This is a genomic window from Psychrobacter sp. CX90, assembly GCF_057396305.2.
On the sequence record NZ_CM182008.1, the window covers coordinates 3,056,587 to 3,171,929 of the forward strand.

Here is a 115,343-nt window from a genome sequence, read left to right on the forward strand (position 1 = left end):
AGCACCAGCCATATGAACAATGCCAGAGCCTGCGAAATCGCTAAAGTTTAACTCGCCAATAAACGGTACTGGGTTGCCGCCCCATGTCCAACTTCCTTCCATAGGATAGATAAAACCAGTCATCACAACAGCAAAGGCAAAGAATGCCCAAAGCTTCATACGTTCAGCGACGGCACCCGATACGATAGACATACAGGTTGCGACGAACACTACTTGGAAGAAAAAGTCAGAGGCTGCTGAATAGACAGAGTCACCACCGAAACCGTTTTCAGCTGAGGAAGCTAGCGCATCGGCAACTAAAGTTTCGCCACCTGCAATGCCACTTAAGAAGAAACCACCGCCGTACATAAAGTGGTAGCCACAAACCAAATACATGGTACAAGCGATGGCAAATAGTCCAATATTTTTAGTTAAAATTTCAGTGGTGTTTTTAGAGCGAACAAGACCCGCCTCTAACATGGCAAAACCGGCTGCCATCCACATGACCAGTGCACCACATATTAAGAAATAAAAAGTATCTATGGCATACTGAAGTTCAAAAATATAATTTAACTGATTTTCCACGATGATTCCCCCTTGGAATACAATCAATAGTAATGAGATATTGTTATGAGTCCATGAACGTATGGTACGTAAGATTTTTTGAGCACTTAAGTGACGACACGCTTAGGTTCAATATTTAATTTAAATAGCGTCAGGACCAGTCTCACCGGTACGAATACGAATCACTTGTTCTAGCGGGGAGATAAAGATTTTACCGTCACCGATTTTACCTGTACTGGCGATGCGAGTAATGGCTTCAATAGCAGGTTCTACCATCTCATCCGTGACCGCCGCTTCAATTTTAACTTTGGGTAAAAAATCAACCACATACTCTGCACCTCGATACAGTTCTGTATGACCCTTTTGACGACCAAAACCTTTAACCTCAGTAACGGTCACACCTTTCACGCCAATTTCAGATAACGCTTCACGGACATCGTCTAGTTTGAAAGGCTTTAAAATAGCAGTAATCAGCTTCATAGGGAGCTCCTTAATATTAGTTTCGATATCGGTTTAAGAAATATTCTTTTAATATATCTGTCGTATTCAATATCGTTATTACTTTGATTCAAGAATCGTGCCATTTAAAAAACGAAGGGGGAAGACATTTTTTAAGTGAGATTTGCATCAAAGTAGTGCAAGTAAAAATTGCGATGCACCATAAAAGCATACATCGCGCCAGATAAACACCATTTATAGTGAGATTATTATAGCGAAGTTTAAGGGTTGGAGGTTAAGGGTTAGTTAGCAATTTGTGAAAGAGTCTGATTGGGATAAACGAAAATGATAGACATCAACAAAATTGTCAGTAGTATTAATCGAATTTATTAATAAAAATATTAAGGGCGAATTAGCACATGTCTTCATTTATAGCAATTTATACAGACAAGCGCTACTACATACGAGGGTAAAGTAAATATGGTGTGCTACTGGCTTTTAGCAATTCACGGGTATCGCTGCCTCGTAATAGCTCACGCAAACGCGACTCGCCAAATGCGCCAGTCATGAGTAAGTCAAGCTGATGTTCTTCTTGGTAATACATTAAGGCCGCGGTAATGTCACGGCTATTAACGAGTGCTTTTTTACATTTAATACCCGCTTGTTTTAGGCGAGCATAAGCTTCTCGCACAGCGTCTTTATTGGTTTCATTCTCGTCGCCAACCATGACCACATGTACAGTCATGTTACGAACCAGTGCATTGTCACATAACCAATCAAGTAGGGCATGACAAGTTGGTCGATTATCAAAAGCAAATAGAGCAGTTTTGGGGGTGGTAAAAGAGGTATGGGTAACTAATACAGGGCAGTCGCTCATGCGTATGAGCTGAGCTAACGTATTTTTACAGGTTACTTGATGACCAATGACAACCAGCTGTGCATCTTTGTCAACATAGTCAAGGCTTGCTGCAACTGTTGCGTGACGATGCAAGGTGTATATGGGCTGATCATATCGCCCTTTTTTTTGCTGGCAATACTCATTTGCTTGCTTGAGTAAGGCACGGCCTTGATTGTTTAATTTGCCATTACTGTCTTTCTCCTCAAGGGTAAATTGATTCATCATGTGTACGTCATCGTCGCCTACAAGACATCCTGAGTAGTCGATTGCAGTGGCACGTGCTCTTTGAGGAGAAGCGTAGAGCATCCCTAAAGGTGCTTGCAACATTTTTGCTGCCCATATACTGGCATTTAGTACAGCTTGTATATGTGTCGGCGCGTCTAAACAAGCAATGACACTATCAGGACGTAAGTTGCTCATGAAAATTACCCAAAGGAATAGGTTGATAAATGGACTGACGTAAAGCAGCAGTTTAAACCAGTGATACAACTGGCAAAAACTAAGGTTTAAGTTGGTACTATAAAATGTACTTGTTTAGTTATAAAGGCAATAGACATTTTAATCAAGTACATTAAAAAATCCTGCTCTTTAACCATAAAAGTAGGATTGTATGTTTTTTAAACTATTCGATGTTTATGGGCTGTATTGAGCTATAAAAGGTTGAGCCATATATTGGTGGGATAATCCTGCCAAAGATTCAGTAACACTTAATCAAGTAAACCAATATCTCGGCGGTCATGTACTGAAAAGCGATCAATAAGAGTTCGGCTCGCCTCGTTAAGCCCCACGACTTTTACTTCAACCCCTTCACGCTGAAAGCGCATGACCATTTTATCGAGTGTATCAACCGCAGTGACATCCCAGAAATGAGCATGACTGACATCAATCTCTACTTTATCTAACGCTTCTTTAGTATCAAAGCTCTCTAAGAACTGGGTTGTTGAGGTAAAAAATACTTGACCTTGTACATAATAATAGCGCGTATTACTCGGCTCATCATACTCACTAAATACGGTAAGAAACTGGCCAATTTTATTAGCAAAGAACAAGGCAGACAACAGCACACCTACCAACACACCGTAGGCTAAGTTATGGGTAAATACGGTTGTAAGGACTGTGGCTAACATAACGACATTAAACGACATAGGATGTGTTTTAAACTCTCGCAACGATTCCCAGTTAAATGTACCAATAGAGACCATAATCATAACCGCCACTAAGGCTGCCATTGGAATTTTACTGACCCACTCACTCAAGAAAACGACTAAGATGAGCAGTACCGCGCCAGCGATAAAAGTGGATAAGCGTGTACGACCGCCAGATTTCACATTGATGATTGATTGACCAATCATAGCACAGCCAGCCATGCCACCAAAGAAGCCTGAAACTACGTTTGCCACACCTTGACCACGACATTCTCTATTTTTATCACTACTGGTATCGGTTAGATCATCAACGATGGTTGCTGTCATCATGGATTCAAGTAAGCCCACTATCGCAAGCGCCATTGAATAGGGCGCAATAATTAGTAAAGTATTAAGGTTTAAGGGAATATCCGGTATCAAAAACATGGGCAGCGTGTCGGGTAGGTCGCCCATGTCTCCTACGTTACGGATATCTAAGCCGAGATACATCGCTATAGCCGTTAAACCCACAATACAAATTAAAGGAGAGGGTATTAGTTTACCAATTTTGGGGAGTAGGGGAAAACCGTAGATAATCCCAAGACCAGCAGCCGTCATAATATAGACAGGCATACCGATTCGATCGCCAGCAGCTGGGTTTAATGCGGGAACAAGCTCTGGAAGCTGCGCCATAAAAATTAAAATAGCAAGGGCGTTCACAAACCCAATGACGACAGAGCGGGAAACGAAGCGCATCAGGTTACCAAGTTTAAATGCGCCCATAATAAACTGTATGACACCACACAATAACGTGGCAGCAAGTAGGTATTCAAGCCCATGATCTGCCACGAGTGTGACCATCACTAAAGCCATGGCCCCAGTGGCTGCCGATATCATGCCTGGGCGGCCGCCGACAAAACTAATAACGACAGCAATACAAAATGAGGCGTATAGCCCCACTTTAGGATCAACACCCGCAATGATAGAAAATGCAATTGCTTCAGGTATTAAAGCCAGTGCAACCACAAGTCCAGAAAGTACGTCGCCACGCACATTAGAAAACCACTCATCTCGCACGGTATCTATAGAAGGAAAGATCATATTGTCAGGTCAACTATTGGTTGGTCAGTTCGTATATATTTAAAACGATTGTTTGGTTATTTAGCTTATTCAGGTTGTTTGTTTATTTAGGGTAGTATAGTACAAGGATATAAATGCAGCTTTATTGATACAACTTTATCTATATCTATGTCACTTTATCAATAAAATAACTGAGTGTGCCTCAATCATTTGTAAATTAAGTTATTTAACAATTGGGTCATGATAGAATTGTAAGGCAACATATTTATGTATAAAACTATCAAACTATGTATGAAACTCTCAGATATTTTAAGTTTACCTGCTAACCTAATTCATTAAGGTAATGTCAGCCCAATGGTTAATATACTGCATAACATACCCATATTAGGGCGTGTCCTCATTTTGAAAATGGAGATAAAAATAAGATAAATCGAAGTCAGACAAGGAAAATAATAGGTAAATATCGAGATATTTTCCCGTTATTTGACGTGGTATGACATGATTTAGCTATTTTTAGCCCATTTAAATGCAATTGTACGAATTTAGGACACGCTCTAGGAAATTGCAACATTATTAAATATAAGTGAATAGCCATAAAATGGGTGCATCATAGCATAATAAATAAAGGCACAAAACAGACCATGAGCATAGAGCAATCCGTTAACACGTTACAAAGTAATTCATCATTTAGTGACCCCACCGTTGAGAGTCTGTTATCAGATAAGTCGGTTGATGCAGAATTGTCTTCACTCATTCATAAAGGAGAAGGGCTGCAGGTAGTGATTGGATTGGGCCAATCGGGATTAGCAACGGTTAAATATTTAACTAAGCGGGGCTTCAAAGTCGCCGTAACGGACGCTAGCGATAACCCAACGTTGGCTAAACAATTGCCGCAGAGTGTTGAGATTCGCTCTTTTGGTGCTATAGATGGCGAACTACTCCTAAGTGCCTCTCGTATTATTATCAGTCCAGGCGTGCCTTTAACCGTGCCAGCAGTTGCCGCAGCCAAACGAGCTGGTATCCCTGTTGTCAGTGATATTCAACTATTTAAAGCAGCTTGCCCAGCGCCTATTGTTGCCATTACCGGTTCAAATGCAAAAAGCACGGTAACGACTTTGGTGGGTTTAATGGCAAAAGATGCGGGTATTAATGTAGGCGTAGGCGGTAACATTGGCACGCCTGCGTTAAGCTTATTAGATGATGAGAGCCTTGCTAATAACATGGAACTTGCTGTCTTAGAACTGTCAAGTTTCCAGTTAGAAACGGTTACTGATCTTGGTGCAAGTGTGGCAACCGTACTTAATATGTCGCCTGATCATTTAGACCGTCATGGTGATATGCTCGGCTATCACCAAGCCAAACATCGTATTTTTCAGGGCGCAAAGTCCATCGTGATTAATCGTGAAGATGCACTAACACGGCCTTTAGTAGCTGACAATCTACCCCGAATTAGCATTGGTCAAAATGCACCTGACAGCGGCCAATATGGCCTAATTGACGAAGGTAATGGACGTTTATATTTAGCAAAGGGAACAGCAAAGCTCATTAATGCAGATGAATTAAAAATCAAAGGCAAACATAATTTGTTAAATGCGCTGGCTGCGGTAGCGATTGGCGAGCTTGTTCACATTCCTTTAGACAGTATGCTACACACCCTTAAAAGCTTTGCAGGTTTAGAACATCGTTGCCAGTATGTTGCTAACATTAAAGGCGTTGATTACTTCAATGACTCAAAGGGGACGAATATTGGGTCTACAAGGGCTGCCATTACTGGGCTGGGATCAGGGTATAGTACACAGTCTGATGGTAAAACGAAACTGCTACTCATATTGGGCGGCCAAGGTAAAAATCAAAAGTTTGGCGAGCTTGCCCCACTTATTAATGACTATGTCAGCCAAGTTTTGTTAATTGGCCAAGACGCTAACCTTATTGCTGAGCATTTAAGGCAGGCCAACATTGATAATAGCGTTGAGATGCATTTTTGTGAAACATTGCCTAATGCAATAAATAAATCGCAAGAAATTATTGCGAGTAGCTTGTCGCAGGTTGCTGCTGTGTTATTATCCCCAGCTTGTGCTAGCTTTGATCAATATACGAGCTATACTAAGCGAGGCGAGCATTTTTGTCAGCTCGTTGAAGCAATGAAACCATAATCAATAGCTTAAAATAAGCGTCTGATTTTAATCAACGTCATCGTTGGATAGGATGCCTTATTAAATGAGACATCAAAAAGGACGCTTACGCTCAGCTTTTAAACTCCAAACTCAAACCAACGTGAATAAACCGTTTTAAGCACAGTAGATACCCTTATGGCTAAAGTTACCCCCACCGCACCTGCCTCTACAAAAAGCCCCGTTTCAAGGATGAACCCGACTCATAAAGATAAAAACACTGGTGTGTTTTCACTACCATCAGCGGGTGGGGTTTTACTGGCTAGTGTGGGTTGTTTATTAGTGCTTAGCTTAGTCATGGTAACGTCAGCATCTATTCCATTCGCTTTTAGTCAAGATATGGACGAGCTGTATTTTTTTCAGCACCAATTGGTTTATATTGGTATTGGGATTTTAGCGGGAATCATAACCTATTATTTTAAATTAAGCTGGTTTTACGTGTTGCTATTACAAGTCTTTGGTTTGTTGATAACGGTAGCGTTGTTAATCCTAACGCTGGTATTTGGTGATCCAATTAATGGGGCAAAACGTTGGATTGAAATAGGCTCATTTAACTTCCAAGTTGCTGAGTTAGTAAAGCTAGTTATGGTATTGTTTACAGCGGATTTTGTGGTACGCCGAGCCAATGAGGTTCGCCACAGTTGGGATGGTTTTTTACGAATATTTATTGTGGTTTCTCTTATTACTACTTTGCTATTGCTACAACCAGATTTCGGCTCGCTGGTAATTATTATCTGCACAATTTTGGCTATGTTTTATGTTGCTGGAGCGCCGCAAGGTCAATTTATGATACTCGGCTCAGTCGTTGCAGGGCTATCTGCGCTGGCGATTTGGTTTAAAGAATACCGCTTTGCGCGAGTGACTTCTTTTTTAGACCCTTTTAATGACATTCAAGGATCAGATTATCAGCTTGCACGCAGCCTGATAGCTTTTGGCCGTGGTCAGGTAACAGGTGTTGGCTATGGAGAAAGCGTACAAAAGCTGGCTCATCTACCTGAAGCACACACTGACTTTTTATTGGCTATTACAGGGGAAGAGCTGGGCTTTATTGGTGTGATTGCTGTATTGCTACTTGAAGCACTGATTATTGCTAGCACCATGCGTATTAGCTACTTAGCCTTAAAAAGGCGTCAAATGCGTTTGAGCTACACTGCATTTGGGTTTGGTATTATTTTTATTGGACAGAGCATTATCAATGCAGGTATGAATATGGGCATTATGCCAACTAAAGGGCTAACCATGCCGTTCTTTAGCTATGGAGGGTCATCAATGCTTGTTTGTTTAGTAATGGTGGGTTTATTGCTAAAAATACATAAGCAAAGCCCCTTAATTCCTGCTGCACAGTGCCGTCACTATTGAGTTAATTGCTATCCAGTGATTTACTATCGAGTCGCTACCCGTTCTGCATTGAAGCATTGAAGCATTGAAGCATTGAAGCATTGAACACTAGGATAAAATAGCATCCGCATTGATTCGCTCAACACAGTCAGTTCGCTAGACTTTTCCCAGTGAGGTTTGGTTTTTAAGCGGATCGTTCTGCCACTGTGCCGTAGCCTGTTGGAGCATATCTCTAGGTGCACCTATCTCAACTTTAGGTTGTTTGAGTAGGGTCAATGCTAATTGAATAAGCTGTTGGCATTTTTCAATACTACTGGTGTCAATTGGGCTGGCAAGATTTTGTTTAGATAGTTTTTGACCTTGTGAGTTTTCAACCAAGGGTAGGTGATACCATCGCTCCACCGCAGGCAAGTCTAAGTAGGACATCAGTGCAATCTGGGCAGTAGTTAAGGGTAAAATATCCAGCCCACGCATGACATGGGTCACACCTTGCAAGCCATCATCCACACTCACGGCTAAAAAATAATTAATAATACCATCAGCCCGCCGCAACACCACATCCCCCAAGGTTCGTTGTGGATTTACCCATTGCATCCCTTGGAGATGATCTAAAAATCCAATGCTGTGGTTGGGCAGTTGCACTCTAACCTTTGAGGATTCTAATGACGGCTTTAGGTCGGCTGTTACAGCTTTAGCATGAGTACTATGATGTGAATATTCATCGATTGACTTGGGTAAGCAAAATCTTGGGTATATGTCATGACCTTGCAGTTGTTTACGAGAGCACGTGCAGCCATAAATGCGTTTGTCTAGCTGATTGCTGAGCATGTCATTGTATAACTCATTACGCTGAGACTGATAGACTACTTCCAAGTCCCAATGTAGACCGAGCTTCTCCAAGTCATAAAGAATGTTGTCGCTATATTGACGGGTGCAGCGTTGATAGTCGGTATCTTCTATGCGCAGCAGCCACCGCCCATTGAGCGATTTAATATGGCAGTAGCTAGCAATAGCAGTTGTAAAAGAGCCAAGATGAAGTTCTCCAGTCGGAGAAGGCGCAAAGCGACCCACTGCGGGCCTTGGGTTAGGCTCTGCAAAGGGTTGCTCTGTAAGATGTTTTTGCATATGGCTATGACAAACAAGATAAGCGAGCAATAAAAAATGCGGAAAAAACGTTACATCAAACTTAATTAAAGCTATAGTCATAGAAGTCTAAAATGGTTACAAGGCAACCGAGTGCAAATACTACTGGAGTAGGCTTAACGAGGTTAACGCCGTAACCGTTTAGTAGTTCGCTGACTATATGGTAGCATTAACCTGTGTAATTGCCCATATATAAGATTAGCACCCATATATAAGCAAATGCAATCGGTCAAATCCAATCAATATAGGATTGCGCAATTACCTAAACACATAGAACTGGCTAACAAACCATTTAATAAGCCAATAGCCATTAATAGGCAATAGTTAGGTTGCAAACGTGACTATGCATGTCCCCAAGCTTGACGCTCTTTCATTTCTGACAGTGTTTTACAGTCAATACACTGTGTTGCTGTTGGGCGTGCTTCAAGGCGACGCAAGCCAATTTCGACTCCACAGGTTTGACAAAAGCCATAATCGCCGTTACTGATTTCAGCCAAAGATTTGTCAATTTTACGAATCAGTTTGCGCTCACGATCACGTGTTCTTAAAGCAAGTGCAAACTCCTCTTCTTGAGTCGCCCTATCATTTATATCTGATAGCGAGGTAGACTCATCTTGAATGTAGTTTTTGGTACGATTAGCATCACCTGCAAGCTGTTGTTTCCATGCTTTTAGCATAGTTTCAAAGTGCTTGAGCTGAGCATTAGACATATATTCTTCGTCTGGCTTGGCTTCGTAAGGCGTGAATACTAGATCGTTTGTAGTGGTTTGACTCATGACAACTTCCTATGCCTATAAGTAGGTGGCGCTAAAAATAATTGATTCTTATAACACCAATTTTTTGTAGATACAAGCATTTTTATCACTATTACACATGTTTAAACATGTTAAGTAACAGTTCTGGTAGGTCGTGATGAACATTAAAATCGCCACTGTAAATACTATGACTGAATGTTCAAACACGCGCTATGGTTATTTAATTAAATGTCGTCTTCATCATTCGCTTAGTGGTTTAGAGACGTATTTAGTGTTAGTTATTATTGATTTTTACTTATGCAGTCAAGCGTCTAATCCAACTTTTTATTTTACCTTCTTGATCAAGCTGCAACCAGCGATAGCCAGGTTGAGCGTTAACATCTAAAGTAAAGTCATTACAATTGGGTTTGAATTGGTAGCAGGTTGATGGCGTAGCATACACCCATGTATTGCAATAATCTGTCTCATACTTTTGATGAACATGGCCTGTTATGACAGCTTTGATATTTGAATACATCGTAACAACTTGCCAAAAGTCATCAGCATCCTTGGTAATGTGCTGATTAATCCATGAGGATGTCATCGGAAGCACATGATGATGCATGGCAATTATGACAGGCGTATGAATTATCGCTAAGGTTTGTTGTAACCATTCAATGTTTTCTTTACCTAAGTAGCCATAAACATGCCCTGGTACACTTGAGTCTACTAAGAGTATGTGCCAATTGTTAGCTTTAATGATATGACGTGATAGCAAACGAGGGTCTCGAGTATGAGCCACGTATTCATGCTTTTTATACGCCAAGTGAGTATTTAATTCATCAGTAACGTCGTGATTACCTGCAATACATGCAAAAGGTATGCCGGTCTGCTCTAATTGGTCAAAAATACGGTCATAAATTTCAGACTTAACTTCATTGACTAAATCGCCAGTTAGTAAAATCAGGTCACAGCGAATGTTGTCGTTAAGCGCTTGATGTAAGCAGTTGTCAAAACTCTGCTGATTATTTATTCCAGCAGTTTTTTTATTTGTATCTAGGTATAAATGTAGGTCAGTCAGCTGTAATACGTTAACTGATTTATCATTATTAGGAATATGATGAGGGGGATAAATTGTGGTAGGAGAGGCTAGTTGGCTCATTTATTTCAACCTTTCTTATTGTAATTGTAACGTGAGATCGCAAATAAGACCCTTTTGAATCGTTGTATAAAATCTGAATATGGTTTTGTTTTTTTATAAATGCATATTGATTAAGAGGCTAAGGGCTTAATAAACTACGCATTCACACGCGTCACAATAAATGAAAGAAAAAATACCACAGCCAGCCCTAAAACGATCGCTAGGCCGGTTTGAATATCTAATAAAACGCTTCCCCAAACCCCAGTGGTAACCGCAAGTTGGGCAAGTATGATCGATATAATAACCATTTGTTTGGGAGAGTGGGCGAATAATCTGGCAGTCAATGCCGGCAAAATTAATAGGCCACTAATTAGAAGACTCCCCACGGCTTGTAGAGCTAAAGCACAAAATCCCGCCAATATACTCATGAAAAATATGCGCTGACGAGTCGCATTAATCCCAGCAACTTGTGCAAGCTCAAGGTGAGTGGCTAACATGACTTGAGGCCGCCAAACATAGACCAAGCCGCCAATGCCAATCGTTACACAAAGAAAGAGTATAGATAAATCATCCCACCCAACCTCGAGCAAGTTGCCAAAAAGATACCCCAGCACATTCGCTTGCATTTGAGTCAATTGTGTCATAGTCAAAAGCCCTAAACATAGCATAAATACAGACACGACAGCGAGCACAGCATCACTAGGTAAACGGTCATCTTCAAGCCAAACTAAACCTGTTACCACCAAAACACTGACAAGGATAATACCAATAGTAAAAGGCAGTTGCCACAATGCAGCCAATGCAACGCCAAATAGGGTGGCGTGTGCTAAGGCATCGGCAAAAAAAGCCATTCTACGCCATAACACTAAGCAACCTAGCGGTGCTGATAATACTGCCAATAAGCTACCGGCAATCCACGCAGGTGCGATAATTTCTAGCCATTCAGCGAACATATTTAACAAATCCTACGATAAATCTTATAAAAAAAGAGATATTAAATCAGCTATCACAAGTTACCGTATGTTGGCAGTCGTGTGGCTTATGGATATAAGGTTGCGCATACTGGCGCCCAAATAGTAGTTTGAATTCTTCTGATACCTCAAGCTTGCTGGGTTGCCCTTCGCAGCAGATATGCTTATTTAAGCAGATTACCCGTCTACTACCACGCATTACCCAATGTAGATCATGGGATACTACTACCATTGCGCACTGCAAAAAGTCAGGCAAATCGTCAATGAATTCGTAAAGCCAACGTTCACTTTCAGGATCCAGCCCCTGCATTGGCTCGTCCAATATCAGAAGATTCGGTTTGCCAAGCAATGAGCGGGCAAGGAGAATACGCTGAGTCTCTCCACCAGACAGGTGTATAACCTGCTGTTTTAATAATGGCTGGATGGATAGACTATCATAGAGCAAAGCTTGTTGCGACTTAGTAAGCTTCATGTTTACTTGAGCCAATAAGTCCTCAACTCTAAGTGGCAATATAGCTGGCACCGAAAATTTTTGTGGAACATAGCCAATAGTTAGCTCTGGATGGCGCGTTAACTTACCTGTAGTTGGGGTAAGTAAACCTAGCATCAGCTTCATTAAAGTTGACTTTCCAGCACCATTTGGTCCAATAACAGTCATTTTTTCATAAGGGTGGATGTCTAGACTGATATTGGTCAGTAGGTCTTTACTCTGCTGCAACGTTAAATGCATAGTACTATCACTATCACTATCAATCTTACTAGATGCTAAATCTATACTGCCTTTATTGGAGCGCGCGCTATTAAGCCAGTGCTTAGGTCGTAAGCGTTTAGCTTTAAAGTGTTGATTAATCGAAAAGCCCACAGAATGTAGACTCATTATTGGAGTGGCTTGAGGATTTGAAGTGGATTCAGAGTTAAATAGTGTGTGACTAGCATAGCTGCTGGTATCAGATCCTGCATCTTGTGGTGGATTTTGAAGTGAAATGACGGTCATTTTTATGCCTCCAAAGACACTTTCGGATTGGGTAAGCAGCGCTGACAGATGCCTTTTAGCTCCATGACACTTTGCTCAACTCGGAATCCAATTTCCTGATTGACGTAACTTACTATATCACCGACAGGGAGGTTGCTACATTCTTGTACCCGTTGGCAGTTTTTACACATCAAAAATACTGCATTGTGTAGTTCTCTAGGATGGCAACAGGGTACAAAGGCATTTATTGACGTTAACTGATGTATAAAACCAAGGTTGAGCAAAAAATCGAGTGTCCTATAGATTGTAGGAGGCGCAACCAGTTTGGCTTTGTGGCCTTCTGCTTGTTCACGATTAGCCTGCAAGCTTTGAATAAGATCATAGGCGCCAATGGGTTTATCTGATTGTAAAATGAGTTTATAAACATTTTGCCTTAAGGGGGTAAATCGTGCTCCCTGTGCTTGACACAGTTGTTCGGCTTTATTTAGTCTATTTTCAATTGCGGGCTCGGTTAGCGCATGAACATCGTGTAAGTGAAATAAGTCATCATTATCTGATTGATCGCAAGATAAGTGAGTGCAATAAGCTGTACCACCTGAATGTTGGTGCTCATTTAGACTTAACTGTAATTCATTAGACATATTTAACCTCAGTGCACTATTCAAATCGTCTGTCATTAATATTATATGTAACACTTTTTATATCGGTAGGCAGATAAACATAAAATACAGCTATAAAGCTTGCTAAAAATAATAAAAGTTATATTATAACATATCTTTACTCTAAGTCATTTAAGCGCTCAGACTAGCATTCGTATATTGAGAAGGATGTATTTTCAATAATCTATCTTAAATCTTACTTACCACACAACTTATTAAGAGACCACGATGTTAATACTAACCTTTAAAAATAAAAAAAAATTTAAAAGCAGAAAGCAGTATACCAACTCTTCTCTAGTACTTATCAATTTGACCAAAAAAATCAAAATGGGATTTTCTGTTTCTGTTCTAAGTTTAACAGTTAGCCTTCTACCATCACTGGCTAGTGCAAACTCACATAAGGCCACTAGTTTAGCAGAAGTTCCCAGTTATATTAGCGCCAAAACAGAAGTCGCAGTGAGTAACTATCCGCTTTTTTTACTGAGTGAAGCGGTAACTAAAGGAGCACCATCAGCGAAACTGCTACTTGATGCAGGAGATATAGGCCATCATGGTAGCCTGAGTCCTGGCGATATGAAAACAGTGAGTGATAGTCGCTATGTGGTTTGGTTTGGTAAAGACTTAGAAACCAACTTGGTTAAGCCGTTTACCAAAAGTCCGAATACAATTGCCTTGTTTGATTTGAAAGGTTTCAAAAAATTACCTTTTCGAGATATTCAAGGTCATCCAATCAAGGGGACACTAGATCCTCATATTTGGTTAGATCCAGACAATGCTAAAGCTATTACTCGAGCGTTAGGTGCTATATATAGCCGAGCCAATCCAAAATACAAAGAGATATATGCCAAAAATGTGAGAACTTTTGCCATCAAAATGGATGCCGCTGTACAGCAAGTACATCAATCGTCTAATACCCCATCAAAAAAAGTACCTTATTGGGCGTATCATGATGCCTTTCAATATATCGAAGCAACCTTGAATCTAGATATGGTAGGCGCATTAACCGCTGATCATCACTTACCACCTAAGGCCAGTCAATTTCGTTGGTTAAAGAAAACGCGACCACAACAAAACATGTGTATTGTATTACAATCCGATAGTAATAAAGGGGTATTGAGTAAACTCAAGCCTATACGTAGCAGTATACAGCAAGAGGATATGAGTAATTCAGAGGATTTTATTACAGGATGGTTATCCATAGCGCTTGATATTAATAAATGTGTTCAAAACCATTAAACGGACAGTAAAATCGACTCAATTATAAATAGCGAAGCATTTTATAAACAAGTGCGATAGATATAATATTGTCTAAAAGCACAAATAGACAACAATCATTGCTTATCTATGTGTTTTTATCTCTATAAATATAGCTGCTGCAATAGAGTGTTAGTGTAGTGGCCCTTAATTAAATGAATAAAATTGCAATATCGATAAGTTTTATCTTGCTTTAGTGATAAGCCATGTCTATAATGGTCGGCGTTTTGTGTTGTAGAAATGTTATGTTACCTGACTCGAATTCGGCACCTAGATTACCCCTAAGGGCATCCGAAAGGAAGCAACAGCAACGGCTGAATTTGCGAAAGCAAGCAAGATTTAGATCAATAGGGTTACTGTTTATTATTTTTATAACATGGCTTCTTGATATCTCTTATTTTAAAAGCGGACTGCAATACACAAAAAGCATTGTAATAGGAGCAACTTTAAACTGGTTATCACAAGCTATATTCGCATCGTTTATATTTAAATATTCAGGCGCCATCCAAACGAGGGGAGTAGTAAACCAACTCTATGTTGGTCAACTTGTAAAGTGGCTCATATTGATAATAGGGTTTAGTATTGTTTTTATGTCCCCTTATCGCATCTCTGCTGGTGCAGTAATAAGTGGTTTTATAATGATGCAAATTTGTTATTTTATAAGTTTATGGTTGGTGCGCATAAAATATTAAAAACATATGAGATGATTTGACACCTTAGTTACAGTTAATGCTATTATATCCAACATTAAATAAACAGAAATTAGCATAATCAAAACGTTTTAAACTTATATCTTTTATATACATAGCAAAAAAAGTGAAGGTTTTCTTTACACTTTTATAAAGCTGCATTAAGATATGCATTCATTCTAAGTTCCAGATATTTTTAGCAAAAAGTATTAATTGATAGGTTGCGAAGATTTAAAAACCTAAAAGCTTAATGTAATACTTTAATAAACTACACCTTTGTATTTTTTGCTAAAAATTTATGGTTAACTCAATACTTATAAGAAGCTAAGATTATGGCAGCTGAAATAACCTCATCTGATTATATTGCTCACCATTTAACAAATTGGACGTATGGGTACTTACCCGGCGAAGGATGGACAGTAGCACATACTGCTGCAGAAGCTAAGGCAATGGGCTTTTATGCCATCCACTTAGACTCAATGTTATGGTCTATAGGACTAGGTATTTTATTTTGTACCATTTTTTGGTTAGTTGCTAAAAAGGCCACGTCAAATGTACCTGGAAGATTGCAGTCAGCTGTAGAGTTAATTGTAGAATTTGTTGACACTAATGTGCGTGATTCCTATAGCGGAAACTCGAAGCTGATAGCACCCTTAGCGTTGACTATATTTGTATGGATATTCCTAATGAATTTGATGGATTTAATTCCCATCGACTACATACCGGTATTGGCGCAGAAGATAGGTGCAGCAATGGGGCATGACCCACATCATGTGTACATGAAAATTGTACCCAGTACTGATCCAAACGTTACGCTAGGAATGTCATTCTCAGTATTTGCATTAATTATATACTATAGTATTAAAGAGAAAGGGCTTGGTGGATTTATGGGCGAGTTGACCTTGCATCCATTTAGTGCCAAGAACCCAATTGCAAAAATAATTTTAATCCCAATCAATTTCATCCTCGAATTTGTTACGCTTATTGCTAAACCAATCTCACTTGGTTTGCGTTTGTTTGGTAACATGTATGCTGGTGAATTGATATTTGTGTTGATTGCCTTAATGCCATTTTGGATTCAGTGGGCACTATCAGTACCGTGGGCGATATTTCACATTTTAGTTATTACCCTTCAGGCGTTCGTATTTATGATGCTTACGATAGTTTATCTATCATTGGCGTCACAAACCGAACATTAATTACAGTTTTTCACAGGTAAATGAGGATACATCAATGGATCCAGTATTAGGTGGTTACACAGTTATCGCAGTTGCATTATTAATCGGTCTAGGGGCTCTAGGCACTGGTATTGGTTTTGCTATCTTAGGCGGTAAATTTCTTGAAGGCGTAGCACGTCAACCAGAGCTTGGTTCACAACTTCAAACTCGTATGTTCATTGTGGCCGGTCTTCTTGATGCGGTTCCAATGATTGGTGTTGGTATTGCGATGTTATTATTATTCGCCAACCCTCTAGCTTAATTTAAACATCAGTGACCCCTGTTGGCCATTCTTAGAGAGTTAAACTTTAATATAAAGACTAGCTTGAATGGTCAATTATACTGATTTTTATAAATAAAGAGGTGATCGTGTGAATATCAATCTAACCATTATCGGTCAGTCCATTGCGTTTGCAATTTTTGTTATATTTTGCATGAAATTCGTATGGCCTTTGTTGATAGGTGCTATTAATGAACGTCAGAAAAAAATCTCTGAAGGTCTTAATGCAGCTGAAAAAGCGAAAGCTGATTTAGCAAGCGCTGAGCAGTCAGTTGAGCAAGAACTTGCTTCTGCAAAAGTTAAAGCTGCTGCCTTAATTGATCAGGCAAATAAAAGCGCTAACCAACTCATCGAAGAAGCAAAACTTCAAGCTCAAATTGAAGGTGAACGTATCCGCCAGCAAGCACGTGAATCAATTGATCTTGAGATTAATCAAGCTCGTGAAAGTCTACGTGTACAAGTTTCCGAACTTGCTGTATTAGGTGCTGAGCAAATTTTGCAAGAAAAAGTTGATGAACAGAAGCATGCTGATATGTTAAATCAATTAGCTGCTAAGCTGTAATCATAATTTTCTGCTCAATAAGACAGTTGAATCAGCGACCTTAATTTTAAGATTAGTGATTTTAGGCTAATTTACCACGGTTACATAAGTGAGTATCGAGGCCAAATCTTATTAAGGATGATGATAAAGTCTGTGTAAGATAAATATCGATTATTTCAAATGTTTATTTTATAGCGATCCTATTTATAGTCATCCTAGTTTTGAATTATCTTCGTTTAAGTAATGTATACACAGAGTATGTGCTAAGAGGACATAATGGCTGAATTATCTACACTAGCGAGACCCTACGCCAAGGCAGCATTTGATTATGCTAATGAGAACTCAGCTATTGGGGAGTGGGAAGGCTTCTTAGTTGTCGCAAGTAGCGTGGTTAGTGATTCTGCCTTTGAGAAAATGCTTGAAAATCCCGCTATTTCCGCTCAAAGTAAAGTGGATGCTCTGATTAGTATCTATGACGAACAGGTAGCGACTACTGAAGCAACTCCTTTCAAGGCTATGCTATCTAATGCTAAACGAGAAAATAGTTTAACAGAGGTGCTTCCAGTAGCGTCGACATCTATTAAGAACTTCGTTCAGCAGCTTGCTGAACATGAACGTCTAAGCTTACTGCCACAGATTCACGAGCAGTTTAGTTTGTATCGTTCGAATGCTCTTAAGCAAGTTAATGCTTACATCACATCTGCATATCCATTGACTGATTCACAAAAAGTATCCCTTCAAAAGCAACTTGAAGAGTCATTAAATGCTGACGTGATTTTACATGAAGATGTAGACCCATCGCTAATAGCAGGTGCCACAATTAAAATTGGCGACAAACTAGTTGACGATTCAATACGTGGCAAATTAAAACAGTTAAAAACACAGCTAACGGCTTAACCCCTAATTTGCAATAGTAGCAGATTATGAAACTTATCTAATACGATACATTTTGTAATGTGTATTGTTTTAGATAGATTCACTTAAATACATAGTTTACACATAACAACGCATTTATTTTCACTATATTTTTTTCACTATAATAATGGTAATCATAAACCTGTATAGTAAATTAAGCTAAGAAACTGGCGAGTAAGCAGGCAATCACAAATTAAAGGAAACAAGGCAATGCAACAATTGAATCCAGCAGAAATCAGTCAACTGATTAAGCAGCGTATTCAAGACCTTGATACAGGTGCAACCTCTAAAAACGAAGGCACCATTGTCAAAGTATCTGATGGTATTGTTCAGATTCATGGTCTTGAAGATGCAATGTACGGTGAGATGATTGAGTTTGAAGGTGATGTCTATGGTATGGCATTGAACCTTGAGCAAGACTCCGTCGGTGCGGTTGTTTTGGGTGATTTTCTAAGCCTTCAAGAGGGTCAAAAAGCTTACTGTACTGGTCGTATTTTAGAAGTTCCAGTAGGTCCTGAACTATTGGGACGTGTCGTAGATGCGTTAGGTAATCCAATCGATGGTAAAGGCCCAATCAATGCAAAGTTAACTGATAAAGTAGAAAAAATTGCCCCTGGGGTAATTGCCCGCCAATCGGTTGACCAACCTGTAATGACAGGTTATAAAGCTGTCGATACTATGATTCCAATTGGGCGTGGTCAACGTGAACTTATCATTGGCGACCGCCAGACAGGTAAAACAGCTCTGGCAATTGATTCGATTATTGCTCAGAAAGCTTCTGGTATTAAATGTGTGTATGTCGCAATCGGTCAAAAACGTTCTACAATTGCAAACGTAGTGCGTAAGCTTGAGGAATCAGGTGCTTTAGAATATACGACCGTTGTTGTCGCTTCTGCTTCTGAACCAGCTGCTCTACAGTATATAGCCCCATATTCCGGTTGTACAATGGGTGAATATTTTCGTGACCGTGGTGAAGATGCCCTAATTGTTTATGATGATTTATCTAAACAAGCTGTTGCTTATCGCCAAATTTCATTACTATTGCGTCGTCCACCAGGACGTGAAGCTTATCCAGGCGATGTGTTCTATCTTCATTCACGTTTATTAGAACGCGCCTCTCGAGTGAATGCAGACTATGTTGAAGAGTTTACTAAAGGTGAAGTGAAAGGCAAAACAGGGTCTTTAACTGCATTACCAATTATTGAAACTCAAGCAGGTGACGTTTCTGCTTTCGTACCTACTAACGTAATTTCTATTACTGATGGGCAGATTTTCTTAGAATCTAGCTTATTCAACTCAGGCATACGACCTGCTGTTAATGCTGGTATTTCAGTATCACGTGTGGGCGGTGCTGCGCAAACTAAAATTATTAAAAAGCTATCTGGTGGTATCCGTACTGCTCTAGCTCAGTATCGTGAATTAGCAGCTTTTGCTCAGTTTGCCTCAGATCTTGATGATGCGACTAAAGCTCAACTTGATCATGGTGAGCGTGTAACCGAGCTTATGAAACAAAAGCAGTATCAACCAATGTCAGTGGCTGAACAAGCGGCGGTTATATATGCTTCTAATGAAGGTTTCCTAGCGGATATTCCAGTTGAAAGAATCGGTGCATGGGAAGATGCTTATTTACGCTATATGCATGATGAGCAAGCTGAGTTGATGAATGAAATTAATACAACTGCAAATTACAATGATGACATCGCAGGTCGTTTGAAAGCTTCAGTTGAGACATTTTTACAGAATCATACATATTAAATGGGCATGTGATTAGTTAAGCACTGATCACATATGCAATGATATGTATAATAAATAATCCTCATTTAAACCCCGCCGAATTGGAATGGATATGGCAAGTTTAAAAGAAATTCGCGCTAAAGTTACCAGCATTAAAAGTACGCAGAAAATCACGCGTGCGATGCAGATGGTTGCTGCCAGTAAAATGCGCCGTGCTCAAGAACGTATGGAAGTTGGCCGTCCTTATGCTGAAAATATGCGCCGTGTTGTATCGCATTTGGTTAAAGCATCTTCAGAATACAAGCATCCCTATATGACTGATCGGGCAGTGAACCGTGTCGGTTATATTTTAGTTACCTCAGATCGAGGTCTTGCGGGTGGGCTTAATATTAACCTTTTTAAGAAGTTAATGTACCATTTAAAAGACTACCAAAACCAGTCTGTAGACGCAGAATTTGCAGTAGTCGGTTCAAAGGGTGTGAGCTTTTTTAAAACTTTTGGTGGCAAAGTAACTTCTGCAGTAACTGATTATGGAGATAATCCAACTTTTGAACAATTGAACTCTCCAGTACAAGCGATGCTTGATGACTATTCTAAGGGTCATTTAGATCGTATTTATATTGTTTACAACAAGTTTGTAAATGCTATGACGCAACAACCTACTGTAAATCAGCTTGTGCCATTACCTGATGAAGCTATTGATACAAAATCAGGTGTTCAAACTGAGATAAATTGGGATTATATTTACGAGCCAGATGCCAAAACTCTTGTTGATGGTCTTCTTGGAAGGTATATTGAATCAATCGTTTATCAAGCCGTGATGGAAAATATTGCCTCTGAACAGTCAGCACGTATGGTAGCGATGAAAGCTGCCACTGATAATGCTGGCGAACTCATCGACGATTTACAGTTAGTTTATAACAAGCTGCGTCAGGCGGCAATTACCCGAGAAATTTCGGAGATTGTTGGCGGTGCTGCTGCTGTTTCCTAATTGACCCACTTATTTTAGAAGCCCATATTTTAGAAGTTCAAGGAGAACGCCATGAGTAGCGGTCGTATAGTACAGATTATTGGCGCAGTTATTGACGTCGAGTTTAACCGCACTGACGTGCCACAAATTTATGAAGCATTACTTGTAGACGGTACCGATACAACATTAGAAGTTCAGCAACAGCTGGGTGATGGTGTTGTACGTACCATCGCAATGGGATCTACCGAAGGTCTTAAACGCGGGCTACCAGTGTCTAGCACGGGTGCCCCGATTACTGTTCCTGTCGGTGAAGCAACACTAGGCCGAATTATGGATGTACTTGGTCGTCCAATCGATGAGCAAGGCCCTGTGAATTCAGAAGATCATTGGTCTATTCATCGTCAAGCGCCTTCATATGATGAACAGGCAAATAGTACTGATCTTTTAGAGACTGGTATTAAAGTTATTGACTTGCTTTGTCCGTTTGCTAAAGGGGGTAAAGTAGGGTTATTCGGTGGTGCCGGCGTTGGTAAAACCGTCAATATGATGGAATTAATCAATAATATTGCACTTAAGCACTCAGGTTTGTCAGTGTTTGCGGGTGTGGGTGAACGTACTCGTGAAGGTAATGACTTTTATCACGAGATGCAGGAAGCCGGCGTTGTAGATGTTGAAAACTTTACTAACTCTAAAGTTGCAATGGTATATGGTCAGATGAATGAGCCACCAGGTAACCGTTTACGTGTTGCTTTGACTGGCTTAACCATGGCGGAATATTTCCGAGATCAAAAAGACGAAAATGGTAAAGGTAAAGACGTACTATTATTCGTTGATAACATCTACCGTTATACATTAGCAGGTACTGAGGTATCAGCACTGTTAGGGCGTATGCCATCTGCGGTAGGTTATCAGCCTACATTGGCCGAAGAGATGGGAGTTTTGCAAGAACGTATTACGTCCACTCAGACGGGTTCTATTACGTCTATTCAAGCTGTATATGTACCCGCGGATGATTTAACCGACCCATCACCAGCGACAACGTTTGCTCACTTAGATGCAACCGTTGTATTGAGTCGTGATATCGCTTCGCAAGGTATTTACCCTGCGATTGATCCACTTGATTCTACGTCACGTCAGCTTGATCCTCTAGTGATTGGTGAAGAGCATTATTCAGTAGCACGTGGTGTTCAGGAAGTTTTACAGCGTTATAAAGAGCTTAAAGATATCATCGCTATTCTAGGTATGGATGAGCTATCTGAAGAAGATAAGATGGTGGTATACCGAGCTCGTAAAATTCAGCGCTTCTTATCACAACCTTTTCACGTTGCTGAAGTATTCACTGGTGCACCAGGTAAATACGTAACTTTACGGGATACTATTTCTAGCTTCCGAGATATTTTGGATGGGAAATATGATGATTTACCAGAACAAGCATTTTACATGGCTGGTAGTATAGAAGAAGTTGTCGCTAAAGCGGAAAAAATGAAGTCGGCTGCTTAATTATCAATTATAGTAGCTAATTAAAACGTATAAGCTTGATTGATTTGAGTCTTGATTGGCAAGATTATACCTATTTTAGATTTTGTTGAATTTTTAAGTGATACTTCTATTATTAAGATAATGAGTTTATAACGGAGAGTCGCATGGCAACCTTACAGTGCCGAGTTGTTAGTGCTCGTGAAGAGATATATGCTGGCGAAATTAGTATGTTAATTGCGACAGGTAGTGAGGGTGAAGTAGGTATTTTGGCTGGTCATACGCCACTTATAACACTTCTGAAACCAGGTTCGATGCGCATTCAAACTGCTGATGGAAATGAAGAAGTAATTTATGTATCAGGTGGCGTTCTTGAGGTTCAGCCTAAGCTAGTAACGGTGCTTGCAGATACAGCTGAGCGAGCTCACGATTTAGATGAGTCCAAAATCATGGCTGCTCGTAAAGAAGCAGAGCAGCAACTTGCGAATCAAACAGACAGCGTTCAAACGAGCGCTGCTTTGGCATCTCTTGCAGAGTCCGTTGCTCAGTTGCAGACATTAAGAAAGTATCGCAACCGTGCATAGAGTTTTGTAAATCTTATATAACTTTTAGTATGTAATATACAAATAATTAGACAGCCTATATTAGGCTGTTTTTTTATGTGTTAATATTACTTAATAATAAAAATCTGCTTATACATGAACTATGTTTGTAATATAATTTATAAGCAAACTGTATTATTTCAGAAAGTTGAAAATAAGTTTGATGAAATTATGTTTTTCTGGTTTAGGTCTTCTATCCTATTTAGTAGTTCTGAAGACAGTGTACCTATTTGACTATTGTTACTTTATAAAAATATTTGAGGAAGTTTAAATGTCTAATGTCGAAGAAGAGTTAAGCCCAAGAATACTTATTGTAGAAGATGATGAACGCCTTGCTATGCTAACCCAAGACTATTTAATAAAAAACGGTCTTGACGTGGCTATTGAAACAGATGGTAATCGTGCGATACGTCGAATCGTCAATGAGCAGCCAGATTTGGTTGTTTTGGATGTGATGCTACCTGGTAGTGATGGATTAACAGTATGCCGAGAAGTTAGACCTCATTATCATAACCCAATACTCATGCTAACCGCACGTACTGAAGATATGGATCAAGTACTTGGTTTAGAAATGGGTGCAGATGATTATGTCGCTAAGCCCGCCCAACCTAGAGTTTTGTTAGCACGTATTCGGGCCTTATTACGTCGATCTGATAGTGCCCCTTCTGAGGAAGTACCGCAGCGCTTGGAGTTTGGGGAGCTTGTTATTGATAATGGAGGTCGTTCTGTTACTCTCAATGAGGAGCTAGTCGATTTCACTAGTGCAGAATATGATTTATTATGGTTGCTAGCTTCTAATGCAGGTCGCATTTTATCCAGAGAAGATATATTTGAGCGTTTACGTGGTATTGAATATGATGGTCAAGATCGTTCTATTGATGTCCGGATCTCTCGTATTCGTCCTAAAATCGGCGACGACCCAGAAAATCCCAAACGTATTAAAACAGTACGCAGTAAAGGGTATCTATTTGTAAAAGAAGGTAATTAGTCGTTTTAGTTCAACGATTAGCGTCTCTTTATCAAATTGTTTATTTCAAGTAAAAGCCAGTATCGCACTGGCTTTTGTCTTATCAATAAGTAGTGTTTTAACTATTAATTTTACTGTCTGGGTTGGTATTTTGAGCTTTTAATTAATAATATCAGTAATAGAAGTAATAATCGTGGATATAGTAGAAGGATAATAATTGTTAGAATCTTCAAGCAGTGTTTATGCGATTCTTTGAATTTCGCGCCAAAGCTGAGCAGGACATATAGGCTTAATCTATAACTTAAGGTAAACTAGTATTAAATTATTTTGGTTATTCAACTCATGCCATTTTTATCGTCATTAAAACATAGTATCTTTTTAAGGATATATGCTGGACTGCTACTCGTATGTCTTTTTGTTGCTTTATTTGCACAACTATTAGTAGATACCATTAATAAAGAGCGTATCCAAGCTTATCGTGAAAATATGGCAAGTGGTGCCCTATATTTAGTAAGCTCAGGTTTGGAGCAACAGCCTTCAGATATACAACGCCAGTATTGGTTGAATGATGTGAGCCGCTTGTTTGGTAATAGTTTTAGTATCCAACCATCAAAGAGTATCGACTTTACAGCCAGTGAGTTAAAAAGACTCGAAAGTAAAAAGACGGTTGTACGTTATGTTAGCCAGCCAACGCCATATGCTGATATATTTCATCCCATTGAAAACGAGGACAATATTGTTACCGTTCGCATGACAAAGGTAACTGAGCAACAAGTGCGTGCAATGGCAGTGTTACTGCTTAACGATCTATCTTACTTTGAAACTGTTGAAGCAAAAAAACAACGCTTGGCGCAAATTTCTGAGAAATTTGCTTTTCCATTAAGCCTTGAAAAAACCACAGACATGGATCTTGATGATGATCAAATGCGTCGTCTGTTGCGAGATGAAGTGGTTATACTGTTTCGTGACAGTGCCAGCACAGAGAATTCAGCCATCAAAATTATTGCCCCCTCTAAGATTGAAAATATGGTTGTTTTGATAGGCCCTGTTAGTCTTTTTAAATGGTTTCCGTTTAATTTGATAATCAGCGTGGTACTCATCAGTATGTTTTTGATAAGCTTGGGTGTTTACGCACTAATTTTTCCATTAGAGCGTAAATTGCAACTTATTCAGTCAGGTGTGAATGAAGTAGGCGATGGTAATCTGGATACGCGTGTGCAAGTCGTGGGTCAGGATGAAATTGCTCAGTTAGCGGCTACTTTTAATGCCATGACCGCCCACATTAAACGTTTGATTGAGTCGCAGCGTGAGCTAACACGAGCGGTGTCGCATGAGTTACGTACACCAGTTGCTCGTATTAGGTTTGCTGTAGATATGTTGGCTGATACAGAAGACGCTGATTCACGACAAATGCAGAAAGACTATATTGATGAAGATATTGAGTCATTAAATGGACTTATTGATGAAATTTTAACCTATGCTAAATTAGAAGAAGGTTCTCCTAAGCTTGATCTTGAGTCAGTTAATCTACGCGATTTAGTAGAGCAAATTGTTCGAGAAACCAATGCGCTTGGTAAACCGGTTAATGTCGTAGGGTTACCCCCTCCACCAAAAGTTACAGCATTCGCTGATAAACGTTATTTACACCGGGTAGTGCAAAATTTAGCTGGCAATGCATTACGTTATGCGGATTCAAAAATTCTTATTAGTGCAGGTGTAAATAAGGGTGAAGCATTTGTATGTGTCGAAGATGATGGTCAAGGTATTGCAGAAGAAGATAGAGACAAAGTTTTTGTACCTTTTGCAAGGTTAGATGATAGCAGAACTAGAGCCTCTGGGGGATATGGTTTAGGACTATCTATTGTTTCACGTATTGCGTTTTGGTTTAATGGGGAAATGAGTGTAGATGAAAGTCCAAGCTTAGGTGGCGCAAGATTTATTATGCGTTGGCCAATCCGCCCCTTAGCAAATACAATCTCTGCAGATCCCTTGACTCAAGAAAAAGGTATGCGTAAGCTGATTGATGATGTGTCTTAAAAAAGTTTAAGCTATATGGTTTATACCTTTAACCAGTGTAGCCTTGGCTTAACATAGGGGTTTTTGGTATAGCATAGCCAATTTGTCTTAGCTTTTAAACTCTCACTCTATCTTAGAATGGAAAAAAAATGCCATATTTATTTTTGGGTTTAGTAATAATAAACATTATAGTGTTAGGGTACTTTACCTTTTTGTATGAGCCTAAACCAACCTCAAGCGTTTTAGAGGCAGAAGAAAATCTCATTGCCCCTATCGACTTTGAGAACACCTCCTCTAGTGTACCTCCCCTAATAGGCACTAAAGACTAATTCTACAGGTACGCTATTTATTTAACTATAATTAGTTTTTTCTAATTTTAGTCATGCTCATTAATAGCAGTATAAGTACCAGTTTGAGATATCAAGGGAATTCGTACACATACTTGCAGCCCGCCCTCTGGATGATTTCTAGCGTCAACACTACCATGATGAAGTTCAGCAATACGACTTACAATGGCTAATCCTAAGCCACTACCTTGCGTGGTTCTGGCAGACTCCCCACGTTCAAACGGTTGCATAATACGCTCTAGTTGATCGTTTGCAACTCCTGGTCCGCAATCACGTACACAAATAATTAGCTGATCTTTAGCTGAACGCATCACATTAGGTGTTGATACAGTTTCCTCTTCATCACTTATTTTTTCATCAGAAATAAATGTCGGCTCAATGGTTGCTGAGAGGTAGATGGGTGGTTTCCCATATCGCTGAGCATTAACCACAAGGTTAATGATTAATCGTTTGATTGAAAGCGGTCGTACGGGCACTTGTACAACATTGTGTGTTTGATAAACAAACTCTAAAGGGGCAAATTGCACCATGACTTCTTTAAAAATAGAGTCTAGGTTTGTCAACCTTACAGGTTCATCTGAGCCGTCTTTCATGAAAGAGATGAACTGCTCAAGGATGGCATTCATGTCCTCAATATCATATATTAAACCTTCACGCAAAAATTCGTCAGGTAGCATTTCAGCGGTCAGTCGCATACGGGTTAATGGAGTGCGTAAATCGTGCGAAATACCCGCTAGCATAATAGTACGCTCTTTTTGGGATTGACTTAGGGTAGTGAAAAGACGGTTGAATGCCATGTTGACTCGTCTTATTTCAGTGGTCCCTTTGCGTGTGGGTAGGGTGGTAGCGCTACCTAAATTGATATAGTTGGTGGCCGCTTGCTGTAGTTTACGTAAGGGACGGTTTAATTGGCGAACTAAAAGCAGAATCGTGACCAGTGTAAATATAGGGATACCTAATATAAAGAAGATAAGCGAACTGGGGCTATACTGAGCATAGAAGATAACAGGCTCACGTATCCAGTAATTAGTTGTGCCAGAATCTTGAATCCAAAGCTGTGGAGTGGGTTTGAATTTAAAATAAACAGTTGTTTCTCGACCAATCTGCTTGCTAATTTCTTCTTCTAAGATATTTGTAAAGAAGCCTGCAACTGCCTTTTTAGAAACATCTGGGAAATGTTTAGGATCTTCCACAACGGCAATATGATTATGATTTAAAATCCAATTTAATACTTCAGGATTGGTTTTCCAACGCTCACGGGTGGCTTGCACAAGTTTGAGCTCAGTTGCGAGATATCGAGCATGATTTTGAAGTTCAGGTAAATATAGACTACGCCAAAAAAACCAAATAGACACCACCACACTTAAAATAACAATGAGCATGACTGATATGGTCGTTTGCCAAGTATTAGAGCGTGGGATAAGACGTAAATTTGGCCAAAAAGATGTCAAAAAAGAAGATTTCATAAACATATCGTTTTATAGTTAAAAATTAGTTGAACTAGAGGTTCCCAATTATATTATATTCTGATATAATTATGCCCTTTTTGGTATACCTACGGATGAGAGAAATCAAATGGTTGTTATACGTTTAGCACGGGGCGGTGCCAAAAAACGCCCATTCTACCAAGTTGTTGTTGCAGATCAGCGTCGTTCACGCGATGGCCGCTACATCAAAAACATTGGCTTTTATAACCCACTAGCTAAAGGTCAAGATGTGCCTTTACGTTTAGACCTAGAAGCTTACAATGAATGGATCGAGAAAGGTGCACAGCCTTCGGATCGAGTTAAGGCATTGGTAAAAAGCTATAAGATAGAAGCAGCAACAGAAACTGCTTAATATTTAACTTGGGATTGTATCTCATTTTAGAGCAAGTTGTTTCTTTTAGCAGTGATATCTTTTAGTAATACCTGTTTTAATGATACATGCCTGTTTTAATCATATATGATAGATAGTGCAGCAAATACTTATGAATGCACCTAGTGCTGACAGTCTAGTTAAAATAGCAACGCTAAAAAAACCTTACGGCATAAAAGGTTGGTTATGGGTTTATAGTGAAACTGAAAACCATGACATTATTTTTGATATGCAGCCGTGGTGGATGAAAACAGCGAGTGGCTTTAAACCGCTTACTGTGAGTAATTGGCGTCGTCAAGGATCGGGTCTTGTTGCGCAGTTTGAACAAATCGCTGATCGCAACATGGCTGAGATTATGAACGGTGTCAGTGTTTGGGTTGCTAAAGACGCTTTTCCTGAAGCAGCTGATGATGAATACTACCTGTCTGAATTAATTGGACTTAGGGTGGTCAATAAGCAAGATGAGTGTTTAGGCACATTCAAAGAGCTATTTGAGACTGGCGCGCACGAAGTAATGGTTATTAAACCAAGCGCAGACAGTATTGATGATGAAGAACGCTTGATTCCATGGCATAAGCAGACAATTGATGGTATTGATTTGGACAGGGGTCAATTAACTGTAGATTGGGAACGTGATTTTTAATTCCCATACTTTAAGTCGTATTCGTTGTCGTTTACAGACTTGATTGATGACTAAGGTTGGCTGGAAAGATAAAATGTATTTTGCGGTCATCACAATTTTACCGGAGATGTTTAAATCTATTACAGATTACGGCATTACTGGTCGAGCAGTACATCATAAACAAGTCTTTATTGACTGTATTAACCCTAGAGACTTTACCACAGATAATTATCGCCGTATTGATGAACGCCCCTTTGGAGGCGGACCCGGTATGGTCATGATGGCAGAACCTCTGGTTAAAGCCATTAATTATGCTAAAGACCAAGCAAAAAAGCATGGTTGTACGGTTGATGCTCAGCACTGCCCAGTAATTTATTTATCTCCGCAAGGTCGTATTTTAGACGAAAGTGTGGTGATATCATTTAACAAGCTTGATGGCATGATTTTATTGTGTGGTCGTTACGAGGGTATTGATGAACGATTGCTAATCCAGCATGTTGATATGGAAGTTTCCATTGGAGACTATGTGTTAACAGGTGGAGAGCTCCCTGCAATGGTTTTGATGGATAGCGTTATTCGTCGATTACCCAATGTAATGGGCGATGCGAAATCTGCTGAGCAAGATTCGTTTGTTGATGGACTTCTTGATTGTCCCCATTACACAAAACCTCATCAGTTTGGAGGCTTAGGCGTTCCAGAAGTGTTGTTGTCTGGTCATCATGCTAATATTGCGAAATGGCGTTTTATACAACAAGTGAAACGCACCAAGTTGCGCCGTCCTGATTTATGGGAGAAGTTTAACCCTACCCCAGATCAGAAAAAATTGCTTAAGCAGGCTAAAAGCGAGATAGAGTAAATTGTGAGTATGCCTCTTTGATATCTTGCTGGCTATATATTAAATATTTATTATCCAGAGATATTGCTAACTAATTTAGATTAGTTAGTGACTATATTATTAATCACCTTATTAGATTAGATGTCATTGATTATGACATGTGAGTTTAAAAAATTATTAGATTCTATTATTCCCGTTTCCTTATGTCGCCAATATTAAGCGTATAAGGCAATTACTATAAACGGGTGGCATGCGTGGAGCCTCTGTCATCCCATGTGAGGAGCATTCTCATGAGCAACGTACATCCATTAGTACAAGCAGTTGAAACTTCTCAACTACGTGAACATCCAAAATTTTCTTCTGGAGATACCGTAGTTGTCCAAGTTAAAGTACGCGAAGGTGACCGCGAGCGTCTTCAAGCATTTGAAGGTGTGGTTATTGCGAAACGTAATCGCGGTTTAAACTCTGCCTTTACTGTGCGTAAAATATCCAGTGGTATTGGCGTAGAGCGTGCTTTCCAATTGCATTCGCCAATTATTGATAGCATTGAAGTGAAACGTCGTGGTGCTGTTCGCCGTGCGAAACTTTACTACTTGCGTGAGCGTTCTGGTAAATCTGCGCGTATTCGTGAAAAGCTGGCTTACCGCTCATCTGAAAAGCCTAAAACTGACGCTGGTGTTCCAGACGCAGTTGAAACAGCTCCAGGTATTTAAGCTTAGCCGCTTCTTTTACCTATGTAATCTATTAGCTATAGATTAATCAGCTTGTGGCTATTAAAACTAAGACCCCCACCCTTTATACAAGGTTGGGGGTCTTTTGTGTGATGGTTGATATTTTGCCTATACAACGACCTAGCATAACTAACTACCTTGTTAAAACGGCTAGCTTTTGATGATATTGGACTTAGCACATTGATACATTAAACATTTGATTATGTAGTCAGCGAACTACTAAACGGTTACGGTGTTAACCTCGTTAAGCCTACTCCAGTAGTACTTGCACTCGGTTGCCTTGTAACCATTTTAGACTTCTTTGACTATAGTATTTTAGTCTACTTAAGGATTAATATTACAATAAGGGTAAGTGGCTAATTTTTATCAGTTTTTAATTTAGGCTCGTAATTTTGGGGATGTTGACTTAAAATAAGCGCCTTATAATGGTACCAAATGTGCAAATTGAGGCTTTCGATTATATTAATCTTTGATGGTTATCATGGAGGATCTCGCATTTGCAAAAGGAGGTAAAATGAATAATAGCCAAATGTCTAATTCAGAGAGTTATCAACAATCCCTTGCTATTAACAATGATATATCGTTAGTGGACGAGTATAAGGAACTGCATAAACCTAGCTCAAGTTTTGATAGCCGTGATGCTTATTTAAATCACGAGTTGCAGATTATGCAACCAAAGCGCTGGAAACCGAACCTCCCTTTTCGTGATTATCGTTTTGAGTTTGAAGATACGATTCCTGCCTTAGCAGCGACGATTGGTAAAATTGTAATGGTGGGCGCAATTGCAGCAACATTTGCTGGCGCATTAGATTTAAATAATGCATTTATATTGGAAAACGTACGATATGAGTTGCTTATCGTTTCTTTATTTATTGTCTTATTTTCAGGTTTTTTATTACCGACAGCCAACCTAGCGGGAACGCACGGTCCACTCATACCTTTGATTCCTATTGTGGTACTTGCGGGTGGCCACCCAATGGCTTTTGGCTTGTTGATTGGTCTATTTGGTCTGTTACTTGCAATAAGTAAAGGGGGCAGCTTACTTGCAAACTTAACCAGTAAAGGGGTATGCGGTGGTTTATTACTTTACCTCGGCTTTATTGGAACAACTGGTCAAGTAAAAAAACTACTAACTTGGTCAGAAAGCATAGGTTTATCGCATATAGCCTTTGTGGTAATTCTAGGAACAATCATATTGTATGCCATTTTAGAACACTTTAATAAGCGTTGGCTTGCCGTACCTTTAAGCTGTTTATTAGGAGGTGGAAGCGCATTCTTACTAGGTGCTCCTTTCAATTTTGTGACAGCACCAGGTATGCCTCATATGAGCCCTGCTTATTGGTGGGGCGACAATACAGGTTGGATGCTGGGGTTACCAAGTTTAGAGAGCTTTATCGTTGTATTACCATTTGCAATCTTAGCAGTGGCTATGTGGTCCCCAGACTTTTTGGGTCATCAAGTCTTTCAAAAAATTAGTTATCCAGAACGTACTGAAAAAGTTGTAATGAATATTGATGACACCATGGTCAGTACTTCTTTTCGTCAGGTGGTGGGGTCTGCACTAGGTGGTGCAAACTTTGCTTCATCTTGGGGTACCTATATTGTGCCGGCTGCTATTGCTAAACGTCCGATTCCTGCAGGTGCGATTTTGACGGCACTTTTTTGCGTGGTAGCTTCTATATGGGGGTACCCAATGGACTTGGCTATCTGGGAGCCTGTCATGTGTGTGGCGCTGATTGTGGGTGTATTCATTCCGTTACTTGAAGCTGGGATGGAAATGACACGTGAAGGAAAAACGACACAGTCTGCCGCTATTGTAGTATTTGCCTCAGCATTGGTTAATCCTGCATTTGGTTGGTCGCTCACGGTACTGCTTGATAACTTAGGCTTGATTGGCTCAAAAGAGCGAAGCGCTAATCTAACTAAAATGAGCCGCTGGATTATACCGGCAGCTATGTTCATCTTATTGACTGTCGTCATGGCCATGGTAGGAATGTTACCAGGTATCCCAGCGCTATTAGAGAGTTTCAGCAAATAAATAATGACGTTGTGTTTATTGAGATTATTCAGATGAATGAAATCAAGCTAAATGTCATAAAGCCAGCCTTGTGCTGGCTTTTTTAACTTGTAATTGGCTACTCATCCCCCATTAATAAATAATCTATACCTAATTTTGGCGTTATCATAGTCAAAGTAATTCTAAATGGTTGCGGGCTTAACCTCGTTTGCTTTACAACTGTACTTAGTTGCTTTGTAACTATTTGAGACTGCGTCATTGGAGTACTTCGACTATAATTATTGACTATACGACTACTATGACCAGTGAAACTGCATCTAATAATATCGATGAAAAAAAAGCCCGCCTTAAGCATCTCATTCAGCGTTTGCCCAACTTGCCTGGCGTTTATAAGATGCTGGATAAAAAAGGTGATATTCTATATGTAGGGAAGGCTAAGTCTTTAAAAAGTCGAGTAAATAGCTACTTTGCTAAAACCATCGACCATCCAAAAACTCGTGCGCTAGTGTCTCGTATTCATAATATCGAAACTATTATTACTCGAAGTGAAACTGAAGCGCTGCTGCTTGAACAAAACCTAATCAAAGAGCATCGCCCACCTTATAACGTATTGCTACGTGATGATAAATCATATTTATATATCTTTATCTCAGCTGATAAACCTTATCCTAGACTTGCCTATGGACGCGGAAAAGCCAAGCATCAAAAAGGAAAGTTTTTTGGCCCATTTCCTTCGGCACATGCCGCTAGAGAAACGCTAGTTCTAATGCAAAAAATGTTTCAGATGCGTCAGTGTACCAATACATTCTTTAAACAACGCAAACGTCCATGTTTGGAGTATCAAATTAAGCGTTGCCGTGCGCCCTGTGTTGGATTCGTGACACCTGAAGAGTATGCCGAAGATGTAAACAATACCATTCGTTTTTTGCGTGGCGATTCAAGTGACATTCATACGGCACTTATCGATAAGATGGAATCGGCTGCTGATGAGCTGAATTTTGAGCGAGCCGCATTTTATCGCGATCAGTTGTCAAGAATGCGAGAAGTACAGGCCCGTCAGGCAGTGTACACTGTGAAGGGAGAAGCAGATGTTATCTCCATTACCAGTCAAGCGGGTATGACCTGTGTTAATGTACTTACCGTACGGGGTGGCCGTGTCTTGGGCGGAAAAAATTACTTCCCGGATGTCGATAGTAGTGCGCCGATAGGCGAAAACTTATCAGCATTTATTATCTCTTTCTATTTCCAGGTCACTGATGATCTGCCAAATGAAATTATTATAAGCCATGAACTGCCAGACCAAACTGCCGTTCAAGAAGCATTATGTACTCATTTTGAGAGTAAAACGATTATTAAAACGAGTGTGCGTGAACATCGAGCGGAATGGTTAGACTTGGCGAAGCTAAATGCTAATAGCGCCTTAAAAACTAAATTGGGCGATTATTTAGAGTTGCATGCAAGGTTTTTGGCTTTAAAACAAACTCTTGAGCCCATTACTCACACTACGATTGACCGTATTGAATGTTTTGATATCTCACATACGATGGGAGAGGCGACTATTGCAAGTTGCGTTGTTTTTGATCAGGGCGGGGCACGAAAAAGGGATTACCGTCAATATGCTATTCACGACATTCAAGGTGGCGATGATTATGCTGCCATGTCACAAGTTCTAAATCGACGTTACAAAAAACAGCCTTTACCTGATTTGTTATTGATTGATGGGGGCAAAGGTCAGTTGAATATGGCGAAAAATGTGCTTTCAGAGTTAGGTATATTGGATGATACGTTGTTAATTGGCGTCGCAAAAGGTGAAGGGCGTAAGGCTGGGCTTGAGGTACTGCATTTTATTGATCATGAGCCACTTGATCTACCCATGGATTCTAAAGCACTCCACCTCATTATGCACATCCGCGATGAAGCTCACCGCTTTGCCATTACTGCCCACCGAAAGAAAAGAGATAAACGCCGATCATCGTCCGTTTTAGAGGCAATACCTGGTCTTGGCGAAAAGCGCCGTCGCGATTTATTAAATCACTTTGGTGGCTTACAGCAATTACTAGGTGCGTCGCAGCAAGAACTATCAGGTGTGAAGGGTATTGGAAGTGTATTGGCTAAAACCATTTACAAAGTATTGCATGATTAAGGTAGGCTGAACGATGTATATTACACAATTTTGTCTATTAGACCTGCCTTTAGTAGGCATAAAAGCCGCTTATATAATAGCGGCTTTATAGTTAGAGGGTAGGAAGGAGTAGTTATCTGGCAGCAATTTTTATTTTTTACTAACTTGTTCTCGAAGCCAAGACTTTAAATCCTCAGACATGATAGCCATCTGTTCACTCAAATAATCATCTATTCGGGTTTCAAGCTCTTTGAGTAGAGAGGCATCAACTTCTGTGAAATCATTTGCAAAAGATAAAGTAACTGAGTCATCTGCCCTAGCAGGCTCTTTCTCTAGTTCAGTTTTGGGTTCAGACCAAGAATCCGCGGAGTTAGAATATTGGTTTTCTTGATTCCTTTTATTGTTATTGTCATTACCGTTCTCTGCCTTATTAGTATTGAGAGCAGGATCTTGGCTTGATAATGGTTTGCCATAAGATGGCTTAATGACAAAGTGTGTTTTGTTTTTAGTATGATGACTTTGCTCATTACTATTGCCACTGCTGGGGGTTTTAGAGGTGCTTGATACATCACTCATTTTATTCTCTGCTGCTTTAAATGCCTCTTGATCATCTATTAGCGCTTCTTTAGCGAGTTTTTCTTGCGGTTGCAATGCCAGTTTCGCTGCTTTTTCGTGCGCTAAATCTGCGTAAATAGTATCTATATAACTTCGGAGATCTGGCGTAGTAAATTTAAACTCACTAAGTTCAGTTTTATGGTCTAACAGCTGAACAATATCATCAAGCTCTTGAACAATGGCATTTTTGATTTGCTGAGGGGCGGCTAACCAACGATTTGAAAACTGATGTGAAAATGCAATTTGTGTCATATGAGTATTTTCCAGTTAGGCGAAATGTTTTTGAGCATGTGTGTCAAAAGTTTATTCTTGGTATGTTTCTTAGTAGGCTTAATTATAAAGGGCTGTATTGAATCCAAACATAGCACAGTGATGCTTATTTGTGAACTCAATGCAGCCCTAATAAATCTAAAATACTCAGTAATAGTCATTAAAGAGTAACTAGACTAATAAGCCCTAAACAGGAGTTTGATAGCCAGCTGCTCTTTTGAGCCCTAAAAGCAAATCAGATATGGCAGCTTAATGGGGTAATGAGTAATAGTAAGCTACAAGCTACTATAATTTGTTCCAGCGAGAAAAAATAAGTGAGCCATTGGTACCGCCAAATCCGAAACTATTAGACATGACGTAATTCAATCCTTCAACTTTACGGGCATGATTGGCAACGTAATCTAAACGACAGTTTTCGTCAATTTCTTTTAGGTTGATGGTGGGTGGAACAACTTGATCTTGTAATGCCTGAACACTAAAAATGGCTTCAATAGCACCCGCCGCACCAAGTAGATGGCCCGTCATCGATTTAGTTGAACTTACCAGAATATCATCTTTACATTCGTGAAAAATATTTTCGATAGCAGCTGACTCTGCAACATCTCCTGCTGGTGTACTGGTGCCGTGAGCATTAATATAGCCAATATCGCACGGTTTAATACCAGCATCTAGTATTGCATGCTTCATTGAGCGTGCAGCACCCTCGCCACCTTCAGGTGGTGCAGTAATATGATGGGCATCATCGCTCATGCCGAAGCCTACTAATTCAGCTAAGATAGTGGCACCACGAGCTTTGGCATGCGCTAAGCTCTCCAAAACCATCACGCCTGCGCCATCACCTAGTACAAAACCATCTCTGTTTTTATCAAAAGGTTTACTTGCGCCAGTGGGATCATCGTTTTGAGTGGATAGGGCACCCATTGCTGCAAAACCTGCCATTCCTAGTGGGCTCGAGCCTTTTTCACTAGCACCCGCTAACATCACATCGCAATCACCGTAGGCGATTAATCTGGCTGCTAGACCAATAGCATGGGTCGCTGTTGTGCAGGCTGTTGAGGTAGCAAGGTTGGGACCTTTTAAACCGTGTTTCATCGCCACAATGCCTGCGGTAATGTTGATAATTGTGCCTGGAATACAAAAGGGCGAAACTCGACGTATGCCTTTTTCTCTTAGGTCATCTCGATTGTTTTCCAAAGTTTGTAGGCCGCCAATACCTGAACCAATGATGACGCCAAAACGGTTTGGGTCTACATTTTCAACTAAAGCATCATCGGCAGAAACTTCTGAGATAAATCCCGCATCTTTGAGAGCCATGCTCGAAGCAGCCACGCCATAATGAATGAAGCTATCATAGCGTCTGGCATCTTTAGCGGGCATGAATTGACTGGGGTCAAAGTTTTCAACTGTACCAGCAAATTGTGCACGATAGGTTGAGGCATCAAAATGGGTGATTGGCTTAATACCGCTCTCACCTTTTAGAATACGCTGCCACGTCGTATCCGCATCCAATGCCAATGGCGTGATAGCTCCCATACCAGTAATAACAATGCGCTGTTGGTCATCACGTTCAAAGTGTGGCGGTTTTGCTTGACGAGAAGAAGATTGAGTCATAGTTGTATTTCCTTATCTAATGCTATCCATTAATTATTGCTATTCAATTATTACCAGTTATTCACCATAAATCTTTAAATGAGTAGCAAAGGCACATTTTTTCATACGTGCAGACTGGATAACTGCATCGCGTTCGCCATAAAGACGGGAAAGTTTGGCGTCACGAGCTTGAGTGTTACCACTTTTCCCTAAACCAATATTGATATTTGGAGAAATTCCCCAGCGCCCTGCAGAAACCCCAACGCCAACACCTGTTGTAGTAATTGAAGACTGCTGAGTTTGTGTTTTTTCAACATAACTATTAATGCGGCTATATTCTTGCGAAAGGCCTTTACAATCATAGCTTTGATAATTACTTGGCGGAATGTATTGTGGCGATATATTTCCCGTACTGGCGCAGCTAGAAAGTAGTAGACAGCTTACAATGAATGCGCTGTTTGTGGATAAGAGAGTTTTCATTGAGGTAAACATATACAATCCGAAATTCAAGTGATTTGATCCATTAATATAAATATATAAGACCAATATTAAATAATTAAATAAAATTACTGGGTTTAATAAAAGCTAAAGCCAAAATACCAACATAAGCGACTAAAGTAATAAAAATTCCTGCTTTGCTTTGCTCTTTGGTAGCTGTCGATCTAAATGCCTTAATACTAGCACTTATTGCAGCAACGAGTAATATGATTTTACCGGCAACCCACTGTAATGGGGCGTTGGTAGACAGTAAGGGCATAACAACCATGACCCCTGAAACCACCAATAACGTGTAGACGACATGTGTTGCTATTTTGACTGATTTAGTTAGGCGTTTATTCGCAATTATCAGCAAATAACTTTGCCATAGAAATAAAGCAATGGTAATAAACGCCATCATCATATGTATATGTTTCATAACTGTCTCACAGTCTCAGGCAATTAGCATAACAAGCAGTTAAAATGCTGAGTTATTAGTTAGCATTTGTACCCGCGCAAAGCGGGCTTTGGGGAACATTGCCATTATTTTTATTTAGTAAGCCCCACTCTGCAGGGGTATAAGCGTGAATAGCAAGGGCGTGAATGCTTCCTCCCTGACTTGTCATTAATGCGTCTACAAGCGCATAAAGCGATTGATGTCTCGCGACCAAACGCTTATTTTCAAATGCCTCACTGACAATCGTAAGTTTGAAATGACTCTCTTTACCTTCAAAGTAGCCTGCATGATTCATTGACTGATTAATCAGCTGGGTATGAGTAGGGTTTAAGACTTGTAAACTTTGAATAATTTTGTCTTGAGTTTGCACTGTGAAAAGTTCCTGAGCTAAATCAATATTAGAAAACAAGTGTTAACTGTATATAATATATTAACAGCTAAAGGGTGTGACACTCTAGTAAAAAATGCAAAGAACAGCCATTGCTTAGTAAATGGCTGTCTTCGTGAAAGTTTATTTATAGATTGACATCATAAAAGATGTACTCATAAACTAACGACTTTGCAAATAATAAGGTTTAACTTGAGGCATTAAAGATTGCAGTGAAGCAATACGGTTAGAGCTCGAGGGGTGAGTGCTTAAAAACTGCGGTGGTTCACCTTTAGCAGCACGTTGCATCTTTTGCCATAGAGTAATTGCTGCCTGCGGGTCATATCCTGCTTTTGCCATCAGCACTAAACCAACTTTGTCAGCTTCAGACTCTTGCGTACGGCTGTGTGGACGGCTAATGCCCAAATCACCTGCAATAGTGGCAAGTTGCGCTTGACCTTGTGATAAACCAAATACACTAGCCGCAATGCCAATACCGGCTTGGGTTGCATATTGTCCAGAAATACGTTCACGAGCATGCTCACGGATAGCATGTGCCATTTCATGACCCATGATTGCTGCAATCTCAGCATCAGTAAGGTTTAGACGGTCAATAATCCCCGTATAAAACATTATTTTACCGCCTGGCATAACAAAAGCGTTCAACTCGTTTGACTTAATGGTGTGTACTTCCCAATTCCATTTGCTGGCATCATTACGATATAACTCTACTTGACCAATGAGTCTATTAGCGATGCGTTTTAACCGAGCAAGGGTGGCCGCATCAGTATCTAAAACGCCTTTTTTTCTCGCCTCTTGAATTGCCTTATTATAGCTTTGAGCGGACAGTTGTAGGACTTGTTCGTTTGATACCAATAGAAGCTGTTGTCTATCGCCCCCTAAAACACCAGTATTTGTCGTGCTGCTACAGCCCGTTAGCGCCATTATAGAAACTGATGCTGCAAGTGTACTACGAATTAAAAAATTTCTCATTACAATGCTATTCATTCCAAATATCCTTATCAAAAAAAGTTAATAGTGTTTGTCTATTATAATACTATAAAAAAAATAACCTTCTGACCGTAACAAACTAACTCATTATTGTAAATCAAACTTTATAACAGCATATTAAGAAACTGTATTCACAACCTATAAGACTATTTTTGCCTAAAATAAGCCACTATTTCGTTTACGTTAGTATTAAATAGAATGACTATTCAACCCGAGCTTTCAACTTAATGGCACCTCGTATTGACTCATTTTATTCTAAAAACTCCCTAACTTTCGCTTATGAATATAGGTTCTAAAGATTTGATGAATATTCTAAATAACTTTTTTGAACAACTATAAACTATTTTTTAGCAAAAAGTGTTGACAGACTTTAAATAACCTATATAATATCGACCCTATCAAGTTGTAAGGCTTGATTAACGCGGGAATAGCTCAGTGGTAGAGCATAACCTTGCCAAGGTTGGGGTCGAGGGTTCGAATCCCTTTTCCCGCTCCAAATTCGGCTCATAGAGCAATTGAAAAGTCTCACTACTCATTTTAAGAGTAGTGAGACTTTTTTTATGTATAGAAGCTTATGATAATTTCATAGATTAGAGTAGCTCGTTCATAATCAAACGATGGGATATTCTCTTTGCAAAGCGAATATACCTAATAAGTAGTATGTAATTACTTTATTGTACTGCTTTTGCTCAATATTTTTAAGGTACGAATATGGCTATATTGTATATGAGTATTTAATCCTTGACAGTTAAGTCGATAAAGATGATGTAACTATTTAACGCAAGGTATAAACCATATTTTTAATCCTTACCCGAAAGGAGATATAGCATGCATGCCAAGGAGCTACTGGAGCTTGAACGCCGAGATATTAGGGCGCTTCATTATACATGGATTGCATTTTTTCTAACATTTTATGTGTGGTTCAATATGGCACCGCTAGCAACCTCAATGCTAGCAACAGAAAACTACCTAACCAATGATCATATCAAGCTATTTTTAATCGCCAACGTTGCTTTAACCATACCAGGACGAGTTGTGGTGGGTATGGCACTGGATCGGTTTGGACCCAGACGTGTTTTTTCCATATTAATGGTAATGATGGCCATACCAACTTGGTTCTTTGCGTTTGGTAACTCTGCGATGCAGTTTTTTGTGTCTCGGCTATTTATGTCTATTGTGGGTGCTGGTTTTGTTGTTGGTATCCATATGACGGCGCTTTGGTTTAAACCTAAAGATATTGGTTTTGCTGAAGGTTTTTATGCAGGGTGGGGTAATTTTGGATCTGCGGCAGCAGCTATTACGCTACCAACCATTGCATTACAGTTTTTTGGCGGTGATGATGGTTGGCGTTGGTCCATTGCCTTGTCGGGTCTAATTATGGCTATATACGGAGTGGCTTATTGGTTCCTAATTACTGATGGACCGTCAAAAAACACGCATAAAAAAGCACGTAAAGCAGGCGCTTTAGAAGTTTCAAGTTGGAAAGATTTACTGCTGTATTGTTTGTTTATTATTCCGTTATATGGTGTCTTGAGTGTTCTAGTATTGCGAACTAAAAATATGGGGTTTTTGACTGACACGGGCGCCTATATCGCTTATGCGGTCATCGCTATTGTAGTGCTATACCAAATTTATAAAGCAATTAGTATTAATGTTCCCATGTTAAAAGAAGGTATTCCTGAAGATGATAAGTATCCGTTTACTTCCGTAGCCGCTCTTAATGTGACCTACTTTGCAAACTTTGGCGCAGAGCTCGCCGTTGTCTCAATGTTACCTATGTTTTTTGCGTTAACTTGGGATCTTAACCCAACCACAGCGGGATTAGTTGCATCAACCTTTGCTTTTGTTAACTTATGGGCGCGCCCACTGGGGGGGTATATCTCAGATAAAGTGGGTAACCGTCGCTTAGTAATGTTGGTTTATATGTTTGGTATTGGTATTGGATTTGGCTTGATGGGGCTACTTAATGAGAGTTGGCCATTATTTATCGCCGTTGTGTTTACCATTTTATGTTCGGTATTTGTTCAAGGCGCTGAAGGTGCAACCTTTGGTATTATTCCGTCAATAAAACGTCGCTTAACAGGACAAATATCGGGTATGGCGGGTGCTTATGGTAATGTTGGTGCCGTATTCTATCTGTTCATTTTTACCTTTGTAGAACCAAATCAGTTCTTCTTTATTATTGCGGTGGGTGCGTTTATCGCATGGATATTATGCTTCTTTTGGTTAAAAGAGCCTGAAGGTGCTTTTGACGAAGAGTATAAAATGTCTTCTGTCGATATTAGAATAGCGGAAGAAGATCGTATTGCGAAAGAAAGCCAATAAAGCGCAAAAAAATAAAAATTATTTAAAACAAAAATAGCGACTCATCTGGTCGCTATTTTTGTGATATGAATGAAATATTTATGAAAGCCTACTATTTTAAGCCCCTATATAAAAAAGCGACATCATTGATTCTCTAAGTTTTTAACTGCCCAAACCGCTACATCCACCCGAGTGCGTAAATTTGTCTTGTTTAAGATATGCTTGACATGCACTTTGACTGTTGATTCTGAGATACCAAGCTTATTGCCAATCATTTTATTGCTGAAGCCTTTAGCAATCATCTTAACCACCTCAAGCTCACGTCCAGTCAGATTGTTAACGATGTCATCTTGATTGGGGGTGCGTAAAGCTTGGGCTAAAACAGCCGCGAGTCTGGAACTGACTACCAGTTCTCCACGCAATGCTTTTCGGATATCTACAGCCAGCTGCTCAGGTTGCATGTCTTTAAGTAAGTATCCATTAATGCCAAGCTTTAAGGCGGCGTGAATGTCCTCGCCACTGTCAGAAACGGTAAACATAACGATTTTGGTCTGATGATATTTTTCACGAATTTTTTTGACAGTTTCCAAACCACTGAGCCCTGGCATATTTTGATCTAAAATAATTAAATCAACCTCATTATGCTCAAGATAATCTAGAGTTTGCTCGCCACTACTCAAACCTTTTACGACATCAAAGTCAGATTCTAAACTTAGTAAATCAGTCATACCATGTCTAATCATAGGATGATCATCGACCAGTAAAATTCGAGCTGGTGTCGTTGAGGTATATACTTTTGAAGACATAATAACTCACAAGATAAATAATATTCGTTTATTAAATAGGGTTAACGGACCTTAGTTAGTTGGTAATTTTATATGGCTTTTAAACTAACTCTGTCTCATGAGAACTCAAAAATTCGGGAGCAAATTTTGCTTGTACCATGGTGCCTTTGGGCAAATTGTTGCGTATAGAAAATGAACCACCAAGGCTGTTAGCACGCTCTTGCATAATCATCATACCGTGATGATGAGTTTGGTCAAAGTCATGGGAAACCCCTACACCATCATCGATGATGGTTAAGATTATTTGGTTGGAGTTAGCAACATATTTAAGCGTAACCTCCACATTTTCAGCGTTAGCATGGCGAGAAATATTAGACAATGCTTCACGCACAATTTGAATGATATTGACTTGCTCAGTGGCGTTCAAGTTAAGTGACATTACTTGATTATACACAGTGATTTCAAAACCACCTCTTTTCGCAAACTCTTCAGCAGAGTTGTAGAGAGCCTCATCAAAGCTGTCATCATTTAAACTGAGCCTAAAGGTTACTAGCAAATCTCGTAAATGCTGATAAGCCGAGGTCAAACCATCTTTTATCTTGGCAATAGACTCTGTGATGTTTACAAAATCTACGCTAGTGCAATGGGTATGATTTAAGCGCTTTTCTAAAATACTAACTTGTATTTTTAGGTACGAAAGTGACTGGGCTAAAGAGTCATGAAGCTCACGTGCTATAGTTGCTCGCTCTTCTAATAATATATTTTGATGTTCATGTTTGCGCTGCTGAACCAAAAATAGCGAGATACTGATTAAATTTGTTAGCGCTGTAATGGCCTCGTCGTTTTGTTCGATTAGAGTATCCATATAATTAGTATGAGCTCTTTCCTCATTTAATAAAGTTATTTTTTCTGTTCTTATAGTATTGCTCGGTACAAGATATTGCTTTGAAGATCTATCTGATTTATCTAGAGGGTCAGAGAGAGGCTGATGAACCTCTAGATATTTAGGTCGTACTTTTAAGTCGCCATATTGAATATTATGATGCTGTATGGGGTATGATTTTGTGTGAGTACTGATATTAATCATGCATGTGTCACACGTTTGGGTGGAACATAGCTCTTTGAGCTGATTACTATGAATGGCAATAGAGTCTTGATCATTGACCAAATCATTTTTGATGCATAAGGTAAAATTCAATTCTGGTATGATTTCCCCAAATTCAGCAACCAGCCTGTTTAGTTCAACAATACTCAGTGGCGGTGTGGTTAAGCTTTTTGAAAAATCATACAATAAAGATAAAACTTTATTAGCTTGAGTTAAGTGTGCTGTTTTTGTTTTTACTTCCTTTTCTAACGAGCTTTGATAGCTTTCAATGGTTTTTGCCATATCATTGAAAGAGTCGCCAAGTGCTTTAAATTCAATATATCCATCCATTGACACTCGGGTATCAAAGTTACCATTTCTAAAACGTTGGTTTACTTTCTTAAACTTATGTATTGGGGTTAAGACTTTATGTTTTAGCTCCCATAATCCTGCGGACATAATTAAGACTGATAGCAACAGTGAAATCATTTGTATGAGCTGTTGTAACTTTTGTCGTCTTTCATTTCTATATTGCAGTTGGCTAACGAGTCCATCAACATCAGTAATATAGCTTCTAGAGGCATTAAAAAAAGCACTTTTATTTTCTTCTAGTAAGCTTGGCTTTAGTTGAGTCTCCCACAAGCTATGAATATTTGTTAAGCGGGTATCAATATTTGAATCTGAGTTATTAAATGCATTCTGATAATCTTTAAGCCAAACTATTCTCGCTTCCATGTCTTCAATAGACTGCTTAATAGCGCTTTGAGTATCCGATATATAGTTATCTTTGCTGGCTAACGTTCTGTGATCTAAGGTATTTGCCGTTGGCAAGCTAGGTGCTACATCATAGAAATAATTGTGCTTAAAGTTTGACTCTAATTGATAGTTGACGCGATACGTTGCCATGCGTATCGAGCCTGCGGTGTTAATGGCCTGTGCATCTGCTTCAGACACCCAAGCTAGGATGCCACTGCTCAATGCTGATAAAAGGCAAAGCAACGTTATGGAGATTACGGCTGTCCATGCTCTGATTGGTAAAGAGTTGGGTATGATTTTGGTTAGCATGGCTTTAGCGGACTTTAAAATGAATGATAAAAAATGACTTAAATAAGAATTTAAACCTTATTAGCGATAATCTCCTACTAGTTTACTCTAGCCAGCCTTTAACTACATACTACTAAAGGTGTAGTGTGTACTGGGTAGGGTTTAGTAATTCTTTAAGATAGTTGAATAAACCAATGTAGCATACTTATTTATATTTCACTACGTTACTGTAAGCCATAGTTTTTATCTATACAGCATCTGCTATTTAGATGTCTATAAGGAAGGATGATATGGCGAGCAATAATAAGTTTAAAGGCGGTAAGGTAATTAGCGACTGGCAACCGGAAAATAAAGAATATTGGGAGAGCGGGGCTGATAAGGTAGCGAGCCGTAACCTATGGATATCAATACCAGCACTGCTTTTAGCGTTCTCAGTTTGGATGGTATGGAGTGCGGTTATTGTACGTTTACCTGATATTGGGTTTCAGTTTGATCAAGGTCAATTATTTTGGTTAGCTGCACTGCCGGGTCTGTCAGGCGCTACTTTGCGTATTTTCTACTCTTTTATGGTGCCTATTTTTGGCGGTAGACGTTGGACAGCCATTTCAACCGCATCACTGCTCGTTCCTGCAATATGGATGGGCCTTGCTGTTCAAAATCCTGATACGCCATTTAGTGTGTTTATTATTATTGCACTGCTGTGTGGCCTGGGTGGCGGTAACTTCGCCTCATCAATGTCGAATATCTCCTTTTTTTACCCTAAAGCAAAGCAGGGGACAGCGCTGGGTTTAAATGCTGGATTGGGTAACTTGGGTGTATCCGTGATGCAGTTTGTTGTCCCTATGGTCATTGGTATCGGTATCTTTGGTGCGCTTGGTGGCGCACCCCAAATTACAGAAGCAGGTAAAGCGCTTTATTTGCAGAATGCCGGTTTTGTTTGGGTGCCTTTTATTGCAATCATTGCGATTATCGCTTGGTTTGGCATGAATGATTTAACTTCTGCCAAAGCGTCATTTAAAGATCAAGCCATTATTTTTAAGCGTAAGCATAATTGGATTATGTGTATCCTTTATATGGCAACGTTTGGTTCTTTTATTGGCTTTTCGGCCGCGTTTCCTATGCTGATTAAAAACTCGTTCCCTGAAATTGACGCCCTAAAGTTTGCTTTCTTAGGTCCATTTGTTGGTGCAGTATTCCGTCCGCTCGGTGGTTGGATTGCGGATAAATTGGGTGGTGCACGTGTGACTTTCTGGAACTACATCGTGATGGTTATGGCTGTGATAGCTGTGATGTACTTCTTACCCAGCGAGACGTCTGATGGTAGCTTCGTTGGTTATTTCATCTCATTTATGGTGTTGTTTATTACCACAGGTATTGGTAACGGTTCGACCTTCCGTATGATTCCAGTCATATTCAGAACGTTACACGAGCGTTTAGGCACTAAAAATTTGGTAGTCGAATCAAACAAAGAGTCTGCAGCTGTTGTCGGCTTTACTTCTGCTATTGCTGCTTACGGTGCATTCTTTATCCCTAAAATGTTCGGTTCGAGCTTGGGTGTACAGGGTACATTTATTAGCTTAATCGTGTTCTATATTATTTGTATTGTATTAACGTGGTGGTACTACAGCCGTAAAAATGCGCCTTTCCCAAGCTAGGTTTGGCTTGTTTTTTTGGTCAATCGATAGAAACTTAAGTTTAAAGGTGTCAGATTATCCATCTTCTGGCACCTTTTTTATGGGGCGGTTTTCGCATAATTGACTCGAAACTTATCGTTTAAAAATTTTAATGTGATCACTTTTATACTACTACTAAAGGGGTAGCTATCTGCTCATGTTAGGCAATGGATGTGAGGATAAGTTGCCAATACAATCGTTAATATCAAAAAGCTCTTTATTGTGCACAGCCCTATACCAGCGACATAATTTAAGTCTGCGTCTTAGTCTGGCACATTGAAATAACAACCTAGAGGATAGCAATATGAGCCATTTACTCGACCAGTTTCGTTTCTTTAAGCGTAAAAAAGGAGAGTTCGCTGACGGCCACGGTGAAATACGTGATGAATCACGTGGCTGGGAGGACGGTTACCGTAACCGCTGGCAGTACGATAAGGTGGTGCGTTCAACGCATGGGGTAAACTGTACTGGATCATGCTCTTGGAAGATTTTTGTCAAAAACGGCTTAGTAACATGGGAAACCCAACAAACGGATTATCCACGCACCCGCCCTGATTTGCCAAATCATGAGCCACGGGGTTGCCCACGCGGGGCAAGTTACAGCTGGTATATGTATTCAGCCAACCGAGTAAAATACCCAAAAGTACGTAAGCCACTATTAAAACTATGGCGTGATGCTAAAACACAACATGCCGATCCTGTAGATGCTTGGGGAAGCATTGTAGAAGATCCTACGAAAACGATTGAGTATAAGTCCAAACGTGGTATGGGCGGTTTTATCCGCTCTACGTGGGCAGAGGTTAATGAAATCATTGCTGCTAGTAATGTATATACTGCCAAAACATACGGCCCAGACCGTATTATTGGTTTCTCGCCAATTCCTGCGATGTCTATGGTTAGCTATGCGGCTGGTAGCCGTTATCTGTCATTAATTGGTGGTGCGTGTTTGTCATTTTATGACTGGTATTGTGACTTGCCCCCAGCCTCTCCGATGACGTGGGGAGAGCAAACGGATGTGCCTGAATCAGCAGATTGGTATAACTCAGATTACATCATTGCTTGGGGTTCAAACGTACCGCAAACCCGTACACCTGACGCTCACTTCTTTACTGAAGTGCGTTATAAAGGCACGAAGACGGTATCAATCACGCCTGATTATGCAGAAATTTCTAAGCTGACTGACTTATGGCTAAACCCTAAACAGGGTACAGACGCTGCCGTTGCTCAAGCCTTTTGTCATGTGATTATCAAAGAGTTTTACCTAAAACAGCCTAGCGACTATTTCATTGATTACGCCAAGCGATATACCGACATGCCTATCTTGGTCATGTTAGAGGAAGATGCAGACGGAGGACGTCGCCCTGGTCGTTATTTACGTGCCTCAGACTTGGTTGATGGCCTAGGTCAAGAGAACAATCCTGAGTGGAAAACGATTGGGCTGAATAGTAATGGCGATTTGGTCTCTCCTTTAGGATCTATCGGTTATCGCTGGGGCGAAAAAGGCAAATGGAATCTTGAGCAAAAAAATGGCACAACAGGTGAAGATATTGACTTAACCTTGTCATTGAAGTCAGACATTGATGCACAAGAAGTTTGTGACGTGGCCTTTGATTACTTTGGTCATACTGAGCATCCTTATTTTACCGCTGTTGCAGGCGATGCGCTGCAAGTTAAAAAAGTACCTTGTAAAACCATTACTTTGGCTGATGGTACGACTGCAAAAGTTGCCACAGTATTTGATTTAACAGTCGCCAATTTAGGGGTCGATAATGGTCTGGGCGGCAAGCATGTCACTGATGATTATAACGATGCGACTGTTGCAGGCACACCAGCATGGCAAGAGGTAATTACAGGTTTATCGCGTGAAAAAGTCATTCAAGTAGGCCGTGAATTTGCTGAAAACGCCCACAAAACTCATGGTAAATCGATGATTATTATCGGTGCGGGTATGAACCACTGGTATCACTTAGATATGAACTACCGTGGTGTGATTAATATGCTGATGCTGTGTGGTTGTATCGGTAAATCTGGAGGTGGCTGGGCACATTACGTGGGTCAAGAAAAGTTACGTCCTCAGACGGGTTGGTTGCCATTGGCGTTTGCCCTAGACTGGCACCGTCCGCCACGGCACATGAACGGTACAAGCTTCTTCTACAACCACAGCTCACAGTGGCGTCATGAAACCATTTCAGCACATGAAATATTATCGCCACGTGTGAATAAAAAGTTCTTCCCTGAGCACATGCTGGATTACAACATTCAGGCTGAACGGGCAGGCTGGTTACCTTCTGCACCACAGCTTAATCGTAACCCATTGACTCTTGCTGCAGAAGCAGAAAAAGCGGGTAAATCAATCGAAGATTACGTTGTTGATTCATTACATGAAGGCAGCTTGCGCTTTGCTTGTGAATCGCCTGATAGCCCGCAAAACTTTCCACGCAATATGTTTATTTGGCGCTCAAACTTACTCGGCTCATCGGGTAAGGGTCATGAGTATATGCTTGAGTACTTCTTAGGAACTAAAAACGGCCTAATGAGTGAAGACAGTCTGCGAGAAGGGTTGCGCCCAAAAGAAGTGGATTATGTGGAAACTGGCCCTAAGGGTAAGCTTGACTTAGTAGTGACTCTAGACTTTCGTATGTCGTCAACCTGTCTGTATTCAGATATCGTTCTGCCTACTGCCACTTGGTATGAAAAAGACGATATGAACACCTCAGATATGCATCCGTTTATCCATCCATTAACGGCAGCAACTGATCCTGCTTGGGAATCAAAAACCGATTGGGAGATTTATAAAGGCATTGCTAAAGCCTTCTCGGAAGTTTCTAAAGGTCATTTAGGCGTTGAAACAGATGTGGTTACTTTACCGATGCAACACGACAGCCCAGGCGAATTAGCACAACCCTTCGGTGGTACCGACTGGAAAACGGCCGGCGAGAAGCCTGTACCCGGTAAAAACTGTCCAATGATTAAAATAGTCGAGCGTGACTATCCCAATACTTATGCCAAGTTTACCTCACTGGGCCCAGCACTTGAGAAGCTAGGCAATGGCTCAAAAGGCCTTAATTGGGATATGACCAAAGCGGTTAAAGACTTGGGTAATTTAAACCACCGTGTAACCACAGCAGGTGTGTCTGAAGGTCGTCCAAAAATCTTTACTGCCATTGATGCATCAGAAACCATTTTAATGCTGGCTCCTGAAACCAATGGTGAAGTAGCGGTAAAAGGTTGGAAGGCTTTAGAGCAGTTTACAGGTCGGGAGCATGCTCATTTGGCTAAATCAAGCGAGCACGAAAAGATTCGCTTTAGAGACATAGTGGCTCAGCCCCGCAAGATTATTTCGAGCCCAACGTGGTCAGGCCTTGAGTCAGAGTCGGTCAGCTATAACGCTGGTTATACCAATGTGCATGAGCTGATTCCATGGCGAACTATTACCGGTCGTCAACAGTTCTATCAAGATCATCCTTGGATGCAGGCGTTTGGCGAACAGATGCAACAGTATCGTCCACCCGTTGATACCAAGACCACTGACATCATGAAAGATGCTAAGCCCAATGGCAATAAAGAGATTGTACTGAACTTCTTAACGCCACACCAAAAATGGGGTATCCACAGTACGTATTCTGAAAACTTATTGATGTTGACCCTTAGTCGTGGTGGTCCTTGTGTTTGGCTATCAGAGAACGATGCTAAATCAGCGGGTATTGAAGACAATGACTGGATTGAAGTGTTCAACGTTAATGGCGCTATTACGGCACGTGCGGTAGTGAGCCAACGGGTTAAAGATGGCATGACTATGATGTATCACGCTCAAGAAAAGCTGGTCAATATTCCAGGGTCTCAGCAAACAGGCACCCGAGGTGGTATCCATAACTCAGTGACTCGTACCATCTTAAAACCCACACATATGATTGGTAGCTACGCCCAACAATCATACGGTTTTAACTACTATGGCACTGTCGGCTGTAACCGAGATGAGTTTGTTGTGGTACGTAAAATGTCGAAAATTGATTGGCTAGAAGATAAGCCAGACGACTCACTACCTCAGCCACTACCGACCACTTTGGAAGGTTAAGACAACCTAAAACACTTTAATTTGGAGCACACACCCATGAAAATTAGATCGCAAGTAGGCATGGTGCTAAACCTCGATAAATGTATCGGTTGTCACACCTGCTCAGTTACCTGTAAAAACGTTTGGACCAGCCGTGAAGGCATGGAATACGCTTGGTTTAATAACGTTGAGTCAAAACCAGGTATTGGATATCCCAAACACTGGGAAGACCAAAACAAATGGAATGGGGGTTGGATCCGTAATGCCAACGGTACCATTAACCCACGTATTGGCGGTAAGTTTCGCATATTGGCAAATATTTTTGCTAACCCTGATTTGCCAGAGATTGATGACTATTACGAACCTTTTGACTTTGATTATCAACATTTGCATACCGCACCGATTAGCAATCATCAGCCGATAGCCCGCCCACGCTCTGCCATTACGGGCAAGCGTATGCAAAAAATCGAGTGGGGGCCTAACTGGGAAGAAATCTTAGGTTCGGAGTTTGAGAAACGTCGCCGTGACAAAAACTTTGACAACGTACAAGCTGATATTTATGGCGAATATGAAAATACGTTCATGATGTATTTGCCACGCTTGTGTGAGCACTGCTTAAACCCAACCTGTGTCGCCTCTTGCCCCAGTGGCGCCATTTATAAGCGTGAAGAAGATGGCATTGTACTCATCGACCAAGATAAGTGCCGTGGCTGGCGCATGTGTATTTCTGGTTGTCCATACAAAAAGATTTATTACAACTGGAAATCGGGAAAATCAGAAAAATGTATCTTCTGTTATCCCCGTATTGAAGCGGGCATGCCAACCGTTTGTTCAGAAACGTGTGTCGGTCGTATTCGCTACCTTGGTGTGCTGTTATATGATGCTGACAAAATCGCTGAGGCCGCGAGTACACCAAACGAGCAAGACTTATATCAAGCGCAACTCGATGTATTCTTGGATCCGAATGACCCAGCTGTTATTGCCCAAGCCCTTAAAGATGGCGTACCGCAATCAGTTATTGATTCAGCCCAAAAGTCGCCTGTTTATAAGCTGGCAATGGACTGGAAATTAGCCTTACCTTTACACCCAGAATATCGCACGCTTCCTATGGTTTGGTATGTGCCCCCCTTATCGCCTATTCAAAATGCTGCTGAAGCTGGCAAGGTGGGTATGGATGGACTCATCCCAGATGTCGACAGCTTGCGTATTCCGCTTCGGTATTTAGCCAATATGCTAACTGCAGGCGATGAAGAACCTGTGCGTATGGCATTGAAACGTTTATTGGCAATGCGTAGCTACAAGCGCATGCAATTGGTCGAAAAGCAAGAAGTGCAAAGCATTTTAGATGACGTTGGTTTAACTAAATTACAAGTAGAAGAGATGTATCGTTACTTAGCGATTGCTAATTATGAAGACCGTTTTGTTATTCCAACCGCGCACCGTGAAGAAGCGATGAGTGATGCGTTCGCTGAGCGAAATGGTTGTGGTTTTACCTTTGGTGAAGGGTGTTCTGGCTCAGGTAGCAATGATGTCAGCATGTTTGGACAGAAAAAAGCCACGCGTCGTGACTTTATTGACACTGTACAAAAGTGGGAGGTGTAGCATGACAACCGTAATCCAAAGCAGAGCAACAGAAGTAGATGAGTCAGCAATGCCGATCATTGATCAGTCAGATATGAAAATTCTGAAAGTACTTAGCGTGTTAATTGACTATCCGAGTAATGAGATGTTTGAAGGCGAAACGCTAGCGATGTCTAAAGATGTTGTTAGCGCCTCAGCACTGATTAGCCCAGATGTACGTTCGCAAATTTCGGCACTTATTGATGAAATGATAGAAGTCGGACCTTTGGAAGCACAAGCAAGATACGATGGACTATTCGAGAGAGGTCGTTCGTTATCACTTTGGTTGTTTGAGCACGTACATGGTGAATCGCGTGATCGTGGTCAAGCCATGGTGGACTTAATGGAGCAATATCAGCAAGCAGGTTTTGAGATTGGTTTAAAAGAGTTGCCAGACTACCTACCTATGTATTTAGAGTTTTTGGCATACCAAGCAGCGGTTACTGGCGATGACATTCAAGTACGCATGGATATCGCTGATGTCAGCCATATTATTGCACTACTCGCTGCTAGACTTAAAGACAGAAATAGTTTGTATGAAGGATGTTTCAATGCCTTATTACAAATTGCGGGCAAACCACTCAATGTTGTTGAAGAGCTTCAAGAGCAAATTGACAAAGAGCAACGTGATGATACTTTTGAAGCGCTCGATAAAGAATGGGAAGAGGAAGTGGTCGACTTTTTAGGCGCAGAACAAGAAGAGCGTTGCCCTTCAAATACTCAGAACTTAGCTAAGGGCGTCGCGATTGATCGTTCGGTTGTGCCGCCAAAGCAAGTGGATGCCCCGGTGCACTGGGTAGATTTTAACCAGCCAAAGCCAGTCAAACAGCTTTAAGGAGAGAGTCGTCATGAATATTGCAGATCCTGGTGTACAGTCTTTAGCCAACTTGAGCTGGATACAAATTTTTTTATTTGGTATCTATCCCTATATCGCTTTGGTGGTTGCCCTCGTAGGCACATGGGCGCGTTTTGATTTATCACAGTACTCGTGGAAGGCGCATTCTTCACAAATGCTACGTAAGAAAAACATGCGTTTAGCCAGTAATTTATTTCACGTCGGTATCATTGTGGTATTACTGGGTCATTTAGTAGGTATGCTGACTCCACATTTCATCTATGAACCCTTTATAAGTGCAGCTCGTAAACAAATATTAGCCGTTGTGGTTGGTGGAGTAGCAGGTGTTGTCTGCTGGCTAGGTATGGTTATGCTGATGTGGCGCCGTTTTACCGACGATCGTATTTCAAATACCTCATCATTTTCGGATAAGCTGGTGCTGATTTTATTATTTATTCAATTAAACCTAGGCTTAATTTCTATCTTTACATCAATGCAGCATTTAGATGGATTAACCATGATGAACCTTGCGGGTTGGGCTCAGGATATCACTATCTTAAGGCCATGGCATGCAGCAGCACGCATTGAGCAAGCAGATCTGATTTATCAATTGCATATGGCGTTGGGTATTACACTGATTATGATTTTCCCTTTTACTCGCTTGATTCATATCATTAGTGCACCAGTGTGGTATTTAGGTCGCCGCTATCAAATTGTCAGACAAAAACAGTCTCAATAGATTGTTTTACCAAAGTGATACATGATTGTGTTGGTGGGATAGGTTTATAACATGTATTTTAAATGAATGTTATGATAAAATAACCTCCATCGTAGTACAGACTATATATTGAACCCATCAACGCATGATTGCACCAGTTCATATTCAATGGGCTGTTTGCAGGCTATTGATAAACAATCATTAAGGATATGGCTATGGCGTCTCCCGAAACATTAGACGTTGTCAAACAAACTGTTCCTGTGCTTGAAAAACACGGTACAGAGATAACCACTGTATTTTATAAAAACATGTTTGCTGAGCATCCAGAGCTACTGGATATTTTTAATGAAACTAACCAAAAGCTTGGACGTCAGCAGACCGCTTTAGCAACCACAGTGTTGGCCGCTGCCAAGCATCTTGAGAATCTTGAGGTGCTATTACCACAGGTCATGCAGATTAGTCATAAGCACCGTGCACTACAAATTAAACCTGAGCATTACCCCATAGTTGGCAAGCACCTGTTAGGCGGTATTAAAGAAGTGCTCGGCGATGCAGCGACAGATGACATCATTAATGCTTGGGCAGAGGCGTACGATGAGATTGCTAACGTCTTTATCAGTGTTGAAAAACAAATGTATGATGAAGCAATGTGGCAAGGTTTTGCTGAATTTAAAGTGGTTAAAAGAGAAATCACAGGTAGCGATATCGCCGCCTTTACAGTACAGCCTATAGATGCTGAATCGATTAAGTTAAATAATCTTAAGCTCAGCGCAGGTCAGTACATCACTGTTAAAACTGACCCAGAAGACAGTGATCATATTGCATTAAGACATTATTCGCTTTACTCGACAGATGCGAGCGAGGGGATTAAATTTGCAGTTCGCCGTGATAATCGTAATGCACACCGAGGTTTGGTCTCAAATTACTTACACGATAAAGTAGAGGTAGGAGACACCATTTTATTATCTGCACCTGCAGGCGACTTTAAACTAAATCCAGCGTTAATCAATCAAAACGAAATACCTTTAGTGTTGATTAGCGCAGGCGTTGGGGTTACTCCTGTATTGTCGATGCTTGAAACACAGGTTCGGGAAAACTCTGAGCGTCCAATTATTTGGGCTTATGCGTGTCAAAACTTGGAACACCATGCATTTTTTAAACAAGTGGAAAATGTGTTAATAAAAGGGTCACACACAGACAAGCATTATTTCTACTCTGAAAACAACCAAATTCTTAATGAGTCTTGGCTAAATACATTGCCAAACCCAGCTGATGTTTATGTTTGTGGTTCTATGGCCTTTATGGACAGCATGATAGATGGGTTAATATCTCTAGAACACAGTGGGGATAACATTCACTACGAGCCTTTTGGTCCAAAAAAGAGCTTGAATGCTGGTTAATATAATACGCAACCTTACCGCTAGTGTTTAGCGGTACCTTTATAGAGTTTATTCAGTTTTTAAATACGTCATTAAAATGGAGTATTACTAATTGAAATCTATAGGGAGACTAATGATTAAACGGAGTACCACATGACTGTTACGACCTATGACCCGAAACACGCTGCAGATGATAATATTCGTATTATGCCAACGTCAGATGATTTGAAAAAACCGCATTCTGAACAAGCGTTTATCGAAAAAGCGATGCTTGAAGAGCGTAGCAATCACAGTCATTTAATCGCCTCAAGTCGTGAAGAATTGCCTACTATCTATGTCAATGGTATTGAGATTGATAAAGAAGCCATTGCGCAAGAACTACAGTATCATCCTGCACCGACTAAAGAAGATGCTTTGTTTTTAGCAGCACAAGCCTTGGTAGTAAGGGAGTTATTAAGACTGGCAGTATTTGAAGATGAAGCGCTTGGCGAGCAGGCTTGGCATGAAAATGAAGAGCAGGCGATTTGCGACTTAATTGAAAAAAACGTGGTCGCAACAACACCAGATTCTGATACATGTGAGCGCTATTACAAGCAGAATAAAGATGATTATAAAACCGCACCACTGGTGTCTGTACGCCATATCTTGCTGGCATGTCTGCCTGAAGATGGCGAGGCGAGACTGCAGTTTAAAAAACTGGCTTATGAACTTATTGAGAAGATAGGTAACAGCAGTAATCCAGATGCAGATTTCATTGAACTGGCTCGTCAGTACTCTGCTTGCCCGTCAAAAGAGCAAGGCGGAGAACTAGGGGTATTGAACGCAGGGCAAACCGTGCCTGAGTTTGAAAGTGCAATATTCAATATGGAGCAAGGGCTAGCACCTAGCCCTGTTGAAACACGCTATGGATTTCATATCGTTGATGTTTTGGATAAGCAAGCAGGTATACAGCTCGACTATTTACAAGCCAAACCTGCCATTGCCAATAAATTAGCGCAACAAGCTTTTCATCATGCTTTATGTGATTACTTATATACGTTAGCTGATAAAGCAGATATTGACGGTATACAGATGGAGCTGGCTCAAGAAAATATATTTAGAGGCTGATTTGCTATGGTCTGTGATGTATCAAATGGTTAGGCCTTTAGATTTGTTCAACGTACTATTTGTAAGGTCTTCGCGTGTTTGCCATGTACCCGTTTTAATTTGTTAGATAATCTATCAACAGGGCGCTTTGGGGCCCAAATAATCCATATAAAAGGTATCCGTTTTGAAGCGAGTTGATCAACTTCAGCCTTTATCAAGAGAGCATCATTTAGGTTTGGTGCTATCAAGGCACGCAAAAGAGTGCTCTAACGATGTCAAGGAGATTGCTGAACATTGGAAGGCATTAACCCATTATATTAATCAGAATATGATCAATCATTTTGCAGTTGAAGATGATTTGATGGTATCTAAACTAGAAAATTATAAACAAACACATTCTAACGTTGCGGACGTAATTGATAAAATCGAATCACAGCACAAAAAGTTATATGAGTTAATAGAGTTGCCCAGTATTGGTGTGGATCAAGTTCGTGAGCTGGGTACGGCGCTATATGATCATATTCGTTTTGAAGAACGAGAACTGTTTCCATTAGTGGAAGCGTTGCTATCGGAACAAGAGCTGAATGCGATTTATGACGCCAGCTCTGAAAAGGTAAAGCGTCATAATGAAGACCGTTAAGCACTTTGACAAAGGCTGGATCAATAAAAGATAGGAGCTACAATATGAATCACACGATTATACCCAGCCACTGGAAAATAAAACGTTCAACACCATTTTTTACTAAAGAAAATGTGCCTCAGGCATTGCTAACGCATCACAATACTGCCGAAGGTGTCTTTGGTCAGATTTGTGTGATGCAAGGAGTGGTTACTTTTTATGGCTTTGCCGATGAAACGGCTACTGAACCTGAGAAGAAGGTTGTGATCGAAGCAGGACAATTCGCTACCAGCCCACCACAATACTGGCACCGTGTCGAGCTAAGTGATGACGCACAGTTTAATATTAACTTCTGGGTGGAAGAGCTTAATGATGAAAAGAAAAGGCTATTTAATAGCTCAAAAGTTCACAATAAACCTATCGAAAACTTATTTGATAACACAAAGGATTAATCAAACAGTCAGTTCATCTTAACCCTAATTTAGCACATAAGTCCCTTAATCAAGCTCGCTCAAAGTGATCGTCAGTATTTCTAGTATCTCTCCTAAACCAAGCAATCATTGATACGGGCGCCAAAACACTGACGCCTATGCCATAGAGTATCGGTAAGCCAAGATACACGATAAATATACTAATGGCTATGATAGAAATAGCGGTGGTTAGCGCTGCCATATTATGAGTAGATTGATGACACATCGTTTTACGCATTAAGGTTAATATGCTTAAAAAAGCCAACAGCTGTAGCAAGATCATACAAATGGCATAGATAGACGATACATTATGAGCAATGTTATCTGAAGCACGAGCAATGGCATTAGGCACAAGATTTAAAGAGGCGCCTAGACCTGCCAAAGAAGCAAAGATAAAGAAATGACCGTAACCAAATAAGATTAAGTTATGACGACGATGCTCCCTCACTAAGATCTCATTAAAGGGAATATTGAAATATAGCCACCACGAAAAAAACAACAGCGATATTAGGAAGGCACACAATAGAAAGATCGATCCAGTATGATAAGTAGGCTGAGTGATAAAATGTTGCATGGTCGTACTAACACCGACCATACCTTCGCCCAAAACGATGATAGTCAGTAGACCATAACGTTCTGCCAGATGCTCGGGGTGCCAGTTATTAAACTGCTCTGAGCGTGCCCATATGGGCATAATCAGCTCAGCCACAATAAATGTAAATAGAGCAGGCGTTTGTATAGAAGAGGGTAAAAACAACCAGCTTATCCACATACATTGCAGTACTAAGAGTCCGATAATGCTACGCCCAGCCACGCTTTTGTGATCCGGCACATGTTGATAAACACGCCACCACTGGCTACAGCTGGCAAGCCGCATAATAGCGTAGCCAACGACACCTACCCAAGTTAAGCCGCTGTCAAAAAACTGATTGATGTTAGAGGCAATCATTAATGAGCCTAACATCTGAAATAAAACAGAGATTCGATAGTTGGTATCGTCTGGGTCATAACCTGATCCAAACCATGTAAAGCTGGTCCAGGCATTCCATAGGATAAAAAACGCCAAAGTAAACGTAATAAAGCCTGTGATATCATGTTCACTTAATTGGTTGTAAAAGCCTTTTGCTGCTGCAGAGACCGCTATAACATAAACTAAGTCAAAGAAGAGCTCAAGTGTTGTTGACGTGCGATTTGGCTCATGTGGGTCTCTAGCACAGATCTCTTTAGTGAATTGAGTAGATGACGTTGATGACATATAAGCTTTATTCCAATATGAATGTATTTATGGCATTAAATGATCGGTATATAGAATGTTTCCATAACAGGCTATAGATCAGCCTCCCAATAGGGTTCATGACTAAAGCATGTACTGAGATGGTCAATAAAGTACCGGCAGCGCTGAGATAAAAAACGATTTTTAGGGTAGACGGCATAAGCAGTTAAACTGGGTAGTTGATAGTCTGTTAAGAGCGAAACAAGTTTTCCACTCTTTAGCGCATTGTATGAAATAAAAGTGGGTAAAAATGTAATGCCATGGTTTTTTATTGCCATATCAATCAAAAACTCCCCGTTTGTGGACTTTATTTTAGAGCTAACAGGTAACTTGTGTATAACACCCTCTTTATCGGTCAATTCTAGATTTATATTTCTATCTAAACCGTATTGTAAAAAATCGTGAGCTTCTAAATCCTCAATCGTTTTGGGTATGCCTTTTTCAGCTAAATAATCTGGGCTGGCACAAAGAGCAAACCTTATTGGGGTCAAGCGTTTGGCTTGATGTGATGAGTCTCGCAAGTTTCCAATACGAATGGCAAGCTCAAACCCCTCTTCGATCAAATCAACCTTTCTGTCTGAGAAATCCAGTTCAAAATTGATATTTGGATGCTTACTGGCAAACTCATCAATAATATGCGCAAAATGCATCAGCCCAAACGAGAGGGGTGCAGATACTTTAAGCGTACCGCCAATGCTGGTTTTTGACCCACTGGTACGCTCATTCAGCGCCTTTACTTCATCCAAGATATTCTGTGCTCTATGATAATAATACTCGCCAGCTTCTGTTAAGTTAGATTGTCTTGTGGTTCTAGTAAGAAGTTGAACGCCCAAAGTTTCTTCTAGCTCTTTTAAGCGCCGACTGACCGCAGACTTGACGATATTAAGTTGTTCTGATGCCCGTGTTATACTGCCTGCATCAACAATACGTATGAACATTTCCATATCTTCAAGCTGTCCCATAGTTAAGCCTCTTTGTGATTTATCGAAATTTTTCCTAATAACCTTTGCAAATAATTGTTCTAAATATAGGAACACTCATTTGTAATTATTAGGGTTTATTTAATTTTAGTCAACGCATACAATATGCACGTAATTGAGAGTTAACCACTCATAATATAGATATGATAATTCAATCAAGCCAATTTTAATCAAATAAATGTATATCGGAGAGCCATTATGAATAAATTACAAGAGATCAGCGCACCACTTGGTCGTCTTTTTCTATCTGCTATTTTTATTTTGTCAGGTTTTAACAAAATATCAGGCTATGCAGCGACACAAGGCTATATGGAAGCTATGGGTGTGCCAGGCATGCTACTACCTTTAGTTATTGCCTTTGAAATACTAGGTGGTTTTGCCATTCTTCTTGGTTTCAAAACCCGTTTAGTGGCACTGTTGATGGTCGGTTTTAATATTGTTTCTGCTGTGATTTTCCACTCTGACTTTAGTGACCAAATGCAGATGACAATGTTCATGAAAAATATCGCAATTGCGGGTGGCTTTTTAATGTTATTTGTTCACGGTGCTGGCGCCTATGCGATTGATGACCGTGAAAACAATAAATTAATATAGTCACAACATGCTATGTCGCATAACCTATCGTATTTTTGGTATTATTCATAGGCATTGCGCATAATTTAAAACTTGAGCGACTGGTAATGATGAATTTGCTGACTGTACCTTTTGTTCAGGAAGCATTATCATCAATACCAGTTGCTTTTTTATTTTTAAAATCGAATCCATAAGATCGAGTTATTGTGTATCTCCTAAGTTATTGTGTACCTTCTAATTAAATGAATAACATTGTACAGGGGTCAATTATGAATAATGGCGTAAATACTAATGCAGTGAATAATAATAAAGTTGTTAATGTAGGCCTAATTATTGGCAGCTTAAGAACAGATTCTATTAATAGGAAGTTTGCAGAATTTATTGTCTCACAGCTACCGGACAATATTACCGTACGAGAAATTAAAATCTCAGATCTCCCTCTTTACAATCAGGATTATGATGGTCTAACGATTGAAAGTTATGAGCGGGTGCGTCATGACATAAAGCAAGCAGATGCTATTCTCATTGTCACGCCAGAGCATAATCGTACCATGCCAGCCGCTCTTAAGAATGTGATTGATATTGGTTCTAGACCCTTCAAACAGAGTGTTTGGGCAAACAAGAAGGTCGCCGTTGTTACTGCGTCGCCAAGTAGCTATGGTGGTATTAATAGTGGGCTGGATGTGCGTAAAAGTATGCAACACCTATCTGTGCAAATGATGATTAATCCTGAAATGTTTTTAAGTCATGCGACTGATAGCTTAGATGATGAGGGCAATGTTATCGAACGTACCCAAGAATTTTTGCAGAAGTTTATTGAGGCATTTACTGAATTCGCCTCAGAAAAATAAAAATATTAAAAAATAAAAATATTAAATAAGCCAAGCGCGCGGGCTAAGCTAAATCAAGACAGCTAACCTATATACAGCTAACTTATAAATAGTGGCTTTACACATAGCTATAATTCAACATCCACTTACTACTATTGCATGTATGGGTGCATGGAGGTCAGCTTGTGAAATTTTTAGACTATAAAGAGCAATTAAAACCAAAAGGTAGTTATAAGTAGTTATAAAAGGAGAGGTACGCAGCATATCTCTCCCTTTTTTATCTCCTTCATATCAGAGAAAAGCAAGTGAGTATCTAAATCACTAATGCTGAATAGAGTAGGCACTATTGGCTTATTGTTTTACCTTATATCAGGTTAAGCTTTATAGTTATGGTTTTGCATTATGGAAAACCGAGTTATCTTGATACTCAGGGTGCTTGTCGATATAAGCTTTAACATAAGGACAGATTGGTTTTACTCTTAGATTTTTACGAGACGCATCATCTAATATATATTTTACTAAATAGCCTGCGATGCCTCTGCCACCCAGCTCTTTTGGCACTTCGGTATGTAAGTAAGCAATGCCTTTTTCGCCTTCGCTGGTCTCAAAGAAATCATAATCTTCGAATGCTACTTTACCATCGACATGGATCTCAAAGCGCTTTGCTTCTTTATTATCAATAACCTCATAGGTTAATGGCTCATTGTTAGGCATTTTTATTCTCCTTTGATTGTGTCAATTTAAATTTTAGTCTATTTAAACGTATATCGCTATATGAATTACCTGACTGAATACACTCTATTATAGGCATTTTGTTCTACTTTAGAGAACTATGATTTGATTTTATAGTTATTTATCTTATATCGATCAACAACTATAATAGTGACATTGAAACAAACAAGCGAGCATCATTTGAACTTGTTTGCAACACACACAAACTATTAAGGACTTATTATGAAAACAATTTATCATGCTGCTGACTCTCGTGGAAATGCTGATCATGGTTGGCTAAAAAGCAAACATACTTTTAGCTTTGCTAATTACTATAACCCAGAACGTATGGGATTTGGTGCTCTACGTGTGATTAATGATGACCATGTAGAAGGTGGTAAAGGTTTCGGCACGCATCCACACCGTGATATGGAAATTATTTCTATTCCAACATCTGGTAGATTGGCTCATAAAGATACCATTGGCACGAATGGCGTTATTGAAAGTGGCGAAATACAGGTCATGTCTGCTGGTACAGGTATTGCGCACAGTGAGATGAATGGCAATGCTGACGAGCCTGTTAAATTTTTCCAAATTTGGGTCATGCCAAATAAACAAGGGGTAGAGCCACGCTATCAACAATTAAAAATTGCTGATATGCTAACGCCAAATGAGTTCGGTCAAATCTTGTCGCCAAATCCTGATGATGCTGGCGTATGGATTCATCAAGATGCTTGGTTTCATATGGGCAATTTAGATAAAGGGGCAACCGCCTCTTATGAGTTGAAAAACAAAAAGAATGGCGTGTATGCCTTTGTTATCGAGGGTAAGGTTAAGATTGATGATGTGACCTTAGAGACTCGTGATGGCATGGGTATTGAAGAGGTTGACTCATTTGATGTTGAAGCACTTGAAGACTCGAGAGTGCTATTAATGGAAGTACCTATGTAAATTGTAAATTAGTTATGTAAAGTACTTATCTAAAGTATCTATGTAAAGTAAAGTACTTATGTAAAGTACCTTCCTAAAGTGCTTATGTGTAAATTACTTATGTAATAAAAGATAATCTACTAAGCTGGTATTTAAGCTAAACTTCAGTACCAGCTTTAATAACTATAAAAATGTAAAGTAGGTAACACTGCTTTGTATCTATAAGACTGATAAAACCTAATTCATTGAACATTTAGTGAGGCAATTGATGGACATAACAAGATTAGAACCTAGGGCTAAAGATGTGGGTGGTGTACCTATTGCGCGTGCCTTACCTAATAAAAGAATAAAAACCATTGGTGCTTGGTGCTTTTTGGATCATGCGGGACCCTCTACTTTTAATGAAGGCGATGAAGGCATGCAGGTCGGTCGTCATCCACATACAAACTTGCAAACGTTTACTTGGATGATTGAAGGCGAGATTTTACATAAAGACAGTCTAGGTAATGAACAGATCATCACTGCAAACAAAGTCAACTTAATGACTGCTGGAACAGGTTTAACCAGAGGCATTAGCCACACTGAGCAAAGTGTATTTTCCAGTAAAAGCGTTGCTAATGAAGATGACCGCCGTATCAATATGGTACAGCTGTGGATCGCCCTGCCTACGGATAAAGAGATTGAACCTGCATTCGATCATTATCCAGAATTGCCGAGCTGGCAGGAGGGTAGTACTAAGTTTGTGTTAACCACAGGACGCTATACGACGGTCTTAGGACAAACTTACAAGGCGCCAACAAAACAATACTCAAAGTTAATAGGGCTAGATGTTAATTTTGTTGAGGATAATGAAGTCACATTGACTACTGAGAGTGGTTCAGAGTATGGCATGTTAGTGGTCAAGGGCGAGATTGTTTTTGGCGGTGAGCTGTACAAACAAAATGAAATGGTTTACTTTGACAACAGCGATGTTGAGAAAACCAACAGCATTACAATCAAAGCGGACAAAGGCACTCGCATCATGTTTATTGGTGGCGAACCTCTAAACAATAAGGTTTTATTATGGTGGAACTTTGTCGCTGATAGTAAAGCTGAGATAGAGCAATCTATCATTGATTGGAACAACCATCATCCACGCTTCGGTGACGTGGACTCTGACTTACATAGATTACCTGCGCCACCTTTACCTGAAGGATTTAAGGAATAAGTTTTATAATACCTGAATCTTTCAACTTTATTAAAAATTAGCTTATTTAAGCTATTACCATGAAAAATAAACGGAGAATAATTATGTCTGACTTAAAAACTCTACAAAATGCTGCTGAAGCGCGTCGTTCAATCTATGCCTTAAATGACCAACTTCCTGTTGCCAAAGAAGAGGTGGTCAAGCTTGTTGAGCACGCAATATTACATACACCATCTGCATTTAACTCGCAGTCCACTCGCATTGTTGTACTATTTGGTGAAGATCATAAAAAGCTTTGGCAAATAACCGAAGATGAGCTACGCAAAGTGGTTGCTGATGATGAACAGTTTGAAGGTACTAAGCAAAAGCTAGAAGGCTTTAAAGCGGGTGCGGGAACCATACTTTTCTTTGAAGATCAAAATGTTGTAGAGTATTTACAAAATAACTTTGCTTTATATGCCAATAAATTCCCAGAGTGGTCTCATCATACTAATGCGATGCATCAGTATGTTATTTGGACAGCGCTTGCTACTTTGAATATTGGTGCTAACTTGCAGCACTATAACCCATTAATTGATGCTCAAGTTGCTAGCACTTGGAATATTGATTCAAAATGGCATCTTGTGGCACAAATGGTGTTTGGTGGTATCGAACAGCCAGCCGGCGAGAAAGAATTCGAGCCTTTAGAAAAACGCTTAAAGGTATTTAAATAATAGTAACCATAAACAATAGTGGTCAAAAGTTGACTGACTAACGAATTATAATTTACATATTGTTATAATGACATAGTCTGACAACTAAGCCCATTATAGTGTCGCTTGTATAAGCTATTATAGTCAGAGAACTACTAAACGGTTACGGCGTTAACCTCGTTAAGCCTACTCCAGTAGTACTTGCACTCGGTTGCCTTGTAACCATTTTAGACTTCTTTGACTATAGTTAATGGTTAGCTTTAAGGTCGTTGTTGCTTCTTTGAACATGAGAAGTAACGACGGCCTTTTTTATTATCTATAGTATATGGTTTAAGCCTTATGGTTAAACGCTTATGGTCAGCGAACTTATAAATCGCTACGGTGTTAGCGATGTGTCGCCTACAATTATAGTGCTTTGACTCGGTTGGCTTGTATCGATGTTAAATTTCTTTAACTATATTATCTGTAACTTTGTCTTTGTCCTTGTCCTTTCTATCAATGGACAATAAATTGTGTTGTCTTAAAAAAACCTTATATTTGTTGACATATCTAGTTACGACTGCTAAATTTAGTTGAAAAGTAAAGTAATTATGCTGGATTTGTTATAAAACTATCCTTATTAAATATTGTCTTTTTAAACACTCCTAATTAATGAGTTATTAACAATTATGGAGTTTTATAATCTGATAACTTTATTAGTTCCACCCCTGTACACCCTCATATTTTAAACCATCAAGAAAGGATTCTGTGATGAATAAAAACATAGCACTAGTAATGGCTTTAACAGGCATTTTGAGTTTGACTGCCTGTTCAAAAGAAAATATTACCTCTGCGGACGCTGAAAATTCTAAAGACACCACGTCAATCTCTGAATCAAAAGACGTTGTAACCTTACGTTTTTCACATTTGTGGCCATCTACGGCTGCAATGCATACTGAAACATTTGAGCCTTGGGCGCGTAAAATTGCAGAAGAGTCAAATGGTAGGTTGAAAATAGAAATATATCCATCTAGCACATTAAGTAAGCCTCAAGGGACTTACGATGCAACTTCAAAAGGTGTGATTGATATTGGTATGCAAGTTCAAGGTTATATGAATGGCAGATTCCCGCTTACTCAAATTGCTGAGCTACCTGGATTATCAAACTCAGCAACTCAGATGAGTTGTATGTTGCAAACCCTTTATGATGAAGGTGTTATATCAAGTGAGTATGAGGATACGCATGTTTTATTTATGATTGGTGCTGAGCCTGGTGTATTGCATACTATAGACAAACCCATTCGTAAACCAGAAGATATGAAGGGATTACGTATACGTCGCCCATCTGCTATTGCAGGTGATATCATTGAAGCAGCAGGGGGTTCACCAGTCGGTCTTCCCGCACCTGATTTATATAGTTCTTTAGAACGTGGTGTGATAGATGGAATGAGTTTTCCATGGAGTCCTACAGGATCATTCAGACTTAATGAGCTGGTAAATACACATACGATTATGCCTTTTTATAGCTCAGCATTACACGTCACAATGAATAAAGATAAGTATGAGAGTTTGCCGGATGATCTTAAAAAAGTTATAGATAACAACTCAGGTAGAATGATGGCAGATATAGCCGGTAAGGTGTTTGATAACCAAGCTGCTAAAGTAATGGCGGGTGCTATTGCAAAAGGGGATATTATGATTGAGATTCCTGATCCTTTGAATGACCCAGATTGGAAGATTCCCTTAGAAAAGGGTACACAGAAGTATCTAGCGCAAGTTGAAGCGTCAGGACTAGATGCTCAAGGTGTCTATGCCAAAGCTAAAGAAGTAAGTAAGGCATGTCAGTCTTAAATTAAAATGTAAGTCTTAAATTAAATTCATGTCATCATTTATTGTAATAAAACACTAAGCCCTGTATTAATCAGGGCTCAGTGTTTTTTGTATGTTAATAAAAGAATAAGAATTAGTAAGACTTCGATCTAAGTCAATTTTGATGGTGTTGTCTTATTTAAACTTACTATTTAAGAAAATAAATGGTGTCGTTAATTATTGGTTGTGTACCGTAAAGAGATTTACATTATTTTCAAGATTATCAAATAATCTTTTGCTCAGTTGAACAAAGGTTTCAATCTCATCTTTACTGAAGTTACTAAAGACATTTTCAAACATAGGCGCCGTCGTTTTAATAATTGAGTTTACGTACGACTTCCCCTGCTCAGTCAATCTGACCAATCTCACTCTGCCATCACTTTCATGCTTGTAAACAGTAACCAGACTTTCTTTTTCCATGCGTTGAACAATCTTTGTAATGGTTGAAATTTTCATCAGAGCATTCTGTGAAATTTGAGAAATAGTCAGTTCATCATGCACATGAAGTAAAAGACCAACCCGCCAACGTGATGCATCCATTCCCATCGTTTTAAGTGTTTTTTCCATTTCTTGAGTATATAAAGATTCTACCTGCGCAATCCAGTAAAAAGGAAACTTCAAGTAGTCAAAATGTGGATTATTAGGGAAATACTCTGGTTTATTTTGATTCATATAAGAACTCTTTAGATGATTGTTTTTAGCTGTGTTTGAAGAAAACCTTAAATAAAAGTCTAAAACTATTTGACATTTCAACTAAATTTGACGATACTTTTCTACAAGGACGAATTTTTAGGCACCCTATTAAGGTACCCAGACATGGATAGTTTTGTCGTTAAAACCCTAACAACAGGGACAGATCAGCCGACTGTCGCCATCAAAGACAGTATTGATGTGGCTGGTATTCCTACGCAACTAGGCAGTCGTGCATGCCTTGATCAACGACCTGCCCAATACGATGCAACGGTCACTAAATACCTCAAGCAAAGCGAATTTTCCATTTGCGGAAAAACGGTTATGCATGAATTGGCATTTGGAATGACAGGCATCAACCAAGTGTTTGACACACCTGTTAACCCATTATATCCGAATTTGATTCCTGGTGGCTCTTCATCTGGGTCTGCAACTGCTGTGGCAGGTAATCAAGCCGATGTTGCTATGGGTACAGACACAGGAGGCTCGGTGCGCCTACCCGCCGCATGTTGTGGTATTTATGGATTTAAACCCACGTTTGGGCTAGTGAGTCGAGAAGGCGTCTGGCCCCCTAACACCTCTTTAGATTGCGTCGGTGTGTTTGCAAGAACACCTGAGTTTATCACGAAAGTCATGCAAGCAATCTGTGCTGATTTTGATGCGACAAGTGCTCGTCAAGAAATTGCAAAGGAAAGCAATTTAACAGTAGGCTGGATAACTGTCGAATCAAATAGCGATATTCTCGACATTACTCAAAAAACGTTGTCAGACTTTTCATTCATTGAACAGGTTAAAGTAGAACTTCCTCTGATGGATGACGCTTTTCAAGCTGGACTCACAATCATTAATCGAGAAACATGGCTTGCCTGTGCAGATTTCTTTGCAACTGGAAAGTTGGGCGATGATGTGGCTAAACGTCTTGAAAAAGCCAGCCATACGACGGATGCCGAGGTTGCTGATGCTGAAAGTGTCCGTACTGCTTTTACCAAGCAGGTTGATCAAGCTTTAGAAAAGACACGGGTGCTTGCCCTACCTACTTTACCTCACTTTCCAATGACCCTTGAAGAAGCATTAGCAGGCAAGACAGATGTCACTATTTCTAAATTGGTTCGCCCGTTTAATTTGTCGGGGCATCCTGCCATCTCTATACCTTGCTCCTCTCAATTAGAATTACCTGTTGGTTTGCAGTTAGTTGGTCGTAAAAACGACGATGCGTTTTTATGTGCCATAAGTGAGCGTATTGCCAAATCGCTTATGTAGCACCCAACATTATAAATAAAAAAAGGATTTTATATGACAAATTTAGCCCCTTTGATTGAGCATTCAAAGCTGAATGATTTACTCATTGATATTAGAGCTAGAGCGACAGATTTTGACAATCAAGGTCATATTGATCAGGACGTCATAGAAAAGTTTAAAGAAATCGGTGTGTATCGTGCTTTTGTACCTAAGCGATTTGGTGGCGATGAGCGTAGCCCAACCGACTTTCTCCAATTGATTGAAACCATTTCTATGGCCGATGGTTCCGCTGGCTGGGTTGCCAGCTTTGGGATGAGTCCTTTTTACTTGGGCGGTTTACCACTTGAAACCATTGAGAAAGTTTGGGCTGATACGCCTGATGTGGTGTTTGCAGGGGCGGTATTTCCTGTCATGCCAGCACAAAAGACGGAAGATGGCTATATGGTAAATGGTCGCTGGAAATTTGCTAGTGGTTGCATGGGGGCATCGTTAATTGGCGTGGGAATTAAGCCTGACGATGACGGTGCATTACCTAGAATGGCAGTTCTACCGGTTGATCAGACCGAGATCGATGAAACTTGGGACATGATTGGCATGAGAGCCACAGGAAGTCACGATATTGTGATTGATCATGTGAATGTTAAAGAGGAGTGGACATTTGAGCGTGGCGGAAAGCTTACCCTAACTGAACCGTTATTTAATTACCCTTCTTTAGCATTAGCGACTCAAGTACTGGCTGTTACCTCGCTTGGACTAGCGCGTGAAGCGTTAAATATCATCTTGAATGAGGCCGAAGGACGCAAGTCAGTTACGGGCGCTCCTAATATTGGCGAGCGTGAGTATGTGCAAATAGCTATCGGAAAGATGCAAGCCAAAGTTAAATCAAGTAAAGCCTTTTTTTATCAAGCCACTGATGATGCTTGGCAAGCTGTTTTAGAAAACGGAAAACCCAGTGATGAGCAAATTAGTATGCTGCGTTTATCCAGTTCACATTTAACGCATGAGTGTGTAGAAGCCATACGTCAAGTGTATAAATTAATGGGCATGACTAGTGCCCAAAATACCCATCCTATGACACGAATTTTGAGGAATGCCTCCCTTGTTTCTCAACATGCGTTTATGGGCGAGATTACCTTTAGGAATGCTGGGGCAATGGCGTTTGGTCACAAACCGTACCCCGGTTATTTGTAATTGCAAACAGTAGAGATTGACGATTTTATTTGTTCATTTAATGAAACTACTTAAAAAGGATTTAGTCATGGAAAAATTAAACTCACACCGCGTTTTATTCTGTATTGGTGTTAATCAAAATTTTATGGATGCAACTTCAGAGGTCATGGGGGAGGTTTGGCAGGCATTTAGTCAGATGATGAAAAGTATTGATGAGCTACCAGGTGTTAATATTTTGGGCATTATGGATGATGACCGTATTCAAGTTGGTCCTTCAACTGAGTCGCCATGGACAGCCTATATTATGGCAGATGTGCCAGATCTCGAAACGGTTATAGAGTCTTGTAATTTCTTTAGAACCATCCCTGTTGGTGATGGTACATACAAACTTTGGAAGTATTGCAAAGTCGAAGCGCGCATTGGTAGAGAACTGGTTGTACCAGAATAACGCATTGATTGGGGTAGTGTTATGGCTAAAGAGACAGTAGCTAGAGAAACAGTAGCAAGTCTAAGTAGGCGAGTGTGGGCATTAGAGCAGGAAAAAGAAGTGAGAGCCTGCATGCACCGCTATATGGCATTATGCGATGTACTCGATGAGGGATTTGATCTAAATTTACTCATGGATTTGTTTACTCAAGATGCGGTTTGGGAAGGTGTTGGTAAACGTTACAAGAACACATTTGGAGCTTATAAAGGAAAAGAGAGCATCGCTAAAATGTTTGAAAAATACACGTTACCGCCTGCACACTTTGCTTTGAATTCGCACTACTTAACCAATGAGCTCACTACAGTAAAGGATACAGTGGCTAGAGGTACTTGGTTATTGTTGCAGACAGCAACATTTCACTCAGGTAAATCACAATTGAGTAGTGCGAAACTCTCAGTTGAGTTTGTTCTTGAAGGAGCACAGTGGAAAATTCAACATTTCCAAACCGAAAGTATCTTTAATCGACCTATAGAGACGGCATGGGATGTTAATAAAGAGTTACCAACACCCAATAAGCGCTAATGAGCGCCAATAAGTGCCAATAAGTGCCAATATGCGTTAGGTTAACTAAAACCGTGCAAAGGGTTTTTAGAGGGATTTAGACGTATCAAGACGCCTATTACAAGGAGAAGTTATTATGTCAGCTGTGAAAAAAATACCAATCAATCAGTATGTTTCAGAAGATGGCAATAAAGTTTTATCAGAAATGTATACCGACGAGCAACTGTTTGATGCAGAAATGGATGCCATTTTCAATAATACATGGGTATGGGTTGGACATGAAAGTGAAATTCCTAATAAAGGGGATTATAAGACGGCTCGCATGGGCAAGCACTCGGTTATCGTATCACGTGACCGTAAGATGAACATCCATGTGTTGGTCAACCGTTGCCGTCATCGGGGTGCGACTATTTGTGAAAAAAATAAAGGCAATACGAGAAGTTTTGTGTGCCCATATCACGGCTGGGGCTACGGCCAAGATGGCTCTTTAAGAGCAATCCCAAATCCTGACCCTTATGAAGGTGTGATAGATAAAGAAGAGCTACCACTCATTAAGCTTAGAATGGAATCTTATCAGGGTATGTTATTTGCCACTTTTAGAGATGATATTGAACCATTAGAAGATTTTCTTGGTGGCGCTAAAAAGTGGATGGACTTATTTATGAAACAAGGAGGTGGTTACCCCATCAAAACATTAGGGGCGCATCGTTTTCGGTTCCCAGGCAACTGGAAGATTCAACTCGAAAATACAACCGATGCTTATCACTTTCCTATCATACATAAATCGTTTATTTCTTCTCTCGATGGCGATACTGCTGAGATATTCGACTTTTTAGATGGCGATGGATTTGTCGAAGATCTAGGCAATGGCCATAGTGTCATGGTAATGATTCCTGAATTGGTTGATTTAGAAGAAAACCTTGATGCCCCTATTCCAGAGCGTTTTCAAGATTTAGCAGATGCGCTTATAGCAGAAGGTAAAAGTGATGAGGAAGTTCGAAGACTCGTACGCGCTGCGCATGGCTCAGGCTTCAATCTTAATCTTTTTCCTAATGTTGCTTGTTCAATGGCATTTTTTAGAGTGTTAGCACCTATTTCAGCGAACGAAACAGAAATACATCATGTGGCTATCGGAGGCGATGGTGCACCTGATGTATTTAATCAGAAACGCATGCGTTTACATGAACATTTTCAAGGACCGATGGGTTTTGGAACACCTGATGACTCAGAGGCTTGGGAGCGTGTACAAAAAGGTTCGAGGAGTGGAAATAGAGAGTGGATTCTTGTCAACCGAGGGCAAGGCATCGCTCAAAAAAATGAGCTTGGTAACACCTATAGTTCAGTGTGCTCTGAAGTGGGTATGAAAGCGGCATACCGCCAATGGGAAAAAATGATGCTGGCTGCTGAGCAAGGAGAATAGAAATGAATTACGATTTGCATAATAAAGTCTCAGTATTCATTGATTATGAAAATGATTTATTGGACTCAATGAATTATGAGCAGTGGCTCACACTTTGGGAAGACGAGGGGATGTATATTGTTCCCATTGACTTAGAAAATGATGATTATAAGAACCAGCTTAACTTTGCTTACGACAATGCGGCAATGCGGCGTATGCGTGTGGCACGCTTAAAAAGTGGCGAATCCATTTCAGCATCAACGACCAGTGGTACGGTTCGTCTTCCTTCTCGCTTAGTCGTTGACGAAGCTGAAGGTATGATTACGGCTAAATGTGCCTTAATGATTAATGAATGTCGACTTGGTGATATCAGACAATTCATTGCCAATGTTGAATATAAGCTAATTGAACAAGATCAATCATTCAGAATTTATCAAAAAATTGTCAAACTGATTAATGCAGAAGACTATCTACGCACTATTAGCTACTTACTATAAAGAGTATAGATAGAACGGCCTTTGTTAGTCAATAGTAAAGGTATATAAGCGAGCATAAAGCATAAGAGGCGAAGCTAATATGAAGGATGTTATTGTCATAACAGGATCTGCCCAAGGGTTGGGACAATGTATTGCAAAGGCACTTGTGTCAGATGGCTTTTGTGTTGCTATGACAGATGTCAATGAAGACAAAGCCATACAGGCGGCTAAGAACATTGATGCTAGTGGTAAGTTGGCCATTGGCTTTGGTTTAGATGTGACTATAAAGTCTGACTTTGAGGACGCACTTGATAAAGTTGAGGCGCATTTTGGACAAGTCAATGGTTTAGTCAATAATGCGGCGCTCACTTTGACAACGCCTGTCATGCAGGTCACTGCAGATGAGTTTGATAAAGTCATAAACGTCAACCTGCGTGGTACGTTGTTTGGTTGTCAAGTATTTGGTGCTTATCTTGCTGAGAAAGGCTATGGCCGTATTGTCAATATTGCCTCGTTAGCGGGACAAAATGGTGGGGCAGCGGCTGGGGTTCATTACTCTTCAAGCAAAGGGGGAGTGCTCACTATGACCAAAGTGTTTGCAGGTCATTTAGCCGCAAGTGGCGTTACCGTAAATGCAGTCGCTCCAGGCCCATTAGACTTGCCTATTGTTCATGAGTTAGTGTCTGCAGAAAAACTGCAGCATTTATTAGAGAATGTCATTCCTGTAAAAGCATTAGGTAGTCCAGACTTTATAGGGAAAACAGTTGCTCAGCTCATGAGCCGAGATGCGTCTGCCGTTACGGGGGCTACTTGGGACTTAAATGGTGGCTTATATATGCGTTAGTAATGAGAGTTTAAACTTTGCGGATTAAAGGTTTAAAGATTGGGACACAAAATGGAATTGAATAGATAATGAGTAATTTAATAGAAGTTGTTATCACTGAAAAAAAACGATTGAATGACGATATTTTATCGCTCACATTAGAGAATAAAGAAGGTACGGCGTTGCCAGCATTTAGCGCAGGTGCCCACATTGATGTGCATATTAACGATGATATCGTTCGCCAGTATTCGCTCTGTAGTGCGCCCAATGAATCTCGGTTTTACCGCCTAGGTATTTTAAAAGAACCAGAATCTAGAGGGGGATCAATTGGCATTCACGAGACATTTCATGTAGGCGATGTGATAACCATTAGTGAACCTCGTAATTTATTTCCCTTAGATTTATCTGCTGAACACAGCATCTTAGTGGGGGGCGGTATCGGGATCACGCCAATGATCTCTATGGCCTATACCTTGAAGTCGGCTAATAAGTCATTTGAACTGCACTATTGCGCAAAGTCTAAGATGTCAGCAGTATTTGCCGAAGAGTTAGAAAATGAATTTGGAAGCTCGCTAAAGTTACACTGTGATGATTTAGAGGACACCCAACGTTTAGATCCTCAGTCGCACTTTAGCCATGCTCCTGAGGGCACTCACTTGTATACGTGTGGGCCAAGTGGTTTTATGAATTGGGTCATGGACTCTGCTAAAGCGTTAGGTTTTCCAGACTCAAACATACATTGCGAGTATTTTAACGTCGATGTCGATACAGCTGGTACGGCATTTACTGTGATCGCAGAGCAAAGTGGCAAAACCATTGAAGTGTCTGAGAATCAATCGATTGTACAAGCGCTGGCTGAGGCGGGTATAAAGGTCGAGGTATCGTGTGAGCAAGGTATCTGTGGCACCTGTATCGTAGATGTCATTGAAGGGGAACCTGATCATAGAGATCAGTTTTTAACTGACGATGAGAAAGCAGACAATGATCAAATAGCAGTATGCTGCTCGCGCTCAAAATCCTCCATATTAATTCTAGATATTTAATTTACTTCGGGAGAACACTGTGCCTAACTTTGAAGCAAAACAGTTGCGCCAACTTTTCGGTCAATTTCCAACGGGCGTGACGGTTATTACGACCTGTAGCCAGAAGGGCGAGCCTATTGGTATGACTGCCAGCAGTTTTAATACGGTTTCTGTAGACCCTGCACTGATACTTTGGAGTATTGATAAAGGAAATTACAGCCTAGAGACGTTTAAAAACTGTCGGTATTTTGCAATCAATATTTTATCGGAACACCAGATCAACCTATCAAATAGGTTTGCAGGCCGCGGGCAAGATAAATTTAAGGATCTTGAATATAGTGATGGCATTGGTGAAATACCCTTACTGCCCAATGTATTGGCGCAAATAGAATGTGAGCGCTGGAATGTTTATGAAGGGGGCGATCATCTTATCATGGTTGGTGAAGTGCTTGACTACAGAATGACAGATAACTTACGACCTCTGGTGTTTTCGCAAGGGTCATACGCACAAGCTAATCCTCATTATGAGCCTGCCAATGCAGATCATACTGAAACTGCATTTGAGCAAGACTTTCTGAACAATCATTTATTGTATTTGCTAAGAGCCTCTTACAATAGTTTGAGTCAGGAGTTTTATCGACGTTTGAGTGTGCGCAAAGGCGTTAATCCAGACGCTTGGCGGATATATGCCAGCCTTTCAGATGGTAATAAAATGTCTTTAGCAATATTAGCGGACTTGGTTATGCAACCGAAAAAGGCCTTGTTGGACTCCTTATCTGCAATGGGAAATAGTCATGTGATATATGACGATGACAGTGCATACCTTACTGAAGAAGGGGTAAAAATGGCTCAAGGGCTATTAGAGATTGCTGAAGAATATAAAATGGAATTATCTAATCGTGTTGGCACCGATAGTTTTAATAGTATGAAGGATACTTTACGGTTACTTTACTAAAATTAAAGTCACTCTAAACGGTTACAGTGTTAACCTTGCTTAGCACTAGTATGGTACTGCTTTCACTTGGTTGCCTTGTAACCATTTTATAATGACTTTAACTCTATTTTTTAGCGAATATGAACCAGTTATACCTTTCTAAATAAAGCAGAACGGCTACTGCCAGCATCAAGATCTGCAGCAGTTAAAAACTTCTCCATATGAATATCACGCTCAAAAAGGCGAGCCTGCATCAGTGTTGTTAAACACGCATCAATCATTGGGGGTGGGCCGCATAAATAGGCTTTATGACCAGAGCACTTGCCCTCAAAATGCTGATGCACAGCGTCATTCACATACCCTTTAAATCCGCTCCACTCTCCCACTGTATCCTCATCACTTAATGCGGGAATATAATGGAAGTTATCATGTTCATTTGCTAGCTGTTCAAATTTTTCTCTGTGGTATAACTCGGGTACGTTGCGGGCGCCTTGGAACAGATAAATCTGGCGACTATCGCCTTTTTCAAGCATATCGAGAATCATTGATTCAGGACTAGATAAGCCTGAGCCACCAGCAATGAAAATGACATCTTGCTCATCGCTATTACGTACAAAGAACTGACCATAGGGGCCTGAAAGCGGAATATTATCGCCAACATCAAGCTCATTATGGAGCCATGTTGTCCCTTTGCCTTCTGGCACAAGACGAACATGAAGCTCTACTGTGTCAGACTGGGCGGGACTATTTGCAATTGAAAAAGCGCGTGTGCCCACATCAGGGATATCCAGATTAATGTATTGACCAGCTTGAAACTGCATGTCACGGTCAAGCTTCAATCGGATACCGATAATGGTCGGCGAAAGAGGGGTAATATCTTCCACCGTCGCAGTATAGTCTTCTACTGGATAGCCCATAAAGTCTGGGTCCACATCGACATCTGCTTCAATGACTAAGTCTGATTCTGGCTTGCAACAGCATGCCAAAACTCTACCTTCTTCACGATCTACATCTAATAAAGCAAAGGCAGATGCTTCGCCCACATCATAAAATCCATCCATGACTTGAACTTTGCAGGTGCCACAAGTACCGTGCCCACAAGCAAAAGGCAACCACACCCCTTGGCGTAATGCGGCTTCAAGAATGGTTTGGTCCTCTTCTACTTCAATGATGTCGCCCGTAGGTTCAATGGTTACTTCATAACTCATTGGAAATTCTCCTCAAGTTGTTTAAAAAAGGTTGGGTTGATAAAGGGATTAACTCTATACACCCGTTCCTTTCCAACCATTTAAGCCCGGCGTTTTAAAACGTAATAATGATTTATGATCAAATCCTATGTCTGCCAAAGTTTGCTCATCTGACGGGGTAATGGATTCGTCATTTAAATTCCATAACACCTCATCCCATTTGATGTGTTCAAAGTCTGGGTGTTGATTGAAGCCTTCGCTGAGAATAATGTCTTTAAAGTCCTTAAACGTCATTTTGGGTGATACGGGAAAAGCTTTGGCAGAACAAAATAACAGGTGCTCGTCCCACCCGATAAATACGAGAATGTTATCGCCATAGTTCTCTTTTCTATCCTTTCTTTCGCTGACATAATCCGGTCTAATCGCTGTAACAGCCATGTTAATCTCCCTATTAACTTTTAAATAATATGTGTTGCAACTGGGTATCCTTTATTCGCTTGCTGTGCATCCGCTCCAGAGGCTTTATAAATAACTCCCAGTCGCCGTAAACCAATAAATTCAAAAAATGGAAGGTTTAAGCGTGATTTTTCCATTTTTCCCAGTTCTTCTGATCTACAGAGCCTTCAAAGTCCATATTATCGACCCCAAGATTGATGCGATAATATTCGCTTAATATGTCTTCCATTTCTGGACCACCACAGTTACCTTGAAGAATCTGCTGTACAGGTAGCCAAGCTTGCACATATTTTTCTGGCTCATCATTAAAGATGTCTAAACAACCATCAGAGCACATGTGATAACGCTCTCCATCATATTTAACAGAGCGATACGTAAATTCGCCTGGGTTGTTGTGCATGTCGGTAAAGGTCATCGGCACTTGGCAAACCTGACACAGCTGGGGTAACCCGCTTGTGTAGAAGCGTTTGCCTTCTTGCTCCAGCTTTTTAGCCAGTTCCCAGCGTGGGCGATAGTATTTATCGAACGTGTCTGGATATTTTTCACTGAGCCAATCAAGCTCTTCGTCACTCGGAATAAAGGTATGGAAGCCAGCAGCGTGACCAAAGTTATAGAAAATCCACCACGCCTGATGTGAAATATGGTGTTTCTCTTTTTCCAATACCTCACTGTATTTGGGTTTCTCAATACCATAGCGGGCTAAGTCTTTAAACAGTGCGCCACCGGCTTCTTCATAGTAAACCTCCCATGCTTCAGCCCATGACATCACTTTGTTTGGCAACATATAATCCATCATCATAGCGACGATGGAGAGTAAGCGAGTGCCACGCCAAAACCATTTATCAATCCACTTTTGTACAATCGGTACATTATCTTCATGTTGCTCAAGTAAGAATTTGATAATTTCTAGACCCAGCGTCATGTGACGGGCTTCGTCCGACTGGGCGCTGAAACCAAAGGTTACGGTTGCCATATCGCCATTGTGTGCGGCGCCAGACATAAAGGGTACGAAGAGTAGGTTGGTTAATACGTACTCAAATGAGAACGAAATGGCGATTAAAAACTCAAATGGTCCAGCAGAGCGTGCATCTTCAAAGAATGATTTTGGTACCGATAAGTACCACACACGGTCATGCATGTGGCTAAAGTCTTGGAAACCGTTGAAGTATTTATTAAAGTGACTCATGGCATGTACTTGCGTCTGCACGTGACGCAATTCATCAATGGATTGCATTTGACAAGCGATACGAGCACCGATACCACCAAACTGACGCCCAACGTGTGCATAGCCTTGATAGGCTTGGTATTCAAGTGGTGTCACACCGGTTAAAAAGATTTTGATAGCATTTAAATAACGGGGATCGGACACGTTCATCTGACCATTGTTTTGTGAAAACGCATCAAAAATGGCGTAGAGCTTTTTCTCTTTTTCAGCTTGGTATTTCCAGTAATTGTCCATGGTTAAGCGAAAAGGGTCTTCCCATTTCGACCAATCAGTAATCTTGATGCCTTCAAACTCTTCGTATGGAAACGCTTCTTTTCTATCTTCATACGAAAAGTCCCAGTCGAGCTCACGGGTTAAAAGACGGTACTTATCCTTTAGGTTTAGTTTCTTTTTGGTGGTCATTGCCTACTCCTTAGCAAATTTGATGTGATTAAAATTCTTTGTTTTAAGCTAGTTTTCACGCTAGTCAACAACTGGATTTATTGATTCCAGCTTAGTGTCAATGAGTCATCATCTTCATTAACATTACCGCCCAATGTAACCAGGCTTAAATTTAATTCTTGAATGTCCCAATCATGTCCTAACTTTTCTTCAACAGTGGCACGATTGATGACCATTTTGTCCTCACACTCCATGCGAATCATTGCAGGTTGATAGATAACCTCGACACTGGGGTTGTCTTCTTCCACTGCCTGCACAATGTAGCGTGACATATCGTTATCTTGTAAGGCTAAATATACTTTTGACATGATGTTTTCCTATTTATATAGATGAGTAAGGGCTGTTTGTTAAGGCTTGTTTTGATTGTTAGAGCTTGCTTTTAAAGGTTAAGCCCGATGGTTTTACAGCGCTTTTTAAGCTCAGTATTGATGGCTTGTTGAATATTTTTCGCGTCTTCTTCATCAAAAAGCGCATCGATTAAAGGCTGATAAGCGCTCATGATTTTGTCATTCCACGTCTCAAGCCAGCTTTGGCACTGGTGCTTGTTGGCATCACTCTCGGCAACCACGGTTTTAATGACACTGGTACTCCATCTGCCTAAATCTTTAAAGCAATCTTGCATAAACTCTGTGAGCATTGCGATGTCGCGCCCGCCATGCTCCACCAGCCAGTTATCAAGGTGGTCGTAATGAATGACTTTGATGTAAGTGTCCAGAACCAATGCCTGAGCAATAAACAGCTCAAACCAATCTTTTTGCACCAGCATGTTCTCGCACAGGGCACGAATGCCTTGCCATGCTTCGTTCTCCATCCAGTTTACTTTTGCCTGTATTAAAGAGTCACTCGAATTACCATCAATTAATAAGCCAATACGAGAGAGATATTGCGCCATGCCCAGTCTATCCATGCCCGCATATAGGCAGGCTTGGGTAATGGCAGTCCCATAACCATAGGCACTGCCATACATGAAGTTTAGATTAGCAGTTTGCTCAACGTGACGAAGGGGCAGAAGACCTAAAATAACTTTGTCTCTAACCTCCTCAGATAGGTTCGCCTGTAAGTCGCGCTTATCAAAGAAGTTGTAATTGGTTTCGGCACCTTCTTGCATACGGGCACGATTTTGAACGTAAGCGCCGTAATAGAACTGTCTGGGGTCTTTTAAGTCATACCAATCTTGCATTTCAATACAAGTGTAGGTTTTATCGTTGAGGGTTTTATCAGGATTCCACAACGGACGGTAATGGAAATTAGCCGCACTTTGCAGATCATAAGTGGCTTCTTGATATCGGGTAGCAGGTTTATCGCCAAATCGATTGGCAATATGGTTATAAGTATGTCTGATAGGCTCAATGCCAGCTGTTTTGATTTCTAAAGACATGAGGGACTCTCCTTGTTTATGGCAATCACTCCATGTGATTGAGGTTGGTTTTAATAAATGTAGGACTGACGCAGAATTAAGGTTCGTAGCGACTAGGAGGTTATTTATTTGCATGGTCTGAAGGTAGTGCCAGACGCTTAATAAATAACCTCACAGTCGTTTTTAAACGCTTTAAACACAGTCATTTGCGTAAGTCCTAAAATGAAAAAAGTTGTAAAATATACGTTATCAAGGTTCACGTTATTAGGAGACTAACTATGGGTTTTGGTGGCAGTCATGTCAGTATGATTGTTGCCTACTAAAGTAGGCTCTTGACCATAGCGCCATTTGTCTTCTTCGGCATCATTAAGCGCCATTTGTTCCTCCGTCATGTAGACGACATTGTTAATAGCACAAAATTCTTCAAAGCTTTTAGGCGGTAGAACCAGTTCCACAAACAACGTGGGGTCGCCAATGGCAAAATCGAACATAACAAACTTTGAATCTGCATCGCTTCGCACACGAACGTATTTAGTGAGCTCGTTAATGGGGGTGGCAAGGTGTGATTGATCTGAATTCATCCTGAATCCCTCTTATGGCTTCCTAAAAATGGAATTAAGAAAACTTTATCCATCAATAACGATGGTGTCTTACTTCCAAGTTATAACTAACTTTATTAATAATTAGTAATACAAGTAGCGTGCCAAATTTAATTTAAAGATAATAAGCTATTGATTTTATTAGTTAAATAAAATTAGAGTCGACCTTTTTATAAACCAAATAAGTTTAATCCATGTATAAAATTCATCATTTGATTAATATGAATTGTCCAGTATCATGAAATAATGAATTTAAAATTTATTAACCAGTTTAGGCATAATTGCTATTCAAACATTGCATGTATTACTTGCTCAATTGATAACACATAGCGTATAAAAGGTTTATTACTCAAAAATTAGATATTATTTTTAGACATTTAAGCCAATCTCTACGGATAGAGACTTAGCCATTTGCAAGGAATGCATAGATATGAAAGAGTATTCATCGAAAACGTTTGCTCCCAAACCGCTTAAAAATTCTTCCTTAAGTGAGAAGGCGGCAACAAAGACACAGAAAGGCGCCACGAGTAGCTCAAGCACCGATATAGAGGATAACCAGTTCTCAAAGAGTATTGAAGATTTGCTTGATCATATTCACTTTGATGTCAATGCTGGCAAGATATGGTTTGGTGGGCAGCGTATGATGCTCAACCATGCCTCTGCACTATGGAGGCTTCGTCAAGATTTATCCAAAGGCCTTGGAGAAGAGACCACCCAGCGTTTATTCTCGCACTACGGCTATTATGCTGGCATTGAAGATGCAGAAATTGCAAAAAAGCTTAGACCCAATGGGAGTTGGAAAGAGGTTTTTTTAGCAGGACCACAGCTGCATACCATACGGGGAATGGTAAAGGTAGTACCTGTTGAGTTAAAAGCTGATTTTGATACGGGAGATTTTTTTGCCAGTATTGATTGGTATAATTCATTTGAGGTAGCGTATCATAAAAAGTTTAATGGCTTAGCAGATGCGCCTGTCTGTTTTACTTTGCTTGGTTATGCCAGTGGCTATACCAGTTATTTTTTTGGTCGGCAAATTGCTTTTAAAGAAGTGCAGTGTGCGGCAATGGGACATGATCGTTGTAAAATTGTAGGTAAACCGATTGAGGAATGGGATGAAGCAACCGACCTAAAAAAATTCTTTAATCCCGACCGGTTAAATACTGAACTGTTTGAGCGTCGTAGTCATTTTGATGAAATTAAACGACAGAATCCAGAATCAAGGATGAGTCCTAAAGCTTTTTTTTCAGCAATAGGGGAGTCTAAAACCTTTAAAAAAGCCACAAAGTTAATGAAAAAAGTGGCTAACACGAAAGCAACGGTACTGCTGCAAGGCGAAACCGGCGTTGGTAAAGAGGTATTTGCTAAGGCATTGCATGATGCTAGCGATCGAAGTAATCATCCATTCGTCGCTATAAATTGCGCAAGTATACCCAGTGATTTAATTGAATCAGAACTGTTTGGTGTTGAAAAAGGCGCATTTACCGGTGCTATTCAATCTCGTAAAGGTAAGATTGAAGCTGCGGATTCAGGCACTTTATTCTTAGATGAGGTGGTAGAGCTATCGCCACGAGCACAGAGCTCTTTACTAAGGGTTTTGCAAGACAGCACACTCAGTCATGTGGGTAGTAACACAAAGATTAAGGTGGACATTCGGATCATTGTCGCAACTAATGAAAACTTACAAGATGCGGTAAACTCAGGCAAATTCCGTAAAGATTTATTTTATCGCCTCAATACCTTTCCTATTTTTATTCCGCCATTACGTGATAGGGGCCAAGATATCTTTTTATTGGCAAAATTTTTCTTACAAAAGTATGCGGCTATGTACAACAAAACTATTGAGGGGTTTACTGATCAAGCGCGTGAATATTTACAGTTACATGACTGGCCTGGTAATGTACGTGAATTACAAAACGTGATTGAACGGGCGGTTATTTTAAATGAGGGGCATAGTTTGATAGATACTAGCGATTTACAGTTATCTGATAAAGACTTGCACGAGAATGAACATTTAGAAAGTAAGCTAAAAATATCAAGCAAAAGTGGCAGCTTACAACGTAATGAAAAAACCTCTGATAATGATATCTTACACGCATTACTTCATGATGCTTTTGATTTAGATGACTTTAATAAGAGGATCATAACAGCCGCTCTTGATCACTGTGATGGCAATGTCTCTAAAGCGGCAAGGCTACTCAATATTAGTAGAGCTAAGTTAGATTATCGATTAAGTAAACACAGCGTCGCCAATAAATAGCAACGCACCCGATTTGAATAGATAACCCAAAGGCTATTAGCAAACATTCAATATCCATACTTGGAAAATAAGATATTGACAGATAAAAAAAATAGATTATAATAGCCAACCTATCTAAAAAATATTTAGTTTTATCTGGTTTTTAGATATTATGCGGGATTAGCTCAGTGGTAGAGCATAACCTTGCCAAGGTTGGGGTCGAGAGTTCGAATCTCTTATCCCGCTCCAAATTCTGCTCTTAGAGCACTAAAAAAGTCGCACTACTCTTAATTGAGTAGTGCGACTTTTTTATGTTTAAAATAAATGGATTAACCCGTATTTACAGTGCCATTGAATTCAAATTAGTGAAGTAACTTTAAAGTTTAAAGTCTTTAAAGTATAAAATCTATAAAACAATCTTAGTGACCAAAACCTGACCACCCCTTGGTGATATACCTATCTTTAGTGGTCAACTAAGATGAGATAACTAATAAAAAGTGTTGAATAAAATAGCGTCTCTTTTCCAACTTAAAGCTGGATATTCATGGTAGCTGTTGGGTCATACAGGTGTGCTTTTTAAAGAAAAGTATAACCTCTTAAGAGCTGGCTAAATCTCTTATGTCTTTACCGTTCAGTGTGGCTAGGAGGCTCTAGCTAATATTGCTTTGTTGATAAACATTGAGATAAACGTTAATAAGGCAGTTTTACTGAAGTTTATGATTCAGTAATTAATATTAAATTAAGATGCGATCGTTAACTTATAGTGTATTCAATAAATAACTATTGTGGAGATATTAGTTATAGTATAACATTACATTTCAATATGACATCTATAGTTTTTAGTCATTTTCTATCAGTCACAGTCACTATGCTGGAATTTAATATGTCATCTCCACTTAATAGCGCTTTTTATTCAGCGCATGGTAGTACCAGAATTATTCGGTTATGTCCTATTAGTAGATCTGTTCGCTATGCGTTAGCGACATTGTCTTTAACGACCATACTGGGTGTGTCAACGCTGCCTACGGTCGCATCGGCAAAAGATATTAGCGCTGATACTAAGAGTGATAAGGAGCGTGACGGTATCAACAATGATGTGGCAAATATACCTACCACTCATTTAGATACCGTCATAGTGACTGCCAATGCTCTACAGCCGCAAGCAGAAGATATGGCGACTGCCACCAGTATTGTTACAAATAATCAGATAGACTCTCAAGTGCATACAACGCTAGGTGATGCCCTTGCTAATGAGGTAGGTGTATCCACAGATACCTTCGGACAAGGTGCAAGTCGTCCCATTATAAGAGGGCAGACCGCCCCTCGAGTTCAGGTCATGCAAAATGGATTATCGGTTCAAGATGCCTCCCAGATATCCCCCGATCATCAGGTTTCAGTTCCCGTAATGGGCGCAAAACAAATTGAAGTCATCAAAGGTACTTCTGCGCTTATGTATGGCGGAGGCGCTATTGGTGGAGTAGTAAATATAGTTGATGACACCATTCCTACTAAATCAGTTGCCCAAAATTTAAGCGGTAAAGTATCTTTAGTAGGAGAGCAGGCGACAGATGGCTATTTAGGATATGCCGAGCTAAATGGCGATATCAATGAAAATTGGACTTGGACAGGACGCTTTCAAAAAACAGATAAAGGCAATATTCAAGTACCGCACTGGGACACTGAGGAAATTAGTAATAGCTGGTATACCCAAGATAACGCTAGTATCGGTATAGCCTATCTTACAGATTTAGGGCATGTCGGTTTTTCCTATCAGCGTCTTACTTCTGAGTATGGTCTTCCGTTTCATGTGCATAATCAATGTACACCAAGCGAGCCTAATAGCAATAAGTTAACTTGTGACTCAGGTCATAATCACCAGCATACGCACAGTCATGATCATAATCATGAGCACGGCGAACCGCCGTATGTTGATTTGGTATCCAATGTTTATCAACTCCGTACAGAGCATCTTGTACCAGCAGTAGGTATTGATAAGCTAACTACCAAAATTAGCTATACAGACTATCATCATGATGAGATTGATGAAGGCGTAGCGGGTACAACCTTTACCAATAAAGCGTTAGACGCACGCGTTCAGGCAACACACGGAACGTATAAAACGGGTAATTTAGGATTTCTAAAAGGGGTGGTTGGTGTTGATTATACTAACAGTGATTTTTCAGCAAAAGGCATAGAAGGTTATCTGCCTAAAACAGACCGTACGCAGGTTGGGTTGTATTTTATTGAACGTCTATCGCCAACGTATTATGGGGCAAAGATTGAAAGTAAAGATAAGTTTGATGCTACTAATAATACTACTGACCATGCAGGACATAGCCATTCAGTTTCTGGGACTACTGGCGCTGCAAGTAAGGAGGACAGTACCTCCACCATATTAGCAAAACAAGGCAGAAGCCCTTGGTATATTGAGTTTGGTGGTCGCCAGGAATTTCAAGATATTACCGATACTGATAATAATATTAATAAGTTGCACTCAGGCACATCAGTGAGCTTGGAGGGTGGTAAGTACATTACGCCAACCACTCAGATTTCTGCAAGAGTCAGTCATTCAGAGCGTTTACCTGCTTCACAAGAGCTGTTTGCAGATGGTGCTCACCTTGCGACCAATACATGGGAGCGGGGCAATATATTACTGGATAAAGAATCGACAAACGGCATTGAGCTGACGTTACGCTACGATAATAATGACAATTTTGATGTTTCAGCTTCTACTTTTTATAACGATAGTAAAGACTATATCTATGCCAAGACACAAGATGTTGTCAATAAGGGTGAGTCAGCTGGGTTTCGATTGGTTGATTACGTACAAAGTGATGCAAAACATTATGGTGGGGAGATTAAGGCTCGCTACTATATCAATGACAGGTTAAGCATAGGTAGTTTTGCAGATATTGCCCTCATTGAGCTAAAGGATAATAGCCTTAATAGCAAATATGCTCCTAGATTAACCGCACCTCGAGTTGGTGGAGATTTGACGGCACAAGTTGGACAGTTTGACTTAGTGTTATCAGGGTATCACCGTTTTGAGCAAGACAAAATTGCGGATTTTGAGACCGTTACGCCAAGCTACAATATGATGGACGCTAAAGTGGTGTATCACAGCCCTAGCGCTCAAGATTATACGGCATTTTTGCAAGTGAATAATATACTCAATGAGTTGGCTTATAATCATGCCTCTTATCTCGCTGAACACGTCCCCTTAACTGAGCGCTCAGTCAATGCAGGAATAACCTATCGTTTCTAATCCCTATTGTTTGGCTAGTATCCTTTAAAAAATAGACTTTGTCAGTGCCATGCTCAAATGTTCAATAGGCTCTAATATATAAGTAATTAATAAAATATAAATTAATAAGGTTTTTGATATGAATAGACACCCGCATCTAAAGCAATCTACTGCCCTAATATTAACCACACTATTTAGTGTTTCTGTCTTGACAGGCTGTGGTTCATCTGATGATCGTAAAGTCTCAACTATTGGACATGATGACCATCATGATGAGCATGAAGAAGGTCACGACCATGACCACGATGTTGATGATTCAGTCAATGCCGAAGTAAAAAATGGTCGATTATTGATTAGCGATAAAGAGAGTAATAAAGCATACGTTTATAGTATCGCTCAAAATAAAGTCATCCAAACCATTGAACTTCAAGCCAAAGCGGATGCGTTAGTATCTAGCTCGAGTGGCAATTACGCCTTGGTGTTAGACAGAACCAATAACATGGTTAACTTTTATGACAGTGGTATCGTTATCGAAGATCATGGTGATCACGATCATCCCTATGCTCGTGATGTTAGCAAATTGCCATTACAGCTCAACTACGATAAACCGGTTCACTATCAGAAATTTGGACAGCAGTCTGCAATATTTTTTGATGGTGTTGGGGCAGCGGACAACCCAATAGAAAATCCAAAACAAGCAGCAGGCTTTGCTCTGATAAGTGATAAAGACATTGCAACAGGCAAACTGGCTTACCATCAGCTCAATACCAATATGCACGGCACGGCAGAACCTCGAGGGGAGTTTGTTATCAGTACAGGTCGCTTTGATACGGTTGGTAGCCCACTGCCTGACACTGTATCTGTTTTTCATCGTCATGATGATCACTTCCATCTCGACAAAACTTTTGCAACCAAATGTGCAGGGCTGCATGGTAGTGGCAGTGTGACTGACTATAGCGTATTTGCGTGCACTGATGGGCTGCTTAGCGTTAAACAATCTGGCACTGAGTTTAGTGCTGAAAAAATCATGTATCCAGCAAGTATCGCTAATACGCAGTGTATTGGACATGGCGGAAAACCAACCAAAGCACGAATTGGCTCATTCGCTATTCATCCCGATCATGATTATTTAATCGGCACAGCATGCGGTCAGCCTTATAAAGTTAATCCAGATGGGAAAGAAATAACCCCCATTGTTTGGACAACGGACAGCACGAGCAGAGTGGTCAGCTATAAGTTTGATGCAGATGGCAAACATTTGATGCTATTAGATAACTCAGGTAAGCTGCATATCTTAGATGTTACCCAAAATTATAAAATTACTGCGACCTTAAACCTCTTCCCAGCGGGTATAAGTGAGTATGGCCATGGTGGACCAGCACTAGTCATTAATCCGAATAACGAGATGGTTCATATTGTAGATGCAACCAATAAACAGCTAATTACAGTTGATCCTGAAGCGGGTAAAATAAGCTCATCTATCAAGCTTGATTTTACCCCCTCAAAAATAGCTTGGTTCGGAGTTAAGAACGAGCATGCCGATGAACATTCACATAATGAAGATTCAGACCATTCGGCGCATAAACATTAAAATATAGTCTGATAACTACGTTCATTGTTCATTATTTATTATAGGTAGTGGGTATCCCATACTCAAACCTTGTAACGAACTTACTTAATAAAAGTCGCACTACTCCATTAAAAGTAGTGCGACTTTTTTGTGTTTAAAATAAAGTGTTTAAGCGGCTTTTTGTGATTTATAGTGACTCTAAGTTATCAACAACAATTCAGTATTTGTATTATTGGCATATTTTGTGTTTTGCCCCGTTGTTGTTAGGATTTATCACGAAGTTAATTCGTCAATGGCTTCAATATAGGTCTTAATTTTTAAGTTCTATCATAGTTTAGGGGATAAGATGGTACGGAAGTCCAGATATTTTGAATAACTTTAACCATATGGTAAAAACATTTTATTTCTTAATATTTAAATTAATTAATGTACTTATAATTTGACTTAATGAATCCCAAGTGTGGAAACCTTAATCATATTATGAAGATACAACAATGAATACAAACATTACAACATCAGAGAGTCAAAATTCACAGGTTAATAATGGCATTTTGTCTGCTGTTTCAAGCTACGTGATATGGGGTATGTTCCCCCTGTATTTTTATTTAATTAAAGCTATCCCAGCGTCAGAGGTAATGGCACATAGAGTAGTGGGAGCTTTGATTATTGTACTTATATATGATTTCATAAAAAAACCTAAAGTCAGATGGTTTGATATGGCAAAAGATATCAAAGTATTAGGTTTTTGTCTGTTAACTACCTTTCTGTTATCCGTTAATTGGCTGGTATCAATGTGGGCAGTCATGAATGGCTATGCCTTAGAGGCCAGTCTAGGGTTCTTTATGAATCCATTGGTAAGTGTATTTATTGGGATGCTGTTCTTTAAGGAAAAGCCTTCGACATTACAAGCAATAGCAATAGCAATAGCCTTGGTAGCCGTAGTTTATCTCACAGTAGCCTATAACAAGATACCTATTATTCCTTTGGTTTTATCGTTTAGCTTTGCTTTATATGGCACATTAAGAAAGTCAAAGGGATTACATCCTTTTGCTGGTTTAACAGTAGAAACAATAATAGCAACACCATTTGCAATAGCATATCTAGTATATATTTACATGAATGGCACGATGCAGTTTGGAGGGCCAGACATGATTGTTGCAAATATTGGTGTTGTGCTATCAGGTCTGTTTACTATTGTGCCTTTGATTTTATTTCTATCGGCACTGCCCAAGATCAAACTTTCAACCGTTGGTATTTTGCAGTATATCACGCCAACTTTACACTTCATTTTAGCAGTGACTATTCTAGGCGAAAGTCTCAGTGTTAATAAGCTGGTAGCCTTCATTATGATTTGGATCAGTATTTTTATCTTCATGATACCTATATTAAAGCCTACAAAATTAAAGCCTAAAAAGGTATTAGCGTAATATCAGCCTTTCAAATCGGAACTATTTTTTGCCAATATATTGCGAATTTTCTAATTTAGAATGACTAAGCATCCAAAATTTCACTGCATATTGACTAAAAATAGTCGCCGCGAGTTCCCTGTTTGAAGGATCAAACAGCCCTTAATATATACAATAAAAAAAACGTCTAAATAATATTAAATCTAACTCTAAACTTAATAATAAAGCATTGAATTTTTGAAAGATTAAGCGTCATTTTATAAAGGATACTGCGCCAATGAGTTATAAATTAATTGTAAAAGATTATGTTGATAGCTACTTAAAGCCTAATGAAGTTAAGTATTTGTCAAATGAAACAGAATATAACTTAGCTAAACAAAACTTAGAATGTGTTGCCAAAGAGTTAGGTATATGGGGCTTGTTTCATCCAATAGGGCTAGGCGGGAAGATTGGTACATTAGAAGAGTACATGCCCATAGCTATCGAAGAAGGGAAGTCTTTATTTACAGGTGGACTGCTAGGTTCTTATGCGGCATTGGATGCCCATATGTTAGCTAGATTTGCCTCAGATGAGATAAAGGCAAAGTATCTGGAGGGAGTCGTTAAAGGCGATATAAAGCCAAGTTACGCTATGACGGAACCGTATAGCCCAGGGTCGATGCCTAAAACAGTTAATTTAACGGCAGTAGATCAAGGCAATAAGTTTGTTATAAGTGGGGAGAAGTGGTGGATAACCAACTCTTATAAAGCTGATTTTGTTACGGTGTTAGTTAAGCATAGTGACCGTCCTGATACGCACTCTTTAATAGTGATTCCAACAGATGCAGAGGGTTACAGGATCATTAAACGCCATAGCAATTTGGGTTTACTCTTAGGAGGAGAGTGTCGACTTAAGTTTGATAAGGTTGAAGTAGATAAATCACATGTGCTCTGTGAGGTGGGAGCAGGGTTACATGTTGCTCAAACCAGACTGACTAAAGGTAGATTATTACGTAGCTTTCATTGGCTTGGATTATCTATGAGATGCTATGAACTAATGCACGACACGGTAAATTCAAAAAAATATCGAGATTATGGATTGGCAGATAAGCAGTTGGTCAGAAAGCATATCTTTGAAGCCTATAAAGAGATCCAAACGACATATGCCTTTCTGAACAAAACCGCGAAACAAGTCGATAACTACCCAGATTGTCGTGATTTAAGTATTAATATTAATATCTCTAAATTACAGGCGGCCAGTTGTTTGTCTAAAGTCGTAGACTCAGCTATCCAATTGCATGGCGCATCGGGATTAGACGATGATTGCATATTATCTTATATATATAGGTATGCACGTTCAGCACGAATTTTAGATGGTTCTGACGAGGCATTGGCCAGCTCAATAGGTAAGGCGTTAATTAATAAAGAGACAGGAGCTATATACGGCGTTTGAGTACTCAAGTAGACAGTTATATCTAAGAATCTGTATTCACACCCTGTAATTGGCTGTTTTTTGCCTAAAACAACCCACTACTTCGTTAAAATTAGGATTAAATAGAGTGACTATTCAACCCGAGCTTTTAACTTAAAGCCGCCTCGTATTGACTTATTTTAGTTTAGCTGCCTGCGATATTTAGAAGGCGTTAGAGTGTACTCTTTTTTAAAAGATTCTGTAAAATGACTGGAGCTTGAAAAGCCACAGGTTTGAGAAATTTGCGTTATAGGAAGGTGCTTGTTTTGTAAAAGCCTTAAAGCCCGTTGTAAGCGAATTTGTCTATAGTAAGAAAAAATAGGTTGTCCTGTTTCCTTTTTAAATATGACACTTAACTTAGTATGGCTCATATGGAACTCTTGTTCTAGATCTTTAAGCGATGGTGCACATTCGTCATAGCAAGATATTCTTCTAACAATCTTTTCAACTAGCAATTTATCCTTGTCATCTTTAATGGTATCCCAGTCCGATGATAAAGGGGATATCGTATTAGCCAGTGTGCTTATGGCTTTTGACACTACCATTAATTTACTTCTAACATCTATAGTATCGTTATGAGAAAATGATTTGAACCATTCTTCACATTGATGATTTCTGTCTAAATTAAGAATAAATGATGTTGAAAAGTTTTTAATGATAGAGTCGCCTAAAACACCTTGCATACTTTCTACATTATATTTAAGCACTTTCATTATCGTTTTTATATTAGGGGTAAACTCCCTAACTAAAGTCACATGATTTAAGTTAATTAACCAAACCTCGCCTGCCTTGACAGTATACTTTTCATGAGAGCCATCTAAGTAGAAAACACTTTGCCCCTCTTCACAGTAGACCAAAATAAATACGGGGTATTCATAATCAACTTTAGTCTGCAAAGGTTTTGTAATATTAGAGTAACTGGTGACGAAATTTATACCATCAGAGATATGGTATTCATGTATGAATGACTTTTGACAACCTGAACACAGTTTATCTGAGCACCACTGACTCATAAGATTTCCAGCATCTTCCTTGAATGTTAAATTTTGAGTCATAGCAGATTAGTCTTTTATTCATAATTGATAATGATTATTATTACATAATTTTTCTCTTTTGAACAACCCTCTAAAATCATCAGGTTCAATACGCCCTAAGACGTCTTATTATTGATATTCTCTACTCTTGTGGTTTAGATGCCAGCTACCCCTGTTATACATTGACGTTCAAGATGAGTGTCAGAAGATGTATCAGAATTTTAAACGTTACCTAGTCACTACTCGTTACTCCCCTCTAAGTTATTATTCCCTTGAAGTGCTTTTTCATATAAAGAGTTTCCTCCTAACTGCTCTAAAAATCCAAATTTCAAAACTATACAAAAATCTTAAAAAATTACTGTCGTTGAGGCTGTTTGATAATTAAATGCTCAAAGGTTAAAGAATTTAATCATTTGATAAATATTGCTTTTTAAATGATATTCATTCCTATTTGGACGCTGGATAATATCAACCAGCTCAAGTAGAAAAGAGCCTCAAGATAAATAAGAAATCAGGTTGTTAATGTGCTCTTAATTGTGCAGACGCTCAACTTCATTAAATAATTTTACGGATTTTAACTATGAGTAAAGATATTTTCGATGCTAAAAATCTCGAGCCTGAGGAGATTGAAAGGTATTCAAGACACCTATTACTGCCAGAAATAGGGATTGAGGGTCAGAAAAAAATCAAACAGGCCAGTGTCTTAGTTGTAGGAGCAGGCGGATTAGGAGCGCCAACGCTATTGTACCTTGCTGCTGCTGGCGTTGGAAAGTTAGGGATTATTGACTTTGATAAAGTTGAGGTTTCAAACCTGCAAAGACAGGTTATTCATAATATTTCGACCGTAGGTCAGACAAAAGTAGAAAGTGCAAAAATTGCCATAAACCAGCTGAACCCTTTAATCAGTGTTGAACGACACGAAATAGCAATAGATGCCGATAACGCGTTATCACTAATAGAACAGTATGACATGGTACTCGATTGCACAGATAATTTTGGTACAAGGTTTTTGGTCAATGACGCTTGCGCCCTTCTGAACAAACCCTACATATGGGGTTCCGTATACAGATTTGAGGGGCAAGTAAGTGTCTTTTGGGAACGGCCATCTAATCAAGAGGGTAGAAACTATAGAGATTTGTACGCAGAACCACCACCACCAGAATTTGCGCCTTCTTGTTCTGAAGGCGGTGTAATGGGGTGTACATGTGGGGTAGTTGGTTCAATTATGGCAACTGAAGCTATTAAAGTAATAACCGGTATAGGCGAGACTTTATTAGGGAAGCTGCTTCGTTACAATGCTTTAAATATGCGTTTTGATACTTTCAAAATTGCTAAAGATGATAATAGAGTAAAGATTGATAAGTTAGTGGCTCAGACATATAGCTGCCGTTTAGAGACTAATGAAGATGAGGTACAACGCATTTCTGTTGAAGCGTTAAGCGAGGCTATACAAAGTAATAAAGCTTGTCAGATTATTGATATCAGAGAAACTTCAGAAACGGCTATCTCTAAGTTGAATAGAGGCGAAACTCTTATACCAAAAACTGATTTTTTAAATCGTATAAGAGAAGAGAGGGAAGATAAGGAAGATGTTTTCTACGTGTTTTGTAAACATGGCAAGCGCTCTGATGAAGTCGTTCGAATCATGAATGAACAGGGATATGCAAACTGTTTTAGTGTGGATGGTGGAATTATGGAATGGTCACAAAAGATTGATCCTTCTGTATCAAGATACTAAGTTTTTTTAAGGTTTTAACGACAGAAAACTATGAAAACATGGTTAACCCATTGAAACGTATTTTATTTAACATTTTTGGAGTCACCATGCTTTTTTTAAAAAAAGATCTATTGAATAAGATTACTGAATATTGCAATGAAGCTCATCCAATTGAAGCATGTGGCGTGATCTCTGAAAACTGTAATGAACAAGAACAAAAAATATACTATATGGAAAATACTTCAAAATCTCCACACTACTTCTCTTTTGATTCTAAAGAGCAGCTTAAGGTGTGGAAAGATGTAAAAGAGAAAGGTGGAAAAGTTCATTCAATTTTTCATTCTCATACAGAAGGAGAGCCATTCCCAAGTTTCGAAGATCGACATTTTATGAACTTGCCTGATGTCCACTATGTCATTATTAGTACGGGAGTGACTAATATATTGAGAAGTTATCGATCAGATGGAACCTCTTTGGTTGAAGAAGCTATTCGTTATATATAAAAAATTAACTATAAAATTATTAAGGCTAAATCAATGAAAGTTAGTATCGAAGTACCCGCTATCATGCAAAGTGTGACAAATAATTCTGATTTGATTCTCTCAAAGGGCAATAACGTTTTAGAAGTTTTTGAGCAAGCAGATAAAGCCTATCCAGGGATAAAAGAGAGGGTAATTACTGACAAGGAGATACATAGGTATGTCAATATTTATCTAAATGAAGAGGATATTCGATTTAAAGATGGTGTCGACACAGTGGTCAAAGATGGCGACAAAATAATTATCTTACCAGCCGTTGCTGGCGGTTAATTACCCACTTTAACCAAGGAATCATCACATGAGCAATAATCTCCCCAACGCTGATAGCAGTAAGAAATGGATCAATGAGCTTAACAGAAAAAGAGAGTCAGGACCAAGGCTGCAAAATCATCATCAAATTGAACCTAACTTAGGATTGTCTACTAGAGCCGTGCATGCAGGTACATATACTGACGAGGATACAGGCGCCATTGGCACTCCAATTTTCCAGACCACTACCTTTAAGTTCCAAGCAAGTACTTATGACGCTTTTTTTAGTGGTGCGACTAGGGATTACCCAATCTACACAAGATATGGCAATCCCAATCAACTTAGTTTACAAGAAAAAGTTTCTGCCTTAGAGGGGACAGAAAGCTCGCTAGTCTTCTCTTCAGGCATGGCTGCAATTTCATCAACAATCTTAGCATTAACCAATAATGGCGGGCACATTATCTCGTCTTATGATGTCTATGGTGGCACTTATAATCTCTTTAGAGAAGATATGCATCAGCTAGGTAGAGAAGTTACCTTTGTTGACCCTAACGATATAGAAAGTCTTAAAAGCGCCATAAAAGATAATACCCAAATGTTGTTTTTCGAAAGTTTGTCAAACCCATTGCTTAAATGTCTACCGTTAAAATCTATCAGTACAATCGCTAAAGAAAAGCAACTGCTGTTAGTTATTGATAATACCTTTCTCACTCCGATATTTTGCCGGCCCTATGACTATGGGGCGGATGTTGTGATTCATAGTGCAACTAAATATTTGAATGGTCATAGCGATGTTACTGCTGGCGTATGCAGTGGCTCACGTAAGCTTATAGATAGAGTGTGGGCGCAAATGTTGCGACTCGGTGGGCACTTAGATCCTTTAGCGTGCTTCTTACTTGAGCGAGGTATGAAGACATTAGAATTGAGGATGAATAGGCATAACGACAATGCAAAAGCGATGGTAAATGTACTGACTCAGCATCCGAATATTATTAAGGTTTATCATCCGTCTTTGCTTGATAGTGAAACAGAATCAGAGCTTAAAGAGATTTGCAAAGACCAATACGGAGGCATGTTGAGCTTTGAGGTTAAAGGGGGGGATAAGGCCGCACTCTTTTTCATGGATAATCTTAAGTTCCCACAGGTCGCTACTAGTTTAGGCGGGGTAGAGTCGTTGATTAGTATGCCTTTTAATACATCGCATAGCTCTTTATCAGAGAAGCAAAGAAAAGAGATAGGTATAAAAGAGGGGTTAGTAAGGCTCTCAATAGGCATCGAGAATATAAACGATCTAATAGATGATATGACTAATGCATTGGATGCTGTGAATAGCTTGGAGATAACACAATGAAAAATGGCGTCAGTGTCGCTGGTATGAGTGAAGCCATGCACGAGATAAGACAAGAGCCTATTCAAGGTTCTTATCAGTATTCTAGCTCAGTATATAAAGCTTGTGATGAAAGTACACTGCAAGTAAAGGTACTTTCAGCCAGTATAGGCACTATCAAGAGTGCTAGGTCGTTTGAGTTTAAAGTGGTGCCAGTACAGCTCAAAAATAGTGAAGCGCTAAGATATGATCGTAATTATTTAACACCAGAGGAGCTCGCTCTTATATCGATAGGCGCTTGCGCAATGGCCTCTATGGTTAAGGGGCTGGCTGCAAAAGGTGTTGCCCTAGACTTTCTTGATTTCAGGCTCTCGGCTAACCTATTAGGGAGCTACTCATTAGGTAAGTACATAGATTTCAAAGATATAAAGTACCTCATTTCTTGTAAAACAGACAATAGCGATGAGGCTAGTATTTTACAGAATGTTATCAATCAGATCTCTATCAAGAGCCCTAACCACAGAACGTTAGTGGAACACAACGAGTTAAGTTTTACTGTTAATGAAAAAGAAATAGAGCCAGTAAAGCAAGATATATCAGAAGTAGAGCTGTTTGTATCAGAGCTAAATACAGACGTCATTTGGCAATATGGTTTTCATATTAAAGGCGAGTCATCTGTTACTGAGTGTGAGTTAGATATTGATCAACCCAAACAGTCAGGTGGTCTTGATATAGGGCTTAATCCGCAAGAGGCACTGCTAAGTGCTATGTGTTCCAGTTTAGTAGAAGGTATAGCGAAAAATTTCACAGACTATAAAGGGGATATTATTGTTAAAGGTCAGGGTTGTGTCGATATGAGAGGTCTAATGGGTATTAACCCAGACGTTCTCATAAAAATGCAAGGTTTAAGCTTTTCTATAATACTTGAACAGCTAGATATTGATGAAGACAACACAAGACACTTATTAACTAAAGTTATTCAAGAGTCGTCAGTAGTCAATCTAATATCAAACAGTCACAACGTTCATATCGACTTGAGTATAGATGACAGTATTGTTTTTAGCATGGTAAGTGATTAAAGGTCTTTTTATGAAAATGTTGGAGGTTAATACTCAAATTGTAGGGTGCGGTGTGGCTAGTCTAGGCGTTGCTATCGCGGCAGACAATGAAAATAAACTAGACAGATTGCTAAAGAGAGGCCTAGTTTATATTGAGAGAACATCATCAAAGGGTTGGCAAAGCTTGAATTATGATATTAATTCAAACTCTAGTGCATATGAGTTTGTTGAAGGTATTAATAAAAACGGATGCTTTCATAATGTTTTCAATACAGTGGAAGGTCAAGCCCTAGAAAATAAGAATGAAAAATACATTAATTTAAAAATTGTGTCACGTTTTTTTAAACAAGTCTCGGATGAGTTAGAGTTGCTCATGGAAGAGTATCCAAATAGCGGTATCGTATACGATAAGTCTGTCGAGAAGATAGTAATTAATGAGGATGATAACTTCGAAACATATGATATTAAAGGGGATATTATTTGCCAATCGAAAAATATTATTTTGGCAAGTGGGTGCGTGGAACGAGAGAAAAACAAGTTAAATAATCCATGTGTCATGGTGTCCTCAGAGGTTATCTCGGAGGAGAAAGATGCGTACCTGATAGCTGCGATAGAAGCAAATAAGAAAATCGTTATTTATGGTGGATCACATAGTGCTTTTTCATGTGCCAGTTATCTACTCAATAAGTTCGGTCATGTGCTCAGTGAGCATCAAATCGTTATACAGTCTAGAAGTAAAATGAGAGAGTATGATATCAAGCTGAAAGGTAAAGTATGTAAATCTAGAAGGCAAGATACCGATACTTTATCGCACAGGTTTTCAGGGTTAAGAGCTGATTCGTTACAGTTATATCGAATGATTGTTGACGGAGAAGAGAAGAGAGTTAAGTTACTTTTTACAAGCGATAAAGATATCGGTATCAACCCCTCTCAAGTATCAATCCTTGCCTATGGTTACAAAACAAACGATCTAAAAATCTATGCAACTGATGGCTCTCTTATTAAGTTATTAAAATGTAGAGATAAGTTAATAGTGGATCAAAATAGAAATCTATTAGATACAAATCAGGAGTCTATAAAAGGAATTTTTGGTTTAGGGCACGCGGTAGTATTAAAGGAGGAGATGCTACTAATAGAACAAAATAACCATGCCGTTGGTATCAATATTTATCATAACTTTGATACGCCAGTTATTGTTCGTCAACTCATACAAGAGAAAGTAGAGGTGTAGAGATTATTCTGTATAACGTACTACAGTTATATTAAAGGGGAAGAATAATAGTACCTAATTAGAGCCTACTACATCTACATTAATAATGGCATATCAAAATTAAGGGACATTAAATTGAGGTTACCGCTGAATAACTATGAACTAGAATTATATATAGACGACAATATTGCTGGCTTTGATCCTACACGTTTAGAGCTATGTAAACAATTTGAACGCTTAGGCGGTAAGGTTAACAAGGTATGTCGTACAGACGATTCGATGTATTTCATAATGAAGTCTCCTGACAAAATCATTTCTAAAACGACATTGATGTTATTTGAGAGTTATCAGCCTAATATCCCTCTGGAGATACAGCTACAAGCTAGATTTGGATTAATCCATGTACATGGCAAACAAAAGAGTGAATTGAGTTTTTTACCTATAAATTATTTATCTTGTGTAATAGCGCATCAAATCATTACTTCATTATTAGCGCTTGAGTATGCCATTAGAAAAGGCAGCTTAATGAATAACTGCACTCTATCGATTGCAAATACTGTCCAAAATATACTGGGGCAGTATTATGCAGGGGCATCAGTAGCTAAGCCAAGTAAAAAATCAGAACCAGTTTTAGGCCCTCCTTTTATTAGTTCTGATGGCGTGATTTTCGAAATTGAAACTCTTGATCCAAAGGTTTGGGTATCATTTTGCAAGGCATTATTTATTGATGCAACAGTAGCGAGTGATGCCTGGAAAGTATTCCAGTCAAGATACGCAAAATCTGAATGCAGGCTTCCAGATGTCTTATACAAAAAGTTGTCAGCCCTGTCTTTTGATGAGTTGAGCCAAATCTGTAATCGTTATGGTGTATTCATTATAAGACTCGATAAAGAAGAATATACTTTTAACAAGTCTTGGAGCTTTGAAGTCAAAAATACCATGACTTCTTCCGAAGCGGCTTCTATTGAAGAGCTCGGTATAACGGTATCGGCTAACCCCTTAGAAAATGTAAAAATAATAGAGTCATGTCGCAGAATACAAGGGCCATATGCGACTAGCTTATTAGGGCTGTTGGGGGCTGAAGTAACTAGGATAGAGCCAATAGGTGGCGACTTTCTACGAGGGATGCCCCCTCTCATAAATAACTTATCCCCTCGTTTTATGGCTCTAAATCATCTTAAGAAAGTCGTAGAAGCTAACTTAAATAAAGAAGAGGGTAAAAAGAAATTCTTTGATACCCTCAGCGATGCTGACCTATTTATTAATAACTGGGCGCCCGGAAAAGCCAAAAATTTACAGCTTACCCCTGAAGATATATTAACCAAAAATAAAGCAGTTTCTTATGTTTATGCTGGTGGATGGGGGCCTGAAAATGGACATATAACAATCCCAGGTACTGATTTTGTTGTTCAAGCAGCTACTGGGCTGGCACGAAAAATCAGAAATGGACCCAATGGACTTGGCGGTAGCTTGTTTACTTTAATCGATTTATTTGGTGGTGTTTTAGCTGCTCAAGCCAGTCTAATAAACCTTTTGAGTAAACAAAGGGATGGCCACATAGCTTACTTTGAGACTTCTTTATTGTGGGGCTCTGAGATTCTATTAGAGCAAACATCAGCAAGTTCTTCAGAGCTTGAGCTTGATGAGATGATAAGTAGATATTCACTCATTGAATTTTACGACGGTTACCTACTTATAAGTAATAGTGACATAGACGAGGTGACGCTTTCTGAATCCATATCTCTATTAGACACTAAAGCAAGAAATACCAGCTTAACAACTGTAATTAACACAATAGACGTACTTAACACAATAGATAAGCGTGATATTCAGTATGTTAGTGTCGGCAAAGACTTCCCAGGATTCGATTTCCATACAACTAATATGTGGGTTAAAGATACAAAGAATGAAAGTGGTTACATGCAACCACTATCGCCATGGTATTTTTCAAATAAAAGTGAGTAACATAGAAAATGAATAAACAACCTACTGATTTAGTTTCTAAAGATATTAGACAGCAATGGAAAGACGAAGGGTTCTATCCTAATAGAACTGTTTTTGAGGAGTTCGTTAGTAAATGTAATAGGCATCCCGATAAAATAGCAATTATAGACTGCTCGCAGGCGCTTTCTTATAAAATGCTTTTATCAGAAGTTCTGAAATTGGCTGCTGCTCTTAAATCATTTGGGTTTAATCACGGAGATGTCCTAACCTATCAATTAAAAAATAGTGTGAAGTGTGCCGCTATTGATCTAGCTGTGGCCAGTTTGGGTGGCGTAGTCTCTCCATTCCCTCCCGGTAAGGGCACGTTAGATATTGAGTCACTACTTAAAAGAGCCAACTCTAAGTTCGTTATTATAGAGCACGAGTATGCGGGTATTAACTTCTGCGATATTGTTGACTCTATAAAAAACAAGCTTAATTTGGAAGTTTTAATGTGTGATAGTGTCGAACCTCCCAGCGGATGGAAGTCTCTAGATACTCTATTTAGTTATCCAGAATTAAGTATGGATTCATTACCAGTTGTAGACCCAGATAGTTTGGTTAGATATTTAGTGTCATCGGGTACAGAGTCTGAACCTAAGCTTGTCGCATATACACATAATGCTCTATTAGGAGGAAGAGGTGGTTTCTTAATGGACTTAAATAAAGGTCAAGAAGACTTCAAAGGTTTTTATCTCGTTCCTTTAGGCTCTTCGTTTGGATCAACCGCTGTTTTTGGTGTGATTTCATATCTAGGGGGAACCGTCATAGTTGTTGATAAATTTGATGCCGATACAGTCGTTGATTTTATTATCAAACATCAGCCTGACTATTTGCTTGGTGTTCCTACCATGTTGCAAAGACTAATCAAAGTAATTATTGGAAGAGACATAACTATTACAGGGTTAAAAGCCATTATCTCTGGAGGTGCACTTATTGATGAGGCAACTATTAATAGGTGCTGCAAGTATTTTAACTGTAGTTTTGTGAATTTATATGGCTCAGCTGACGGCGTAAATTGCTATACCACGGTAGATGAATCTTTAGACAAGATTATTGAAACCGTAGGCAAACCAAATCCTAAGATTTGTACCATTAATATTATTGATAAGGATGGTACAAGACTTGCGGATACAGAAATTGGTGAAATTATAGCTAGAGGCCCAATAACTCCTAATTTTTACGTTAGCAGCGATGAGTTAAATAAGACCTATCGTGATGAGGATGGCTGGGTTTATACAGGTGACCTTGGATATATTGATAAAGATGGGTATTTAAGGCTTGTGGGTAGAAAAAAAGATATTATTATTAGGGGTGGTACTAATATTAGCCCTGCGCAAATAGAAAAAGAAATTACCAAAAACGAGATGATCTTAAGTGCAGCAGCTATACCTATTCATGACTTAGAGCTTGGCGATCGAATTGGTCTATTCGTTACTCTAAGAGATAAAAGTAAAAAGCTATCCCTACTTCAGGTTAGAGAATTCTTAACCAATCGTGGCTTCGAGTTTTCAAAGTTACCTGAATACTTAGTTAATATTAAAGAGATGCCAATAAATAGCTCGGGTAAACTAGATCGAAAAAAATTAGAAAAGAACCTGAGCTGGTTAAGTACGTTATAGCTTTTTGAGTGTTCACATATCCTAATTCAACACAGTTTAATTTACCATAAAACGGTACTCATGAGTGATTGGCTCAACTTAACAGTAAGTTATCTATAAAAAAGGCATATATATTGGTAACCATTAAAAATTTTTTGTTTAATAATGCACTAAGCTTACTGATCCTACTGACCTATACTGCTGTTGGTACTATCCTTGGGTTCATGCAAGGTGGTATTGCACCTATTCTCCGCTCGCAAGGGGTCGCCTTAGACTCTCTTTTCTTAGTGTTTGTTTTATACCTACCTTATGGATTATCGTTTATCTGGGCGCCTTTTTTAGATCGCGCCCAAGTTTATTTAAACTACCGTTCACAGATTGTAGTAGGGCAAATAATTACTAGCTCTTTGCTCCTCATAATGTCGTTGCTAAGTATATTCAATGTTTCCTTAACTATTTTCTGGTGGCTCGCATTAGTTATTAATGTATTCATTGCCAGTATGGATCTAGCAATTGACGGATTAAGTAGCTTAAATGCCACCGTTAAAAACAAACCGGTTTTGTCAGCCACAAAGGTTGCTGGAATTGCATTAGGGTCTTTAATCGGTGGAGGCGCTTTAGTTGCTGGATATGATCATCTCCAGCTCTCTGGAATACTAAAAGTTATGGCGTTCTTATTCCTTATTCCCTTACCCTTGATGATAATACTCTCTAAGAAAAAATATCTGTTAAAGGCCTCAATTGCGCCCATTAAAGGATTAAAAATAGGGTGGACTGATAAGCGCTTTAGAGATCTATTATGGCGTACCGCACTACTCACTTTTGTCATTATGGCATTATTTAACTTCAATCGGCTATTGCTTATTGATCTTGGCGTGCCGTTAAGAAAAATTGGCCTATATCTCGGTATTTTGACACCTATAGGGGGGCTGATTCTCGCTGTTATATTACCAATGTTTATAAAAAAGAATCAGCAAACAGTATTTACAGTGTTGAGTGCTTTACTACTAAGTTTACTAATTATGTTGCTAATAGATATGAATAGCCTGTCTTTTAACATACTAATATGGATAGCAATAGGCATTGGAATAATTTGTAATGGCATGCTAGTTGTGATTGGAAGCGCTATTTTAGGGTGGGCTAAAAGTAATCAGAGTGCAACGAATTATAGTCTGTTATATGGGCTAGGGCGACTAAGTGGCATAGTCATGTTAGTGGTCCTACCTTTATTGATTACAAAATCTGGATGGACGGTATTTTATACTACGATAACTATCGTTCTCATACTGGCATATTTATCCTTTTATAAGACCATTGAAAATGTGGATTAAGAGCCTTGTATCTTTAAGTTGTGCCTGAAAGACTTAGATTTTTTCAGCTAGGGTTAGCGCCAGTTATTATATCTTCAACCCTTACCAATCATCTCAGAAGCTTTGAATAATATGCAGATATATCAAAAAGATAGCCAAAATAAACAGTCTATTACTAGTTTAAATCTCTTATTAAACTCAGTTATGAATAGATTGAGCGATTTAAGGGAAAGTCACGTTGGCTGTATACCTATACTGCGACACGCTAATGAAAAGCAATGGCTTACATCAAAGTCAGGCTCTTGGACAGGTGGCTTTTGGTTGGGCGTTAATTTTCTATTAGACACTATCAATGGGATGAACACTTTATCGAATGACACGAAGGATATTGCTAGGTCGATTGAAAATAGGCATGAAGTTGATTCTGTGCATATGAGTATGGTAGGTGCTTATGGTTTTTCATTTTGTTGTGATTATACCGATAGCTTAGTAGAAACAGAGTTCCAAAATACGTTAGAAGTATTTAAAGCAGGTATTGCAAAAAGATATCGTGTTGATCTTGGAGGTTTTACGCTGGGAGCTGCTTTAGGAGGGCGAGAAATTGGTCAAGACTCAATTTCAGTAGACTCTTTGCACGCAATATTAATATTGTTAGGAGGCGACTCAAACTATAAAGCACTGGCAAAGAACCACATTGACTTATATTTAGAACATAGTCGCTTTTACAATGAAGTGCCAGGGCTCTTGGTGCAACAAGATGCTAAATGGGTTTCTGCTAAGCCAGATCAATTTTGGGACAGAGGGCATGCATGGTTAATACTTGCACTAGCAGAAGCTGCAAATCTATGGGGCGAGAAGTACGATAGAATGTTGAAGGATCATTTAAATCTATGGTTTAGTGACGCCTTTAATGATAAAAGACATAAGTTGTCTAGAGACACATCGGCAGATTTAATGGTAGTTTTAGCCGCTATAAATACCCGTAAACTGGATAAAAACAGTGGTTTATTTAAGATGGCGGAAGAAAGGTTTTGGTCTGTATTAAATGAACCTGTGTTCAGTAGACCTACTAAAGACCAAACGATATATACGGGCTGTTTAGTAAATGCAGAAAAAACAGAAACGATATGGGGTTATTTTTTCCTAATAAACACTCTCTTAAGTCTTATGAAGGTTAAGAGTTTAGTCTAGTGGTTAACTGATAAAGCTGTACTAGCGCAGAGTGATTCCTGATACCAGATTTGGTCTAAGCTCGTTTTTTAATCCCTTCAAATCTGGTTTCATGCTCATGCTGGTATACCAGTTCATGCTTTTAGCTACCAGCAGTTCTAATTTTTGAAGCGTCAAGAATCCCCTAATACTAAGAGTGACAACATAAAGGCTGACATAAATAAATAACCCATTATAATCCGCTTATTAAATGATAACTTGTGATAATAATTTGATATTTCTGACGTCTATTTATCCTTATAGTTGAGGTAAATAGCTTAGGTCAAAATATCACTATGAATCAAATATCATCACAAACCCAGCCAAACAGTTCATCTTCTCCAAGCCCATTTGCGCAAAATCCACTTTTAAACTCCCCTTCTTTACAACACAAAAATCAAGCCAGCACTAAGGTGTTTAATTTCCTACTTGATGCCATTCGGGGTCAGGTGTTTATTGCGTGCATCGAGTTAGGGATTTTAGATTTACTTGCAGAGGGACACAGCCTTCAGGCAATCTCAGAACGACTTAATATTGCTGATAACAAACTGGTTTTGTTTCTTAACGCCTTATCTAGCATGGAGGTGCTTGAGAAACATGATGACCAGTTTGTCATTAATCCGATCTTCACAGAATTACTGGTTCGCAATCAAGACGTCAATATGATTACGACATTTTTACATCTCTACAAAGTTCGTTACCGTTCTAGCGCTGATATTATTGAAATCTTAACCAACGATAGCTCAGTCAAGACAACAGAAACTTTTTCTTCTCCCACCTTTTGGCGTACAGCCTCAAGCAATCTGCTCTCTTTTCATAAAAGCGTTATGGCAGAAAGTGTTTTGTCTATTTTAGAAGCAAGTTTAGACAGAACGACTGAAGGCTCTGTGGATATCACCATGAATTTAGAATCCATTAAAAGCATGATGGATTTGGGCGCGGGCTCTGAGGTATTGGCGCAGCAATTAATGGCTCAAAACCCAGAGATGACAGTTTATATTCAAGACCAATTACCTTTGATTGAAAGTATCAAGGAAAGATTAGAGCTTAGCAAAAACACTCAAACCAACCCTGACAATAAATCTCAAACCCACACTCAAAATGATTCAAGCCAAAACCCCACAAAAAACACCCAAAATATTCAGTTTGTCGCCGGTGATTATAATGAGGTGGCGTTTCCAAAATCGTTAGATTTAATTTTGTCTTCTATGAGCTTGTATTACGCAAAAGACCTTCCACAGACCATAAAAAAGATTTTTGACGCACTAGCCCCTCATGGCGCATTTATCAGCCTGCATGAAAGTTTAGCTAATGGTAGAAGTGAACCTGAAGCGCATGTGCTTGGTCGTCTTATCCCTTCATTAAGCGGTAATGATAGTTCGTTTGCAGAAGGGGAGATTGAAAATGTGATGTACCTTTGTGGTTTTAAACACATTAGCGCAACGATTGTGTCCATGCCCCAAGGTGAGATGAACTTGGTTGTTGGCTATAAGTAGGATTTTGCTTAACAGCGACTTATGGTTTCATCCCTATTGTTAATCATACGTTACTCCCATGTTAATCACACGTTTGGTTCCACCTACAGTGCACGACCTGTATTTACCTATAAGAGAGAATAATATGTCAAATAAAGCTATAAATATAAAGGCTAAACATTTTCCTAATGGCTTTCGATTAAAGCAGTGTAATTTGTGTATCTTGATGGCAATGAGTGTGGTAATGCCTGCATATGCAGAAGTTATAGAAACTAAACAACCTGACCCACAAATCAAGAATAATAATCAGCAAATAGATAAACAAGATAATCAACAAAACCAAAAAACAGAGAATATACCGACTGTCTATTTTGACCCCATTACCGTGACAGCTCGTAAATATGAAGAAACCTTAGCCGAAGTGCCTTTCTCAGTCAGCGTGTTAAGTCCTCAGAATAACACCAGCATTCATGCCACCCATGAGTCAGCGGGTATGGCAAGAAATGTTGCTAACTTGAGTCTCTCTGAACCAGGAGGCACATTTAGCAATACCTTTATATTGCGAGGTATTGGTTCTATAAAGCCCTTATCTGCTGATGATACAGCAGTCTCGGTTTATGAAAACGGAGTATCAAAATCTACAGTCAGTGCCCCTGCAAGTTTGTTTGATGCCAAGAGAGTAGAGGTGCTACGAGGACCTCAAGGTACTTTATTTGGGCGTAATTCGCAGGGCGGTTCTATTCATGTAATTTCTAATGAACCTCAATTTGAAAAAAGCTATAAAGTGGGTGCTTCAGTGGGTAATTTAAATCAAAAACAGGTGTTTTTGATTGCGAATGACCGTATAGGTGAGGGCGATAAAGGTGCATGGCGGTTAGCAACTCGTTATAACAAAAAAGAGGGCAATATCGAGAATGTGGCAACGGGCGAAAAAGATGGCGATGAAAAGGACTATCTGATAAGAGGAAGCGTAGTTTGGTTGTTGGATGATAGTACTGAGGTAAATGTTAAAGGATGGTCGCATCATCGCAACAGTAACAACCCTCGCTATATTTTGAAGCAAGCATCTGATTTTCCAAAGGTTTCTATCAACCCTGATGACCTGAGTACATGGGAAGATAATGGTGCTAGTCTGGCTATGGTTAAAGATATTAATGAGTTGACTTTAACCTCGCTGACCAGTTTTGAGTCGTCCACTACCTCACAAAATTTTGATTTTACTGATGGATTAATATTTTCAAAATTAACACCGATGCCCGTTTCTGCATTTAATATTCCAAAGGCTGATTTTGCATTTATGGAGCATAAAGACAAACGATGGCAACAAGAATTGCGGCTAGCAGGAGAGACTGATCAGCAAAGTAAATGGCAAATTGGTACCCAGATTTTTGCTAGTGATTTTCAAAACGACCATAATGCGACTGCCAGTAAAACGGCCCCGATGTTTTCCTTACAAAATGGGCATCAAACCAGTGATATTGACACATTAAGTATGGCGGTATTTGGCGAGATGCAAATACCCCTTAATGAGAAGTTTGGTGTCAATCTAGGGGCACGCGTGACAAATGAACATAAAGATGTCACGTATGGGTTTGTTGGCAATGGGCATCCTGCAGTTGTAGACCAGTTTAGTCAAGATGCATCGCTGCAAGACACCTTATATAGTGGTCGTTTAGGGTTTAGTGCGAAAGTTGCGCCAGAATATATGCTATACGCTAACGTTGCACGAGGCAGCTCGGCGTCTGGATTCCCTTTATATTCGCCTAATTTGGCAAAAGGTAAGCAGGTAGAAGCTTATCCAACCTCAGAAAACTGGACTTATGAAACAGGGCTTAAGTGGCAAAGTGAGAACACGAATGCTATGTTCAATGCGTCACTATTTTATAGCGATTTAAGTGATAGTCATCTTATTGTTTTTGATCCAAAAAATGCCATATTGACCCCTGCTATTTTAGATTATTCCACCTATGGGGCAGAGCTTGAAGGCATTCGTCAACTTACCCCAAACTGGTCAGCTAGTGCCTCGGTTGGTTATACCCAAACCCAGTTGGATGATGTGAGTAAGTCATTATTGATAGGAGCAAAAAAAGGTAATCATGTTCCTAATGTGCCCTCATTATCTGCCAATATCGCACTTGATTATGATAATCCAAATGGTTGGAATGGTCAGTTATCTATGCAACATACTGGCAAACGAAGTGCCGATATTGCCAATAGCTTTGACTTGTCAGCGTATGCCGAATGGAATGCAAAAATTGGTTATCGTAAAAATGATTGGCAAGCCTATATTTATGCCAATAATTTGTTTGATAAGCAAGGATATGTTGCGGGTCAGACATGGGGTAAGAGTAATAAGGTACAGTCAGTTCGCCTAAATGAGCCTCGTATGTTGGGTATTGGCTTTGAAAAGCAGTGGTAAAACAGGATGAAGTGTCAGTTAATTTCTAGCCTTAGTTTTAACTATATCACTTTATGAAAGAGTTCGATTATAAACAACCGCAGCAAGGCTAGATTGATATGTGGGAAGAACGAATGAGAGTGGCCAGTGAGAAAAAGAATAAAAAAGGGTTTTTTCTTGGTTAAGAAAAGTTAAGGAAATAATTAAGTTTATTGTACGTTGAATTTGTTCTGTTTTTTGATGATGTAAATATAGGCTGGGCTTTTAGTCCAGCTTTTTTAGATCTGAACAATACAATACTAACAATCAAAAAGAGTATGATACGAAGGTACTTACGCGATAAAACCAAAGGTGTGTAGCTATCCGCTAAACTCACATTCTCTTTTGGATTAGGTCTAAATTGACCTTATTTTTCTTGTTTCATATATTCATTCTGACTAAAAATCTTCAATGCACCATTTTTAGAAGATGTTTTTTCTGCTTCCTCAATAGAGTCTGCTACGACTAGGAAATTAACTGACTCCCAATAATCTGGTTGATCATCTAACTCTAACTGCCTCACAGCAAACTTATGTTTTAAGTTAATACCATTTAGTTCACTCATGTTTACTTCTTATTGGCTTATATCCAAATTTGAGTAAATCATAAATATAACGATTTACTCCTTCCAGTGTTTGCAGTTCACATTTAATACGTGATTCAAAAGCAGGTGTTGACTCTCCAATCTCAGCATATTTTCCACTGAAATCCTTAGCATATCCCATAAGATTACCAAACATATCAGCTCAGGAGTTTGAGTAGATTGAGCTGTGCTGAAAAATCCTTAGACAAAAACTGGGTAAACTAAAGAAGATAGTATAGGAGTTTATCATGACAAATATAACCAAAAGGGTTACTGGTTATAGCATTGGTAAACATGCCATCTATACCGACTTTAGATGGTCAGTAGCGCAGAAAGCATATGATACGATGTTTGATAAAGCTAAAAAACATGGTGTAGGGTTTTATGATGTGAGTGGAAGCGGAAAAGTATATGTCCTAGACAGCTTTGGAGATTATCTTGAAATAAAAGATAATATATAAATATGATTTTGCCACCTTTTCTAAACAATAAAAAACTTAAAAAAGGTGCTGTAAATAAAATGTGACTATTTCATTATCTTGCCCTCAACTCCCGATATAGATGATAGGCGATAAAGCATCTAAGCCGGTTTCTTTATTAAAACTAAATTGATAATGATTATTATTTACAAGTTTATGTTTTTATATTATTATCTACCCTCTGCATTATCTAATTATTTAAGGTACTTAGTATAGTAGGTATGATTAATAATATAGATAATTATTTTGTTTTAGGGCATTGCCTTGCTACTAATAATCTTCCTACTAAATGAGCTTAGAAGCCAATATAAGTAGAGGCTTGCTTGAACAAAAAAGTAGGCAGAAATGCACTACATTTAAGTTAATTTTCTTCACGACCAATAGACTGCCATGACAAATGAGAACCATAATACGAAAAGACTGACACTTGTCAATATAGCCACTTTTGTTGCAGTAGTGGCTTTACACGGCATTGTGGCTTCCGCATTAGCGAATATGGACGTGCCTAAACTGAAACTACCCGATCAGCAAGAAGCGCAACCAATCGAAATACAGTTGGTTAAACCTATTGAAGAAGAGCCAGCTCATCAATTAGAACTTAATGAACAGAAGCAACAACCCGTACCTATGCCGGTACGTAAAGCTGAGCCAAAGCCAAAACCTGAGCCAAAGCCAAAACCTATTACAAAGCCAAAACCTGAGCCAAAGCCAAAACCTATTACAAAGCCAAAACCTGTGACAAAGCCAAAACCTGTGACAAAGCCAAAACCTGTGACAAAGCCAAAACCTGTGTCGAAACCAGTTATTACAACAGATGAAACCTTAGAGCAGCAGCGACAGTGGGAAATTGAACAACAGCGTTTGCAGAAACAAGCAAGAGAACGAGAAGCGCAACAAGCAAGAGAACGAGAAGCACAGCAAGCGAGAGAACGAGAAGCACAGCAAGCGAGAGAGCGAGAAGCGCAACAAGCGAGAGAGCGAGAAGCACAGCAAGAGAGCGCGCTAAAAGCACAGCAAGAGAGCGCGCGAAAAGCAGCCAGCAACACGCCTCAATCATTTTCTGCAAGTCAAGCTAGCTGGCGTCGTAAGCCCAATTTTGTATTTCCCGAACAGGTTAGAAGAAGAGGACGTTCAGGTGATACCTACAGTCTCTCAATAAAAATGCGGGTTGATAAACAAGGCAACGTGACCAGTGCTAGCATTGTCAGCTCTTCTGGCAATAAAACTATCGATAACGCAGCTATAAGGTCTGTGAAACAGGCTAAATTTAATCCCTTTATTAAAAATGGTGTGCCTGTAATAGGTGATATTATTTTGCCTTTTGATTACCGGATACCTTAAATAAAAAATTAAGCCTATTAACGTGGCTATTATTAATATTAAGTTTGTAAAAATTTAGTTAACTAAGGACTCATTATGGACTTTACAAGTTATTGGCAGTATACCGATATAGTAACCAAGTTTTTGTTTTTTTGCTTAATTGCGTTGTCTATACTATCTTGGGTTACTGGTATTTTACGTATTTATCGAAGTTATAAAATGAAAGGTAAAGTTGCAATGGATCTCTCCTCAGCAGTTAAGGGTGAGTCTAATGAAATAGCAACCTTGTCAGATTCTCAGCGTAAAACGGCAACCGAGCAGCTATTATTACAACAAATCGGACGCTATCGCTATAACAGTGAAAAAGGTCTGTCTCTTTTGGGTACCACAGCCAGTATTGCGCCATTTATTGGATTATTTGGGACCGTATGGGGGATTTTTCACGCGCTTCATAGTATCGGTGAGTCTGGTCAGGCAGGATTAAGTCAAGTGGCTGGCCCAGTAGGCGAGGCTCTTATTATGACGGGTCTTGGATTGGCAGTAGCAATACCTGCTGTTATCTTTTACAACGTAGCGGTACGTCTTAACCGTAGAGTTCTGTTTCAGGCAAATGATGTTGCCTATAGCATTTTAGGTAATACCGCAAAGGGCGATGGTAGACAAGTAGCTGTATCCGTAAAAAAAGATAAGGCTACTTCAGCGTCTAATCAAACCAGAGAGTACTCCTCATCAACAGCAGGCTAAGCTTGCTGAAAGAGTAGGGCAGTGCAGTCAGTCTTTAAGCTTTATTTGATAGTTGTTCATAGTTGCCGATAGTTTTGGGTGCTAGATGAACCATAACGTTAAGACGATTAGATAGGAGTATGAAATGGCCTTTCAATTAGGCGAGGATGATATGCAAGGAATGAGTGAGATGAATCTCATCCCACTGATTGATATTATGTTGGTACTGATGATCATATTTATGGTAACTGCTACGGTATTGAATCCTTCAGTACCGTTAGATTTACCAAAAACAAGTGCTACTGTGCAGCAGCAACCTACCAAAGTGATTCAAATAAGCGTAGATGAGGACGCTGGCATATTTTGGGACGATCAGCCTATAACTTTAGAACAGCTTGAAACACGTATGCAAGCCCAATCCCAGCTCGAAGAGGAGCCAACCATTCGTTTGCGTGCAGATAAAGATGCGCGCTATGAAACGGTCGCTCAGATACTTGCAGTAGCTAGTGGTGCTAACCTGAGTAAAATTGCTTTTGTAAGTGAGTAAATGGGGCGATATTTAGATAGGTATTAAATGGTCTGGCTAAGTGCCTTAAGTGTTTTAGAAACACTAGTTTCATATTACTTAAAGTTGATTTAGCTTTATGAACCTATCTATGGCGTATCTCTCCCTTGTCTAGCATACTGTTTATTGTGTGGTTGTTTATTGATTTTATAGAGAGTAAGTGTTGCCTCGAAGTCATATCGATTTTAGTTATCAACTTTAACTGTGGCAGTTTCTTTTGCACTATAGTCAGCGAAGTTAAAAATAGTCACAGAGCCAAAGGAAATAAAAGAATAAAGTATCGATGCAGTCTATCCTCCAATCTTTGCGTTTACGTTTGACCCAAGCCCAGACCTGTTCAATAGGGTTTAGGTCTGGACTATATGGTGGTAACCATAAAATGGTATGTCCTGCATTTTCGATTAGCTCTTGTATATCTTGTCTTTTATGAAAGGTTGCATTGTCCATTACAATAACACTTTCATTAGGCAATTGAGGCAGTAATAACTGCATTACCCAACTATGAAACACATCACTATTAATACTACTGTCGTAAAGTCCGACACTGAACAGTACGTTGTTGTAGATAGCTCCAATAGCATTCGTCTGATTCTTTAGTTGCCAATTGTACTCACCTAAGCATGGTTGACCTTTGTACGAGTAGCCATGAGGTCTGTTGTCATGAGCCTTAAACCCACTTTCGTCTAAATAGATAATAGGTCTACCGTCACTTTCAAATTGCCACAATTGTTCAAGAAATATCTGTCTTCTTGCCTCGTCAGCCTTCGGATGGTGTAGTGTCTTTTTTTTGAGTGATACCTAAACGCTTTAAGGCAGTTGCTATACCTCTGTCGCTACAATTAAAGCGTCTTGCTCGCTCATAATGGTAGTCATCAGGATGTGCTTTAACGTCAGCGATAAGTGCCTCGTTGTCTATTTTCGCTGGTGCTCGTTGGTATTTCTTTGGTTCAGGGTTTTTCCTCCAGCGTTGAATAGTAGTGGCACTGATCTGATATTCTTCAACAAGCTCTCGGTAGCTGTAGCCTGCTTCTAGGTTGTCTAGTATCATTTGTCTGTAATCTTTGGAGTATGCCATAGACTTTAGTGTAACCCTTTTTCGATTCGCTGACTATATCTACCCATCCTGCAAGTGCGCTCACTGAGGCTCCAACCATTACCGTGATGGCCAATAGCTCAGTATGCGATATAGCTCAATATAATTCTGTTTATACACAAGACTACACCCCTGCGCAGCAAGCTTCACATTTGAATAATTTCTGAAATGTGATGCTAGGCGTGACAGTGGGCGGAACGTCAGCATTAAATCAGCGGATACGTGTACATGGTCTAGACGATACTAATCTGAAGGTAACTCTCCAGCGCCTTCAAAGTGGACGTTTAAGTTTGATATTCAGCCTTCTAAAGTGACAGCGAATTGATAGTTAGCTGTTTAATGAAATAGCTTTCAATATTATCTTTAGTCCTCAACAGGGTTTAAGTACCTTGTTGAGGATTTTTTATTTTATGCGTTTTTTATTTTATATAGTAAAAATAAGATAGGGTAAAGTGTTTTATTAACGCTCAATCTTGACGCCAATACACCTTAATCACAACATCAGAACGCTCTAATCCAAATCTCTCTCTTAATAACGGCCTTAGCGCTTTTACGGTACTGGCTTCTAGCGCTCCCCATACTTTGTCTATCGTTAAGGGATTAGAAGCAAGATAGTCGCCTATATAAGTATCTATCAAATCTGCCAAATCTTTACCTGCATGGGCATTACCTATGATAAGTGGCAATATAGTAAGCGAACCTCCAATAGCAGAGCTGAATGCCACATCATCAAAGTAAGCCTGATCTGCCTCATCTTGAGTGATACAAATAATTAATGGTGATATTGGGTTTTGCCACGTTTCAAGCAAACGTGCAACCGTTGGCATCGAAGTTTCATCAGCAATCAATAGCGCTTGCCCTGCTTGTAGATGCTCAATTTTCTCTGGGAACTCACGTTTAGTCTTAATCGTATCCCCAGAGCGCAGTGCAGTAGCCCAATTGCCACCAGAGGTGTCTCCATGAATAAATACATCCACCCAAGCTTTGATAGCGTCGTCATTCTGGTTTGAATTATCTTCAACTTTCCATGCTTTACGTAAAGTGTAATAGCAGTGCTCACGGGCAGGTGTATCTGATTGGTTTGGCGTTGTTAAATCAAATAAATAAGCATAGCCTGCTTCATGATCTAACACGTTAGGTACATTATTACCAGTTTCTTGATCGTTAGATAGAGGGGTCAGGATGAGACGCTGCATGTTTTTACTGACTTTATAGCTGTCTTTAACCATAAAGTTTTGCTCAGTAATCTTTATGGTTTTTTTGCCCATTTTTTTATCGGCTTGCTGCTTTAATAATACATATTGCATTTGCAAGTCCTCTAAACCATTAACTGACTCTTGAAAAGCAATATAGTAAGCATTATTGGCTAAAGCCTCGTTTTTACTTGAGAGAGGTTCTTCATCCGTCTCTTTTAGCTTTGAATTCAACTCTATAAGCAGGCCTTCAACAAAAATTTCGGTAAGCCTAATCTCAGAATTGATTAAATGATCCTCTGACACCTGTTTAAAAACACGTAAAAAATTCTGCAGTTCATCTAAGTGCTCTTCGTTGATATGAGCAATTAATAATTCTTTATCAGCTTGTATAAGAGGAGTGTAAGGGTTATTAGATTGCTGATGCGAATTTATAGAGTCTTTAACATAAGCATTTGTCATACTGAGTGTCCTAGAATCTAATAGTTTATAAACTAGAAAACTGTAAATGATAATTGTTATTAATTATAATACTTTATACCTTAATATCAAATATCATTTAACGTTAGGACGTGTTAAGAGTTTGATGCTATCAGTGATAGAGACTGTTGTGTTCAGAGCTATCGCTGGGAAGAGTATGCGCAATAAACTGATTGTTTTCGACGTCATGCGTGTTATCTGTATCAATGCAGTATTAACTATCCGCAGTAATACTTTACTCACTGCCACTTATACCTTGATTTGCTCAAATTCAATTTTGCTCAAATTTAATATAGTAACGCACTCATGCGACAATATTTGTCGTGAGAAATTGCTTGTTTTCTGGCAAGATATAGTAGCACTCGCCGGACTTTTTATGTCTAAAATCCAGCGAGTATTAAAATTACACTTAAGTCATCAAATATTAAAGTCTAATAATCCCTAGCTTTAAAGCAGCTTTAAAGCAGCTTTAAAAAGGCTTTGCCCTGAAAGTATCAATATACCAATCATTCAATAAGGGTTTTTAAACTATGACCACCACTATTTTTCATAATCCAAAATGTAGTACCTCACGAAATGCTTTGGCTATTCTTAAAGCCTCGGGCGAGCAGCCAACCATTATTGACTACTTGAAAGAGCCGCCATCACGTGAGTATTTAGTCGAGCTGCTATCACAAATAAAGATGTCGCCAAGAGAGCTGGTGCGAAGCAAAGAGCCAGTATATAAAGAGCTAGGGTTAGAAGTTACTGATATCTCTGCTAATCAGTTGATTGATGCGATGATTGAGCATCCTATTTTAATCAACCGTCCTATTGTTATTTCCAATAAAGGAGCTGTGTTATGTCGCCCTTTAGAAAGGATATTTGAGGTATTAGATAATCCAGTGAAGTGTTTCACTAAAGAAAATGGCGATGTCATTCAGTATGATAATGAAATATAAGAAAAGCTAAGGTCAATGCTAAGTACCTGTATTCGCAAGCGGTCATGGAGTCTTTCTACCTACAATATTCACGCTGCGTCGGTAAAAACCAGGCTAAATAGAATGACTATGGGCGCTAAATATCGCCTCATATTACGTTATTTTAGTCAAAACAATCTTGTTTCAGATTGTGAATACAGGTTTGAACGGCTTAACTACCCTTTGATTGGCACTGCGCTTTTTTCAATGCCTATTTTTCAATGTTTTTAATGCCCGTATTGTAATATCTTGGTTTAATGAGATTAGCGACCTTTCCATACTGCATGTCGTTTCTCAATAAAAGCATCAATCCCTTCGGCAACATCATCTGTCATCATATTACCGACCATTACCTCACTGGCATAGTGATAAGCGTCTTCCACACCCATAGTTAATTGCTTATAAAACATGCTTTTGCCGGTACTTACTGCTACGGGAGATTTGGAGGTAATGGCGTTGATTAAAGACAGGAGCACGTCCTCTAATTGATCAGGGGGTGCAATGCGGTTAATAAGGCCTTGTTGCAACGCCGTATGCGCATCAATAAATTTACCAGTAATGAGCATTTCAAATGCCTTTTTGGGTAATAAGTTGCGGCTAACTTCGACGGCAGGCGTAGAACAGAATAAACCGACATTGATGCCAGAAGTTGCAAATTTTGCACTATCCGCAGCAACCGCTAAGTCACAGGCAGCAACTAATTGGCACCCTGCCGCAGTTGCAATACCTTGAACTTTTGCAATGACCACTTGCGGCATATGGTTAATAAGCATCATCATATCGCTACATTGTTTAAATAAGGACTGATAAAACGCTTTATCAGCATTCGCTCGCATTTCTTTAAGGTTATGACCAGCGCAAAATGCTTTGCCATTTGCACCAATAACCACAACGCTGATATTTTTATCTTCTGCAATGCCTTCAAGCTCTTTTTGTATAGCCGATAACATATCAGAAGATAGTGCATTAAATTGTTTTGGACGGTTTAGTGTGAGGGTAAC

The 115,343-nt window shown here is 39.5% G+C and carries 104 protein-coding genes and 2 tRNA genes (2 of these 106 only partly in view); 71 read left to right on the forward strand and 35 right to left on the reverse strand.

The window, feature by feature from the left end:
- The 4 genes from amtB to AC2SLN_RS12235 all read right to left on the reverse strand — a co-directional run.
- Nucleotides 1-564, reverse strand: partial view of an ammonium transporter AmtB gene (gene amtB, locus AC2SLN_RS12220; protein WP_486530564.1) — the start only. It extends 699 nt beyond the left edge of the window; 564 of the gene's 1,263 nt are visible here — the first part of the coding sequence; its start codon is at nucleotides 562-564; its stop codon lies beyond the left edge, outside the window.
- 120 nt (nucleotides 565-684) lie between these two features.
- Nucleotides 685-1,023: a P-II family nitrogen regulator gene (locus AC2SLN_RS12225; protein WP_486530563.1), complete on the reverse strand. Its 339-nt coding sequence runs from the start codon at nucleotides 1,021-1,023 to the stop codon at nucleotides 685-687.
- 415 nt (nucleotides 1,024-1,438) lie between these two features.
- On the reverse strand, nucleotides 1,439-2,299 hold the full coding sequence (locus tag AC2SLN_RS12230) for a universal stress protein (protein WP_486549831.1): 861 nt from the start codon (nucleotides 2,297-2,299) through the stop codon (nucleotides 1,439-1,441).
- A 287-nt stretch (nucleotides 2,300-2,586) separates the two neighbouring features.
- On the reverse strand, nucleotides 2,587-4,104 hold the full coding sequence (locus AC2SLN_RS12235; protein WP_486549829.1) for a SulP family inorganic anion transporter: 1,518 nt from the start codon (nucleotides 4,102-4,104) through the stop codon (nucleotides 2,587-2,589).
- Nucleotides 4,105-4,724: 620 nt separating this feature from the next.
- On the opposite strand from AC2SLN_RS12235, the gene murD reads away from it, so the two are divergent.
- Both murD and ftsW read left to right on the forward strand, forming a co-directional pair.
- Nucleotides 4,725-6,236, forward strand: coding sequence for a UDP-N-acetylmuramoyl-L-alanine--D-glutamate ligase (gene murD / locus AC2SLN_RS12240; protein WP_486530560.1), 1,512 nt, complete (start codon nucleotides 4,725-4,727; stop codon nucleotides 6,234-6,236).
- Between the two features lie 210 nt (nucleotides 6,237-6,446).
- Complete coding sequence (gene ftsW / locus AC2SLN_RS12245) at nucleotides 6,447-7,613, forward strand: putative lipid II flippase FtsW (RefSeq protein WP_486549912.1); 1,167 nt, start codon at nucleotides 6,447-6,449, stop codon at nucleotides 7,611-7,613.
- A gap of 135 nt (nucleotides 7,614-7,748) precedes the next feature.
- Here the strand turns inward: ftsW and gluQRS are convergent, their stop codons facing one another.
- The 6 genes from gluQRS to AC2SLN_RS12275 all read right to left on the reverse strand — a co-directional run bounded on the left by gluQRS (nucleotide 7,749) and on the right by AC2SLN_RS12275 (nucleotide 13,195).
- Nucleotides 7,749-8,717 carry a tRNA glutamyl-Q(34) synthetase GluQRS gene (gene gluQRS, locus AC2SLN_RS12250; RefSeq protein WP_486549911.1) on the reverse strand — a complete coding sequence of 323 codons (969 nt, stop codon included), beginning with the start codon at nucleotides 8,715-8,717 and terminating at the stop codon, nucleotides 7,749-7,751.
- Between the two features lie 359 nt (nucleotides 8,718-9,076).
- Nucleotides 9,077-9,511, reverse strand: a complete 435-nt coding sequence (dksA, locus tag AC2SLN_RS12255; RefSeq protein ID WP_486530558.1) for an RNA polymerase-binding protein DksA — start codon at nucleotides 9,509-9,511, stop codon at nucleotides 9,077-9,079.
- A gap of 274 nt (nucleotides 9,512-9,785) precedes the next feature.
- Complete coding sequence (locus AC2SLN_RS12260; RefSeq protein ID WP_486530557.1) at nucleotides 9,786-10,631, reverse strand: metallophosphoesterase; 846 nt, start codon at nucleotides 10,629-10,631, stop codon at nucleotides 9,786-9,788.
- 134 nt (nucleotides 10,632-10,765) lie between these two features.
- The gene (locus tag AC2SLN_RS12265; RefSeq protein ID WP_486549828.1) at nucleotides 10,766-11,563 is read right to left on the reverse strand and encodes a metal ABC transporter permease; all 798 of its coding nucleotides are present in this window, start codon (nucleotides 11,561-11,563) and stop codon (nucleotides 10,766-10,768) included.
- Between the two features lie 46 nt (nucleotides 11,564-11,609).
- Nucleotides 11,610-12,311, reverse strand: a complete 702-nt coding sequence (locus AC2SLN_RS12270; protein WP_486530617.1) for a metal ABC transporter ATP-binding protein — start codon at nucleotides 12,309-12,311, stop codon at nucleotides 11,610-11,612.
- A 266-nt stretch (nucleotides 12,312-12,577) separates the two neighbouring features.
- Nucleotides 12,578-13,195: a transcriptional repressor gene (locus tag AC2SLN_RS12275; protein ID WP_486549826.1), complete on the reverse strand. Its 618-nt coding sequence runs from the start codon at nucleotides 13,193-13,195 to the stop codon at nucleotides 12,578-12,580.
- A gap of 246 nt (nucleotides 13,196-13,441) precedes the next feature.
- Here AC2SLN_RS12275 and AC2SLN_RS12280 point away from each other — a divergent pair, with 246 nt between their 5' ends.
- The 13 genes from AC2SLN_RS12280 (at nucleotide 13,442) to AC2SLN_RS12340 (ending at nucleotide 26,203) form a co-directional block, all read left to right on the forward strand.
- The gene (locus AC2SLN_RS12280) at nucleotides 13,442-14,449 is read left to right on the forward strand and encodes a metal ABC transporter solute-binding protein, Zn/Mn family (protein WP_486549825.1); all 1,008 of its coding nucleotides are present in this window, start codon (nucleotides 13,442-13,444) and stop codon (nucleotides 14,447-14,449) included.
- A gap of 263 nt (nucleotides 14,450-14,712) precedes the next feature.
- The gene (locus AC2SLN_RS12285) at nucleotides 14,713-15,159 is read left to right on the forward strand and encodes an ATP synthase subunit I (RefSeq protein ID WP_495057375.1); all 447 of its coding nucleotides are present in this window, start codon (nucleotides 14,713-14,715) and stop codon (nucleotides 15,157-15,159) included.
- Nucleotides 15,160-15,488: 329 nt separating this feature from the next.
- The gene (gene atpB, locus AC2SLN_RS12290; protein ID WP_486549822.1) at nucleotides 15,489-16,355 is read left to right on the forward strand and encodes a F0F1 ATP synthase subunit A; all 867 of its coding nucleotides are present in this window, start codon (nucleotides 15,489-15,491) and stop codon (nucleotides 16,353-16,355) included.
- A gap of 34 nt (nucleotides 16,356-16,389) precedes the next feature.
- The gene (gene atpE, locus AC2SLN_RS12295; RefSeq protein WP_096065249.1) at nucleotides 16,390-16,635 is read left to right on the forward strand and encodes a F0F1 ATP synthase subunit C; all 246 of its coding nucleotides are present in this window, start codon (nucleotides 16,390-16,392) and stop codon (nucleotides 16,633-16,635) included.
- Nucleotides 16,636-16,744: 109 nt separating this feature from the next.
- Nucleotides 16,745-17,215, forward strand: a complete 471-nt coding sequence (locus AC2SLN_RS12300) for a F0F1 ATP synthase subunit B (protein WP_486549820.1) — start codon at nucleotides 16,745-16,747, stop codon at nucleotides 17,213-17,215.
- 255 nt (nucleotides 17,216-17,470) lie between these two features.
- Nucleotides 17,471-18,091 (forward strand): F0F1 ATP synthase subunit delta, encoded by a 621-nt coding sequence (locus AC2SLN_RS12305; RefSeq protein ID WP_486549819.1) that lies wholly within the window; start codon nucleotides 17,471-17,473, stop codon nucleotides 18,089-18,091.
- Between the two features lie 228 nt (nucleotides 18,092-18,319).
- The gene (atpA, locus tag AC2SLN_RS12310; protein WP_486549817.1) at nucleotides 18,320-19,864 is read left to right on the forward strand and encodes a F0F1 ATP synthase subunit alpha; all 1,545 of its coding nucleotides are present in this window, start codon (nucleotides 18,320-18,322) and stop codon (nucleotides 19,862-19,864) included.
- Nucleotides 19,865-19,955: 91 nt separating this feature from the next.
- Nucleotides 19,956-20,834 (forward strand): F0F1 ATP synthase subunit gamma, encoded by an 879-nt coding sequence (gene atpG, locus AC2SLN_RS12315; protein ID WP_486530549.1) that lies wholly within the window; start codon nucleotides 19,956-19,958, stop codon nucleotides 20,832-20,834.
- Between the two features lie 51 nt (nucleotides 20,835-20,885).
- Nucleotides 20,886-22,313, forward strand: a complete 1,428-nt coding sequence (gene atpD / locus AC2SLN_RS12320) for a F0F1 ATP synthase subunit beta (RefSeq protein ID WP_486549815.1) — start codon at nucleotides 20,886-20,888, stop codon at nucleotides 22,311-22,313.
- Nucleotides 22,314-22,456: 143 nt separating this feature from the next.
- A complete protein-coding gene (locus tag AC2SLN_RS12325) occupies nucleotides 22,457-22,873 on the forward strand; it encodes a F0F1 ATP synthase subunit epsilon (RefSeq protein ID WP_486530547.1) in 417 nt (138 codons plus the stop codon).
- 289 nt (nucleotides 22,874-23,162) lie between these two features.
- On the forward strand, nucleotides 23,163-23,879 hold the full coding sequence (locus tag AC2SLN_RS12330; RefSeq protein ID WP_486530546.1) for a response regulator: 717 nt from the start codon (nucleotides 23,163-23,165) through the stop codon (nucleotides 23,877-23,879).
- A 321-nt stretch (nucleotides 23,880-24,200) separates the two neighbouring features.
- Nucleotides 24,201-25,895, forward strand: coding sequence for an ATP-binding protein (locus AC2SLN_RS12335; RefSeq protein ID WP_486530545.1), 1,695 nt, complete (start codon nucleotides 24,201-24,203; stop codon nucleotides 25,893-25,895).
- Nucleotides 25,896-26,023: 128 nt separating this feature from the next.
- Nucleotides 26,024-26,203: a hypothetical protein gene (locus AC2SLN_RS12340; RefSeq protein ID WP_486530544.1), complete on the forward strand. Its 180-nt coding sequence runs from the start codon at nucleotides 26,024-26,026 to the stop codon at nucleotides 26,201-26,203.
- 47 nt (nucleotides 26,204-26,250) lie between these two features.
- Here the strand turns inward: AC2SLN_RS12340 and AC2SLN_RS12345 are convergent, their stop codons facing one another.
- Complete coding sequence (locus tag AC2SLN_RS12345; RefSeq protein ID WP_486549813.1) at nucleotides 26,251-27,687, reverse strand: ATP-binding protein; 1,437 nt, start codon at nucleotides 27,685-27,687, stop codon at nucleotides 26,251-26,253.
- Nucleotides 27,688-27,796: 109 nt separating this feature from the next.
- On the opposite strand from AC2SLN_RS12345, the gene rpsP reads away from it, so the two are divergent.
- From rpsP to uvrC, 6 genes are all read left to right on the forward strand, one after another.
- Complete coding sequence (gene rpsP / locus AC2SLN_RS12350) at nucleotides 27,797-28,060, forward strand: 30S ribosomal protein S16 (RefSeq protein ID WP_486549811.1); 264 nt, start codon at nucleotides 27,797-27,799, stop codon at nucleotides 28,058-28,060.
- Between the two features lie 130 nt (nucleotides 28,061-28,190).
- Nucleotides 28,191-28,721: a ribosome maturation factor RimM gene (rimM, locus tag AC2SLN_RS12355; protein ID WP_486549809.1), complete on the forward strand. Its 531-nt coding sequence runs from the start codon at nucleotides 28,191-28,193 to the stop codon at nucleotides 28,719-28,721.
- 73 nt (nucleotides 28,722-28,794) lie between these two features.
- The gene (gene trmD, locus AC2SLN_RS12360; RefSeq protein ID WP_486549909.1) at nucleotides 28,795-29,556 is read left to right on the forward strand and encodes a tRNA (guanosine(37)-N1)-methyltransferase TrmD; all 762 of its coding nucleotides are present in this window, start codon (nucleotides 28,795-28,797) and stop codon (nucleotides 29,554-29,556) included.
- Nucleotides 29,557-29,825: 269 nt separating this feature from the next.
- The gene (rplS, locus tag AC2SLN_RS12365) at nucleotides 29,826-30,248 is read left to right on the forward strand and encodes a 50S ribosomal protein L19 (protein ID WP_486530540.1); all 423 of its coding nucleotides are present in this window, start codon (nucleotides 29,826-29,828) and stop codon (nucleotides 30,246-30,248) included.
- A 547-nt stretch (nucleotides 30,249-30,795) separates the two neighbouring features.
- Nucleotides 30,796-32,304, forward strand: a complete 1,509-nt coding sequence (locus AC2SLN_RS12370; RefSeq protein WP_486549907.1) for a DUF3360 family protein — start codon at nucleotides 30,796-30,798, stop codon at nucleotides 32,302-32,304.
- 277 nt (nucleotides 32,305-32,581) lie between these two features.
- Nucleotides 32,582-34,426 carry an excinuclease ABC subunit UvrC gene (gene uvrC / locus AC2SLN_RS12375; protein WP_486549807.1) on the forward strand — a complete coding sequence of 615 codons (1,845 nt, stop codon included), beginning with the start codon at nucleotides 32,582-32,584 and terminating at the stop codon, nucleotides 34,424-34,426.
- A gap of 129 nt (nucleotides 34,427-34,555) precedes the next feature.
- Here uvrC and AC2SLN_RS12380 read toward each other — a convergent pair whose 3' ends face one another.
- The 6 genes from AC2SLN_RS12380 to AC2SLN_RS12405 form a co-directional block, all read right to left on the reverse strand.
- Nucleotides 34,556-35,272 (reverse strand): hypothetical protein, encoded by a 717-nt coding sequence (locus tag AC2SLN_RS12380; protein WP_486549805.1) that lies wholly within the window; start codon nucleotides 35,270-35,272, stop codon nucleotides 34,556-34,558.
- Nucleotides 35,273-35,575: 303 nt separating this feature from the next.
- A complete protein-coding gene (fabF, locus tag AC2SLN_RS12385) occupies nucleotides 35,576-36,901 on the reverse strand; it encodes a beta-ketoacyl-ACP synthase II (protein WP_486549803.1) in 1,326 nt (441 codons plus the stop codon).
- A gap of 57 nt (nucleotides 36,902-36,958) precedes the next feature.
- Nucleotides 36,959-37,372 carry a hypothetical protein gene (locus AC2SLN_RS12390; protein WP_486549801.1) on the reverse strand — a complete coding sequence of 138 codons (414 nt, stop codon included), beginning with the start codon at nucleotides 37,370-37,372 and terminating at the stop codon, nucleotides 36,959-36,961.
- Between the two features lie 64 nt (nucleotides 37,373-37,436).
- Nucleotides 37,437-37,796: a SirB2 family protein gene (locus AC2SLN_RS12395; RefSeq protein WP_486549800.1), complete on the reverse strand. Its 360-nt coding sequence runs from the start codon at nucleotides 37,794-37,796 to the stop codon at nucleotides 37,437-37,439.
- A gap of 55 nt (nucleotides 37,797-37,851) precedes the next feature.
- Nucleotides 37,852-38,184: a BolA family protein gene (locus tag AC2SLN_RS12400; protein ID WP_486549798.1), complete on the reverse strand. Its 333-nt coding sequence runs from the start codon at nucleotides 38,182-38,184 to the stop codon at nucleotides 37,852-37,854.
- Between the two features lie 180 nt (nucleotides 38,185-38,364).
- Complete coding sequence (locus tag AC2SLN_RS12405) at nucleotides 38,365-39,174, reverse strand: M48 family metallopeptidase (protein ID WP_486549905.1); 810 nt, start codon at nucleotides 39,172-39,174, stop codon at nucleotides 38,365-38,367.
- Between the two features lie 439 nt (nucleotides 39,175-39,613).
- On the opposite strand from AC2SLN_RS12405, the gene AC2SLN_RS12410 reads away from it, so the two are divergent.
- Both AC2SLN_RS12410 and AC2SLN_RS12415 read left to right on the forward strand, forming a co-directional pair.
- A tRNA-Gly gene (locus AC2SLN_RS12410) sits at nucleotides 39,614-39,688 on the forward strand.
- A 332-nt stretch (nucleotides 39,689-40,020) separates the two neighbouring features.
- Nucleotides 40,021-41,517, forward strand: a complete 1,497-nt coding sequence (locus AC2SLN_RS12415; protein WP_486549796.1) for an MFS transporter — start codon at nucleotides 40,021-40,023, stop codon at nucleotides 41,515-41,517.
- 122 nt (nucleotides 41,518-41,639) lie between these two features.
- Here the strand turns inward: AC2SLN_RS12415 and narL are convergent, their stop codons facing one another.
- Both narL and AC2SLN_RS12425 read right to left on the reverse strand, forming a co-directional pair.
- Nucleotides 41,640-42,302 carry a two-component system response regulator NarL gene (narL, locus tag AC2SLN_RS12420; RefSeq protein ID WP_486549795.1) on the reverse strand — a complete coding sequence of 221 codons (663 nt, stop codon included), beginning with the start codon at nucleotides 42,300-42,302 and terminating at the stop codon, nucleotides 41,640-41,642.
- Nucleotides 42,303-42,381: 79 nt separating this feature from the next.
- The gene (locus AC2SLN_RS12425; RefSeq protein ID WP_486549793.1) at nucleotides 42,382-44,271 is read right to left on the reverse strand and encodes a histidine kinase; all 1,890 of its coding nucleotides are present in this window, start codon (nucleotides 44,269-44,271) and stop codon (nucleotides 42,382-42,384) included.
- Here AC2SLN_RS12425 and AC2SLN_RS12430 point away from each other — a divergent pair.
- The 10 genes from AC2SLN_RS12430 (at nucleotide 44,270) to AC2SLN_RS12475 (ending at nucleotide 56,845) form a co-directional block, all read left to right on the forward strand.
- Nucleotides 44,270-44,467 (forward strand): hypothetical protein, encoded by a 198-nt coding sequence (locus AC2SLN_RS12430; RefSeq protein ID WP_486549791.1) that lies wholly within the window; start codon nucleotides 44,270-44,272, stop codon nucleotides 44,465-44,467. The two genes, AC2SLN_RS12425 and AC2SLN_RS12430, sit on opposite strands and share 2 nt — an antisense overlap.
- 232 nt (nucleotides 44,468-44,699) lie before the next feature.
- The gene (locus tag AC2SLN_RS12435; RefSeq protein WP_486549789.1) at nucleotides 44,700-46,064 is read left to right on the forward strand and encodes a NarK family nitrate/nitrite MFS transporter; all 1,365 of its coding nucleotides are present in this window, start codon (nucleotides 44,700-44,702) and stop codon (nucleotides 46,062-46,064) included.
- A 322-nt stretch (nucleotides 46,065-46,386) separates the two neighbouring features.
- Nucleotides 46,387-50,157 (forward strand): nitrate reductase subunit alpha, encoded by a 3,771-nt coding sequence (locus tag AC2SLN_RS12440; RefSeq protein WP_486549787.1) that lies wholly within the window; start codon nucleotides 46,387-46,389, stop codon nucleotides 50,155-50,157.
- Between the two features lie 36 nt (nucleotides 50,158-50,193).
- Nucleotides 50,194-51,738, forward strand: a complete 1,545-nt coding sequence (gene narH / locus AC2SLN_RS12445) for a nitrate reductase subunit beta (RefSeq protein ID WP_486549785.1) — start codon at nucleotides 50,194-50,196, stop codon at nucleotides 51,736-51,738.
- Between the two features lies 1 nt (nucleotide 51,739).
- Complete coding sequence (gene narJ / locus AC2SLN_RS12450; RefSeq protein WP_486549783.1) at nucleotides 51,740-52,591, forward strand: nitrate reductase molybdenum cofactor assembly chaperone; 852 nt, start codon at nucleotides 51,740-51,742, stop codon at nucleotides 52,589-52,591.
- A 13-nt stretch (nucleotides 52,592-52,604) separates the two neighbouring features.
- A complete protein-coding gene (gene narI / locus AC2SLN_RS12455) occupies nucleotides 52,605-53,330 on the forward strand; it encodes a respiratory nitrate reductase subunit gamma (protein WP_486549781.1) in 726 nt (241 codons plus the stop codon).
- Between the two features lie 194 nt (nucleotides 53,331-53,524).
- Complete coding sequence (locus tag AC2SLN_RS12460) at nucleotides 53,525-54,709, forward strand: globin domain-containing protein (protein WP_486549779.1); 1,185 nt, start codon at nucleotides 53,525-53,527, stop codon at nucleotides 54,707-54,709.
- A gap of 132 nt (nucleotides 54,710-54,841) precedes the next feature.
- The gene (locus tag AC2SLN_RS12465; RefSeq protein ID WP_486549777.1) at nucleotides 54,842-55,795 is read left to right on the forward strand and encodes a peptidylprolyl isomerase; all 954 of its coding nucleotides are present in this window, start codon (nucleotides 54,842-54,844) and stop codon (nucleotides 55,793-55,795) included.
- A gap of 163 nt (nucleotides 55,796-55,958) precedes the next feature.
- The gene (locus AC2SLN_RS12470; RefSeq protein ID WP_486549775.1) at nucleotides 55,959-56,414 is read left to right on the forward strand and encodes a hemerythrin domain-containing protein; all 456 of its coding nucleotides are present in this window, start codon (nucleotides 55,959-55,961) and stop codon (nucleotides 56,412-56,414) included.
- A 44-nt stretch (nucleotides 56,415-56,458) separates the two neighbouring features.
- Nucleotides 56,459-56,845, forward strand: coding sequence for a TehB family protein (locus tag AC2SLN_RS12475; protein WP_486549773.1), 387 nt, complete (start codon nucleotides 56,459-56,461; stop codon nucleotides 56,843-56,845).
- Between the two features lie 49 nt (nucleotides 56,846-56,894).
- Here AC2SLN_RS12475 and AC2SLN_RS12480 read toward each other — a convergent pair whose 3' ends face one another.
- Together AC2SLN_RS12480 and AC2SLN_RS12485 are read right to left on the reverse strand one after the other, a co-directional pair.
- Nucleotides 56,895-58,118, reverse strand: a complete 1,224-nt coding sequence (locus AC2SLN_RS12480) for a low temperature requirement protein A (RefSeq protein WP_486549771.1) — start codon at nucleotides 58,116-58,118, stop codon at nucleotides 56,895-56,897.
- Between the two features lie 71 nt (nucleotides 58,119-58,189).
- Nucleotides 58,190-59,098: a LysR family transcriptional regulator gene (locus tag AC2SLN_RS12485; protein WP_486549769.1), complete on the reverse strand. Its 909-nt coding sequence runs from the start codon at nucleotides 59,096-59,098 to the stop codon at nucleotides 58,190-58,192.
- A gap of 216 nt (nucleotides 59,099-59,314) precedes the next feature.
- On the opposite strand from AC2SLN_RS12485, the gene AC2SLN_RS12490 reads away from it, so the two are divergent.
- The gene (locus AC2SLN_RS12490; protein WP_486530526.1) at nucleotides 59,315-59,710 is read left to right on the forward strand and encodes a DoxX family protein; all 396 of its coding nucleotides are present in this window, start codon (nucleotides 59,315-59,317) and stop codon (nucleotides 59,708-59,710) included.
- 248 nt (nucleotides 59,711-59,958) lie between these two features.
- On the forward strand, nucleotides 59,959-60,540 hold the full coding sequence (locus tag AC2SLN_RS12495) for an NADPH-dependent FMN reductase (protein ID WP_486549767.1): 582 nt from the start codon (nucleotides 59,959-59,961) through the stop codon (nucleotides 60,538-60,540).
- 366 nt (nucleotides 60,541-60,906) lie between these two features.
- Here the strand turns inward: AC2SLN_RS12495 and AC2SLN_RS12500 are convergent, their stop codons facing one another.
- The gene (locus tag AC2SLN_RS12500; protein ID WP_486549765.1) at nucleotides 60,907-61,233 is read right to left on the reverse strand and encodes a GNAT family N-acetyltransferase; all 327 of its coding nucleotides are present in this window, start codon (nucleotides 61,231-61,233) and stop codon (nucleotides 60,907-60,909) included.
- Between the two features lie 240 nt (nucleotides 61,234-61,473).
- Between AC2SLN_RS12500 and AC2SLN_RS12505 the strand changes: the two genes are divergently transcribed.
- The 4 genes from AC2SLN_RS12505 to AC2SLN_RS12520 all read left to right on the forward strand — a co-directional run bounded on the left by AC2SLN_RS12505 (nucleotide 61,474) and on the right by AC2SLN_RS12520 (nucleotide 65,868).
- Nucleotides 61,474-62,181 carry a pirin family protein gene (locus tag AC2SLN_RS12505; protein WP_486549763.1) on the forward strand — a complete coding sequence of 236 codons (708 nt, stop codon included), beginning with the start codon at nucleotides 61,474-61,476 and terminating at the stop codon, nucleotides 62,179-62,181.
- 247 nt (nucleotides 62,182-62,428) lie between these two features.
- Entirely contained in the window at nucleotides 62,429-63,367 is a 939-nt protein-coding gene (locus tag AC2SLN_RS12510; protein WP_486549761.1) for a pirin family protein, read from the forward strand.
- A gap of 83 nt (nucleotides 63,368-63,450) precedes the next feature.
- Nucleotides 63,451-64,059: a nitroreductase family protein gene (locus AC2SLN_RS12515; RefSeq protein ID WP_486530521.1), complete on the forward strand. Its 609-nt coding sequence runs from the start codon at nucleotides 63,451-63,453 to the stop codon at nucleotides 64,057-64,059.
- Nucleotides 64,060-64,788: 729 nt separating this feature from the next.
- Entirely contained in the window at nucleotides 64,789-65,868 is a 1,080-nt protein-coding gene (locus AC2SLN_RS12520) for a TRAP transporter substrate-binding protein (protein ID WP_486549759.1), read from the forward strand.
- Nucleotides 65,869-66,063: 195 nt separating this feature from the next.
- Here AC2SLN_RS12520 and AC2SLN_RS12525 read toward each other — a convergent pair whose 3' ends face one another.
- Nucleotides 66,064-66,558, reverse strand: coding sequence for a MarR family winged helix-turn-helix transcriptional regulator (locus AC2SLN_RS12525; RefSeq protein WP_486549758.1), 495 nt, complete (start codon nucleotides 66,556-66,558; stop codon nucleotides 66,064-66,066).
- 144 nt (nucleotides 66,559-66,702) lie between these two features.
- On the opposite strand from AC2SLN_RS12525, the gene AC2SLN_RS12530 reads away from it, so the two are divergent.
- From AC2SLN_RS12530 to AC2SLN_RS12570, 9 genes are all read left to right on the forward strand, one after another.
- The gene (locus tag AC2SLN_RS12530; RefSeq protein WP_486549757.1) at nucleotides 66,703-67,836 is read left to right on the forward strand and encodes an amidase; all 1,134 of its coding nucleotides are present in this window, start codon (nucleotides 66,703-66,705) and stop codon (nucleotides 67,834-67,836) included.
- Between the two features lie 33 nt (nucleotides 67,837-67,869).
- Nucleotides 67,870-69,006 carry an acyl-CoA dehydrogenase family protein gene (locus AC2SLN_RS12535; RefSeq protein ID WP_486549755.1) on the forward strand — a complete coding sequence of 379 codons (1,137 nt, stop codon included), beginning with the start codon at nucleotides 67,870-67,872 and terminating at the stop codon, nucleotides 69,004-69,006.
- A 67-nt stretch (nucleotides 69,007-69,073) separates the two neighbouring features.
- Nucleotides 69,074-69,433 carry an IacB protein gene (locus AC2SLN_RS12540; protein ID WP_486549753.1) on the forward strand — a complete coding sequence of 120 codons (360 nt, stop codon included), beginning with the start codon at nucleotides 69,074-69,076 and terminating at the stop codon, nucleotides 69,431-69,433.
- Nucleotides 69,434-69,454: 21 nt separating this feature from the next.
- The gene (locus tag AC2SLN_RS12545) at nucleotides 69,455-69,994 is read left to right on the forward strand and encodes a nuclear transport factor 2 family protein (RefSeq protein WP_486549751.1); all 540 of its coding nucleotides are present in this window, start codon (nucleotides 69,455-69,457) and stop codon (nucleotides 69,992-69,994) included.
- Between the two features lie 115 nt (nucleotides 69,995-70,109).
- Nucleotides 70,110-71,393, forward strand: a complete 1,284-nt coding sequence (locus tag AC2SLN_RS12550; protein WP_486549749.1) for an aromatic ring-hydroxylating oxygenase subunit alpha — start codon at nucleotides 70,110-70,112, stop codon at nucleotides 71,391-71,393.
- A gap of 2 nt (nucleotides 71,394-71,395) precedes the next feature.
- Complete coding sequence (locus AC2SLN_RS12555; protein WP_486530512.1) at nucleotides 71,396-71,869, forward strand: aromatic-ring-hydroxylating dioxygenase subunit beta; 474 nt, start codon at nucleotides 71,396-71,398, stop codon at nucleotides 71,867-71,869.
- A 79-nt stretch (nucleotides 71,870-71,948) separates the two neighbouring features.
- Complete coding sequence (locus AC2SLN_RS12560; RefSeq protein WP_486549747.1) at nucleotides 71,949-72,692, forward strand: SDR family NAD(P)-dependent oxidoreductase; 744 nt, start codon at nucleotides 71,949-71,951, stop codon at nucleotides 72,690-72,692.
- A 68-nt stretch (nucleotides 72,693-72,760) separates the two neighbouring features.
- The gene (locus AC2SLN_RS12565) at nucleotides 72,761-73,714 is read left to right on the forward strand and encodes a PDR/VanB family oxidoreductase (protein WP_486549745.1); all 954 of its coding nucleotides are present in this window, start codon (nucleotides 72,761-72,763) and stop codon (nucleotides 73,712-73,714) included.
- A 19-nt stretch (nucleotides 73,715-73,733) separates the two neighbouring features.
- Nucleotides 73,734-74,648, forward strand: a complete 915-nt coding sequence (locus AC2SLN_RS12570; RefSeq protein WP_486549744.1) for a flavin reductase — start codon at nucleotides 73,734-73,736, stop codon at nucleotides 74,646-74,648.
- 128 nt (nucleotides 74,649-74,776) lie between these two features.
- Here the strand turns inward: AC2SLN_RS12570 and AC2SLN_RS12575 are convergent, their stop codons facing one another.
- The 6 genes from AC2SLN_RS12575 to AC2SLN_RS12600 all read right to left on the reverse strand — a co-directional run bounded on the left by AC2SLN_RS12575 (nucleotide 74,777) and on the right by AC2SLN_RS12600 (nucleotide 79,874).
- Nucleotides 74,777-75,835, reverse strand: a complete 1,059-nt coding sequence (locus AC2SLN_RS12575) for an NADH:ubiquinone reductase (Na(+)-transporting) subunit F (protein ID WP_486549742.1) — start codon at nucleotides 75,833-75,835, stop codon at nucleotides 74,777-74,779.
- A gap of 54 nt (nucleotides 75,836-75,889) precedes the next feature.
- Entirely contained in the window at nucleotides 75,890-76,252 is a 363-nt protein-coding gene (locus AC2SLN_RS12580; protein WP_486549740.1) for a phenol hydroxylase subunit P4, read from the reverse strand.
- Nucleotides 76,253-76,388: 136 nt separating this feature from the next.
- Nucleotides 76,389-77,897, reverse strand: coding sequence for an aromatic/alkene/methane monooxygenase hydroxylase/oxygenase subunit alpha (locus tag AC2SLN_RS12585; protein ID WP_486549738.1), 1,509 nt, complete (start codon nucleotides 77,895-77,897; stop codon nucleotides 76,389-76,391).
- 77 nt (nucleotides 77,898-77,974) lie between these two features.
- Complete coding sequence (locus AC2SLN_RS12590; protein ID WP_486549736.1) at nucleotides 77,975-78,244, reverse strand: MmoB/DmpM family protein; 270 nt, start codon at nucleotides 78,242-78,244, stop codon at nucleotides 77,975-77,977.
- A 71-nt stretch (nucleotides 78,245-78,315) separates the two neighbouring features.
- Nucleotides 78,316-79,314, reverse strand: coding sequence for an aromatic/alkene monooxygenase hydroxylase subunit beta (locus AC2SLN_RS12595; protein WP_486549735.1), 999 nt, complete (start codon nucleotides 79,312-79,314; stop codon nucleotides 78,316-78,318).
- Between the two features lie 251 nt (nucleotides 79,315-79,565).
- On the reverse strand, nucleotides 79,566-79,874 hold the full coding sequence (locus AC2SLN_RS12600) for a phenol hydroxylase subunit (RefSeq protein ID WP_486549733.1): 309 nt from the start codon (nucleotides 79,872-79,874) through the stop codon (nucleotides 79,566-79,568).
- A gap of 448 nt (nucleotides 79,875-80,322) precedes the next feature.
- Between AC2SLN_RS12600 and AC2SLN_RS12605 the strand changes: the two genes are divergently transcribed.
- From AC2SLN_RS12605 to AC2SLN_RS12630, 6 genes are all read left to right on the forward strand, one after another.
- Entirely contained in the window at nucleotides 80,323-82,149 is a 1,827-nt protein-coding gene (locus AC2SLN_RS12605; protein WP_486549731.1) for a sigma 54-interacting transcriptional regulator, read from the forward strand.
- A gap of 153 nt (nucleotides 82,150-82,302) precedes the next feature.
- Nucleotides 82,303-82,377, forward strand: a tRNA-Gly gene (locus AC2SLN_RS12610).
- Nucleotides 82,378-83,011: 634 nt separating this feature from the next.
- Nucleotides 83,012-85,393 carry a TonB-dependent receptor gene (locus AC2SLN_RS12615; RefSeq protein ID WP_486549729.1) on the forward strand — a complete coding sequence of 794 codons (2,382 nt, stop codon included), beginning with the start codon at nucleotides 83,012-83,014 and terminating at the stop codon, nucleotides 85,391-85,393.
- 118 nt (nucleotides 85,394-85,511) lie between these two features.
- The gene (locus AC2SLN_RS12620) at nucleotides 85,512-86,963 is read left to right on the forward strand and encodes a YncE family protein (RefSeq protein ID WP_486549728.1); all 1,452 of its coding nucleotides are present in this window, start codon (nucleotides 85,512-85,514) and stop codon (nucleotides 86,961-86,963) included.
- Nucleotides 86,964-87,436: 473 nt separating this feature from the next.
- The gene (gene rarD, locus AC2SLN_RS12625; RefSeq protein ID WP_486549726.1) at nucleotides 87,437-88,369 is read left to right on the forward strand and encodes an EamA family transporter RarD; all 933 of its coding nucleotides are present in this window, start codon (nucleotides 87,437-87,439) and stop codon (nucleotides 88,367-88,369) included.
- A 256-nt stretch (nucleotides 88,370-88,625) separates the two neighbouring features.
- Complete coding sequence (locus tag AC2SLN_RS12630) at nucleotides 88,626-89,780, forward strand: acyl-CoA dehydrogenase family protein (RefSeq protein ID WP_486549724.1); 1,155 nt, start codon at nucleotides 88,626-88,628, stop codon at nucleotides 89,778-89,780.
- A 158-nt stretch (nucleotides 89,781-89,938) separates the two neighbouring features.
- On the opposite strand, the gene AC2SLN_RS12635 is transcribed toward AC2SLN_RS12630, so the two are convergent.
- The gene (locus tag AC2SLN_RS12635; protein WP_486549722.1) at nucleotides 89,939-90,853 is read right to left on the reverse strand and encodes a helix-turn-helix transcriptional regulator; all 915 of its coding nucleotides are present in this window, start codon (nucleotides 90,851-90,853) and stop codon (nucleotides 89,939-89,941) included.
- Between the two features lie 559 nt (nucleotides 90,854-91,412).
- Between AC2SLN_RS12635 and moeB the strand changes: the two genes are divergently transcribed.
- From moeB to AC2SLN_RS12695, 12 genes are all read left to right on the forward strand, one after another.
- Nucleotides 91,413-92,570, forward strand: coding sequence for a molybdopterin-synthase adenylyltransferase MoeB (gene moeB, locus AC2SLN_RS12640; RefSeq protein ID WP_486549720.1), 1,158 nt, complete (start codon nucleotides 91,413-91,415; stop codon nucleotides 92,568-92,570).
- Nucleotides 92,571-92,656: 86 nt separating this feature from the next.
- On the forward strand, nucleotides 92,657-93,052 hold the full coding sequence (locus tag AC2SLN_RS12645; protein ID WP_486549718.1) for a M67 family metallopeptidase: 396 nt from the start codon (nucleotides 92,657-92,659) through the stop codon (nucleotides 93,050-93,052).
- 33 nt (nucleotides 93,053-93,085) lie between these two features.
- Nucleotides 93,086-93,358 (forward strand): MoaD/ThiS family protein, encoded by a 273-nt coding sequence (locus AC2SLN_RS12650; RefSeq protein ID WP_486549717.1) that lies wholly within the window; start codon nucleotides 93,086-93,088, stop codon nucleotides 93,356-93,358.
- A 28-nt stretch (nucleotides 93,359-93,386) separates the two neighbouring features.
- On the forward strand, nucleotides 93,387-94,688 hold the full coding sequence (locus AC2SLN_RS12655) for a trans-sulfuration enzyme family protein (RefSeq protein ID WP_486549716.1): 1,302 nt from the start codon (nucleotides 93,387-93,389) through the stop codon (nucleotides 94,686-94,688).
- Entirely contained in the window at nucleotides 94,685-95,743 is a 1,059-nt protein-coding gene (locus AC2SLN_RS12660; RefSeq protein WP_486549714.1) for an OsmC family protein, read from the forward strand. The genes AC2SLN_RS12655 and AC2SLN_RS12660 overlap by 4 nt, the downstream gene beginning before the upstream one ends.
- Before the next feature lie 10 nt (nucleotides 95,744-95,753).
- Complete coding sequence (locus AC2SLN_RS12665; RefSeq protein WP_486549712.1) at nucleotides 95,754-96,953, forward strand: hypothetical protein; 1,200 nt, start codon at nucleotides 95,754-95,756, stop codon at nucleotides 96,951-96,953.
- A gap of 114 nt (nucleotides 96,954-97,067) precedes the next feature.
- Nucleotides 97,068-98,897, forward strand: a complete 1,830-nt coding sequence (locus AC2SLN_RS12670; RefSeq protein WP_486549710.1) for a CoA transferase — start codon at nucleotides 97,068-97,070, stop codon at nucleotides 98,895-98,897.
- A gap of 8 nt (nucleotides 98,898-98,905) precedes the next feature.
- A complete protein-coding gene (locus tag AC2SLN_RS12675) occupies nucleotides 98,906-100,537 on the forward strand; it encodes a class I adenylate-forming enzyme family protein (RefSeq protein WP_486549709.1) in 1,632 nt (543 codons plus the stop codon).
- 113 nt (nucleotides 100,538-100,650) lie between these two features.
- Complete coding sequence (locus AC2SLN_RS12680; RefSeq protein WP_486549707.1) at nucleotides 100,651-101,847, forward strand: MFS transporter; 1,197 nt, start codon at nucleotides 100,651-100,653, stop codon at nucleotides 101,845-101,847.
- Between the two features lie 183 nt (nucleotides 101,848-102,030).
- A complete protein-coding gene (locus AC2SLN_RS12685) occupies nucleotides 102,031-103,017 on the forward strand; it encodes a hypothetical protein (protein ID WP_486549705.1) in 987 nt (328 codons plus the stop codon).
- Between the two features lie 314 nt (nucleotides 103,018-103,331).
- Entirely contained in the window at nucleotides 103,332-104,531 is a 1,200-nt protein-coding gene (locus AC2SLN_RS12690) for a class I SAM-dependent methyltransferase (RefSeq protein ID WP_486549703.1), read from the forward strand.
- 124 nt (nucleotides 104,532-104,655) lie between these two features.
- The gene (locus AC2SLN_RS12695) at nucleotides 104,656-106,929 is read left to right on the forward strand and encodes a TonB-dependent receptor (RefSeq protein ID WP_486549701.1); all 2,274 of its coding nucleotides are present in this window, start codon (nucleotides 104,656-104,658) and stop codon (nucleotides 106,927-106,929) included.
- 385 nt (nucleotides 106,930-107,314) lie between these two features.
- On the opposite strand, the gene AC2SLN_RS12700 is transcribed toward AC2SLN_RS12695, so the two are convergent.
- Complete coding sequence (locus AC2SLN_RS12700; protein ID WP_486549700.1) at nucleotides 107,315-107,512, reverse strand: hypothetical protein; 198 nt, start codon at nucleotides 107,510-107,512, stop codon at nucleotides 107,315-107,317.
- A 266-nt stretch (nucleotides 107,513-107,778) separates the two neighbouring features.
- Between AC2SLN_RS12700 and AC2SLN_RS12705 the strand changes: the two genes are divergently transcribed.
- The 4 genes from AC2SLN_RS12705 to AC2SLN_RS12720 all read left to right on the forward strand — a co-directional run bounded on the left by AC2SLN_RS12705 (nucleotide 107,779) and on the right by AC2SLN_RS12720 (nucleotide 110,599).
- On the forward strand, nucleotides 107,779-107,991 hold the full coding sequence (locus AC2SLN_RS12705) for a hypothetical protein (protein ID WP_486549698.1): 213 nt from the start codon (nucleotides 107,779-107,781) through the stop codon (nucleotides 107,989-107,991).
- A 408-nt stretch (nucleotides 107,992-108,399) separates the two neighbouring features.
- Nucleotides 108,400-109,350 (forward strand): energy transducer TonB, encoded by a 951-nt coding sequence (locus AC2SLN_RS12710; RefSeq protein ID WP_486549696.1) that lies wholly within the window; start codon nucleotides 108,400-108,402, stop codon nucleotides 109,348-109,350.
- A gap of 75 nt (nucleotides 109,351-109,425) precedes the next feature.
- Nucleotides 109,426-110,073 carry a MotA/TolQ/ExbB proton channel family protein gene (locus AC2SLN_RS12715; RefSeq protein WP_486549694.1) on the forward strand — a complete coding sequence of 216 codons (648 nt, stop codon included), beginning with the start codon at nucleotides 109,426-109,428 and terminating at the stop codon, nucleotides 110,071-110,073.
- A gap of 124 nt (nucleotides 110,074-110,197) precedes the next feature.
- Nucleotides 110,198-110,599 (forward strand): ExbD/TolR family protein, encoded by a 402-nt coding sequence (locus tag AC2SLN_RS12720; RefSeq protein ID WP_486549692.1) that lies wholly within the window; start codon nucleotides 110,198-110,200, stop codon nucleotides 110,597-110,599.
- Nucleotides 110,600-110,854: 255 nt separating this feature from the next.
- Here AC2SLN_RS12720 and AC2SLN_RS12725 read toward each other — a convergent pair whose 3' ends face one another.
- The 3 genes from AC2SLN_RS12725 to AC2SLN_RS12735 all read right to left on the reverse strand — a co-directional run bounded on the left by AC2SLN_RS12725 (nucleotide 110,855) and on the right by AC2SLN_RS12735 (nucleotide 113,365).
- The gene (locus AC2SLN_RS12725; protein ID WP_486548567.1) at nucleotides 110,855-111,358 is read right to left on the reverse strand and encodes an IS630 family transposase; all 504 of its coding nucleotides are present in this window, start codon (nucleotides 111,356-111,358) and stop codon (nucleotides 110,855-110,857) included.
- A 16-nt stretch (nucleotides 111,359-111,374) separates the two neighbouring features.
- Nucleotides 111,375-111,692 (reverse strand): IS630 transposase-related protein, encoded by a 318-nt coding sequence (locus tag AC2SLN_RS12730; RefSeq protein WP_486548337.1) that lies wholly within the window; start codon nucleotides 111,690-111,692, stop codon nucleotides 111,375-111,377.
- 485 nt (nucleotides 111,693-112,177) lie between these two features.
- Nucleotides 112,178-113,365, reverse strand: coding sequence for a siderophore-interacting protein (locus AC2SLN_RS12735; RefSeq protein WP_486549094.1), 1,188 nt, complete (start codon nucleotides 113,363-113,365; stop codon nucleotides 112,178-112,180).
- A 548-nt stretch (nucleotides 113,366-113,913) separates the two neighbouring features.
- Here AC2SLN_RS12735 and arsC point away from each other — a divergent pair.
- Nucleotides 113,914-114,324 (forward strand): arsenate reductase (glutaredoxin), encoded by a 411-nt coding sequence (arsC, locus tag AC2SLN_RS12740; RefSeq protein ID WP_486549093.1) that lies wholly within the window; start codon nucleotides 113,914-113,916, stop codon nucleotides 114,322-114,324.
- A 281-nt stretch (nucleotides 114,325-114,605) separates the two neighbouring features.
- On the opposite strand, the gene AC2SLN_RS12745 is transcribed toward arsC, so the two are convergent.
- Nucleotides 114,606-115,343, reverse strand: the 3' portion of a protein-coding gene (locus tag AC2SLN_RS12745; RefSeq protein ID WP_486549092.1) for an enoyl-CoA hydratase. It continues 78 nt past the right edge of the window; the window shows 738 of its 816 coding nt (coding positions 79-816); its start codon lies off the right edge, out of view; it ends in the stop codon at nucleotides 114,606-114,608.

Excerpts from the sequence above, each read along its gene's own strand:
- AC2SLN_RS12540 (WP_486549753.1), top strand. The coding sequence starts at position 69,074 with ATGGAAAAATTAAACTCACACCGCGTTTTATTCTGTATTGGTGTTAAT.
- narL (WP_486549795.1), bottom strand. The coding sequence starts at position 42,302 with ATGTCTTCAAAAGTATATACCTCAACGACACCAGCTCGAATTTTACTG.
- AC2SLN_RS12305 (WP_486549819.1), top strand. The coding sequence starts at position 17,471 with ATGGCTGAATTATCTACACTAGCGAGACCCTACGCCAAGGCAGCATTT.
- AC2SLN_RS12555 (WP_486530512.1), top strand. The coding sequence starts at position 71,396 with ATGAATTACGATTTGCATAATAAAGTCTCAGTATTCATTGATTATGAA.
- AC2SLN_RS12595 (WP_486549735.1), bottom strand. The coding sequence starts at position 79,314 with ATGTCTTTAGAAATCAAAACAGCTGGCATTGAGCCTATCAGACATACT.
- AC2SLN_RS12635 (WP_486549722.1), bottom strand. The coding sequence starts at position 90,853 with ATGACTCAAAATTTAACATTCAAGGAAGATGCTGGAAATCTTATGAGT.
- AC2SLN_RS12395 (WP_486549800.1), bottom strand. The coding sequence starts at position 37,796 with ATGAAACATATACATATGATGATGGCGTTTATTACCATTGCTTTATTT.
- AC2SLN_RS12370 (WP_486549907.1), top strand. The coding sequence starts at position 30,796 with ATGTCTAATTCAGAGAGTTATCAACAATCCCTTGCTATTAACAATGAT.
- ftsW (WP_486549912.1), top strand. The coding sequence starts at position 6,447 with ATGAACCCGACTCATAAAGATAAAAACACTGGTGTGTTTTCACTACCA.
- atpD (WP_486549815.1), top strand. The coding sequence starts at position 20,886 with ATGAGTAGCGGTCGTATAGTACAGATTATTGGCGCAGTTATTGACGTC.
- rpsP (WP_486549811.1), top strand. The coding sequence starts at position 27,797 with ATGGTTGTTATACGTTTAGCACGGGGCGGTGCCAAAAAACGCCCATTC.
- AC2SLN_RS12520 (WP_486549759.1), top strand. The coding sequence starts at position 64,789 with ATGAATAAAAACATAGCACTAGTAATGGCTTTAACAGGCATTTTGAGT.
- AC2SLN_RS12505 (WP_486549763.1), top strand. The coding sequence starts at position 61,474 with ATGAAAACAATTTATCATGCTGCTGACTCTCGTGGAAATGCTGATCAT.
- AC2SLN_RS12620 (WP_486549728.1), top strand. The coding sequence starts at position 85,512 with ATGAATAGACACCCGCATCTAAAGCAATCTACTGCCCTAATATTAACC.
- AC2SLN_RS12390 (WP_486549801.1), bottom strand. The coding sequence starts at position 37,372 with ATGTTTACCTCAATGAAAACTCTCTTATCCACAAACAGCGCATTCATT.
- AC2SLN_RS12495 (WP_486549767.1), top strand. The coding sequence starts at position 59,959 with ATGAATAATGGCGTAAATACTAATGCAGTGAATAATAATAAAGTTGTT.
- AC2SLN_RS12345 (WP_486549813.1), bottom strand. The coding sequence starts at position 27,687 with ATGAAATCTTCTTTTTTGACATCTTTTTGGCCAAATTTACGTCTTATC.
- rimM (WP_486549809.1), top strand. The coding sequence starts at position 28,191 with ATGAATGCACCTAGTGCTGACAGTCTAGTTAAAATAGCAACGCTAAAA.
- atpG (WP_486530549.1), top strand. The coding sequence starts at position 19,956 with ATGGCAAGTTTAAAAGAAATTCGCGCTAAAGTTACCAGCATTAAAAGT.
- AC2SLN_RS12515 (WP_486530521.1), top strand. The coding sequence starts at position 63,451 with ATGTCTGACTTAAAAACTCTACAAAATGCTGCTGAAGCGCGTCGTTCA.
- AC2SLN_RS12330 (WP_486530546.1), top strand. The coding sequence starts at position 23,163 with ATGTCTAATGTCGAAGAAGAGTTAAGCCCAAGAATACTTATTGTAGAA.
- gluQRS (WP_486549911.1), bottom strand. The coding sequence starts at position 8,717 with ATGCAAAAACATCTTACAGAGCAACCCTTTGCAGAGCCTAACCCAAGG.
- dksA (WP_486530558.1), bottom strand. The coding sequence starts at position 9,511 with ATGAGTCAAACCACTACAAACGATCTAGTATTCACGCCTTACGAAGCC.
- AC2SLN_RS12550 (WP_486549749.1), top strand. The coding sequence starts at position 70,110 with ATGTCAGCTGTGAAAAAAATACCAATCAATCAGTATGTTTCAGAAGAT.
- AC2SLN_RS12485 (WP_486549769.1), bottom strand. The coding sequence starts at position 59,098 with ATGGGACAGCTTGAAGATATGGAAATGTTCATACGTATTGTTGATGCA.
- AC2SLN_RS12460 (WP_486549779.1), top strand. The coding sequence starts at position 53,525 with ATGGCGTCTCCCGAAACATTAGACGTTGTCAAACAAACTGTTCCTGTG.
- AC2SLN_RS12490 (WP_486530526.1), top strand. The coding sequence starts at position 59,315 with ATGAATAAATTACAAGAGATCAGCGCACCACTTGGTCGTCTTTTTCTA.
- AC2SLN_RS12525 (WP_486549758.1), bottom strand. The coding sequence starts at position 66,558 with ATGAATCAAAATAAACCAGAGTATTTCCCTAATAATCCACATTTTGAC.
- AC2SLN_RS12405 (WP_486549905.1), bottom strand. The coding sequence starts at position 39,174 with ATGAGAAATTTTTTAATTCGTAGTACACTTGCAGCATCAGTTTCTATA.
- AC2SLN_RS12695 (WP_486549701.1), top strand. The coding sequence starts at position 104,656 with ATGTCAAATAAAGCTATAAATATAAAGGCTAAACATTTTCCTAATGGC.
- narH (WP_486549785.1), top strand. The coding sequence starts at position 50,194 with ATGAAAATTAGATCGCAAGTAGGCATGGTGCTAAACCTCGATAAATGT.
- AC2SLN_RS12585 (WP_486549738.1), bottom strand. The coding sequence starts at position 77,897 with ATGACCACCAAAAAGAAACTAAACCTAAAGGATAAGTACCGTCTTTTA.
- AC2SLN_RS12380 (WP_486549805.1), bottom strand. The coding sequence starts at position 35,272 with ATGACACAAATTGCATTTTCACATCAGTTTTCAAATCGTTGGTTAGCC.
- AC2SLN_RS12280 (WP_486549825.1), top strand. The coding sequence starts at position 13,442 with ATGTTAATACTAACCTTTAAAAATAAAAAAAAATTTAAAAGCAGAAAG.
- AC2SLN_RS12535 (WP_486549755.1), top strand. The coding sequence starts at position 67,870 with ATGACAAATTTAGCCCCTTTGATTGAGCATTCAAAGCTGAATGATTTA.
- AC2SLN_RS12235 (WP_486549829.1), bottom strand. The coding sequence starts at position 4,104 with ATGATCTTTCCTTCTATAGATACCGTGCGAGATGAGTGGTTTTCTAAT.
- atpE (WP_096065249.1), top strand. The coding sequence starts at position 16,390 with ATGGATCCAGTATTAGGTGGTTACACAGTTATCGCAGTTGCATTATTA.
- AC2SLN_RS12690 (WP_486549703.1), top strand. The coding sequence starts at position 103,332 with ATGAATCAAATATCATCACAAACCCAGCCAAACAGTTCATCTTCTCCA.
- AC2SLN_RS12565 (WP_486549745.1), top strand. The coding sequence starts at position 72,761 with ATGAGTAATTTAATAGAAGTTGTTATCACTGAAAAAAAACGATTGAAT.
- arsC (WP_486549093.1), top strand. The coding sequence starts at position 113,914 with ATGACCACCACTATTTTTCATAATCCAAAATGTAGTACCTCACGAAAT.
- AC2SLN_RS12650 (WP_486549717.1), top strand. The coding sequence starts at position 93,086 with ATGAAAGTTAGTATCGAAGTACCCGCTATCATGCAAAGTGTGACAAAT.
- trmD (WP_486549909.1), top strand. The coding sequence starts at position 28,795 with ATGTATTTTGCGGTCATCACAATTTTACCGGAGATGTTTAAATCTATT.
- AC2SLN_RS12480 (WP_486549771.1), bottom strand. The coding sequence starts at position 58,118 with ATGTCATCAACGTCATCTACTCAATTCACTAAAGAGATCTGTGCTAGA.
- AC2SLN_RS12615 (WP_486549729.1), top strand. The coding sequence starts at position 83,012 with ATGTCATCTCCACTTAATAGCGCTTTTTATTCAGCGCATGGTAGTACC.
- AC2SLN_RS12655 (WP_486549716.1), top strand. The coding sequence starts at position 93,387 with ATGAGCAATAATCTCCCCAACGCTGATAGCAGTAAGAAATGGATCAAT.
- rplS (WP_486530540.1), top strand. The coding sequence starts at position 29,826 with ATGAGCAACGTACATCCATTAGTACAAGCAGTTGAAACTTCTCAACTA.
- AC2SLN_RS12440 (WP_486549787.1), top strand. The coding sequence starts at position 46,387 with ATGAGCCATTTACTCGACCAGTTTCGTTTCTTTAAGCGTAAAAAAGGA.
- AC2SLN_RS12710 (WP_486549696.1), top strand. The coding sequence starts at position 108,400 with ATGACAAATGAGAACCATAATACGAAAAGACTGACACTTGTCAATATA.
- AC2SLN_RS12575 (WP_486549742.1), bottom strand. The coding sequence starts at position 75,835 with ATGAGTTATGAAGTAACCATTGAACCTACGGGCGACATCATTGAAGTA.
- AC2SLN_RS12630 (WP_486549724.1), top strand. The coding sequence starts at position 88,626 with ATGAGTTATAAATTAATTGTAAAAGATTATGTTGATAGCTACTTAAAG.
- AC2SLN_RS12730 (WP_486548337.1), bottom strand. The coding sequence starts at position 111,692 with ATGGCATACTCCAAAGATTACAGACAAATGATACTAGACAACCTAGAA.
- AC2SLN_RS12415 (WP_486549796.1), top strand. The coding sequence starts at position 40,021 with ATGCATGCCAAGGAGCTACTGGAGCTTGAACGCCGAGATATTAGGGCG.
- AC2SLN_RS12590 (WP_486549736.1), bottom strand. The coding sequence starts at position 78,244 with ATGTCAAAAGTATATTTAGCCTTACAAGATAACGATATGTCACGCTAC.
- AC2SLN_RS12580 (WP_486549740.1), bottom strand. The coding sequence starts at position 76,252 with ATGGCTGTTACAGCGATTAGACCGGATTATGTCAGCGAAAGAAAGGAT.
- uvrC (WP_486549807.1), top strand. The coding sequence starts at position 32,582 with ATGACCAGTGAAACTGCATCTAATAATATCGATGAAAAAAAAGCCCGC.
- AC2SLN_RS12700 (WP_486549700.1), bottom strand. The coding sequence starts at position 107,512 with ATGAGTGAACTAAATGGTATTAACTTAAAACATAAGTTTGCTGTGAGG.
- AC2SLN_RS12335 (WP_486530545.1), top strand. The coding sequence starts at position 24,201 with ATGCCATTTTTATCGTCATTAAAACATAGTATCTTTTTAAGGATATAT.
- rarD (WP_486549726.1), top strand. The coding sequence starts at position 87,437 with ATGAATACAAACATTACAACATCAGAGAGTCAAAATTCACAGGTTAAT.
- AC2SLN_RS12225 (WP_486530563.1), bottom strand. The coding sequence starts at position 1,023 with ATGAAGCTGATTACTGCTATTTTAAAGCCTTTCAAACTAGACGATGTC.
- moeB (WP_486549720.1), top strand. The coding sequence starts at position 91,413 with ATGAGTAAAGATATTTTCGATGCTAAAAATCTCGAGCCTGAGGAGATT.
- AC2SLN_RS12660 (WP_486549714.1), top strand. The coding sequence starts at position 94,685 with ATGAAAAATGGCGTCAGTGTCGCTGGTATGAGTGAAGCCATGCACGAG.
- AC2SLN_RS12270 (WP_486530617.1), bottom strand. The coding sequence starts at position 12,311 with ATGCATTTAACGTTGCAGCAGAGTAAAGACCTACTGACCAATATCAGT.
- AC2SLN_RS12430 (WP_486549791.1), top strand. The coding sequence starts at position 44,270 with ATGCGTATCGAGCCTGCGGTGTTAATGGCCTGTGCATCTGCTTCAGAC.
- AC2SLN_RS12510 (WP_486549761.1), top strand. The coding sequence starts at position 62,429 with ATGGACATAACAAGATTAGAACCTAGGGCTAAAGATGTGGGTGGTGTA.
- AC2SLN_RS12600 (WP_486549733.1), bottom strand. The coding sequence starts at position 79,874 with ATGAATTCAGATCAATCACACCTTGCCACCCCCATTAACGAGCTCACT.
- AC2SLN_RS12605 (WP_486549731.1), top strand. The coding sequence starts at position 80,323 with ATGAAAGAGTATTCATCGAAAACGTTTGCTCCCAAACCGCTTAAAAAT.
- AC2SLN_RS12645 (WP_486549718.1), top strand. The coding sequence starts at position 92,657 with ATGCTTTTTTTAAAAAAAGATCTATTGAATAAGATTACTGAATATTGC.
- AC2SLN_RS12260 (WP_486530557.1), bottom strand. The coding sequence starts at position 10,631 with ATGAGCCAACTAGCCTCTCCTACCACAATTTATCCCCCTCATCATATT.
- AC2SLN_RS12545 (WP_486549751.1), top strand. The coding sequence starts at position 69,455 with ATGGCTAAAGAGACAGTAGCTAGAGAAACAGTAGCAAGTCTAAGTAGG.
- atpA (WP_486549817.1), top strand. The coding sequence starts at position 18,320 with ATGCAACAATTGAATCCAGCAGAAATCAGTCAACTGATTAAGCAGCGT.
- AC2SLN_RS12465 (WP_486549777.1), top strand. The coding sequence starts at position 54,842 with ATGACTGTTACGACCTATGACCCGAAACACGCTGCAGATGATAATATT.
- AC2SLN_RS12705 (WP_486549698.1), top strand. The coding sequence starts at position 107,779 with ATGACAAATATAACCAAAAGGGTTACTGGTTATAGCATTGGTAAACAT.
- murD (WP_486530560.1), top strand. The coding sequence starts at position 4,725 with ATGAGCATAGAGCAATCCGTTAACACGTTACAAAGTAATTCATCATTT.
- AC2SLN_RS12560 (WP_486549747.1), top strand. The coding sequence starts at position 71,949 with ATGAAGGATGTTATTGTCATAACAGGATCTGCCCAAGGGTTGGGACAA.
- AC2SLN_RS12265 (WP_486549828.1), bottom strand. The coding sequence starts at position 11,563 with ATGTTCGCTGAATGGCTAGAAATTATCGCACCTGCGTGGATTGCCGGT.
- AC2SLN_RS12275 (WP_486549826.1), bottom strand. The coding sequence starts at position 13,195 with ATGTCTAATGAATTACAGTTAAGTCTAAATGAGCACCAACATTCAGGT.
- AC2SLN_RS12675 (WP_486549709.1), top strand. The coding sequence starts at position 98,906 with ATGAATAAACAACCTACTGATTTAGTTTCTAAAGATATTAGACAGCAA.
- AC2SLN_RS12665 (WP_486549712.1), top strand. The coding sequence starts at position 95,754 with ATGAAAATGTTGGAGGTTAATACTCAAATTGTAGGGTGCGGTGTGGCT.
- AC2SLN_RS12285 (WP_495057375.1), top strand. The coding sequence starts at position 14,713 with ATGTTACCTGACTCGAATTCGGCACCTAGATTACCCCTAAGGGCATCC.
- AC2SLN_RS12735 (WP_486549094.1), bottom strand. The coding sequence starts at position 113,365 with ATGACAAATGCTTATGTTAAAGACTCTATAAATTCGCATCAGCAATCT.
- AC2SLN_RS12425 (WP_486549793.1), bottom strand. The coding sequence starts at position 44,271 with ATGGCAACGTATCGCGTCAACTATCAATTAGAGTCAAACTTTAAGCAC.
- AC2SLN_RS12500 (WP_486549765.1), bottom strand. The coding sequence starts at position 61,233 with ATGCCTAACAATGAGCCATTAACCTATGAGGTTATTGATAATAAAGAA.
- atpB (WP_486549822.1), top strand. The coding sequence starts at position 15,489 with ATGGCAGCTGAAATAACCTCATCTGATTATATTGCTCACCATTTAACA.
- AC2SLN_RS12340 (WP_486530544.1), top strand. The coding sequence starts at position 26,024 with ATGCCATATTTATTTTTGGGTTTAGTAATAATAAACATTATAGTGTTA.
- AC2SLN_RS12685 (WP_486549705.1), top strand. The coding sequence starts at position 102,031 with ATGAATAGATTGAGCGATTTAAGGGAAAGTCACGTTGGCTGTATACCT.
- AC2SLN_RS12720 (WP_486549692.1), top strand. The coding sequence starts at position 110,198 with ATGGCCTTTCAATTAGGCGAGGATGATATGCAAGGAATGAGTGAGATG.
- AC2SLN_RS12230 (WP_486549831.1), bottom strand. The coding sequence starts at position 2,299 with ATGAGCAACTTACGTCCTGATAGTGTCATTGCTTGTTTAGACGCGCCG.
- narI (WP_486549781.1), top strand. The coding sequence starts at position 52,605 with ATGAATATTGCAGATCCTGGTGTACAGTCTTTAGCCAACTTGAGCTGG.
- AC2SLN_RS12530 (WP_486549757.1), top strand. The coding sequence starts at position 66,703 with ATGGATAGTTTTGTCGTTAAAACCCTAACAACAGGGACAGATCAGCCG.
- AC2SLN_RS12475 (WP_486549773.1), top strand. The coding sequence starts at position 56,459 with ATGAATCACACGATTATACCCAGCCACTGGAAAATAAAACGTTCAACA.
- AC2SLN_RS12715 (WP_486549694.1), top strand. The coding sequence starts at position 109,426 with ATGGACTTTACAAGTTATTGGCAGTATACCGATATAGTAACCAAGTTT.
- AC2SLN_RS12325 (WP_486530547.1), top strand. The coding sequence starts at position 22,457 with ATGGCAACCTTACAGTGCCGAGTTGTTAGTGCTCGTGAAGAGATATAT.
- narJ (WP_486549783.1), top strand. The coding sequence starts at position 51,740 with ATGACAACCGTAATCCAAAGCAGAGCAACAGAAGTAGATGAGTCAGCA.
- AC2SLN_RS12435 (WP_486549789.1), top strand. The coding sequence starts at position 44,700 with ATGGCGAGCAATAATAAGTTTAAAGGCGGTAAGGTAATTAGCGACTGG.
- fabF (WP_486549803.1), bottom strand. The coding sequence starts at position 36,901 with ATGACTCAATCTTCTTCTCGTCAAGCAAAACCGCCACACTTTGAACGT.